The sequence below is a fragment of the Streptomyces fulvoviolaceus genome (assembly GCF_000718165.1).
In the GTDB taxonomy this organism is placed as follows: Bacteria; Actinomycetota; Actinomycetes; order Streptomycetales; family Streptomycetaceae; genus Streptomyces; species Streptomyces fulvoviolaceus.
On sequence record NZ_JOEY01000006.1, the window covers coordinates 112,580 to 224,994 of the forward strand.

Annotated in this window: 100 protein-coding genes (2 of these 100 running past the window's edge); 50 read left to right on the top strand and 50 right to left on the bottom strand. The window is 71.4% G+C overall.

The window, feature by feature from the left end:
• The 6 genes from IG08_RS0108120 to IG08_RS0108145 all read left to right on the top strand — a co-directional run.
• Positions 1-387, top strand: the final stretch of a protein-coding gene (locus IG08_RS0108120; protein WP_030598143.1) for a GTP-binding protein. The gene continues 792 nt to the left of window position 1, outside the view; only the last 387 of its 1,179 coding nucleotides appear in the window; the start codon falls outside the window, past its left edge; its stop codon occupies positions 385-387.
• An 82-nt stretch (positions 388-469) separates the two neighbouring features.
• Entirely contained in the window at positions 470-2,110 is a 1,641-nt protein-coding gene (locus IG08_RS0108125; protein ID WP_043453571.1) for a LuxR C-terminal-related transcriptional regulator, read from the top strand.
• Between the two features lie 132 nt (positions 2,111-2,242).
• Positions 2,243-3,628, top strand: a complete 1,386-nt coding sequence (locus IG08_RS0108130; protein ID WP_030598148.1) for an FAD-binding oxidoreductase — start codon at positions 2,243-2,245, stop codon at positions 3,626-3,628.
• Between the two features lie 34 nt (positions 3,629-3,662).
• A complete protein-coding gene (locus IG08_RS0108135) occupies positions 3,663-4,661 on the top strand; it encodes an LLM class flavin-dependent oxidoreductase (RefSeq protein WP_030598149.1) in 999 nt (332 codons plus the stop codon).
• 11 nt (positions 4,662-4,672) lie between these two features.
• Complete coding sequence (locus IG08_RS0108140) at positions 4,673-7,012, top strand: ATP-binding cassette domain-containing protein (protein WP_030598151.1); 2,340 nt, start codon at positions 4,673-4,675, stop codon at positions 7,010-7,012.
• A 63-nt stretch (positions 7,013-7,075) separates the two neighbouring features.
• Complete coding sequence (locus IG08_RS0108145; RefSeq protein ID WP_030598153.1) at positions 7,076-7,420, top strand: DoxX family protein; 345 nt, start codon at positions 7,076-7,078, stop codon at positions 7,418-7,420.
• Here the strand turns inward: IG08_RS0108145 and IG08_RS0108150 are convergent.
• From IG08_RS0108150 to IG08_RS0108170, 5 genes are all read right to left on the bottom strand, one after another.
• Positions 7,417-8,205 carry a lysophospholipid acyltransferase family protein gene (locus tag IG08_RS0108150; RefSeq protein WP_030598156.1) on the bottom strand — a complete coding sequence of 263 codons (789 nt, stop codon included), beginning with the start codon at positions 8,203-8,205 and terminating at the stop codon, positions 7,417-7,419. The genes IG08_RS0108145 and IG08_RS0108150 overlap by 4 nt on opposite strands.
• Complete coding sequence (locus IG08_RS0108155) at positions 8,205-8,975, bottom strand: GNAT family N-acetyltransferase (RefSeq protein ID WP_030598160.1); 771 nt, start codon at positions 8,973-8,975, stop codon at positions 8,205-8,207. The genes IG08_RS0108150 and IG08_RS0108155 overlap by 1 nt, the downstream gene beginning before the upstream one ends.
• A 296-nt stretch (positions 8,976-9,271) precedes the next feature.
• Entirely contained in the window at positions 9,272-10,021 is a 750-nt protein-coding gene (locus IG08_RS0108160; RefSeq protein ID WP_030598163.1) for a succinate dehydrogenase/fumarate reductase iron-sulfur subunit, read from the bottom strand.
• Positions 10,018-11,970: a fumarate reductase/succinate dehydrogenase flavoprotein subunit gene (locus IG08_RS0108165; RefSeq protein WP_030598168.1), complete on the bottom strand. Its 1,953-nt coding sequence runs from the start codon at positions 11,968-11,970 to the stop codon at positions 10,018-10,020. Before IG08_RS0108165 ends, IG08_RS0108160 begins: the two co-directional genes overlap by 4 nt.
• Before the next feature lie 2 nt (positions 11,971-11,972).
• Positions 11,973-12,644 carry a succinate dehydrogenase gene (locus tag IG08_RS0108170; RefSeq protein ID WP_030598170.1) on the bottom strand — a complete coding sequence of 224 codons (672 nt, stop codon included), beginning with the start codon at positions 12,642-12,644 and terminating at the stop codon, positions 11,973-11,975.
• Between the two features lie 120 nt (positions 12,645-12,764).
• Between IG08_RS0108170 and IG08_RS0108175 the strand changes: the two genes are divergently transcribed.
• Positions 12,765-13,649: a LysR family transcriptional regulator gene (locus IG08_RS0108175; protein ID WP_030598173.1), complete on the top strand. Its 885-nt coding sequence runs from the start codon at positions 12,765-12,767 to the stop codon at positions 13,647-13,649.
• A 41-nt stretch (positions 13,650-13,690) separates the two neighbouring features.
• The gene (locus IG08_RS0108180) at positions 13,691-14,950 is read left to right on the top strand and encodes an outer membrane protein assembly factor BamB family protein (protein ID WP_030598176.1); all 1,260 of its coding nucleotides are present in this window, start codon (positions 13,691-13,693) and stop codon (positions 14,948-14,950) included.
• Positions 14,951-14,969: 19 nt separating this feature from the next.
• Here the strand turns inward: IG08_RS0108180 and IG08_RS0108185 are convergent, their stop codons facing one another.
• From IG08_RS0108185 to IG08_RS0108195, 3 genes are all read right to left on the bottom strand, one after another.
• On the bottom strand, positions 14,970-17,108 hold the full coding sequence (locus tag IG08_RS0108185; protein WP_030598178.1) for a putative bifunctional diguanylate cyclase/phosphodiesterase: 2,139 nt from the start codon (positions 17,106-17,108) through the stop codon (positions 14,970-14,972).
• Complete coding sequence (locus IG08_RS0108190; protein ID WP_030598181.1) at positions 17,105-17,935, bottom strand: SAM-dependent methyltransferase; 831 nt, start codon at positions 17,933-17,935, stop codon at positions 17,105-17,107. Before IG08_RS0108190 ends, IG08_RS0108185 begins: the two co-directional genes overlap by 4 nt.
• Positions 17,936-18,250: 315 nt before the next feature.
• Positions 18,251-19,216 (bottom strand): SCO0930 family lipoprotein, encoded by a 966-nt coding sequence (locus IG08_RS0108195; RefSeq protein WP_030598184.1) that lies wholly within the window; start codon positions 19,214-19,216, stop codon positions 18,251-18,253.
• A gap of 929 nt (positions 19,217-20,145) precedes the next feature.
• On the opposite strand from IG08_RS0108195, the gene IG08_RS0108210 reads away from it, so the two are divergent.
• Together IG08_RS0108210 and IG08_RS0108215 are read left to right on the top strand one after the other, a co-directional pair.
• Positions 20,146-20,880 carry a bestrophin-like domain gene (locus IG08_RS0108210; protein ID WP_078655494.1) on the top strand — a complete coding sequence of 245 codons (735 nt, stop codon included), beginning with the start codon at positions 20,146-20,148 and terminating at the stop codon, positions 20,878-20,880.
• A 221-nt stretch (positions 20,881-21,101) separates the two neighbouring features.
• On the top strand, positions 21,102-21,629 hold the full coding sequence (locus IG08_RS0108215; protein WP_030598193.1) for a hypothetical protein: 528 nt from the start codon (positions 21,102-21,104) through the stop codon (positions 21,627-21,629).
• A gap of 101 nt (positions 21,630-21,730) precedes the next feature.
• Here IG08_RS0108215 and IG08_RS0108220 read toward each other — a convergent pair whose 3' ends face one another.
• Positions 21,731-22,216, bottom strand: a complete 486-nt coding sequence (locus tag IG08_RS0108220; RefSeq protein ID WP_030598196.1) for a hypothetical protein — start codon at positions 22,214-22,216, stop codon at positions 21,731-21,733.
• A gap of 332 nt (positions 22,217-22,548) precedes the next feature.
• Here IG08_RS0108220 and IG08_RS0108225 point away from each other — a divergent pair, with 332 nt between their 5' ends.
• Positions 22,549-23,220 carry a class F sortase gene (locus tag IG08_RS0108225; RefSeq protein ID WP_030598198.1) on the top strand — a complete coding sequence of 224 codons (672 nt, stop codon included), beginning with the start codon at positions 22,549-22,551 and terminating at the stop codon, positions 23,218-23,220.
• Between the two features lie 30 nt (positions 23,221-23,250).
• Here the strand turns inward: IG08_RS0108225 and IG08_RS0108230 are convergent, their stop codons facing one another.
• The gene (locus IG08_RS0108230; protein WP_030598200.1) at positions 23,251-24,111 is read right to left on the bottom strand and encodes a polysaccharide deacetylase family protein; all 861 of its coding nucleotides are present in this window, start codon (positions 24,109-24,111) and stop codon (positions 23,251-23,253) included.
• An 89-nt stretch (positions 24,112-24,200) separates the two neighbouring features.
• On the bottom strand, positions 24,201-27,479 hold the full coding sequence (gene lysX / locus IG08_RS0108235; RefSeq protein ID WP_030598202.1) for a bifunctional lysylphosphatidylglycerol synthetase/lysine--tRNA ligase LysX: 3,279 nt from the start codon (positions 27,477-27,479) through the stop codon (positions 24,201-24,203).
• Between the two features lie 89 nt (positions 27,480-27,568).
• Between lysX and IG08_RS0108240 the strand changes: the two genes are divergently transcribed.
• Positions 27,569-28,030 carry a universal stress protein gene (locus IG08_RS0108240; RefSeq protein WP_030598203.1) on the top strand — a complete coding sequence of 154 codons (462 nt, stop codon included), beginning with the start codon at positions 27,569-27,571 and terminating at the stop codon, positions 28,028-28,030.
• A 17-nt stretch (positions 28,031-28,047) separates the two neighbouring features.
• On the opposite strand, the gene IG08_RS0108245 is transcribed toward IG08_RS0108240, so the two are convergent.
• Positions 28,048-28,875, bottom strand: coding sequence for an alpha/beta fold hydrolase (locus IG08_RS0108245; RefSeq protein WP_078655486.1), 828 nt, complete (start codon positions 28,873-28,875; stop codon positions 28,048-28,050).
• Positions 28,876-28,932: 57 nt separating this feature from the next.
• Here IG08_RS0108245 and IG08_RS0108250 point away from each other — a divergent pair, with 57 nt between their 5' ends.
• Positions 28,933-29,406, top strand: coding sequence for a MarR family winged helix-turn-helix transcriptional regulator (locus tag IG08_RS0108250; RefSeq protein ID WP_030598208.1), 474 nt, complete (start codon positions 28,933-28,935; stop codon positions 29,404-29,406).
• A 110-nt stretch (positions 29,407-29,516) separates the two neighbouring features.
• On the opposite strand, the gene IG08_RS0108255 is transcribed toward IG08_RS0108250, so the two are convergent.
• A complete protein-coding gene (locus tag IG08_RS0108255; protein WP_030598211.1) occupies positions 29,517-30,665 on the bottom strand; it encodes a CapA family protein in 1,149 nt (382 codons plus the stop codon).
• A 210-nt stretch (positions 30,666-30,875) separates the two neighbouring features.
• Between IG08_RS0108255 and IG08_RS0108260 the strand changes: the two genes are divergently transcribed.
• The 3 genes from IG08_RS0108260 (at position 30,876) to IG08_RS0108270 (ending at position 32,877) form a co-directional block, all read left to right on the top strand.
• On the top strand, positions 30,876-31,421 hold the full coding sequence (locus tag IG08_RS0108260) for a sigma-70 family RNA polymerase sigma factor (protein ID WP_030598213.1): 546 nt from the start codon (positions 30,876-30,878) through the stop codon (positions 31,419-31,421).
• Positions 31,422-31,558: 137 nt separating this feature from the next.
• Positions 31,559-32,074, top strand: coding sequence for a hypothetical protein (locus IG08_RS0108265; RefSeq protein WP_030598215.1), 516 nt, complete (start codon positions 31,559-31,561; stop codon positions 32,072-32,074).
• A gap of 152 nt (positions 32,075-32,226) precedes the next feature.
• Positions 32,227-32,877 (top strand): zf-HC2 domain-containing protein, encoded by a 651-nt coding sequence (locus IG08_RS0108270; RefSeq protein ID WP_030598218.1) that lies wholly within the window; start codon positions 32,227-32,229, stop codon positions 32,875-32,877.
• Positions 32,878-32,893: 16 nt separating this feature from the next.
• On the opposite strand, the gene IG08_RS0108275 is transcribed toward IG08_RS0108270, so the two are convergent.
• The 3 genes from IG08_RS0108275 to IG08_RS0108285 form a co-directional block, all read right to left on the bottom strand.
• The gene (locus tag IG08_RS0108275; RefSeq protein WP_030598220.1) at positions 32,894-33,757 is read right to left on the bottom strand and encodes an Fpg/Nei family DNA glycosylase; all 864 of its coding nucleotides are present in this window, start codon (positions 33,755-33,757) and stop codon (positions 32,894-32,896) included.
• 31 nt (positions 33,758-33,788) lie between these two features.
• Positions 33,789-35,864, bottom strand: coding sequence for a SpoIIE family protein phosphatase (locus tag IG08_RS0108280; protein ID WP_030598222.1), 2,076 nt, complete (start codon positions 35,862-35,864; stop codon positions 33,789-33,791).
• Between the two features lie 68 nt (positions 35,865-35,932).
• Positions 35,933-37,189: a DUF6777 domain-containing protein gene (locus IG08_RS0108285; RefSeq protein ID WP_234342826.1), complete on the bottom strand. Its 1,257-nt coding sequence runs from the start codon at positions 37,187-37,189 to the stop codon at positions 35,933-35,935.
• A gap of 85 nt (positions 37,190-37,274) precedes the next feature.
• Here IG08_RS0108285 and IG08_RS0108290 point away from each other — a divergent pair, with 85 nt between their 5' ends.
• Complete coding sequence (locus IG08_RS0108290; RefSeq protein ID WP_030598226.1) at positions 37,275-38,696, top strand: lipase maturation factor family protein; 1,422 nt, start codon at positions 37,275-37,277, stop codon at positions 38,694-38,696.
• 15 nt (positions 38,697-38,711) lie between these two features.
• Here the strand turns inward: IG08_RS0108290 and IG08_RS0108295 are convergent, their stop codons facing one another.
• The 9 genes from IG08_RS0108295 to IG08_RS0108335 form a co-directional block, all read right to left on the bottom strand.
• Complete coding sequence (locus tag IG08_RS0108295) at positions 38,712-39,491, bottom strand: hypothetical protein (protein ID WP_030598228.1); 780 nt, start codon at positions 39,489-39,491, stop codon at positions 38,712-38,714.
• Positions 39,492-39,564: 73 nt separating this feature from the next.
• Entirely contained in the window at positions 39,565-40,389 is an 825-nt protein-coding gene (locus IG08_RS0108300; RefSeq protein ID WP_030598230.1) for an amidohydrolase family protein, read from the bottom strand.
• Positions 40,386-40,700, bottom strand: coding sequence for an L-rhamnose mutarotase (locus IG08_RS0108305; RefSeq protein WP_030598232.1), 315 nt, complete (start codon positions 40,698-40,700; stop codon positions 40,386-40,388). The genes IG08_RS0108300 and IG08_RS0108305 overlap by 4 nt, the downstream gene beginning before the upstream one ends.
• Positions 40,697-41,683, bottom strand: coding sequence for an aldo/keto reductase (locus tag IG08_RS0108310; protein WP_030598235.1), 987 nt, complete (start codon positions 41,681-41,683; stop codon positions 40,697-40,699). The genes IG08_RS0108305 and IG08_RS0108310 overlap by 4 nt, the downstream gene beginning before the upstream one ends.
• A complete protein-coding gene (locus IG08_RS0108315) occupies positions 41,680-42,435 on the bottom strand; it encodes an SDR family NAD(P)-dependent oxidoreductase (RefSeq protein ID WP_030598237.1) in 756 nt (251 codons plus the stop codon). The genes IG08_RS0108310 and IG08_RS0108315 overlap by 4 nt, the downstream gene beginning before the upstream one ends.
• Positions 42,432-43,787, bottom strand: coding sequence for an L-fuconate dehydratase (locus tag IG08_RS0108320; RefSeq protein WP_030598240.1), 1,356 nt, complete (start codon positions 43,785-43,787; stop codon positions 42,432-42,434). The genes IG08_RS0108315 and IG08_RS0108320 overlap by 4 nt, the downstream gene beginning before the upstream one ends.
• A gap of 37 nt (positions 43,788-43,824) precedes the next feature.
• Positions 43,825-44,850: an ABC transporter permease gene (locus IG08_RS0108325; RefSeq protein WP_030598244.1), complete on the bottom strand. Its 1,026-nt coding sequence runs from the start codon at positions 44,848-44,850 to the stop codon at positions 43,825-43,827.
• Entirely contained in the window at positions 44,843-46,333 is a 1,491-nt protein-coding gene (locus tag IG08_RS0108330; RefSeq protein ID WP_030598247.1) for a sugar ABC transporter ATP-binding protein, read from the bottom strand. Before IG08_RS0108330 ends, IG08_RS0108325 begins: the two co-directional genes overlap by 8 nt.
• The gene (locus IG08_RS0108335; RefSeq protein WP_030598250.1) at positions 46,330-47,406 is read right to left on the bottom strand and encodes a sugar ABC transporter substrate-binding protein; all 1,077 of its coding nucleotides are present in this window, start codon (positions 47,404-47,406) and stop codon (positions 46,330-46,332) included. The genes IG08_RS0108330 and IG08_RS0108335 overlap by 4 nt, the downstream gene beginning before the upstream one ends.
• 165 nt (positions 47,407-47,571) lie before the next feature.
• Between IG08_RS0108335 and IG08_RS0108340 the strand changes: the two genes are divergently transcribed.
• Positions 47,572-48,273 (top strand): FadR/GntR family transcriptional regulator, encoded by a 702-nt coding sequence (locus IG08_RS0108340; protein WP_030598252.1) that lies wholly within the window; start codon positions 47,572-47,574, stop codon positions 48,271-48,273.
• A gap of 66 nt (positions 48,274-48,339) precedes the next feature.
• Here IG08_RS0108340 and IG08_RS0108345 read toward each other — a convergent pair whose 3' ends face one another.
• Positions 48,340-49,476: a winged helix DNA-binding domain-containing protein gene (locus tag IG08_RS0108345; protein ID WP_030598255.1), complete on the bottom strand. Its 1,137-nt coding sequence runs from the start codon at positions 49,474-49,476 to the stop codon at positions 48,340-48,342.
• A 62-nt stretch (positions 49,477-49,538) separates the two neighbouring features.
• On the opposite strand from IG08_RS0108345, the gene IG08_RS0108350 reads away from it, so the two are divergent.
• Together IG08_RS0108350 and IG08_RS55705 are read left to right on the top strand one after the other, a co-directional pair.
• A complete protein-coding gene (locus tag IG08_RS0108350) occupies positions 49,539-50,564 on the top strand; it encodes an alpha/beta hydrolase family protein (RefSeq protein ID WP_030598258.1) in 1,026 nt (341 codons plus the stop codon).
• Positions 50,565-50,585: 21 nt separating this feature from the next.
• On the top strand, positions 50,586-51,383 hold the full coding sequence (locus IG08_RS55705) for a hypothetical protein (protein WP_052424533.1): 798 nt from the start codon (positions 50,586-50,588) through the stop codon (positions 51,381-51,383).
• 56 nt (positions 51,384-51,439) lie between these two features.
• On the opposite strand, the gene IG08_RS0108360 is transcribed toward IG08_RS55705, so the two are convergent.
• Together IG08_RS0108360 and IG08_RS0108365 are read right to left on the bottom strand one after the other, a co-directional pair.
• Positions 51,440-52,981: an alpha-L-fucosidase gene (locus tag IG08_RS0108360; protein WP_030598266.1), complete on the bottom strand. Its 1,542-nt coding sequence runs from the start codon at positions 52,979-52,981 to the stop codon at positions 51,440-51,442.
• A gap of 13 nt (positions 52,982-52,994) precedes the next feature.
• Entirely contained in the window at positions 52,995-54,827 is a 1,833-nt protein-coding gene (locus IG08_RS0108365) for a family 20 glycosylhydrolase (RefSeq protein WP_420823282.1), read from the bottom strand.
• A gap of 239 nt (positions 54,828-55,066) precedes the next feature.
• Between IG08_RS0108365 and IG08_RS0108370 the strand changes: the two genes are divergently transcribed.
• On the top strand, positions 55,067-56,407 hold the full coding sequence (locus tag IG08_RS0108370; protein WP_030598272.1) for an amidase: 1,341 nt from the start codon (positions 55,067-55,069) through the stop codon (positions 56,405-56,407).
• A 13-nt stretch (positions 56,408-56,420) separates the two neighbouring features.
• Here IG08_RS0108370 and IG08_RS0108375 read toward each other — a convergent pair whose 3' ends face one another.
• Positions 56,421-56,903: a GNAT family N-acetyltransferase gene (locus tag IG08_RS0108375; protein WP_030598275.1), complete on the bottom strand. Its 483-nt coding sequence runs from the start codon at positions 56,901-56,903 to the stop codon at positions 56,421-56,423.
• Positions 56,904-56,956: 53 nt separating this feature from the next.
• The gene (locus IG08_RS58865; protein ID WP_106980896.1) at positions 56,957-57,130 is read right to left on the bottom strand and encodes a hypothetical protein; all 174 of its coding nucleotides are present in this window, start codon (positions 57,128-57,130) and stop codon (positions 56,957-56,959) included.
• A gap of 466 nt (positions 57,131-57,596) precedes the next feature.
• On the opposite strand from IG08_RS58865, the gene IG08_RS0108385 reads away from it, so the two are divergent.
• Positions 57,597-57,992: an HD domain-containing protein gene (locus IG08_RS0108385; RefSeq protein WP_030598277.1), complete on the top strand. Its 396-nt coding sequence runs from the start codon at positions 57,597-57,599 to the stop codon at positions 57,990-57,992.
• 25 nt (positions 57,993-58,017) lie between these two features.
• Complete coding sequence (locus IG08_RS0108390; RefSeq protein WP_030598280.1) at positions 58,018-58,821, top strand: SDR family oxidoreductase; 804 nt, start codon at positions 58,018-58,020, stop codon at positions 58,819-58,821.
• Between the two features lie 17 nt (positions 58,822-58,838).
• Here the strand turns inward: IG08_RS0108390 and IG08_RS0108395 are convergent, their stop codons facing one another.
• From IG08_RS0108395 to IG08_RS0108420, 6 genes are all read right to left on the bottom strand, one after another.
• The gene (locus tag IG08_RS0108395) at positions 58,839-59,069 is read right to left on the bottom strand and encodes a hypothetical protein (protein ID WP_030598282.1); all 231 of its coding nucleotides are present in this window, start codon (positions 59,067-59,069) and stop codon (positions 58,839-58,841) included.
• A gap of 74 nt (positions 59,070-59,143) precedes the next feature.
• The gene (locus IG08_RS0108400; RefSeq protein WP_030598284.1) at positions 59,144-60,637 is read right to left on the bottom strand and encodes an SDR family NAD(P)-dependent oxidoreductase; all 1,494 of its coding nucleotides are present in this window, start codon (positions 60,635-60,637) and stop codon (positions 59,144-59,146) included.
• A gap of 102 nt (positions 60,638-60,739) precedes the next feature.
• Positions 60,740-62,059, bottom strand: a complete 1,320-nt coding sequence (locus IG08_RS0108405) for a WS/DGAT/MGAT family O-acyltransferase (RefSeq protein WP_030598286.1) — start codon at positions 62,057-62,059, stop codon at positions 60,740-60,742.
• Between the two features lie 402 nt (positions 62,060-62,461).
• A complete protein-coding gene (gene glgC / locus IG08_RS0108410; protein ID WP_030598288.1) occupies positions 62,462-63,682 on the bottom strand; it encodes a glucose-1-phosphate adenylyltransferase in 1,221 nt (406 codons plus the stop codon).
• A 48-nt stretch (positions 63,683-63,730) separates the two neighbouring features.
• Positions 63,731-64,897, bottom strand: coding sequence for a glycogen synthase (gene glgA, locus IG08_RS0108415; RefSeq protein ID WP_030598290.1), 1,167 nt, complete (start codon positions 64,895-64,897; stop codon positions 63,731-63,733).
• 38 nt (positions 64,898-64,935) lie between these two features.
• On the bottom strand, positions 64,936-65,691 hold the full coding sequence (locus IG08_RS0108420; RefSeq protein ID WP_030598294.1) for a (2Fe-2S)-binding protein: 756 nt from the start codon (positions 65,689-65,691) through the stop codon (positions 64,936-64,938).
• Between the two features lie 199 nt (positions 65,692-65,890).
• Here IG08_RS0108420 and IG08_RS0108425 point away from each other — a divergent pair, with 199 nt between their 5' ends.
• Positions 65,891-66,970 (top strand): DMT family transporter, encoded by a 1,080-nt coding sequence (locus tag IG08_RS0108425; protein WP_030598295.1) that lies wholly within the window; start codon positions 65,891-65,893, stop codon positions 66,968-66,970.
• Here the strand turns inward: IG08_RS0108425 and IG08_RS0108430 are convergent.
• Positions 66,960-68,123 (bottom strand): transglycosylase family protein, encoded by a 1,164-nt coding sequence (locus IG08_RS0108430; RefSeq protein WP_030598298.1) that lies wholly within the window; start codon positions 68,121-68,123, stop codon positions 66,960-66,962. The genes IG08_RS0108425 and IG08_RS0108430 overlap by 11 nt on opposite strands.
• A 292-nt stretch (positions 68,124-68,415) precedes the next feature.
• Here IG08_RS0108430 and gndA point away from each other — a divergent pair, with 292 nt between their 5' ends.
• Positions 68,416-69,855, top strand: a complete 1,440-nt coding sequence (gene gndA / locus IG08_RS0108440; protein WP_030598300.1) for an NADP-dependent phosphogluconate dehydrogenase — start codon at positions 68,416-68,418, stop codon at positions 69,853-69,855.
• Between the two features lie 389 nt (positions 69,856-70,244).
• On the opposite strand, the gene IG08_RS0108445 is transcribed toward gndA, so the two are convergent.
• From IG08_RS0108445 to panD, 3 genes are read right to left on the bottom strand one after another with little or no spacing between them, the layout of a single operon-like run.
• Positions 70,245-70,883, bottom strand: coding sequence for an aspartate/glutamate racemase family protein (locus IG08_RS0108445; protein WP_030598303.1), 639 nt, complete (start codon positions 70,881-70,883; stop codon positions 70,245-70,247).
• A gap of 46 nt (positions 70,884-70,929) precedes the next feature.
• Complete coding sequence (locus IG08_RS0108450) at positions 70,930-71,274, bottom strand: GNAT family N-acetyltransferase (protein ID WP_030598306.1); 345 nt, start codon at positions 71,272-71,274, stop codon at positions 70,930-70,932.
• Positions 71,275-71,313: 39 nt separating this feature from the next.
• Positions 71,314-71,733: an aspartate 1-decarboxylase gene (gene panD / locus IG08_RS0108455; protein WP_030598307.1), complete on the bottom strand. Its 420-nt coding sequence runs from the start codon at positions 71,731-71,733 to the stop codon at positions 71,314-71,316.
• 504 nt (positions 71,734-72,237) lie between these two features.
• Between panD and IG08_RS0108460 the strand changes: the two genes are divergently transcribed.
• On the top strand, positions 72,238-72,711 hold the full coding sequence (locus IG08_RS0108460) for a hypothetical protein (protein WP_052424534.1): 474 nt from the start codon (positions 72,238-72,240) through the stop codon (positions 72,709-72,711).
• Positions 72,712-72,859: 148 nt separating this feature from the next.
• Here IG08_RS0108460 and IG08_RS0108465 read toward each other — a convergent pair whose 3' ends face one another.
• On the bottom strand, positions 72,860-74,479 hold the full coding sequence (locus IG08_RS0108465) for a serine/threonine-protein kinase (protein WP_030598310.1): 1,620 nt from the start codon (positions 74,477-74,479) through the stop codon (positions 72,860-72,862).
• A gap of 492 nt (positions 74,480-74,971) precedes the next feature.
• The gene (locus IG08_RS0108470; RefSeq protein ID WP_030598313.1) at positions 74,972-76,873 is read right to left on the bottom strand and encodes an ABC transporter ATP-binding protein; all 1,902 of its coding nucleotides are present in this window, start codon (positions 76,871-76,873) and stop codon (positions 74,972-74,974) included.
• A 150-nt stretch (positions 76,874-77,023) separates the two neighbouring features.
• Between IG08_RS0108470 and IG08_RS0108475 the strand changes: the two genes are divergently transcribed.
• Complete coding sequence (locus tag IG08_RS0108475; protein WP_234342827.1) at positions 77,024-78,007, top strand: lysylphosphatidylglycerol synthase transmembrane domain-containing protein; 984 nt, start codon at positions 77,024-77,026, stop codon at positions 78,005-78,007.
• Between the two features lie 3 nt (positions 78,008-78,010).
• On the opposite strand, the gene IG08_RS0108480 is transcribed toward IG08_RS0108475, so the two are convergent.
• A complete protein-coding gene (locus tag IG08_RS0108480) occupies positions 78,011-78,712 on the bottom strand; it encodes an SDR family oxidoreductase (protein WP_030598317.1) in 702 nt (233 codons plus the stop codon).
• Between the two features lie 63 nt (positions 78,713-78,775).
• Between IG08_RS0108480 and IG08_RS0108485 the strand changes: the two genes are divergently transcribed.
• Complete coding sequence (locus tag IG08_RS0108485; protein WP_030598321.1) at positions 78,776-79,540, top strand: crotonase/enoyl-CoA hydratase family protein; 765 nt, start codon at positions 78,776-78,778, stop codon at positions 79,538-79,540.
• Here the strand turns inward: IG08_RS0108485 and IG08_RS0108490 are convergent.
• The 3 genes from IG08_RS0108490 to IG08_RS0108500 form a co-directional block, all read right to left on the bottom strand.
• A complete protein-coding gene (locus IG08_RS0108490) occupies positions 79,527-80,741 on the bottom strand; it encodes an NAD(P)/FAD-dependent oxidoreductase (protein ID WP_030598324.1) in 1,215 nt (404 codons plus the stop codon). The genes IG08_RS0108485 and IG08_RS0108490 overlap by 14 nt on opposite strands.
• Positions 80,738-82,159: an FAD-dependent oxidoreductase gene (locus IG08_RS0108495; RefSeq protein WP_030598326.1), complete on the bottom strand. Its 1,422-nt coding sequence runs from the start codon at positions 82,157-82,159 to the stop codon at positions 80,738-80,740. The genes IG08_RS0108490 and IG08_RS0108495 overlap by 4 nt, the downstream gene beginning before the upstream one ends.
• Positions 82,160-82,282: 123 nt before the next feature.
• Positions 82,283-83,722 (bottom strand): FGGY family carbohydrate kinase, encoded by a 1,440-nt coding sequence (locus IG08_RS0108500; RefSeq protein ID WP_030598328.1) that lies wholly within the window; start codon positions 83,720-83,722, stop codon positions 82,283-82,285.
• Positions 83,723-84,011: 289 nt separating this feature from the next.
• Here IG08_RS0108500 and IG08_RS0108505 point away from each other — a divergent pair, with 289 nt between their 5' ends.
• From IG08_RS0108505 to IG08_RS0108515, 3 genes are all read left to right on the top strand, one after another.
• The gene (locus IG08_RS0108505; protein WP_030598330.1) at positions 84,012-85,007 is read left to right on the top strand and encodes a hypothetical protein; all 996 of its coding nucleotides are present in this window, start codon (positions 84,012-84,014) and stop codon (positions 85,005-85,007) included.
• 34 nt (positions 85,008-85,041) lie between these two features.
• Positions 85,042-86,571: an amino acid permease gene (locus IG08_RS0108510; protein ID WP_030598332.1), complete on the top strand. Its 1,530-nt coding sequence runs from the start codon at positions 85,042-85,044 to the stop codon at positions 86,569-86,571.
• 157 nt (positions 86,572-86,728) lie between these two features.
• On the top strand, positions 86,729-87,814 hold the full coding sequence (locus tag IG08_RS0108515; protein WP_030598335.1) for a mechanosensitive ion channel family protein: 1,086 nt from the start codon (positions 86,729-86,731) through the stop codon (positions 87,812-87,814).
• A 130-nt stretch (positions 87,815-87,944) separates the two neighbouring features.
• Here IG08_RS0108515 and IG08_RS56860 read toward each other — a convergent pair whose 3' ends face one another.
• The gene (locus tag IG08_RS56860) at positions 87,945-88,121 is read right to left on the bottom strand and encodes an Arc family DNA-binding protein (protein ID WP_078655489.1); all 177 of its coding nucleotides are present in this window, start codon (positions 88,119-88,121) and stop codon (positions 87,945-87,947) included.
• Positions 88,122-88,138: 17 nt separating this feature from the next.
• Between IG08_RS56860 and IG08_RS0108520 the strand changes: the two genes are divergently transcribed.
• The 8 genes from IG08_RS0108520 to IG08_RS0108555 all read left to right on the top strand — a co-directional run bounded on the left by IG08_RS0108520 (position 88,139) and on the right by IG08_RS0108555 (position 98,581).
• On the top strand, positions 88,139-89,341 hold the full coding sequence (locus tag IG08_RS0108520) for an RNA-guided endonuclease InsQ/TnpB family protein (RefSeq protein WP_030598337.1): 1,203 nt from the start codon (positions 88,139-88,141) through the stop codon (positions 89,339-89,341).
• Positions 89,342-89,608: 267 nt separating this feature from the next.
• Positions 89,609-91,825: an NADP-dependent isocitrate dehydrogenase gene (locus IG08_RS0108525; protein WP_030598340.1), complete on the top strand. Its 2,217-nt coding sequence runs from the start codon at positions 89,609-89,611 to the stop codon at positions 91,823-91,825.
• A gap of 395 nt (positions 91,826-92,220) precedes the next feature.
• Positions 92,221-93,279, top strand: a complete 1,059-nt coding sequence (locus IG08_RS0108530) for a GDSL-type esterase/lipase family protein (RefSeq protein ID WP_030598342.1) — start codon at positions 92,221-92,223, stop codon at positions 93,277-93,279.
• An 81-nt stretch (positions 93,280-93,360) separates the two neighbouring features.
• Positions 93,361-94,623: an MFS transporter gene (locus IG08_RS0108535; RefSeq protein WP_052424535.1), complete on the top strand. Its 1,263-nt coding sequence runs from the start codon at positions 93,361-93,363 to the stop codon at positions 94,621-94,623.
• On the top strand, positions 94,610-95,818 hold the full coding sequence (locus tag IG08_RS0108540; protein ID WP_052424536.1) for an acyltransferase family protein: 1,209 nt from the start codon (positions 94,610-94,612) through the stop codon (positions 95,816-95,818). Before IG08_RS0108535 ends, IG08_RS0108540 begins: the two co-directional genes overlap by 14 nt.
• A 20-nt stretch (positions 95,819-95,838) precedes the next feature.
• Complete coding sequence (locus tag IG08_RS0108545) at positions 95,839-96,831, top strand: LLM class F420-dependent oxidoreductase (RefSeq protein WP_052424537.1); 993 nt, start codon at positions 95,839-95,841, stop codon at positions 96,829-96,831.
• On the top strand, positions 96,828-97,541 hold the full coding sequence (locus IG08_RS0108550) for an alpha/beta hydrolase (RefSeq protein WP_052424538.1): 714 nt from the start codon (positions 96,828-96,830) through the stop codon (positions 97,539-97,541). Before IG08_RS0108545 ends, IG08_RS0108550 begins: the two co-directional genes overlap by 4 nt.
• A gap of 95 nt (positions 97,542-97,636) precedes the next feature.
• The gene (locus tag IG08_RS0108555) at positions 97,637-98,581 is read left to right on the top strand and encodes a helix-turn-helix domain-containing protein (protein ID WP_234342828.1); all 945 of its coding nucleotides are present in this window, start codon (positions 97,637-97,639) and stop codon (positions 98,579-98,581) included.
• Here the strand turns inward: IG08_RS0108555 and IG08_RS0108560 are convergent.
• Positions 98,530-99,414 carry an alpha/beta fold hydrolase gene (locus IG08_RS0108560; RefSeq protein WP_030598360.1) on the bottom strand — a complete coding sequence of 295 codons (885 nt, stop codon included), beginning with the start codon at positions 99,412-99,414 and terminating at the stop codon, positions 98,530-98,532. The two genes, IG08_RS0108555 and IG08_RS0108560, sit on opposite strands and share 52 nt — an antisense overlap.
• 190 nt (positions 99,415-99,604) lie before the next feature.
• On the opposite strand from IG08_RS0108560, the gene IG08_RS0108565 reads away from it, so the two are divergent.
• From IG08_RS0108565 to IG08_RS0108605, 9 genes are read left to right on the top strand one after another with little or no spacing between them, the layout of a single operon-like run.
• On the top strand, positions 99,605-100,237 hold the full coding sequence (locus IG08_RS0108565) for a hypothetical protein (RefSeq protein WP_063757750.1): 633 nt from the start codon (positions 99,605-99,607) through the stop codon (positions 100,235-100,237).
• On the top strand, positions 100,225-102,039 hold the full coding sequence (gene asnB / locus IG08_RS0108570) for an asparagine synthase (glutamine-hydrolyzing) (protein ID WP_030598365.1): 1,815 nt from the start codon (positions 100,225-100,227) through the stop codon (positions 102,037-102,039). Before IG08_RS0108565 ends, asnB begins: the two co-directional genes overlap by 13 nt.
• Positions 102,036-102,533: a flavin reductase family protein gene (locus tag IG08_RS0108575; RefSeq protein ID WP_052424539.1), complete on the top strand. Its 498-nt coding sequence runs from the start codon at positions 102,036-102,038 to the stop codon at positions 102,531-102,533. Before asnB ends, IG08_RS0108575 begins: the two co-directional genes overlap by 4 nt.
• Positions 102,530-103,996, top strand: coding sequence for a 4-hydroxyphenylacetate 3-hydroxylase family protein (locus tag IG08_RS0108580; protein ID WP_030598370.1), 1,467 nt, complete (start codon positions 102,530-102,532; stop codon positions 103,994-103,996). Before IG08_RS0108575 ends, IG08_RS0108580 begins: the two co-directional genes overlap by 4 nt.
• 20 nt (positions 103,997-104,016) lie before the next feature.
• The gene (locus tag IG08_RS0108585; protein ID WP_030598373.1) at positions 104,017-104,829 is read left to right on the top strand and encodes a class I SAM-dependent methyltransferase; all 813 of its coding nucleotides are present in this window, start codon (positions 104,017-104,019) and stop codon (positions 104,827-104,829) included.
• A gap of 42 nt (positions 104,830-104,871) precedes the next feature.
• Entirely contained in the window at positions 104,872-106,515 is a 1,644-nt protein-coding gene (locus tag IG08_RS0108590) for an ABC transporter substrate-binding protein (RefSeq protein ID WP_052424540.1), read from the top strand.
• Entirely contained in the window at positions 106,515-107,465 is a 951-nt protein-coding gene (locus IG08_RS0108595) for an ABC transporter permease (RefSeq protein WP_030598379.1), read from the top strand. The genes IG08_RS0108590 and IG08_RS0108595 overlap by 1 nt, the downstream gene beginning before the upstream one ends.
• On the top strand, positions 107,462-108,313 hold the full coding sequence (locus IG08_RS0108600) for an ABC transporter permease (RefSeq protein WP_052424541.1): 852 nt from the start codon (positions 107,462-107,464) through the stop codon (positions 108,311-108,313). The genes IG08_RS0108595 and IG08_RS0108600 overlap by 4 nt, the downstream gene beginning before the upstream one ends.
• Positions 108,310-109,872, top strand: coding sequence for a dipeptide ABC transporter ATP-binding protein (locus tag IG08_RS0108605; protein WP_043453589.1), 1,563 nt, complete (start codon positions 108,310-108,312; stop codon positions 109,870-109,872). Before IG08_RS0108600 ends, IG08_RS0108605 begins: the two co-directional genes overlap by 4 nt.
• Before the next feature lie 13 nt (positions 109,873-109,885).
• On the opposite strand, the gene IG08_RS0108610 is transcribed toward IG08_RS0108605, so the two are convergent.
• Positions 109,886-110,215 (bottom strand): DUF5713 family protein, encoded by a 330-nt coding sequence (locus tag IG08_RS0108610; protein WP_030598383.1) that lies wholly within the window; start codon positions 110,213-110,215, stop codon positions 109,886-109,888.
• Positions 110,216-110,265: 50 nt separating this feature from the next.
• On the opposite strand from IG08_RS0108610, the gene IG08_RS0108615 reads away from it, so the two are divergent.
• Together IG08_RS0108615 and IG08_RS0108620 are read left to right on the top strand one after the other, a co-directional pair.
• Positions 110,266-111,063 (top strand): N-formylglutamate amidohydrolase, encoded by a 798-nt coding sequence (locus IG08_RS0108615; RefSeq protein ID WP_030598386.1) that lies wholly within the window; start codon positions 110,266-110,268, stop codon positions 111,061-111,063.
• Positions 111,064-111,120: 57 nt separating this feature from the next.
• Positions 111,121-112,344, top strand: a complete 1,224-nt coding sequence (locus tag IG08_RS0108620) for a cytochrome P450 (protein WP_030598388.1) — start codon at positions 111,121-111,123, stop codon at positions 112,342-112,344.
• Positions 112,345-112,359: 15 nt separating this feature from the next.
• Here IG08_RS0108620 and IG08_RS0108625 read toward each other — a convergent pair whose 3' ends face one another.
• A protein-coding gene (locus IG08_RS0108625) for a hypothetical protein (RefSeq protein WP_030598390.1) crosses the window boundary here: on the bottom strand, positions 112,360-112,415 show its end. The gene runs 487 nt beyond the window's last position; 56 of the gene's 543 nt are visible here — the last part of the coding sequence; the start codon falls outside the window, past its right edge; its stop codon occupies positions 112,360-112,362.

Genomic DNA, 112,415 nt, shown 5'->3' on the forward strand with positions numbered 1-112,415 from the left:
TCCCAACTGCCCTTCCACCCCGGCCGGTTGTGGACGTTCGTCACGGAGGAACTCGACGGCGGCGCCCACGGGCGGATCCTCCGCTCGAAGGGCTTCTTCACCCTGGCCAGTCGGCCCCGGGTGACGGGTCTGTGGTCCCAGGCCGGTTCGGTGGCCCGCTTCGAGCCGTCCGCAGCCCGCGACACCGACGCCCCGTACGCGCAGGAGCTGGTCTTCATCGGCACCGGCCTGGACGCGGAGGCACTGCGCACCGCCCTTTCCGGCTGCCTCATGGCGTACGGCGAGAAGCTTCCGGCCGACGACCCGTTCCCGGCCTGGGACACCTACGGCATCGACGAGGCCTGCGACCACGAGCACGCGGGCCGGCTCCAGGCCACCGCGTCCTGACTATCCTGAAGGCGGACGGTCCTGCTCGCGGCGAGCGAGAAGGGAGCCGCGTGTGGCTGAGGGGACGGTCGGTCGTACGGCCATGGACACGCTACGGCAGGCGCGGGACGCCGTGGCCCAGGAGCAGTGGGCCGAGGCGTACTGCCTGCTGTCCGGCCTGGACGCCGCCCGGCTGACCCCCGACGACCGGGCAGGGTTCGCGGACGCCGCCTGGTGGACAAGCCGGGTCGAGGAGTCGATCGACCAGCGGATGCGGGCCTACTCCGGGTACGCCGAGAAGGGCGCCGGCCGGAGGGCCGGGCTCATGGCCTGGCTGCTGTTCTACGAGCATCAGCTCGCGGGCCGCTCGGCCGTGGCCGCCGGCTGGCTGCGCCGGGCCCGGCGGCACCTGGGCGGCGAGCCCGAATGTGTGGAGCAGTGCTACCTCGCCTGGGTCGACACGGAGGCAGCTCAGGAGCGCGGCGCGTTCGACGAGGCGATGGCCTCGGCCCGCCGTATGGCCGCCGTCGCCCGGCGCTGCGGCAGCCCGGACCTGCACGCCATGGCCGTCCAGGCGCAGGCGTCCGTCCTGGTGGCACAGGGGCGGGTCGCCGAGGGGCTCGACCTGCTCGACGACGCGATGTGCTCGGCCACGGCCGGCGAGCTCAGCGCCTTCTTCACCGGCTGGGTCTACTGCCTGGGCCTGCAGCAGTGCATGGCCTGCGTCGACCTCGACCGCGCCGCCCAGTGGACCGAGGCGGCCATGAAGTGGTGCGAGGCGATGCCGGCGGAGAACAACTTCCGGGGACTGTGCCGGGTGCACCGCGCGGAGGTGCTGGAGCTGCGGGGAAGCTGGCCGCGGGCGGTGACCGAGGCCGTACGGACCTGCGAGGAGCTGCTGCCGTACGAGCGGCGGATGGCCGCGGAGGCGTTCTACCTGATCGGCGAGATCCGGCGGCGGCGCGGCGAGCTGACCGAGGCCGAGGAGTCGTACGACAGGGCGCACGAACTCGGCCGTGATCCGCAGCCCGGTCTCGCCCTGCTGCGGCTGGCCCAGGGGAAGACCGAGGCCTCCGCCGCGGCCCTGCGCCCCGCCCTCGCGCATGAGGGGTCGGGCCGTCTCGAGCGCTGTCGGCTGCTCGTCGCCCAGGTGGAGGTCTCCCTCGCGCTCGGGCACCTCGACGAGGCGCGCACGGCCGCCGAGGCACTGGAGTCCCTGGCCGGGGAGTGGCAGCGGCTGCGTGGCACGGCGGCGACACCGCTGCACGCGAGTGCGGCGTCGGCGGGCGGGGCGGTGGCGTTCGCGGCCGGGGACCTCGACCGTGCGCAGGACCTCTTGCGCCGCGCGCTGGACCTCTGGCTGGAGCTGTCGGTGCCGTACGAGGCGGCCCAGGTACGGATGACCCTGGCCGCCGCGGACCGCGCCGCCGGTGACACGGAGGGTGCCCGGATGGAGCTGCGGGCCGCCCAGCAGGTCTTCCAGGAGCTGAGTGCCGCTCCGGACGCCCGCCGGGCCGCTGCCCTGCTCGCCGATGTGCAGCGACGGCGGCCGGGCGGGCTCACCGAGCGCGAGATCCAGGTGTTGCGGCTGGTCGCGGCGGGCCGGACGAACCGGGCCGTCGCCGCGGAGCTGGTGATCAGCGAGCACACCGTCGCCCGGCACCTCAACAACATCTTCGCCAAGCTCGACGTGTCCTCACGGGCGGCGGCGACGGCGTACGCCTGCACCCACGGGCTGGTCTGAAGGGCATGGGCCGTTCTGCCCATGTCCGGCCCGCCGGAAATGGGCGATTTCCGCGATGACCACGCCTCGCCACCGGCGTAGACCGGTGGTGTGAGCCCAACCCACGGAGAGCACGGAAAGCAGGTGGCGGCCATGACCACCTCCACACCCATCCTCGACCACAAGCTGCTGGACCGGCTGCGCGGGGCCGTGCGCGGCGACCTCGTCGAGCCCGGCGACCCGGACTACGACGAGGCGCGCAAGGTCTACAACGCCATGCACGACAAGCGGCCCGCGATCGTCGTGCAGGCCGTCGACGCGGGCGATGTCATCGCCACGGTGGACTTCGCCCGCGACCAGGGCCTGACGCTCGCGGTACGCGGCGGCAGCCACAGCGTTCCCGGCTACGGGACCTGCGACGGCGGGGTCGTCCTCGACCTCGGGCGGATGCGCGGGATCCGGGTCGACCCCGACGCCCGCACGGCCTGGGTGGAGGGCGGCTGCACCTGGGCGGACGTCAACCACGCCACGCACGCCTTCGGCCTGGCCACCACCGGCGGGGTCGTCTCCACCACCGGGGTGGGCGGCCTGACGACGGGCGGCGGCATGGGATACCTGGCCCGGCGCTGCGGTCTGGCCTGCGACAACCTGGCCTCGGTCGACCTGGTGACGGCCGACGGATCCTTCCTGACCTGCACGGACGAGCAGCACAGCGACCTGCTGTGGGCGGTGCGCGGGGGCGGCGGGAACTTCGGGGTCGTCACGTCCTTCGCCTCCCGGCTGCACCCCATCGCCGACATCCTCGGCGGTCCGACGTTCTACCCGCTCGACGCCGACGTGATCCGCCGCTACCGGGAGCTGGTCGCCGAGTCCGACGAGCGGCTCGGCGCGCTGCTCGTCGTAGGCCTCGGACCTCCTGTGCCGTTCCTGCCCGAGCGCTGGCACGGCCGCCCGCTGTGCGGCGTGGTCGCCTGCTGGACCGGCCCCGAGGCCGAGGACGACCGGATCCGCGAGCGTCTCGACGCCCTCGGACCGGTGGTGGGCCGGCACCTGGAGCGCATGCCGTACCCGGTGATCAACACCCTCTTCGACGACCTCGTGCCCGCCGGTCTCCACCACTACTGGAAGGGCGCCTTCACCCAGGGGCTGCCGGACGGTGTCATCGACGCGTTCGTCGAGTACGGCCCCACGACCCCGTCGATCCAGAGCGTGACGGTCGTCTTCCCCATCGACGGGGCCTGCCACCGGGTCCGTCCCGAGGACACGGCGTTCTCCTACCGGGACGCCGACTTCTCGATCGCGCTCAGCCCGACCCTCACCACCCGTGAGGAGTGCGACGCCCACAAGGGCTGGGTCCGCGCATTCCACGGGGCGCTCGCACCGCACTCCATGGAGGGCGGCTACGTGAACTTCATGGACGGCGACGACCAGGACCGGGTGGGAGCGAACTACCGCGGTAACCTCGCCCGTCTGACGGCCATGAAGCGGCACTACGACCCGGGCAATCTCTTCCATCTGAACCACAACATCGCGCCCTGAGGAATCCTGCGGGCTCCCAGGTGTTGAACCCTGCATGAGCTCCGTGACCGCCTCGACCCGCTTCTCCGTCCTCGACCGCTCCCGTACCCGCGAGGGTCACACGGACGCGGAGGCGCTGCGTGACACCGTGCGGCTGGCGCGGGAGCTGGAGGGACTCGGCTACCACCGGTTGTGGGTCTCGGAGCATCACGGGGTGCCCGGGGTCGCCGGTTCCGCGCCGACCGTGCTGGCCGCCGCCGTGGCCGCCGCGACGCGGTCGATCCGGGTCGGTACGGGCGGGGTGATGCTGCCCAACCACCAACCCCTGGTGGTGGCCGAGCAGTTCGGGGTGCTGGAGTCCCTCTTCCCCGGGCGGATCGACATGGGTCTGGGCAGATCCGTGGGCTTCACGGACGGCGTGCGCAAGGCGCTGGGGCGCGACAAGGACGACGCCGACGACTTCGCCGGGCAGCTGGACGAACTGCTCGGCTGGTTCCGCGGGACGTCCCCGACCCGGGTGCACGCCCGCCCCGCCGAGGGCCTGACCGTGCCTCCGTTCGTGCTGGCCATGGGCGAGGGCGCCGGGATCGCGGCCCGCGCGGGCCTGCCGATGGTCATCGGCGACCTCAGGAACCGCGAGAAGATGCAGCGCGGCATCGACCACTACCGCGACCGGTTCCGCCCCTCCCTCTGGGCGCGGGAGCCGTACGTCGTCATCTCCGGCACGGTCGCGGTCGCCGCCACGCCCGAGGAGGCGCGTCGGCTGCTGGTCCCGGAGGCCTGGTCAATGGCGTACTCCCGCACCCACGGCACCTTCCCGCCCCTGCCGCCCGCCGAGCGCGTCGAGGGGCTCACGATGACCGCAAAGGAGCGCGGCTTCTACGAGTCCGGCCTCGCCGGGCACATCGCCGGCACCGAGGAGCAGGTCGCCCACGAGCTGGAGACGGTGCTGAAGGAGACGGGGGCACAGGAGGTGCTGGTCACCACCAGCACGTACGACCGTGACGCACTGCTGGACTCCTACCGGCGGCTGGCCACGATCGTCTCCGACTAGAGTTCCCCCTCATGCACAACGCCCATGACCCGTATGTCCGCGTCCGCGACGCCCGCGAGCACAACCTGAAGGGCGTGGACGTCGACATCCCGCGGGACGTGTTGACCGTGTTCACAGGCGTGTCCGGGTCGGGGAAGTCGTCGCTGGCGTTCGGGACGATCTACGCGGAGGCACAGCGGCGGTACTTCGAGTCGGTAGCGCCGTACGCGCGACGGCTCATCCACCAGGTCGGGGCGCCGAAGGTCGGGGAGATCAGCGGCCTGCCGCCTGCCGTCTCGCTCCAGCAGCGGCGCTCGACGCCGTCGTCCCGCTCGTCCGTCGGCACGGTCACCAACCTCTCGAACTCCCTGCGCATGCTGTTCTCCCGCGCGGGCGACTACCCGCCGGGGGCCGAGCGGCTCGACTCGGACGCCTTCTCCGCGAACACGGCGGCCGGGGCCTGTCCGGAGTGCCATGGGCTCGGCCGGGTCCACCGTACGACCGAGCAGTCGCTGGTCCCCGACCCGTCGCTGTCGATCCGGGAGGGCGCGGTCGCCGCGTGGCCGGGGGCCTGGCAGGGCAAGAACCTGCGGGACATCCTCGACACGCTCGGGTACGACGTGGACCGGCCCTGGCGTGAACTGCCCGCCGATCAGCGGGAGTGGATCCTGTTCACCGACGAGCAGCCGGTGGTCACCGTCCACCCGGTGCGGGACGCGGACCGCATCCAACGGCCGTACCAGGGCACGTACATGAGCGCCCGGCGGTACGTCATGAAGACCTTCTCGGACTCCAAGAGCCCGACGCTGCGGGCGAAGGCGGAGCGGTTCCTCACCAGTGCGCCCTGCCCGGCCTGCGGCGGCAGCAGGCTGCGGCCGGAGGCGCTGGCGGTGACCTTCGGGGGGCGGACGATCGCCGAGCTGGCGGCGCTGCCGCTCACCGAGCTGTCAGAAACGCTGAAGGGCACATCGGAGACCGCGCGCGTCCTCACCGACGACCTCAAGTCCCGTATCGCCCCCGTCGTCGAACTCGGCCTCGGCTACCTCAGCCTCAACCGCGCGACCCCCACCCTCTCGGCGGGCGAACTGCAGCGGCTGCGGCTCGCGACCCAGCTGCGCTCCGGGCTGTTCGGGGTCGTGTACGTCCTCGACGAGCCGTCCGCCGGACTGCACCCGGCGGACACGGAGGCGCTGCTGACGGTGCTGGAGCGGCTGAAGGCGGCCGGGAACTCGGTGTTCGTGGTGGAGCACCACCTCGACGTCGTACGCGGCGCCGACTGGCTCGTGGACGTGGGGCCGTTGGCCGGTGAGCACGGCGGGCGTGTGCTGCACAGCGGGCCGGTGGCAGAGCTCGCCGGCGTCACGGAGTCCGCCACGGCCCGCTTCCTGTTCGACCGCTCCCCCGCGCCCGTACGCCAAGTACGCACACCACGCGGCCAGTTGAAGGTCGGTCCGGTCACCCGGCACAACCTGCGCGCAGTGACGGCCGAGTTCCCGCTCGGCGTGTTCACCGCGGTGACCGGCGTCTCCGGGTCCGGGAAGTCCACGCTGATCGGCGAGATCACGGAGGATCTGGCGGGGGTCGGCCGTCTGGTCTCGGTCGACCAGAAGCCGATCGGACGCACCCCGCGCTCGAATCTGGCGACGTACACCGGCCTCTTCGACGTCGTGCGGAAGGTGTTCGCGGCCACCGACGCGGCACGCGAACGCGGCTTCGGCGTCGGCCGGTTCTCCTTCAACGTGGCGGGCGGGCGCTGCGAAACCTGCCAGGGCGAGGGCTTCGTCAGCGTCGAGCTGCTCTTCCTGCCGAGCACCTACGCGCCGTGCCCGGACTGCGGCGGGGCCCGCTACAACCCCGACACGCTCGAAGTGACGTACCGCGGACGGAACATCGCGCAGGTGCTGGACCTCACCGTGGAGACAGCGGCGGAGTTCTTCGCGGACACCCCGGCCGTGGCCCGCAGCCTCAGCACGCTGCTCGACGTGGGGCTCGGCTATCTGCACCTAGGTCAGCCCGCCACCGAACTGTCCGGCGGCGAGGCGCAGCGCATCAAGCTGGCGAGCGAGCTGCAGCGGGTGCGGCGCGGCCACACGCTCTATCTCCTCGACGAGCCCACGACGGGACTTCATCCGGCCGATGTCGAGGTCCTGATGCGGCAGTTGCACGGTCTCGTCGACGCCGGGCACACCGTGATCGTCGTCGAGCACGACATGTCCGTCGTCGCGGACGCCGACTGGGTGATCGACCTGGGACCGGGCGGCGGTGACGCGGGCGGACGGATCGTCGTGGCGGGGACGCCGGCGGAGACGGCACGGGCGGAGGGGAGCGCGACGGCGCCGTATCTGGCACGGACTCTGGCCGCGGGCGGCTGAGTGCGGGGAAGCTGGTCCCGAGGGACGGGCGACCCTGTCGGTCCCCGACCGGAGGGGGAGGCCATGTCCACGACGTATGTGATCGTCACCGTCCTCACCATCGTGGCCAACGTCTCCATCGCCTCGGCGGACTTCGCGCGGGCCCGGTTCGTCCTCGGCAACATGGCCGAGGTGGGCATCCCGAAGCGGCGGCTGCCGTTGCTCGCCGTGCTCAAGCTCGTAGGAGCGGCCGGGCTTGTGCTGGGGCTCCTCGGTGTTCCGGTCGTCGGGGTCGCGGCGGCGACAGGGCTGGTCCTGCTCTTCGCCTGCGCGGTTGCCGTGCACCTCCGTGCCCGCGTGTTCCACAGCATCGCGTGGCCCGGCAGCTTCCTGGCGCTGGCGCTGGCGTCTCTTGTCCTCGCGCCTTAGGCGACCGAATGGGCCCGCGTCACCGGCTGCGCGGCCCTGGCCAGTGAGCGACGGTCGGGGTGGGCGCCCGGCGCGATGACGTCCCGTGTCTCGACCTCCGCCACCAGCCCCCGCGCCGACACCACCCTCCACAGCGAGGTGAACAGCGTGTCCTCGCCGACGAAGGCCGGTGCGGTGCTGGCCGCCCCGTGGGCGGTGCGGTAGTGGATGTGTACGGGCTGGACGGGAACGTGTGCGTCGAGCGCGGCCTGGAAGACGGCCCGGCGGAAGTGTCCCTGGGCGCGGCCGCACCAGGTGCTGCCCTCGGGGAAGACCGCGACCGCCTGCCCCGCGCGCAGTGCCTCCGCGATACGGGCGACCGTGTCGGGCAGGGCGCGCAGCCGGTCCCGCTCGATGAACAGCACACCGCCGCGCGCGACCATCGGCCCCGCCACGGGCCACTGGCGGATCTCGGACTTGGCGAGCATCCGGGCGGGGCGTACGGCGCCGAGCAGCGGTATGTCCAGCCAGGAGATGTGGTTGGCGACCAGCAGCAGTCCGCCGGCGGGCGCGGCGGGCCCGGTGACGCGGACCTGCACTCCCGCCGCCCGCACGATCCACCGGCACCAGCGCCGCACCAGCCCGGCGGGGATCAGCCCGCCGAGCGGCGTGAGTGCGACCCCCGCGACGACCAGGACCACGACCGCCGTGAGCCGCAGCACGGCACGCGGTACGGCGGTCACGGACCCCGTCGGTTCCACGCACGCCCCGGGGGTGCAGGGCGCGCCGGGCAGCCAGACGCTCATCAGGACGGTACGAGAGAGAGGAAGTGCCGCAGATAGCGCGCGTTGACGCGACGCATCGACAGCAGCACGTACAGGTCGGCGACCCCGAAGTCAGGGTCGTGGGCGGGCTGCCCGCACACCCAGGCGCCGAGGCGGAGGTAGCCGCGCAGCAGCGGGGGCAGTTCGGTGCGGCCGGCGGGCGTCTCGTTGCCCGGCACCCACGGCAGCAGCGGACGTACACGGAACTCCTGGGGAGCCAGGTGCTTGTCCCGCACCCGGTCCCACGTGCCGGTCGCGAGGAGGCCGCCGTCGGCGAGCGGGATGGAGCAGCAGCCCGCCAGCCACTCGTGGCCGCGGTCCACCATGTAGCGGGCGATACCCGCCCAGATGAGTCCGATCACCGCGCCGTCCCGGTGGTCGGGGTGCACGCAGGACCGGCCGACCTCGACGAGCCCGGGCCGGATCGCGTCGAGCGGGGCGAGGTCGAACTCGCCCTCCGAGTACAGCCGTCCGGCGACCGCGGCCCGCTCCGGGGGCAGCAGCCGGTACGTCCCGACGACCTGGCCGGTCACGGTGTCGCGCACGAGCAGGTGGTCGCAGTAGGCGTCGAAGCCGTCGATGTCGAGCCCCGGTTCCGGAGTCGACAGCAGGGCACCCATCTCCAGGGCGAACACGTCGTGCCGCAGCCGCTGCGCGGCCCGCACATCGGCCTCGTCGCGGGCGAGGGTGACGGTGTAGCGGGTGGGCGCGGCGGGCTGCGGGGGACGGTCGAGCGTCGTAACGCCGGTCATGGCACTCTCCTGGTCACGGGCCGGAGGCGGCGAGCGGTGCCGCCGCTCCTGTTCTTCCGATCCCGGCTGACCGGCGCATGACGAGTGCCGGGAGAGTGGATGTGGGGTTGTTGAATGCCAGGGGCGCCCCACGGAGAAGCGAGACGGGGCCGGGTGTGAGCACCACTCCCGGCCCCGCCCGTCCGCACCCTTTCGGCGAACGTTTGGTGCAACCCCCTAGGGGCGCGGGGAACTGCGCGACCAGCCACAAACGACCCGCAGCCGCCCGACAGCCGCTTCCCCAACGGCGAACGGCGCTACCGCTTAGCCGCCCGCCGGGCAGCCCGCAGCCACTCCTTGTTCATGCTCGTGATGGAGACCAGCGGGATGCCCTTCGGGCACGCGGTGGCGCACTCCCCGGCGAGCGTGCACCCCCCGAATCCTTCGTCGTCCATCTGCGCCACCATGTCCAGCACCCGCGTCTCCCGCTCCGGCGCCCCCTGCGGGAGCACGTTGAGGTGGTTGACCTTGGCGGACGTGAACAGCATGGCCGCGCCGTTGGGGCAGGCCGCCACGCACGCCCCGCAGCCGATGCACTCCGCGTGCTCGAACGCGAAGTCGGCGTCCGGCTTCGGTACCGGGGTCGCATGCGCCTCCGGTGCGGCCCCGGTGGGCGCGGAGATGTACCCACCCGCCTGGATGATCCGGTCGAACGCCGACCGGTCCACCACCAGGTCCTTGATCACCGGGAACGCCGACGCCCGCCACGGCTCGATGTCGATCGTGTCGCCGTCCTTGAAGGACCGCATGTGCAGCTGACAGGTCGTGGTGCGCTCGGGCCCGTGCGCGTCCCCGTTGATGACGAGGGAGCACGCGCCGCAGATGCCCTCGCGGCAGTCGTGGTCGAAGGCCACCGGGTCCTCACCGCGGAGGATGAGCTCCTCGTTGAGGGTGTCCAGCATCTCCAGGAAGGACATGTCGGAGGAGATGCCGTCCACCTCGTACGTGGACATGGTGCCGTCGGCGTCGGCGTTCTTCTGCCGCCAGACGCGCAGGGTGAGCTTCATGCGTAGCTCCGCTGAGTGGGGTGGACGTACTCGAAGACCAGGTCTTCCTTGTGCAGGACGGGAGCCGAGCCGGTGTTGGTGAACTCCCACGCGGCCGCGTACGCGAACTCCTCGTCCCTGCGGGCCGCTTCTCCGTCGGGCGTCTGCGACTCCTCGCGGAAGTGGCCGCCGCAGGACTCGACGCGGTGCAGCGCGTCGAGGCACATGAGCTCGGCGAGCTCGAGGTAGTCGACGACCCGGTTGGCCTTCTCCAGGGACTGGTTGAACTCCTCGCCGGTGCCCGGGACCTTGATGCGCCGCCAGAACTCCTCGCGGATCTGCGGGATGCGCTCCAGCGCCTTGCGCAGCCCGCTGTCGGTGCGGGCCATGCCGCAGAACTCCCACATGAGTTCGCCGACTTCGCGGTGGAAGGAGTCGGGGGTGCGGTCGCCGTCGACGGACAACAGCAGATTCAGTCGGTCCTCCGTCTCCGCCAACGCCTCCTGCACGACGGGGTGTTCGGCGGTGACCGCCTCGTGGTGCGGGTTGCGGGCGAGGTAGTCGTTGATGGTCGCCGGCAGCACGAAGTAGCCGTCGGCGAGGCCCTGCATCAGCGCGGAGGCGCCGAGCCGGTTGGCCCCGTGGTCGGAGAAGTTGGCCTCGCCGATCGCGAACAGGCCGGGGACGGTGGTCTGGAGGTCGTAGTCGACCCACAGCCCGCCCATCGTGTAGTGCACGGCCGGGTAGATGCGCATCGGCACCGCGTACGGATCCTCGTCGGTGATCCGCTGGTACATGTCGAAGAGGTTGCCGTACTTCGCCTCCACGGCCTTGCGCCCCATGCGCTTGATGGCGTCGGCGAAGTCCAGGTAGACGCCCTGCCCGCCGGGGCCCACTCCCCGGCCCTCGTCGCAGACGTTCTTCGCGGCGCGGGAGGCGATGTCACGCGGGACCAGGTTGCCGAAGGCCGGGTAGATGCGCTCCAGGTAGTAGTCGCGCTCATCCTCGGGGATCTTGTTCGCCGGCCGGTCGTCGCCCTTGGCCTTGGGCACCCAGATCCGGCCGTCGTTGCGCAGCGACTCGCTCATCAGCGTGAGCTTGGACTGGTGGTCGCCGGTGCGCGGGATGCAGGTCGGATGGATCTGTGTGAAGCAGGGGTTGGCGAAGTAGGCGCCGCGCCGGTGGGCCCGCCAGATCGCGGTGGCGTTGGAGTTCATGGCGTTCGTCGACAGGTAGAAGACGTTGCCGTAACCACCGCTGGCGAGTACGACGGCGTCCGCGAAGTAGGTGTCGATGCGACCGGTGATGAGATCGCGCGCCACGATCCCGCGCGCCTTCCCGTCGATGACGATCAGGTCGAGCATCTCGGTGCGCGGATGCATCTCGATGTTCCCCGCGGCGATCTGCCTGCTGAGGGCCTGATACGCGCCGAGCAGCAGCTGCTGACCCGTCTGGCCACGGGCGTAGAAGGTCCGCGAGACCTGCACGCCACCGAAGGACCGGGTGTCGAGCAGTCCGCCGTACTCCCGCGCGAAGGGCACGCCCTGCGCCACGCACTGGTCGATGATCTCCACCGAGATCTGCGCCAGGCGATGGACGTTGGACTCCCGCGCCCTGAAGTCGCCGCCCTTGACGGTGTCGTAGAACAGCCGGTGGACCGAGTCGCCGTCGTTGCGGTAGTTCTTCGCCGCGTTGATGCCGCCCTGCGCGGCGATCGAGTGGGCGCGACGCGGGGAGTCCTGGTAGCAGAACTGGACGACGTGGTAGCCCTGTTCGGCGAGCGTGGCGCCCGCGGAGCCGCCGGCCAGGCCCGTCCCCACGACGATCACCGTGTGCTTGCGCCGGTTGGCGGGGTTGACCAGCTTGGCCTCGAAACGGCGCTTGTCCCAGCGCTCGTTGACGGGTCCGGAAGGGGCCTTGGGGTCGCCGACCGGTTCGCCGGTCGCGTAGTCCGCGTATTCAGCAGTCATCTTCAGCTCACCACTCCGGTCATGACGCCCACGGGTACGGCGATGAAGCCGGCCGTGAGCAGCAGCGCGAGGACGTTGGCGACGGTCTTCAGGGCGCGGTCGCGGGCCCGGCTGCCGACGCCGAGGGTCTGGGCGGCGCTCCAGAAGCCGTGCCGGATGTGCAGGCCGAGCGCGAGCATCGCGACGATGTAGATGACGTTGCCGTACCAGGTGGAGAAGGTGTCCACGACGTTCTGGTACGGGTGCCCCTCCTGGAAACCGCCCGGGTGCACGGTGCCGGTCGTCAGGTCCAGGATGTGCCACACGATGAACAGGCCGAGGATGATCCCGCCCCAGCGCATGGTGCGCGTCGCGTAGCTTGCCCGCGCCTTCTTGTGGACGTACTTGCTGGGCCGCGCACTGATGTCGCGGCGGCTGAGCTGGTACGCCGAGGTGGCGTGCGCGACGACCGCGACCACCAGCACGACGCGGATGAGCCACAGCGTCCACTCGTAGTGCATGAACGGCTCGCCCACGGTGCGCAGCCAGTGCGCGTAATGGTTGAACTCGCCCGCCCCGAAGAAGATCTTCAGGTTTCCGATCATGTGGACGACCAGGTACAGCAGCATGATCAGGCCGCTGACGGCCATCACGGTCTTCTTGCCGACGGAGGAGTCCCACACGGTACGTGCCATGGACGGTCGTCGGTCCGTCCGCGTTGCCAGAGCCATGACTCAAGACGCTAGGGCCGAACCACCCCATCGGTCCAAGACATGGTCCGGCTCGTTTCAATAGAGAGATCCTATGATGGCCGGGTGCAGTTCCAACAGCTCCAGTACTTCGTGGCGGTCGCCGAGACCCGGCACTTCACCCGGGCCGCCGACCTGGTCCATGTCGCGCAGCCCTCGCTGTCGCAGCAGATCAAGGCCCTTGAGCGGGAGCTCGGCGCCGATCTGTTCCAGCGGGCCCGGGGCAACATCACGCTCACCGACGCGGGCGAGGCACTGCTGCCACTGGCCCGCCGGATCCTCGCCGACGCGGACACGGCCCGGCACGAGGTGCTGGAGCTGGTCCAACTCCGCAGCGGCCGGGTCCGGTTGGGCGCGACCCCGAGTCTGTGCACCGGCCTGCTGCCGGACGTGCTGCGCGCCTTCCACGACCGCTATCCCGGCATCCGGCTGCTGATCGAGGAGGGCGGCTCCCACGACCTCGTACGGGAGCTCGCCCGCGGCGCCCTCGACCTGGCCCTGGTCGTCCTGCCCCTGCCCACGCCCTCCCCCGCGCTCACCACGGTGGAACTGCTCCGCGAGGACCTGGTCGTGGTCTCCTCCCCGGACGCCCCGAAGCCCGGCCGAGGGCAGCGCACCGTCCAGGTCGCCGACCTCGAGGGCGAGCGCCTGGTGATGTTCCGCCACGGCTACGACCTGCGGGAACTGACCGTCGCCGCCTGCCGCGCCGAGGGCTTCGAGCCGGACTTCGCGGTCGAGGGCGGCGAGATGGACGCTGTGCTGGGCTTCGTACGGGCGGGGCTCGGGGTGGCCGTCGTACCGCGGATGGTGGCCGCCCGGTCGGGGCGCGGGCTGCGGGTGACGCCGCTGGCCCGGCCGGGGCTGCACCGGACGATCGCGCTCGCTCACCGCAGCGACGTGGCTCCGCCGCGGGCGGCGCGGGAGTTGCAGCGGATGCTGCTGGAGCGCTGAACCGTCGCCGTAGCATGGTGCGTTCTCGTACGGGGGTGCACATGCGGCAGGTACGTGTGGTGGGCGCGGCACTGATGGGGCTGTTGCTGGCCGGGTGTTCAGGCGCGGGGAACACACCCTCCGACGACTCCGGGCATACGACGGCCTCGTCGCCGGCCGCCCCCACCGCGCCGCGCTCCGCCTCCCCCGTGTCGGGGCCGTGGCGTACGTGGACCGTGCCCCTGTCCGTGCAGGAGAACCGCGTGTTCGTGCGGGAGGACCGCGGCAACTGCGGCGCGACGGCTCACCAGGCCGTGTGCGCCACCAGCACGGGCGGTCTCGTCGGGCGGTCCCGGACGACCGGCGAGGTCACCTGGGTCGTTCCCGGGACCGGCAAGGGAAACAGCGCGGGACTCGTCCTCGACGCGGCCGACGAGCGGGCCGTGACCGGCGTGGGCGAAGAGGTACGTGCCGCCGACCTCCGCACGGGGACGGCGGCTTGGACGCACCGGCTGGCAGACGGCAGCACCGCCGACGTGATCACGTCGGCGGACAGCACCGTCTATGTCCTCGAAACGCCGGCCGCGACCTCCGAGCCCATCGTCCTCCGTGCCCTCCGCGCCTCCGACGGCAAGACTCTGTGGCATCACACGCTCGACGCGGACGCGGACGCGTCCGGGGGACTCGCCGCCTTCGACGGCCGCGTCTACACCACCGACGGCACCCGGGTCACCGCCCGCGACGCCCGCACCGGCAGGGCTCTGGCGACCAGCCCCGAGAGCACCGAGTGCCCGACGCTCATCTCCGGCGGGCACTACCTGGTGTGCGCCGGCAGCCCGATCTCGGCCGGGGACGTCTTCCCGCCGCTGAAGCGCCTGGATCCCGTCACGCTACGGCCCTTGCCGACGCCCGAGGACACCGGAGAAAAGCCCGAACGCGGGCTCATCTCGCCCGACGGAGTGCTGGTGCTGTTCGAGGACAGCGCGGAGGACCCCGGGCCCGGCCACTGGAACGCGTACGACCTCGTCCACGGGCGCAGGCTGTGGAGCTACTACACCACGACGGAGGAAGCCGCCCTGGCCGACGGCCGGTTCATGACCTTCACCCCGGGCAACGACAAGACCACCAGGGGACGCGTCATCACGATCGACCTGCACGAGGGCCCGAAGGCCACGGGAACCGCCGCTGCGCGCATGTCCCCGCCGTATCCGCAGACCAGGCGCGCCGAACACCCCTTGCTCATGGTGCCCGGCGGCGACACGGGCCTGGTGATCGTCCAGGCCCGGGCCCACCGCTCCCTGCGCTCGATCCCGCTCCCCTGAAGCTCCCTCAGCCCCTGCCTCAGCCCGTCGCGTCCACCAGCGCCAGCTCGTGCAGCCGCTCCGGCGGGCCCGGGCGGGCGTAGTACCAGCCCTGCGCGGTGTCGCAGCCCAGTATCCGCAACTGCTCGGCCTGGGCCCCGGTTTCGACGCCCTCGACCGTCACCGCGAGGTTCAGGCTGTGGGCAAGCGAAACGATCCCTTCGACGATCTTGAGGTCGACGGGGTCCGCCGGGAACTGCTGCATGCTCTGGGTGAAGGAGCGGTCCAGCTTGAGGATGCTCACCGGCAGCCGTCGGAGGTTGGCGAGGTTGGAGTAGCCGGTGCCGAAGTCGTCCAGGGCGATGTCGACGCCCATCTCGGCGAGGCGCCGCAGGGGCTTGAGCAGGTCGTCGTCGGCGCCGATCAGCGCCGACTCCGTGACCTCCAGGCAGAGCGCGTCGGGTTCGACGCCGGTGCGCTCCAGGATGTCGACCGTGTCCTGGACCAGGCCGGGGTGGGTGAGCTGGCAGGGCGAGAGGTTGACGTTGATGCGCAGGGGGCTGCCGTCGCCGTAGAGCTCGCGCCAGTCGCGGGCCTGGCGCACCGACTGCTCCAGGACCCAGCGGCCGAGCGGCACGATCAGCCCGGTGTGCTCGGCCAGCGGGATGAACTGGTCGGGGCCGAGGACGCCGTGCTGCGGGTGCAGCCAGCGCACCAGGGCCTCGGCGCCGCGGACGGTGCCGTCGCCGAGGTGGACCAGCGGCTGATACTCGATGAAGAACTCGCCGCGCTCCAGGGCGGCCGGCAGGGCCGTGGTCAGTCCGTGCCGGGTGATCGCGCGGGCGTCGGCCTCCGGGTCGGCCAGCTCGAAGCGGTTGCCGCCCGCCGACTTGGCCCGGTACATGGTGATGTCGGCGCTGCGCAGCACCTCCGCGGGGCCGCGCTCCCCCGCCGGTCCCTCGACGATGCCGATGCTGCCGCGCACGGTCAGCTCCCGGCCGTCGATCCTGACCGGGGCGAGCAGCACGTTCATGATGCGCGCCGCGAGTTCGTCGACCTCGGCCTCGGTGTCGGGGCCGGTGGTGAGCGCCACGAACTCGTCGCCGCCGAGCCGGGCGACCATCTCTCCGGGTGCGGTCGCGCAGGACTGGAGCCGGTCGGCGACCTCGACGAGCAGCCGGTCGCCGGCCGCGTGGCCGAGGCTGTCGTTGATGGTCTTGAAGCCGTCCAGGTCGAGATAGCACAGGCCGAACCGCTGGCCCTCGCCGGCGCTCAGCGCCTTCTCCAGGCGTTCGAAGAACAGCGTGCGGTTGGGCAGTCCGGTGAGCGCGTCGTGCGTGGCCTCGTAGCGCAGCCGGAGGTTGAGCAGCCGCCGCTCGGTGGTGTCCTCCATGAGGGCGAGCTGGTACTCGGGGTTGCCGTCGGCGTCACGCAGGAGGGAGACGGTCAGATTGGTCCACAGGACCGTTCCGTCGGGGCGGTAGAACGCCTTCTCCACGTGGTAGTGCTCGCGCTCGCCGCGTACGAGCTCCTCGTAGAGCCGCCAGGTCTGGGGAGCGTCGTCGGGGTGGGTCCACTCCTGGAACCTGCGGCCGCGCACGCCCTGTTCGGAGCCGCCGAACATGCGCAGCAGGGCGCCGTTGCTCTGCAGGACGTTGCCCTCCAGGTCGGCGATGCCGATCCCTATGGCGGCGCCCTCGAAGACGGCGCGGAAGCGGGCCTCGCTCGCGTGCAGGGCCTGGGCCACCACGCCCTGCGCCCGCAACGCGGCCTGTGCGATGGCCTCCTGCTCGGCCAGCGTCCGCTCGCGCAGCGCCTGCGCGTAGCCGGCCGCCATGGCGTGCTGCAGGCGTGACGCCCGCGTCCGCAGGTCGTCCTGGGGGGCGCTCTCCTCGCCGCAGTAGAGCACCAGGTAGGCGTCGACGCAGTCCAGCGACCGGGTCAGCGCGTCCGGGTCCGTGCAGTGCGCGGCGACCAGGGCGGCGCCGACGGCCTTCGCCTCGTCCGCGTCGAAGGTCCTGGCCCGCAGTGCCTCGCTCAACCGCCGGGCCAGCGGGAGCAGTTGCTCCTCGAACTCCGGCCGGGTCGAGGACGTCGAGGTCACCGGGAACACTGCCCGGCTCCAGATCGTCGCGAACCGGCGCAGTCTGTCCTCCGGCCCGTCCGGCTCCGCGCTCATGCCGTACGCCCCACGCCGGCGAACCCGGAGAAGGTCCACGGGTCCTCGTCGTCGGGGCCGTCGTTTGCCTCGGGCCCCGTCTCCGGCCGCCAGCGCGGCATCGGCACCAGTCCGGGTTCCACCATGTCGTACCCCTCGAAGAACCGCGCGATCTCCTCGCGCGGGCGCATGATCAGCGGGTTGCGAATGTCCTTGTATACGTCCACCGCTCCCCCGGCCCGCTCCGGCGACAGCGGGATTCCCTCGTACGAGGCATGCGTGAGCACCAGCAGGCTGCCGGGCGCGAGCGCGTCGCGCAGTTCGGCCACCGCACCGTAGGGGTCGTCCGCGTCTTCCACGAAGTGCAGTATGGCAACGAGGAGCAGGGCCACCGGACGGTTCAGGTCGATCAGTTGGCCGACTTCAGGGCTCGACAGGATCTCCCGGGGCTTGCGGAGGTCGGCCGCGACGACACCGACATCGTCGTTGCCCGCGAGGACCGCCTGGCTGTGCGCGACGGCGACCGGGTCGTGGTCGACGTACACCACGCGTGCGCCGGGGCTGGCCTGTTGGGCGACCTCGTGGACGTTGCCGAAGGTCGGAATGCCGGAGCCGACGTCCAGGAACTGGGTGATGCCCTCGTCGGCGGCGAAACGCACCGCACGCCGCATGAACGCCCGGTTCGCCTGCATGATCTTCGGAAGTCCCGGCATGAACTCCATGGCCCTGCGGGCCGCTTCCCGGTCGACCTCGAAGTTGTGCGAACCACCCAGGTAGTAGTCGTAGATGCGCGAAACGCTCGGCACCGAGATGTCGATGCTTCGGGGGGCCCAGGCGGGACGCTCCATCTATCTCTCCACGGCGTAGGCGATCCGGTGTTCGAGCTGAGGCTACTGATCGCCCGCCAAAGGAGCGAGCGGAAACGGAAATTGACCGTCCGTTCCCGGTCACTGCCCGCGGCACGTGCCGAATTGATGCCCAGTAAATCGCCTACGAAAAGTACCCGAGGTGTTCCGGAGTGTTTCGGTGCGCGATGTCGACTTGGGGAGAGTTGCGCGGAATCACGGCAAAGGTGAACTCTCGCAAAGGTGATTCACCACAAACCGGTCCGCCCCCTCCGTGCGGCGCGGAGGGGGCGGAGCGGTGGATCGGGCACGCCATGGTCACTCAGCGGGCGCGCCGACCGGCTTTCCGTCGGGAGCGACGGCGTACCAGGTGCCGCCGACGCCCTGACCGTTGGTGTCACCGGGAGCCTTGTCACCGGCGAAGGTGTAGATCGGCGAGCAGTTGACCGTCTGCTGCTTGACGCCGTCGGACCGGGTGAAGCTCATCAGGCCCTTCTTCTGGACGTCCTCGGTGTCGTTCGTCGCGACGGGCGCGACGGCCGGCCACTTCTCCAGGCAGGCGCCGGTGCAGTTGGACACCGGCTCGGGCCAGGCCTCGTCCTTCATGAAGCGGTAGACCGTCATGCCGTTCTTGTCGACGACGATCTCGCCCAGGGTGGCGTCCTTGCGCGTGGACAGCCCGGGCAGATTGGTCAGCTTGGCCTTCTTGCCGTCGGCGGCGAGCGCGTACCACTTGCCGCCCACGCCCTGACCGGCGATGTCGCCCGCCTTGGTGTCCTTCGCATAGCGGTAGGCCGGCCAGCCGCCGATGGTCAGCTGCTTGGTGCCGTCGGCGCGGGTCACCTCGCCGAGCAGCGACTTGTCGATGCCGGCGCCGGCCGTGGCATCGTCCGCGGGGACCGCCGGCCAGGCGGTGGCACAGTCGCCGTCGCAGTTCGACTTCGGCGGTTCGGCGGTGTCGTTGTCGAAGCGGTACAAGGTGAGACCGGCGCTGTCGGTCACCACCTCTCCGAGCTCGGCGTTCGCGGAGACGGCCAGCTTGCCCGCGGAGGCGGACTGGGCCCCGAGGTTCTCCTGGCCCCCCGCCTGGGCGCTGCTGCTCGGGCTGGCGCCGTTACCGATGATGCCGGTGCCGGCGGTTCCATAGCCGCCCGCCGCTGCCGTGGCACCGACGTTCTGGCTGCCTGCCGACGAGGTGCCGCCTTCCTGGCCGCACGCGGTCGTCAGCGCCAGCACCGCCGCAGCGCTCGCCACGAGTGAGGCGCTCCGCCAGGAGGTCTTCATCGTCAACTCCCCATAATTCAAAGGGTGTTGCAGCGCCCTGCTGCGCCGCCGCACGACACTGGGTACGCACCGGAGCAGGGGTCGTGTTCAACCATCCCGAAAATTTCTTTCCGAAGCCTGTGACATCACCGGCCCCATATCGCACACGCGTACACATCACCGGACATACGACCGCACGCCGAATCAAACCTGCGAGCGCTCCTTGTCCCTCCTTCGGAGCAATCCCTTCGCGCCCGCGCGTGCGACGGAGCGCCAGGCCTCATGATCTCCGACGTGCATCGACCCGACTCGACCCAATCCGCCTCCGCCATACGGGTGTTGGCCCTGTTGACATTGACGTGGTTCCTCGTCGGCCCACCGGCCGGAGTCGCCGCGGCGGACGCCTGCGCCTCCGCCTCGATCGGCCCGGACGGCACCGAGGTGGTGGCGGTCGCCGGGAGCCTGACCTGGCCGACTCCCCCGTCGTGCCCGAAGCCGACGCCGTCGCCCGCACCCACGCCGCCCAAGCCCACCTGCACGCCGACACCCACGCCGACCCCGTCACCGCCCCCGACGAAGGCGAAGCCGAAGCCCACGCCGAAGCCCGAGCCACCGCTTCCGCCGACGCCACCCACTCCGACCCCGCAGCCGGCGGCACCGCCTTCACGACCGACACCAACCCCGACCCCCACTCCCGTACCCACTCCGACCTCGGCCCCGAAGCCGACGCCGTCGCCCAAGCCCACCCCGTCACCGTCCGCGAGCCCGGTGAGCTACCCGGCCTACTACCACGCGACGGTGCGCAAGAGGCCCTCGCACGGCACCACGTCGCCGGTCGTCTACGTCCTGCTCATCACCGCGCCCGCCGTGGTCGCCGTCGCCGCACTGCGACCGCGCTAGCGCTGCCCTGGAGGCACCCCTTGCCGGAATGGCTTGTTCTCACCCTCGCGATGCTGGCCGCCTGTCTCGTGGTGGTCGTCATCACCCTCGTACGCCACCGCACGGCGGCCGTGGACGAGGACCCCAGCGACACCCCGGACGTCATCGAGTACATGACGATGTGGATCGGCGTGGTGTACGCCATCGTCCTGGGTCTCGCCATCGCGGGCGTCTGGGAGGCGCGCAGCGCCGCCCAGGACCACGTACAGGCGGAGGCCCAGGCGCTGCACGAGATCTCGGAGCGGGTCCAGGTCTACCCGGCCGACGTCCGTGACCGTATTCGGGACGATGTCAACGCCTATGTCGGACACGTCGTGGACACCGAGTGGAAGGCGATGGCCGACCACGGCCGGGTGACCGAGCGCGGCACCGAACTTCTCGACCGGGTCCGCAAGGACGTCACCGACTACGAGCCGACGACGGACTTCCAGGCGCAGGCCTACCAGCCGCTCGTCGACCAGGTGGCCGCCGCGGACCAGGCACGCAACGCCCGGGCGGACTCGGTCGCGCCCACCATGCCCGGCGTGGTGTGGTTCGGGCTGCTGGGCGGAGGCGTCGTCACCATCGGCATGATCTTCGCGCTGCAGATCCGGCGTACGGCACGGGAGCTGATCCTCGCCGGACTGTTCTCCGCGCTCATCGCCTTCCTGCTGTTCCTGATCTGGGACTTCGACGCCCCCTACAGCCGCGGCATCACGGCATCGGCGGAGCCGTTCCTCGCCCTGTTCCCGGACATCGAGGGCTGACGGCGCCTCACCTCGTCGACCTCCGGGGGATGTCTGCCACGCCGTGGCCGTCCCCCGGGTGGAGGAACGGGATCCCCTGAGCGGCCCACACGCTTGCCCCATTCGCGCGACTGCGATCGCGCGGACGCACACGTGTTCCTAGCGTTTCGATCATCGAGGTGCATTTCTGGCACAAGCGGAAAAGGTCCGCGGGCTGCTCCTCGGGGACCGGAGGATCCACCATGCGCGCGATACGCGTCGCTTCGGCCGCGCTGCTGGGCGTGAGTGCCCTGACCTTCTCCGCGCCGGCCGCCGTCGCGAAGGGCGACAACAACATCACGCCCTTCGGCTTCAGCGTCCAGCCCTCGACCATCGCCGCGGGCGGACAGGTCTCCCTGTTCCTGGAGCGGGACAACGGTGGCTGCAAGGGCTCGGCGACGGTCACGGCGGCGGTCTTCGACACGATCACCATCCCGCCCGGCAAGAGTCAGGCGACGGCCGTCGTCGACTGGGACGCGAAACCCGGCGCGGTCTACCAGGTGACGTTCGCCTGTGACGGCGTGAGCGGGTCCACGGGCCTGACCATCGCCACCGGCCGCACCACCAACCCCGCCCCGGTGAACCCGAACCGGGGCGTCCACGCGGGTGAGGGCGGCAGCTTCGCGGGGTTCGACCTCAAGGAGATCGGCCTGGGCGCCGCGTTGATCGTGGGCTCGATCGGTGCGGCGTATCACCTCTCCCGCCGCCGCACCGGCGAGGACGGCGCCTGACGCCGCCGGTGCCCCGGACAGGCCTTCGCCCCGGATCCCTGAAGGGACCGGGGCGAAGGCCTGTCTCACGTGCGGTCAGCCGTCTCCGAAGGGGGTGGAGATCAGATGCGCCGCTCGGACCGCCGGCGCATCCAGAACACGCCACCGCCGATGACGGCCAGGCCCACGAGCCCGCCGCCGATGGCCATGTCGGTCGGGGTCGCCCCGGTGGAGCTGCTGCCGCCGATACCACCGCGGACACCGCCGATGACGGTGAAGGCGGCCGGGTTCGTCAGGGTCTTGCCGGAGCAGTTGACCGTGATGCTGTGCGAGCCGGTGCTCGCGTTGCTGTTGACCGTCGCGGTGCCCTTCGAGGTCTCGTTGGCGCCGTTGATCGGCGTCAGCGAGGTCGACGGGAACGCGTCCGACGTCATGGTGCCGCCGCTGGGGCAGCCGTCGACCGTGACGGTCAGCTGACCGCCCCGGGCGATGACGCTGGGCAGGGCGACGATGTTGCTGGGGCTGTCCCACGCGACGGCCGCAGGGGCGGCGAGCCCGACTGCGGCGACCGCGGCACCGGCGACTGCCAGGGCACGAGAGTTACGCATGTGATCCTCCGCGGGAGACGCCCCGGGAACGGTCCCCGGTGGATCGGCGAGAAAACGCCTCCCAGAAAGACCCTCAGATGCCGTGCGCCGACCCGCATTTCGACAATGGTCCGTCCTGGTGAGAGGACACGCCGAGCGAAAAGCGCACAATCGGATATCACCGCAGGTCACGGACCGTCAGAAAATTCCTGTTGACGGCAACTCGGATGGCGCACCAAAGGGATTCGGGGCCACCCGTTCGCGTCTGCCCCGTCGCCGGTTTCACGCGCGGGACTTAGCGTTCTCGTATGCGCGAATGACGTGGCGACGGCCGCGTCGAGAGGGGAAAACGAATGTCTGCGTCCGAGCTGGCCGGGCTGGCCGAAGAGGAGGAGCGGCGGAGGAAGCGCGCTCCTTGGGGCGTGATAGCGCTTGTTCTGCTGACCGGCCTCGCGCTCATTCGGAATGGCTCGGGGGAGTTCGACGTCGGTCCCCCGCAGCCCGCGTCGGCCGCCGCGGCCGACAGCCGGGTGGCCGGCGGCACCTTCGGCAACTCCGCCAGGCCACTGCCGTACTCGGTGCCCGACCGGGTCGCCATTCCCGCGATCCAGGTCGACGCGCCGCTCATGCCGGTCGGCCTGGACGCGGACGGCTGGGTCGGCGCACCACCGCCGGAGGACCCGAACCTGGCCGGCTGGTTCACGGGTGCCGTCTCCCCCGGTGAGAAGGGCACCGCCGTCGTCGTCGGCCATGTCGACAACCAGCGGGGCCCCGCCGTGTTCTACGGACTCGGGGCCCTGAAGAAGGGAAATCGCGTCGAGGTCGGGCGCAAGGACGGAAAGACCGCTGTCTTCGAGATCTACGGCATCGAGGTCTTCGAGAAGAACAACTTCCCCGGCGACCGCGTCTACGGTTCCAAGGGCACCCCCGAATTGCGGGTCATCACCTGCGGGGGCGGTTTTTCCAAGCAGAACGGCTACGCCGGGAACGTCGTCGCCTTCGCCCGCCTGGTCGAGGTCCGCTGAGCGTTCCCCGACCCGGCGGGCGGCATCCGGTCAGGCGTATTGCCGTCGCGGGACGGTGATGTGGTAGCCGGAATCGAGGAGCTGCGGCAGATAGCCGCGCAGCGCCCGGACACTCTGGGAGCGGTCGCCCCCGGCGTCGTGCGAGAGCACCACGACGCCGGGGGCGGCGCCGTTCTCCACCCGGCCGACGATGGTGCGGGCGGCGGGGGCGGTCCAGTCGAGGGTGTCGACCGTCCAGGCGAGCGGCTCCATGCCGAGTTCGGCGCCGAGCTGGAAGGCCGCGCGGTTCCAGGCCCCGTAGGGCGCGCGGAACCAGCGGGGGCGTTCGCCGTAGGACTCCTCGATGACGTCGCAGGTGCGTTCCATCTCGGAGCGGATCCGGGCGCGGGTCAGCCGGGTGAGCAGGGGATGGGACCATGTGTGGTTGCCGACGACGTGCCCCTCGTCGGCCATCCGGGCCAGCAGGTCCCGGTTGTCGACGGCCATCTCGCCGCACACGAAGAACATCGCGCGTACGTCGTACTCGGCAAGGGTGTCCAGGATGTGCGGGGTGTAGCGGGGGTCCGGGCCGTCGTCGAAGGTCAGCACCATGGTCCGGCCGCGGCCGGACATGCGCAGGAACGGCTCGTGCCGCACGAGGGTCCGGGCGGGCGCGGCCCGTGGCGGGCCGTATCCGGTCAGGGGCTGGAGGCGGTAGGCGGAGGGCTTGAGCGCGCGGTGCGCCTGGGGGCCGGCGGCGGGGGCTGCGGCCTTGACCGGCTCGCCGCCCGAGCCCACCGCGAGCACACCGGCCGTGCCGGCCGCTCCGGCGACGGCGGCACCCGCGAGGAGGACCCGGCGCCGCGTGAGCATCGCCGACGACAGCCGTGTGAACAACTGATCCTTCGTCATGACTCATCAGTCGCCCGGGCGACGACCGACGCACCACAACAACACCGGAGCGGCGGCAGGAATCCACCCGCCCGGCCTATGACGGACCGTCAGCGGCGGCGCACCAGGGGGAACGGCAAGGTCTCACGGATCGTCAGGCCGGTGAGGAACATGACCAGCCGGTCGACGCCGATACCGAGACCTCCGGTGGGCGGCATGGCGTACTCGAGGGCATCGAGGAAGTCCTCGTCGAGTTCCATCGCCTCCGGGTCTCCCCCGGCGGCCAGCAGGGACTGGGCGGTGAGGCGGCGGCGCTGTTCGACGGGGTCGGTGAGCTCGGAGTAGGCGGTGCCGAGTTCGGTGCCGAAGGCGACGAGGTCCCAGCGTTCGGCCAGCCTTGGGTCGGCGCGGTGCTGCCGGGTCAGCGGGGAGACGTCGGTCGGGAAGTCCTTGTAGAAGGTGGGCAGCTCGGTCCTCTCCTCGACGAGGCGCTCGTACATTTCGAGTACGACGTCGCCGCGGCCGTCGTCGGCGGTGTACGGCACGCCCGCGCGGTCGCACAGCCGGTGCAGCTCCGACGGGGCCGTGTCGGCGTCGACCTCCTCCCCCAGCGCCTCGGAGATCGCGCCGTAGACCGTCTTGACCGGCCACGGCCCCGAGATGTCGTACTCCTTGCCCTCCTTGCGGGCGACGGGCGAGCCGAAGGCGGCACTCGCGGCGCCCTGGATGAGTTCGCGGGTGAGGTCGAGCATGACGTCGTAGTCGGCGAAGGCCTGGTAGGCCTCGAGCATCGTGAACTCGGGGTTGTGCTTGTAGGAGACGCCCTCGTTGCGGAAGGTGCGGCCCATCTCGAAGACCTTCTCCAGGCCGCCGACGCACAGCCGCTTCAGGTACAGCTCGGGGGCGATGCGCAGGTAGAGGTCGAGGTCGTAGGCGTTGATGTGGGTGGTGAAGGGCCGGGCGTTGGCGCCGCCGTGGATCTGCTGGAGCATCGGGGTCTCGACCTCCAGGTAGCCGCGCTCCAGGAGGCCCTGGCGCAGGGCCTGTACGGCGGTGGAGCGGGCGCGGACCACCTCGCGCGCGTCGGGGCTCGCGACCAGGTCGAGATAGCGCATGCGGACCTTGGCCTCGGGGTCGGTCAGGCCCCGGCGCTTGTCGGGGAGCGGGCGCAGGCACTTGCCGAGGAGCTGCCAGGAGGTGACGAAGACGGTGGGTTCACCCTTGTCGCTCACGCCCGCCAGGCCGGTGGCCGTGATGTGGTCGCCGATGTCGGTGTCGGTGGTGAAGCGGTCCAGTGCGGGACCGGTTCGCTCGCGGGTGAGGGCGAGTTGACGGTCTCCGGACCAGTCGCGCAGTTTCACGAAGACGATGCCGCCGAAGTCGCGCACGAGCATGACCCGGCCCGCGACGGTGACCTGTTCGCCCTCGCTGACCTCGGCGAGGGTGTGGGTGCGCGGCGGGATGCCGACCGGGTAGGGGTCGGTGCCCTCCGCGCGCAGCCGTTCCAGCTTGCGATGCCGGATGCGGACCTGTTCGGGCAGGTCCGCATCCGGCGCGCCGGTCCCGGCCTCGTCCCCTCCGTCGAGGCCGAGCGCCGACAGCGACGGCAGGCCCTCGGTGGTGGCCGGCCGCGGTCCGCCCCTCGGGTGCCCCTTTCCCCAGAGTTTGCGCAACGACGGTACGGAGACGAAGCCTTCGGCGATTCCGGAGGCGAGGCCGATGCGGGCGAGGGCGCCGGTCTCGCCGTAGCAGAGGAAGCGCGGGTACCACTCGGGGCGGTACTTGGCGTTGGAGCGGTACAGGGCCTCCAGCTGCCACCACCGGGAGAAGAAGAGAAGCAGCCGCCGCCAGAGTCGGAGCACCGGTCCGGCGCCGATGCGGGCGCCCTCCTCGAAGGCCGAGCGGAAGACGGCGAAGTTCAGCGAGATCCTGCGGATGCCCGACTTCGGTGCGGCCACGCACAGTTCGGCGACCATGAACTCCATGACGCCGTTGGGGGCACTGCGGTCACGGCGCATCAGGTCGAGGGAGACTCCGTCCCTGCCCCAGGGCACGAAGGAGAGCAGGGCGAGGAGCCGGCCGTCCTCGCCCAGTGCCTCTACGAGGAGGCAGTCGCCGTCGGCCGGGTCGCCGAGGCGGTCGAGGGCCATGGAGAAGCCGCGTTCGGTCTCGGTGTCGCGCCAGGCATCGGCCTTGTCGACGACCTCCTCCATCTCCTCGTCGGTGAGGGTGGCGTGGCGGCGGATGCGGCAGTGGGCGCCGGTGCGGCGGACGCGGTGCACGGCCTGCCGGGCCACGCGCATGTCGCGGCCGTCGAGGTCGAAGTCGGGCACCTGCAGGATGGCCTCGTCGCCGAGTTGGAGGGCGCCGAGTCCGGCGCGGGCGAAGGCCTTGGCGCCGTCCTCGGAGGCGCCCATAGCGGCGGGCGCCCAACCGTGCCGGCGGGCCGCCTCCAGCCAGGCGGCGATGGCGTGCGGCCAGGCCTCCCGGTCGCCCACCGGGTCGCCGCTGGCGAGGCAGACGCCGGCCTCGACGCGGTAGGTGACGGCGCCCTTGCCGCTGGGCGAGAAGACGACGGCCTTGTCGCGGCGGGTCGCGAAGTAGCCGAGGGAGTCCTGGTCGCCGTACGCCTTGAGGAGGGCGCGGATGCGGGCCTCCTCGTCGTCGTGCAGGGCCGCTTCCATGCGCTGCGAACGAAACAGGGTGGTGGCCGCGTTCAGCAGGGCGAGGGCGCCGAAGAGGCCGAGCAGAAAGAACAGGGCGCGGGGCGGGCGGCCGTCGAAGGAGCCGCCGGAGACCAGGCCGCCGCACACCCGGTCGGCGGCCCATGCCAGGCGCTGGCCGCGCGGCAGTGTGCCGGGGAACAGTTCGACGAGCCCCCAGCCGGCCAGGATCCCCGCGACGAGGCCGGCGAACAGGACGAGTACGGCCCGCCGTACGGCCGCGCGGCGCGAGGCGGCGTAGAACTCCCGTCGGGCCACGATCAGCAGGACGAGGGCGAGGGCGCACACGATGAGGGACGGAAGGGAGTCGGCGTACAGGCCGAGGGCCACGCCGAGGGCGTCCGTCAGGACCAGCAGGCCCAGATAGACGACCACCAGCCACCAGGCGACCTTCTTGCGGGCGGCCGTCGCGGCGGCGAGCAGGAACAGGAAGACGGCGTAGGCGAGGTTGGCGCTGACGGGTACGAGGACCTGGTCGAGGAGGTCGACGACCGGGCGCAGCAGGCGGCGCAGCGGCGGGATGAGCGCCAGCAGCACGCAGAGCAGTCCGAGGGCGCCGAAGAAGGTCGCGAAGCCCTCCGGCACCCTGCTCAGTGGCCCGTTCCCGGGCGGCCGTATCGGGCCCGCGGTGTCCTTGTCCCGGGCTGCCTCCACGGTGGCACTCATGTTCCGACTGTAGGAACACCCCGGCCGCCCCGCCCGTCGAGAAGTCCCGCATGGCTTCGGGACCTGCGGTTTCCGATAGCCTCGCAGCCGTGACGGAACAGCACTCGCACCAGTTCGAGCGGGGCACGGACGGGCCCAAGGTCATCGTGGTCGGCGTGGACGGCTCCGACTCCTCCCTTCGCGCAGCGGCATATGCCGGTGGCCTGGCCCGCCGCCAGCGCGCGCTGCTCGCGGTCGTGTACGTGCAGCCGGTGCTCGCGGCGGGCGCGGCGCTAGGGGCCCCGGTCGCGGAGACGACCGACGAGATCGCCGAGGACCTCGTCGCCCAGATCCGGGACGCGACCGAGCGGACCAGGGGGATATTCGATGTGCGCTGGGAGTTCCACACCTTCCGCGGCGATCCCTACAACGGGCTGGTGAAGGCGGCGGACCAGCTGAAGGCCGACGCGGTGGTCGTGGGCGCCTCGGAGCAGGCCGGCCACCGGATCGTCGGTTCCGTCGCGATCCGCTTGGTGAAGGCGGGGCGGTGGCCGGTGACGGTGGTGCCGTAGGCGGCTTCGACGAGGCGTCAGAGGCCGCGGAGGAAGTCCAGCAGGATCTCGTTGAAGGCTCCGGGCTTCTCCAGGTTCGGGAAGTGGCCGGTGTCCTCGATCGTCACGGAGCGACCGTTCGGGACGGTCCGGACGAGGCGTTCGGCCATTCCGATGCCGTCGGCCGCGTCGAGCGAGCCGTGGATGGCGAGGACGGGCACGTCGAGCTTCGGCACCCTGCTCCAGGGATCGGCAAGGGGCACGTACCAGTCGGTCTCGCCGACCGTGTGCTTGGAGACGGTGTGTGTCGCCATGTCCCGCATCCGCCGCACCGCCTCGGGGTCGACCTCGGCCACGGTGCGGTGCGGTCCGGCCACGTTCTTGGCGAAGGCCTCGATCCAGCCGGCGACGTCACCGGCGGCCAGCATGCGGGCCGACTCGCCCGCCCGCTCCAGCGTCCACGGGTCGGTGTGCTCGAAGGCGCTGGTTCCGCCCCCGCAGACGGCCACCGCCCGGACCAGCCCGGGGTGTTCCAGTGCGGTGTCGGTCGCGACCGCCGCGCCCATGCACAGACCGACGAGGACCGCGGGCCCGGCGTCGAGGTGGCGCAGCAGGCCGCCGAGGTCGTCGGCCCAGCGGAACGGCCTGCTCGCATTGGCGGAGAAGCCGTGGCCGCGCACGTCGGGCGCGATGACGCGGTAGCCGGCGGCGGCCAGGGCCGGTATCTGGTCGTCGAAGATCCGGTGGTCGACGTATCCGGGGTGCACCAGGACCACGAGGTCCCCGGCGCCGGTGTCGCGGTAGGCGAGGTCGCCGTCAGTGGAGGCGAAGAAACGCAGATCCGAAGCTGTCGTCGCTGTCATCATGACAACCAAGGTGTCATCTTCGAACGAATTTGACAACCACGGTGTCATGATGGCCGGGTGAACGACATCGACGAACCGCTGCCGCCCGACGATCTCGGCCACCGGGTCAGCGAGGTGTTCGACCTGATCGGCGCGCTCTACCGGCGCGGCCTGCGCAAGCTGGAGCAGGGCGAAGAGGTCGAGGGGGTGTCCGTCGGCGTGCGTTCCGTCCTGGTACTGCTGCACAGGTACGGGCCCATGACGGTGCCTCAGATGGGCCGGGTCATGACGCTGACCCGGCAGTTCGTGCAGCGCATGGTCAACGACGCGGTGGACCGGGGCTGGGCGGAGACCACGCCCAACCCCGCACACCAGCGGTCCTCGCTGATCCGGATCACGGACGAGGGCGAGGCCGTCATCACCGCGATCCTCGCGCGCGAGCACGCCCTGAACCGGCAGGTCGGCGGCGGTCTGACCGACGCCGAACTCCGGGCGTGCACGCACGTGCTGAAGGAGATGCTGCGGACGTTCGACCACGGGGACGGGGACTGAACCGGGTCGCTTCCCCATGACTTCGGGTACTTCCCCATGGCTTCGGGTTACTTCCCCATGGCTTCGGGTTACTTCCCCATGGCTTCGGGCTACTTATCCATGGCTTCGGGCTACTTGCCCATGGTGAGCCCGTCCTTCGCCGCGCCCCGGCTCAGCACCACCTGCCGGATCCGGTCGCGCACCCCGCGCATGTCCGCGCCCTCGGCGATCGCCCGGTTGAGGTTCACCACCCGGCCGGCGTCGACGTCGAACATCTGCGGCACGAACTCGGCCTTCGTCACCCGCCAGCGCTCCCCCGACCGGGCGGGCGGGGCGAAGGTGAAGCGGCCGAGGGTGGACTCGTTGCCGCGCGGGTCCTGGACGCCCTGGTAGTTGTACATCTCGCCGGCGATCTGGTCACCCATCCCGTAGATCACCCAGGTGCCGTTGACCTTCTCGTACGCCTGCGGGACATGGGCGTGGGTGCCGAGGATCAGGTCGATGTCGGGGCGGGTGCCGGTGCGGGCGGCCGTGAGAGCGCGCGCCAGGGTCAACTGGCGGTCGTCGGGCGCGTCCTGCCATTCCGTGCCCCAGTGCAGCGATACGACGACCACGTCGGCGCCCGCCTTCCGGGCCGCCCGGGCGTCCGCCACGATCTTGTTCTCGTCGATCAGGTTGACCGCCCAGGGCTGCCCCTGCGGCAGCGGAAAGCCGTTGGTGTCGTACGTGTACGCGAGGTGGGCGACCTTCGCAGGGCCCGCGCGCATCACGGTGACGGTGCGCGCCTCGGCCTCGGTGCGGGCGGATCCGGCATGTCGCACGCCCGCGCGGTCAAGGGCGTCGAGGGTGCGGAGAATGCCCTCGGCGCCGTCGTCCAGGCTGTGGTTGGAGGCGGTGGAGCAGCCGTCGTAGCCGGTGGCGGCGAGGCCCCGGGCGACCTCGGGCGGGGACTTGAAGGTCGGGTAGCCGGTGTAGTCGCCGTTCGCGCCGTAGACGGTCTCCATGTGACACAGCGCCAGATCGGCGCGGGCTACGACGGGTTCGATGCCCGCGAGCATCGGGCGGAAGTCGTAGCCCTTGCCGCCCCCGTCGAAGCGGGCCCGGTCGATGATCGAACTGTGCGGCAGGACGTCGCCGGAGGCGACGAGCGTGAAGCCGCGGGGAGCGGCGGCGGACGGGGCCGGATGCCCCGGCGCCTCGTGTTCGTGCGCCTGACAGGCGGCGCCTCCGGCGAGAACGGCCGTGAGGGCCAGGGCGATCTGTCGCCTGCGTGCAATCATCAGCTCACCCCACTCTGGTCATATTTACAGAGAAATAGGTATGAGCTTGGCTCTGTCCGCAAACGGTCTCGGCACCGCGTTAGCCCGTCCGGAGCGCGAACCAGGCGGAAGGAACCGTTCATCGGACCGTTCGTCGACGCGATCGACCGTCCGCCGCAGATCCTTGTGCGTGCCCTGTCCCCGGACGCCGCCCTGGGATGCCATACGGCCATGACGGCCGGAACCATCCTCACGAACGGGACGACCGCCGAGCACGAGCTCGCCGCACTGCAGCGCGAGCACGGCCGGCCTCTCTTCGCATTGTTGCTCCGGCTCTGTGACGGCGACCGGCAGCGAGCCGAGGATCTCGTGCAGGAGACCCTCGTCCGCGCCTGGCAGCATCCCGAGGCCCTGCGCGCCGAGGACTTCGAGTCCGTACGGCCGTGGCTGCTGACCGTGGGACGGCGGCTCGCCATAGACGCGCGCCGGGCCCGGCAGGCTCGGCCCGCGGAGGTCGGCGACGCGATCCTGGAGAACGCGCGCGTGTGCGGCGATCACGCCGAGCGGGCGGCGGCGGCCCTCGACGTACGCGAGGCTGTGAAGACACTCACTCCGGAGCACCGCGAAGTCCTGGTGCTGGTGTATTTCCAGGGGGCGAGTGTGGCGGAAGCCGCGGAAATCCTCGGAATACCTCCCGGTACCGTGAAGTCCCGCGCGTACTACGCGCTGCGCGCCCTACGCCGGGTGCTTCCGGGATACGCGGCCGACCTGCGCTGAAACCAATGAGAAAGTCAAACCTCCGTAAAGCGCCTTGCCGAGTACCCCGGTTGAGTAATCACCTGTCTCCATCCGTGTTCCGGACTGGGGGTCCCGGCAACGGGCGACGCGCACGCACCGGAGGAAGGCAGGAAGGGATGCTCCACAGAGGTCAAGAGAACACGGACGGCACCGGCGGCGGTGAACTCACCGTCCCCATGGCTTGGTTGTACGCCGAGTACATCGCCGACGAACTGATCAGGTCCGGCGATCTGATGCCGCCGACGTCCTTCGAGTTCCGCGCCGGGCGGGACGCGCTGGCGCTGACCGTCTTCCTTTCCGACACCGACGGCGAACTCTCCGGCATCCAGGTGGTCTCCCAGCTGGAGAGCTGGCTGTCCCTGACGGCGTACGACCAGCCGTGGCAGGACTGGGTGTGCGAACGCATGGCCGCGCTCACCGCCGAAGCGGTCGCCTCCGGCGGGCCCGCGCCCGACCTGGAACTGGCGGCGGCAGCCTGGCGCTGGCTGGAGGAGACCGAGTTGCTCGCCCCCGATCTCAACGCCGTGCCGGGCGGCGGACCGGTGATCGGCGAGGAGGAGGGGCCGAAGGTCTGGACGCCCGCCTGGCAGCTCGGGCTGCCCCTCGGTCACCTGGCCATCCACCTATTTTAAGTTCGTTTCGACTCGGACCAATCCTTCGGCCCGACCGCTCCGAATCCCTGGGCCCGCGATTCTGTGGGTGCCTTGAGTGAATCGGCGGTCTGGTGCGTACCGGTGGGAGCAAGGAGTAACCCCACCCGCACCCAACGGCACGAGGTTTCGGCATGAGGTCCCTGGAAAGGCATCGCGACGTCGGCGCGTACGCGCTCGGCGTGCTGGACGAAGCGGAGGCCTTCCGCTTCGAGGACCACCTCATGGAGTGCCCCCGCTGCGCGGCACACGTGACGGAGTTCGGGCCGATCACCCGCCAGATGATGCTGTACCGGCGAGCCACCCCGCGCGTCGTGCACCCCATGGCCCAGCCCGGTCCCCAGCTGCTCAACCGGCTGCTCGGCGAGGTGGCGACACGTCACCGGGCGCGCCGCAGGCGGCTGTTGTACGCCGTGGCCGCCGCGGTCGTCATCGCGGTGGCCGGACCCGCGCTCGCCCTGTTGGGCGGCGGCGAGGACGGGCCCGTCAGCGTCGAGGCGACCGACTCGCGGTCGGGCGTGTGGGCCCAGGTCACCACCGAGGACGAGGCCTGGGGCAGCCAGGTCGAGCTGAAGGTCAAGGACGGCGCCGGCCCGCGTTCCTGTCGCCTGGTCGTGATCGGCCGTGACGGCTCCGAGGAGACGGTGACCGGCTGGAGCGTGCCCCTGCACGACACCGGCGAGAACACCATGATGGGCGGCTCCACCTTCCACTCCGACCAGATCGACCACTACGAGGTCCGGACGGCGGGCGGCGAACACCTGGTGACGCTCAAGTCCCAGTAGACGCACTCCCCCAGGGCTACTTCAGCAGGCGCGACATCCTGCGGTCCGCGAGCGGTTTGCCGCCTGTCTGGCAGGTGGGGCAGTACTGCAGCGAGGAGTCGCTGAAGGAGACCTCGCGAACGGTGTCGCCGCAGACCGGGCAGGGCTCGCCGGTGCGGCCGTGGACCCGCAGACCGCTCTTCTTCTCGGCCTTCAGACGGCCGGCCGCCACACCCCGCGAGCGCTCGACCGCTTCGGTGAGCGTGGTGCGCAGCGCCTCGTACAGCCTCGCCGTCTCCTCCGGTGTGAGGGTCGAGGTGGGCTTGAACGGGGACATCCTCGCCACGTGGAGGATCTCGTCGCTGTAGGCGTTGCCGATGCCGGCGATCAGGCTCTGGTCGCGCAGGGCGCCCTTGATCTGTCGGCGTTCGCCCTTCAGCAGCGCCGCGAGGCGGGCCTCGTCGAAGTCCTCGGCCAGCGGGTCCGGGCCCAGGCGGGCCACGCCCGGGACCTCCTGCGGGTCGTGGACGACGTACACCGCGAGGCGTTTCTGGGTGCCCGCCTCGGTGAGGTCGAAGCCGGCACCGGTCTCCAGGGCCACGCGCAGCGCGAGGGGGCCCTTGCCGGGGCGGGGCGGGCCGTCGGGGAGGCGGTCCTTCCAGTGCAGCCAGCCCGCGCGGGCCAGGTGGGTCAGGACGTGCGGGCCGCCGTCCGTCTCCAGGTCGAGGAACTTGCCGTGACGGTGCACGGCGGTGACCTCGCGGCCCTCGACGGCGGTGACCGGAGGGTCGTACGTCTTCAGGACGCTGATCGCGACGGGCAGCACCCGCACGATCTCGTGGCCGACCAGGTTGTCGGTCAGGAAGTCCTTGAGCGCTTCGACCTCGGGGAGTTCCGGCATACGTCCAGAGTGCCATCGGAGGCGCGAGGGGTCAGGTCCGTTCCTGCACCACGAACTCGCACCACACACACTTGCCACCACCCCGCGCCTCCACGCCCCACACCTCGGTGAGCAGGTCGACGAGGAGCAGGCCCCGGCCGGAGACGCCCGACTCGCCGGCCTCGCGGCGGCGCGGGAGGGCGCTGGAGGAGTCCTCGACCTCGACGCGCAGGCGCCGGTCGGTGCCGGTGAGGACCCGCAGGGTGACGATGGCGGAGCCCTCGGTGTGCATGAGGGCGTTGGTGATCATCTCGTCGGCGACCAGTTCGATCTCGTCGGCGCGGTCGCGGGCGCCCCAGGCCCGGACGGCGGCCCGGATCATGTGCCGGGCCTCGGTCAGCGCCTCGGGGTCGCCGGGGGCCACGTGCTGCTGGAGCCGGCCGCCGGACTGCGGGGCGTCCAGACCGCGGCGGCGGAGCAGGAGCAGGGCGACGTCGTCGTCGCCGCCGCGTTCCTCGGCCACGTCGATGAGGCGGTCGGCGAGGTCCCGTACGTCCTCCGGGCCGGTCGCGATGAGCGCGGCGAGGGTCTGAATGCCGTCGTCGAGGTCGGCGCCGGGCTGTTCGACCAGACCGTCGGTGCACAGCAGCAGGGTGTGGCACGGGTCGAGTTCGACGGTGCCGACGGGGTATTCGAGGCGCCCGAACTCGGCGGACAGGCCGAGCGGCAGCCCGCCTTCCACCGACACCCGGCGGCAGGTGCCGTCGGGCAGCCGGACCAGCGGGTCGATGTGGCCGGCCCGGACCACCTGGACCACTCCGGTGGACAGGTCGGCCTCCGCGTACAGGCAGGTCGCGAAGCGGTCGGTGTCGAGTTCGTGGAGGAAGACGGAGGCCCGGGCCATCACGGTGGCCGGGGTGTGTCCCTCGGCGGCGTAGGCCTTGAGGACGATGCGGAGCTGGCCCATGACGGCGGCGGCGTGCGTGTCGTGGCCCTGGACGTCGCCGATGACGGCGCCGACTCGGCCGCCGGGCAGCGGGATCAGGTCGTACCAGTCGCCGCCGATGTCCCGGCCCAGCGAGGCGGAGCGGTAGCGGACGGCCACGTCGGCGCCGGGGACGCTGGGGATGGTGCGCGGCAGCATGGCCTGCTGGAGGCCGGTGGCGAGGTCTTTCTCCTGTTCGTAGAGCATGGCGCGCATGAGGCTCTGCGCGATGCTGCTGCCGAGCGCGATGAGGACGTTGCGGTCCTCGGGCGTGAAGCCGCGCCGGTCGCTGTAGAGCAGGCCCATGGCACCGATCGGCCGGGCCTCGGCGATGAGCGGCAGATAGGCGGCCGAGGTGATGTTGAGGCCGGTGATGTGCGGCCACAGGACCGGGTACCGGTCCGCGAACTCCTCCGGGGACTCGATGAAGCGCGGGCTGAGGGTGCGCACGGCCTCGCTCATCGGGTACGGCTCGTCGATCCGGGTGATGTCGGTGCCCGGGACGAAGCTGCCCGCCGGGCCCTCCGCGATCAACCGGATACGGCCGGCCTCCACCAGGCCCATGACCAGGCTGGTGGCGCCCAGATGGGTGAGGCCGTGGGTGTCCTTGAGGACGTCGATGACGTCCTGGACGGTGCGGGCGTGGGCCAGGGCGGCCGTGGTGAGCTGCACGACGTTGGTCTGCCGGCGCCGGGCCTCGTCCTGGGCGGCCTGCTCCCGGCCGGCCTCGATCTCGCCGATCTCCTGGGTGGCGTCCCGCACGATGCCGACGATCCGGCGCGGACGGCCCGTCTCGTCGCGCCGGATGTAGCCCTGGGTGTGGGTCCAGCGCAGGGTGCCGTCACGGCAGCGGAGCCGGAAGTAGGTGCCGTAGTTCTCGCTGCCGTCCTTGATGGCCTGGGCGACCAGGGCGTCGAGCCGGCGGCCCTCGGTGCTCGGGACGCGGACCGCCAGGCTCATGGGGTGCCCGTCGTACTCGTCGGGGCGCAGGTCGAAGACCTCGTGGGCCTGGGCGTCCATGTGGAACAGGCCGCTGTCCAGGTCCCAGTCGAAACTGCCCATGCGGTTGAGCGCCAGGATCGGATCCGGGTGGGCGGGCCAGTCGTCCGGGAGTGACAGGGCGCTTGCTCCCCGATCAACCATGGGGCCACCTTGCCAGGATTTGTCCGATTCTTCGACCGGGGACGCAGTGCGTGGGCTCGCGTGTGCCGTCAGCTGCCGAAGACGTCGGTCGGGCTGTCGAAGATGCTGTCCGTGCCGGCCGGCTCGTCAGGGATGAGCCCGCCGCCGTCGGAGAGGTCGGGAGTGTCCGGCACGGTCTCGGGGCCGATCCCGCTCTCCGGCACGCCCTCCGGTTCCTGCTCGGTCGGCTCCTCGGGCACGGTCGTCGGCGGTGTGGCGGTGACGGTGACCGTGGGGCAGTCGGTGACATCGGTGGACGGCGTCCCGGTGGTGGTGTCGTCGGTGACGCCGGGCGTGATGGTCACGGTCGGGGTCGCGCAGTCGGTCTCCGGCGTCTGCGGGGAGTCGCTCTCCTCGCTCGCGGAGGCGCTCGCGGGCGGGCGCTCGGAGGTGCTCGCGGAGGTGCTCGCGGACGCGCTGGACTCACTCCCGTCCGGGCTCGGGGTCGGCGTGGGCGTGGGCGTCACCGGGCTCGGCTTCGGCACGATGTGGTCGTGACGGACGTCGTGGCCGATGCGCCGCTCGATCCAGGTGTTGTTCACGATGTTGATGATCGTGATGTTGGTGATCACCTGGACGGTCGGAGCCACCACGATCACCTGTGTGGGCCGGTAGCCGGACCAGGGCCGCCCGCTGGTGCCCGCGCCGCCCCGCATCGCCACGGGCGGACCCAGCGGGTTGCCGCAGGCGCAGCGGACGCGCGGCACGCCCCGGTTGTCGACGAGGACGGCGGTGCCCGCCTGGAGCACGGACTGGTAGCTGGTCGCCCGGCCGCCGCTGTAGCCATGGTTGGTGACCCGCGTGTCGGCGCGCAGCACGACGGAGGCGAGTGAGCGCAGATAGCTCGGGACCGAAGCCTGGGAGATGCCCTCGGCCTGGGCGAAGGCACGGGCCTTGGCCTGGTCAGCGGTGAGGTGGCCGATCTGCCGTTCGACGTCACAGCTGCCGGCCCGCTCGGTGCCGCTGTAGAGGCCGGGCGTTCCGCCGGAGACGGAGCGCACGGCGGTCGACCCCGACTGTGCGGGTTGCGGCGAGCGGGTGACCGGGGACGGAGTCGCCGTCGTGGTCACCGTGGAGGCCGTGAAGGGGTCGGGCCCCTGGGCCGCGACCGGCTGGAGGAAGAGTTCGCCGCCCGCCTTCGTGGCGTTGTCGTCGTTCCCGCCACAGCCGGCCACGGCGGTGAGGAGCGCCGCCGAGAGTGCGCAGGCCGTGACGAGGGTTCCGGTGGGTATCCGCACCGTGTTCTCCCGTCGTCCCGGGCAGTTCGTCACTATTGTCTGCTTCACTCACTTGGGTTACGCAAGCGGAGGGTGGACACACGGAGAGTCACGTAGGGTTCCGGCGCGACAATGGAGGCAGGAGCGCACCGCCGTGGACTGGTTCACCGCACCCGACTACTGGCTGAGCCGGCTGGTCTTCCAGCGGGCTCTGGCCGGCGTGTACCTCGTCGCGTTCCTGACGGCGGCCCTGCAGTTCCGCGCGCTCATGGGCGAGCGCGGGATGCTGCCCGTTCCCCGTTTCGTGGAGCGGGTGCCCTTCCGGCGGGCGCCGAGTCTGTTCCAACTCCACTACTCGGACCGCTTCTTCGCGGGCTGCGCCTGGACGGGCTGCGCGGTGGCGGTGGCACTGGCGGCGGGGCTGGACTCCCAACTGCCGCTGTGGGGCGGGATGTTGCTGTGGCTGGTGCCGTGGGTGCTGTATCTGTCGATCGTCAACGTCGGCCAGACCTGGTACGGCTTCGGCTGGGAGTCCCTGCTCCTCGAGGTCGGCTTCCTCGCCGTGTTCCTCGGCAACGACGAGGTGGCGCCGCCGGTCGTGGTGCTGTTCCTGCTGCGATGGATCCTGTTCCGCGTCGAGTTCGGCGCCGGTCTGATCAAGATGCGCGGCGACGCGTGCTGGCGGAAGCTGACGTGCCTGGACTTCCACCACGAGACGCAGCCGATGCCGGGCCCGCTGAGCTGGTTCTTCCACCATCTGCCCCGGCCCCTGCACCGGGCCGAGGTGGCGGCGAACCACGTCACCCAACTCGTCGTCCCCGTCCTCCTGTTCACCCCCCAGCCGATCGCCACGGCCGCCGCGTCCCTGATGATCGTCACCCAGCTGTGGCTGGTCCTGTCGGGCAACTTCTCCTGGCTGAACTGGATCACCATCGTGCTGGCCCTGTCCGTGGTGCGATTCCCGAGCGACCCACCGACGCTGCCCGGCACCCCCCTCTGGTACGAGGCCGTGGTCCTCGCGGCCGCCGCACTCATCGTCTTCCTGAGCTACCACCCGGTGCGCAACATGCTCTCCCGCCGCCAGATCATGAACCGCTCCTTCGACCCGCTCCATCTCGTCAACACCTACGGCGCGTTCGGCAGCGTCAGCCGGATCCGGTACGAGGTGGTGGTCGAGGGCACCGCCGACGAGGTGCCGCGCGAGGACTCCGACTGGCGGGAGTACGAGTTCAAGGGCAAGCCGGGCGATCCCCAGCACTGGCCGCGCCAGTTCGCGCCGTACCATCTGCGGCTCGACTGGATGATGTGGTTCGCCGCGCTCTCTCCGGCGTACGCCGGGTCGTGGTTCGGCGCGCTGGTCGAGCGGCTCCTGGAGAACGACCGCGACACCCTGAAGCTACTGCACCGCTCCCCGTTCCCACCGGACGAGCCGCCTCGCCATGTCCGCGCCCGTCTGTTCCGCTACCGGTACACGAGCTGGCGTGAACTGCGGGAGACGGGCGCGTGCTGGGAGCGGACGTATGTGCGGGAGTACTTGCCGCCGACGCGGTTGGCAGGGGTGGCGCAGAGGTCTTGAGCAACCTGCCGGTGTCTATTGCCCCCGCCCCGCGGGGACAGCCGGCACACCGGCGGCTCCGCTCAGGGCGACCGGCGTCATGAGGCCCGTCACCACGGCCTGGATGATGACGTCGTTGGCCGCTCGTTCGCTTCCCACGCCGGCGGCGTAGAGCCGGACGGAAATCACCAGGAGGAACGCCCACCAGGGCGACTGCAGCCAGCTGAGGGCGGCCGTCAGGCCCACGAGGGCGTAGGCGACGTTCTTGCGGAACTCCGCTTCGCCCACGGCTCGGTCGTACTCGTTGAACAGGTCGTAGTTGGCGATCAGCAGTTTGGTGCGCAGCTGCCTGGTCTCACCGAGGATGTCTCGCGCGGCCAGATTGGCCATGAGGCGTTCGCCGCGCTCGCGCTCGACTTCCGCACGCGGGTTGGTCTCCGGTGCCGGGGTCGGCAGCCGCCCTTCCTCCTGCAGGAAGCCGACCAGGTCGTTGAACGCGAGTCGTGACACGCGCGGCGTGAGCGTCGTTCTCGGATCCCAGAACCTTGCGGACTTCGGGGCTTCCTGCGCGTTCACGGTGACGACCCGGACGGCCAGCATGGCGCCGATGAGGTAGGCGAGAAAGGCCGCGGACGCGAGTACCCCGCCAGGACCTATCAACCCGCCGAGGCGGTACAGCGAGGCCCACGCACCGCGGGCCTCCGTCTGCGTGGGCACGCGGTCCCCCAGCAACAGCCAGAGCGTCAGGAGCCAGATGCATCCCGCCGAGAGGGGCGCTCGGACATCGCGCAGGCCGGGCAGCAGATTCGCCAGCATGTCTTCCCCCAGGCGGCTCCATTTGTCTCTTCCGTACTATCCCATCGCAAGGGACGAGGAGATCGCGGCGCATTCACAGGGCGTACACGCGGGTGGCCGTCCCCTCGAAGATCTGCGTGCGGTCGTGCGCGTCGGTCAACTGGTGGGCGGAGTCCAGGACTTCGCCGTACGTTGCCGCCAGGGTGCACACCGGCCAGTCCGAGCCGAACATCAGGCGGTTCGGGCCGAAGGCGTCCAACACCGTGTCGGCGTACGGGCGCAGGTCGTCGACAGTCCAGGAGGCGGGGTCGGCCTCGGTGACCATGCCGGACAGTTTGCAGACCGTGTTGGGCAGGGCGGCGAGGGTGCGGACGTCGGACGCCCAGGGTTCGAGTGCGCCGGATGCGATGGGCGGCTTGCCCAAGTGGTCCAGGACGAAGGTGAGTTCGGGGAGGGAGGCCGCCGCCTTGGCACAGGCTGGCAGCTGGTGCGGGAGGACCACGAGGTCGTAGACCAGGCCCGCGTCAGCTACGGCGGTGAGGCCGCGGCGTACGTCCGGACGCAGCAGCCACTCCGGGTCCGGCTCGCCCTGGACCTGGTGGCGGATGCCCTTGAGGTACTGGCCGCCGGGGAGTTCGCGGAGGCGAGCCAGTTCGTCGGGGACGCCGGGGCTGGTGAGGTCGGTCCAGCCGACGACCCCCGCGATCAGCGCGTGGTCGGCCGCGAGGGCCAGGAACTCCGGGGTCTCCTCGGGCACGGTGATCGTCTGGACGAGGACCGTGCGGTCGACACCGGCGGCGCGGGCCTCGGGTTCGAGGTCTGTGATGGTGAAGTCGCGCCGGATCGGGCTGAGCTCGTCGATCCAGTCCTGGTCCCGGACGGACAGGTCCCACACGTGGTGGTGGGCGTCCACCGTCATGGCAGCTCCCATACGACGGGCAGGCCGGCGTCCGCGCCCTCGTCGGAGTAGTCGTGCACCACGTCCAGCAACTCGGCCATGCGGGCCTGCCAGGCGATGTTGACCGGCAGCTTCTCCAGCTCGGCGAGGAGACGGGCGTAGTCCTCGCACTCCAGGACGTGGAAGAGGTCGGTGCCGCTGCGCCAGATCGTCCAGGAGGTGGCGCCGGCGGCGCGGATCGCGTCGGTGAGCTCGACCGGGACCTCGCGGTGGGCCGCGTCGTACTCGGCGATGCGGTCCGCGCGGACCTTGGTGTGCAGGGCGACTCTCATGACGGCTCCTCGGCGGGTACGGGGGCGTCGGCGGGCAGCAGACCGGTGTCGCGCAGCTCCTGCCAGAAGGCGGCGGGCACGGTGGTCTCGAACTGGTCGGCGCAGTCGTGGACTTCGGCGGCCGAGCGGGTGCCGACGAGGACGCTCGCGACCGCCGGATGGGCGGCGCAGAAGGCCAGGGCGGCGGCCCGCAGGGTGGTGCCGTGGCGGTCGGCGAGGGATTTCAGGTGGAGGGCGCGGTCCAGCAACTCGGGTGGTGCCGCAGCGTAGTTGTACGTCGCTCCCGGCTTCGGGTCCGCCAGGAGGCCGGAGTTGAAGGCGCCGCCGACGACGACCGAGGTGCCGCGCTCGACGGCCGCCGGGAGCAGCTCGGTCAGCGCCCGCTGGTCGAGGAGGGTGTAGCGGCCGGCGCACAGCACCACGTCGACGTCCGTGTCGCGGACGAAGCGGGTGAGCATCTCCGCCTGGTTCATGCCGGCGCCGATCGCGCCGACGACACCTTCCGAGCGGAGCTTCTCCAGGGCCGGGTAGCCCTCGCGGAAGGCCTGTTCGGCGTGGTCGTCGGGGTCGTGGAGGTAGACGACGTCCACGCGGTCGAGGCCGAGCCGTTCGAGGCTGGCGTCCAGGGTGCGTCGTACTCCGTCGGCGCTGAAGTCCCACACGCGGCGTCGGGTGGCGGGGACGGCGAAGCCGTTCGCGAGGTCGTCGCCTCCACCCTCAGCGGGCTCCAGACGGCGTCCGACCTTCGTGGAGATCGTGAAGGCTGAGCGGGGGTACTGGCTCAGGGCCGCCCCCAGACGGCGTTCGGACAGGCCGAGCCCGTAGTGCGGGGCGGTGTCGAAGTAGCGGATGCCACGTTGCCAGGCGGCGGTCACGGCCTCGTGGGCCTGTTCTTCGGTGATCTCGGTGTAGAGGTTCCCGATGACGGCGGCGCCGAAGGCCAGTGCGCTGACCTCGACGCCGCTGCGGCCGAGCGTGTTCACTGGCCCACCGGCCTGAGGCGCAGGCCCTGCATGCCGCCGTCGACGGCGAGGGCGGTACCGGTGGTGGCGCCGGACAGCGGGCTCGCCAAGTAGGCGATGGCGCCCGCCACTTCGTCCGCCGAGACCAGGCGGCCGGTGGGCTGGCGGGCCTCCAGGGCGGCGCGTTCGGCGGCCGGGTCGGCGGCCGCGTCGAGGAGGCGGCCGACCCACGGGGTGTCCGCCGTACCGGGGTTGACGCAGTTCACACGGATGCCCTCGCGGACGTGGTCGGCGGCCATCGCGAGGGTGAGGGAGTACACCGCGCCCTTGGTCGCGCTGTAGAGCGCTCGCTGCGGCAGGCCCGCGGTGGCCGCGATCGAGGACGTGTTGACGATCGCGGCGTGGGCGGACGCGCGCAGGTGGGGCAGCGCGGCGCGAGCGACCCGGACCATGCCGACGACGTTGACGTCCAGGACGCGGTGCCACTCCTCGTCGTCGTTGCTCTCGACAGTGCCCTGGGCGCCGATGCCCGCGTTGTTGACCAGTACGTCGAGGCCGCCGAGGTCCGCGGCGGCCGCGGCCACGGCCGCGCGCACCGAGGCGTCGTCGCTGACGTCGGCGCGGTAGGCGAGCAGCGGCTTCTCGACGGAGGACGGGTCCAGGTCGAGGACGGCGACCTGGGCGCCGCGCGCGGCCAGGAGTTCCGCGGTGGCCCGGCCGATGCCGGAGGCGCCGCCCGTCACCAGGGCCTTGAGGCCCTCGAAGTCGCTCATGCGGCCTGTCCCTTCTTGCCTGAGGTCTGGAGGTCGGCCGCCCAGAAGGCGCCGTCCGGGAAGGTGTACCGCGCGATGGACTCCGGTCGCATGGCGGCCGAGAAGCCCGGCGCGGTGGGTGCCGTGTAGTGACCCTCGCGGATCACCACGGGGTCGAGGAAGTGGTCGTGCAGATGGTCGACGTACTCGATGACCCGGTCCTCGGTGGTGCCGGTGACCGCGACGTAGTCGAACATCGAGAGGTGCTGGACGAGTTCGCACAGGCCCACGCCGCCCGCGTGCGGGCAGACGGGCACGCCGAACTTGGCCGCGAGAAGCAGGATCGCGAGGTTCTCGTTGACGCCGGCCACGCGGGCGGCATCGATCTGGAGGACGTCGATCGCGCCTGCCTGGAGCAGCTGCTTGAAGACGACCCGGTTCTGGACGTGCTCGCCGGTGGCCACCTTCACCGGGGCGACGGCCCTGCGGATCGCCGCGTGGCCGAGGATGTCGTCGGGGCTGGTGGGCTCCTCGATCCAGTACGGGTCGAACTCGGCGAGGGCCTTGGTCCAGCGGATCGCCTCGTCCACGTCCCAGCGCTGGTTGGCGTCGATCGCCATGCGGATGTCCGGGCCGACGACACTGCGGGCGACGCGGCAGCGCCGTATGTCGTCCTCGAGGTCCGCGCCGACCTTGAGCTTGATCTGCTGGAAGCCGTCGGCGACGGCCTCGGCGGCGAGCCGGGTGAGCTTCTCGTCGTCGTACCCGAGCCAGCCGGCGGAGGTGGTGTAGGCGGGGTAGCCCTTGGCGAGGAGTGCCTCGCTTCGTTCGGCGGCCCCTTCGCGGCCCCGGTGCAGGATCTGCAGCGCCTCCTCGGGGGTGAGCGCGTCCGTGAGGTACCGGAAGTCGATCTGGCGCACGATCCACTCGGGGTCGGCGTCGGCGAGCAGCTGCCACAGCGGCTTGTCGGCGCGCTTGGCGGCCAGATCCCATACGGCGTTGACGACCGCGCCGATCGCCATGTGCATCACGCCCTTCTCGGGGCCGAGCCAGCGCAGCTGGCTGTCGCCGATCAGGTCGCGGTTCAGGGTCCCCGGGTCGGCGCACAGCTCGTCGACGGGCCGTCCGACCACATGCCCGCGCAGCGCGTCGATCGCTGCGACCTGGACCTCGTTGCCCCGCCCGATGGTGAAGGTGAATCCGTGCCCCTCGTGTCCGTCGGCCGCGTCGGTGCGCAGCACGACGTACGCCGCCGAGTAGTCGGGGTCCGGGTTCATCGCGTCGGAGCCGTCGAGCTCGCGCGAGGTGGGGAAACGGATGTCGTAGCTTTCGAGCGCGGTCACGCGAGCGGGGGGGCCGGACGTTGAGGACACGGAGGGCCTTTCAGTAGGTGGCGGGGGGCGATGCGGGTCAGTCCTGGGCACGCCCCGTCGTCACGCGGGCGATCATGAGGGCGACCAGGATGATTCCGCCGTAGATGGCCTGGATCCAGAAGGACGGCACCTGGGCGAGGGTGAGCAGGTTCTGGACGACGCCGAGGAGGAGTACGCCGGTGAGGGCGCCGAACATCGTGCCCTTGCCGCCGTCCAGGCTGATGCCGCCGATCACCGCGGCCGCGAACACCGTGAAGATCATGTTCTGGCCCTGGTTGGCGCTGATCGCGCCGACGTAGCCGGTCTGCATGATCCCGCCGACGGAGGCCAGGCAGCCCGCCACGACGAACACGCCGAGCATCACGCGCTCGACGCGGATGCCGGCGGCGCGGGCCGCGTCCGCGTTGCCGCCGATGGCGTACAGGGACCGCCCGATGCGGTGGTACTTGAGCACGAACCCGGCGACCGCGAAGGCGATCCCGGCGACCCACACCGACAGGGGGATGCTCACGAAGGTCGTGGTGGCGAGGGAGTAGAAGCTGTCGGGCATACCGAAGAGCGTCTTGCCCTTCGTGGCGCCGACGAGCAGGCCACGCAGGACGATCAGCATCGCGAGCGTCACGATGAACGCGTTGAGCTTGAACTTGACGACCAGGATGCCGTTGAAGCCGCCGATCACCGCGCCGACGACGAGGACCGCGAGCAGGGCGAGCGCGGCGGGGAACTCGGTGCCCCAGCCGGACTGGGCGACGGGCAGGACGAGAAGCGCTCCTACGGCGGGCGCGATGCCCACGACCGATTCGAGGGACAGGTCGAACTTGCCGGTGATGAGGACCAGCGACTCGGCCAGCACGACCATCGCGAGGGCGGCCGAGGCGCCGAGGATGGAGATCAGGTTGCGTTCGGTGAGGAACGAGTCGTTGACGACCGCGCCGAGCACCATGAGCAGCAACAGGGCCGGTACGAGAGCGAGTTCGCGAGCCCGGCGCAGCAGGACGGTCCTGGCCGACCCCGCGTTGGGCACGCTCACCGGCTTCACCGGCGGAGCCTTGGTGTCAGCCATGGTCCACTCCTTCGATGGAGGCGATCAGCTCGTGGTCGCGCCAGCCCGCCGGGTGCTCGGCGACCACGCGGCCGTGGAAGAGGACGAGGACGCGGTCGCAGCGGCGCAGGTCGTCGAGTTCGTCGGAGACGACGAGTACCGCGGTGCCGTCCTCGCGGGCGCTGTCCATGCGGGCGAGCAGGGACTCCTTGGACTTCACGTCGACGCCCGCGGTGGGGTTGATGAGGACGAGCAGGCGGGGGTCGGAGGCGAGGGCGCGGGCCATGACGACCTTCTGGGCGTTGCCGCCGGAGAGGTCGGAGACGGGCTGGTCGGGGCCCTCGGTATGGATGTCGAGTCGTTCGATCAGCTCGGTGGCGAAGGCGCGCTTGCGGTCGGTGCCGACGAACCCGAAGCGGCCGAGCCGGTCGAGAACGCTCATGGTGGCGTTGTCGCCGATGGTCATGCCGAAGACCAGGCCCTGATCGTGACGGTCGCGGGGCACCCAGCCGACCCCGGCCTTCAGGGTCGCCTGCACATCGCCGAACGGAAGCTGTTTCCCGCCCAGTTGGGCCGTCCCGCTCGTCGGGGTGTGCAGTCCCGTGAACGACTCGGCGAGCTCGATCTTGCCGCTGCCGCTGATGCCGGCGAGCCCGACGACCTCGCCGCGGCGGACGGTCAGGTCGACGTCCTCGTAGGCGTCCGAGGTGAGTCCGCGGGCGTCGAGGAGGACGGGGGCGCTGTCGTCGACCTCCCTGATGTCCACGGCCTGTTCGGCGAGCGTCTCGCCGGCCATGGCCTCGATCAGGGCCGCGCGTGGCATGTCGGCGACGGGAGCCGTGGTGATCCAGCGGGCGTCGCGCAGCACGGTGACGGTCTGGCACACCTCGTACACCTCCTGGAGGTGGTGCGAGATGAACAGGAAGGTGACACCGGACTGCTGGAGCGTCCGCATGCGGGCGAAGAGCCGCTCGATCTCGCGCTTGTCGAGCTGCGCGGTCGGCTCGTCGAGGACGATGAAGCGGGCGCCGAAGCTCAACGCCCGGGCGATCTCCACCATTTGGCGGTCCTCGACCTTGAGGTCGGCGGTCCGCGCCTCCGGGTCGACGTGCACGTCCCAGGTGCCGAGGAGTTCGGCGGCCTGGGCCCTGAGCGCGCGCCAGCTGATGAACCCACGCTGGAGCGGCTGCCGGTTGATGAACAGGTTCTCGGCGACCGTCAACTCGGGGACGACGGTGGGCTTTTGATAGACGCAGGCGACCTTGCGGCGCCACGCGTCCCGGTCGGCGAGCGGGGGCGCGGGTTCGCCGTCGAAGCGGACGGTGCCCTCGTCGGGGGCCTGGAGGCCGGTGAGAAGGGTGACGAGGGTGGACTTGCCTGCGCCGTTGCGGCCGACCAGGGCGTGGGACTCGCCGGGGAGAACGGTGAGGCGACCGTCGGCGAGGGCGGTGGTGGGGCCGTAACGCTTGACGATGTCCTGTGCCTCAACGAGTGCCGTGGTCATTTGACGGTGTTTCCCCAGAGCTCGGGGTCGTCGACGTTCTCCTTGGTGACCAGGGGCGCGGGCAGCTGGTCCTCCAGGATGCCGCTGGAGAGCTTGACGATCGTCGAGTCGTGGTCGGTCGGCCCCGGCTCGAACGTCTTCCCCTGCATCGCGGCCTTGATGTAGTACATGCCGTACTTGGCGTACAGGTCGGCGGGCTGGGAGACGGTGGCGTCGATCTCGCCCTTGCGGATGGCGTCGTACTCCTGCGGGATGCCGTCGTTGGAGACGATCGTGATGTGGCCCGCCGCGCCGGCCTTCTTCAGCATCCCCTTCGACTTGAGGGTCTGCAGGGTCGGCGCGAGGTAGACGCCGCCGGCCTGCATGTAGATGCCCTTGATGTCGGGGTTGGCGTTGAGCAGGGTGTCCAGCTTGGAGGCGGCGGTGTCGGACTCCCACTTGGCGGGGATCTCCAGCACCTTCAGCTTCGGGAAGTTCTTCTTCACGCAGGCGCGGAACGCCTCGGAGCGGTCGCGGCCGTTGACCGAGGCGAGGTCGCCCATGATCTGCACGACCTTGCCGGACGGTATCTGCTTGCCGAGGTACTGACAGGCCTTCTCTCCGTACGACACGTTGTTCGCCCGGACCACCATGGCGACCTTGCCCTTGTCGGGCGCCACGTCGACCGCGACGACCGGCACGCCCTTGCGTTCGGCCTGGTCGAGGCCGGCCTCGATGGCGGCGCTGTCGAGAGGGGCGACGACCAGGCCCTTCACCCCCAGGTTGAGCTCGTTGTTGATGTCGGTGATCTGCTGCGAGGGGTCGCTGTTGGAGTTGACCGTCTTCAGCGCGTCGACGCCCTCGGACTTCGCCATCTTCGGCACGTAGTCGTTGTACGACTGCCAGAACGGCGAGGTCAGCAGCGGCAGGATCACGCCGACCTTGCCGGTCCCGTCGCCTCCTTCGCCGCCGCTGGACCCTGCCGTGTCCTTGGTGCTTCCGCACGCTGCGAGCACGAGTGCGGCACCTACGGCCGTGACCACCGTGCCGACGCTCTGAATCCTGTTCCGCTTCCCCACTGTCCTGCCGGGCATCTGGCGGCTCCTCGTTGAGCGGTGTTCGAGCAGATGACGGCATACTTATCAGACCACTCGGCCGGAAGAACACCCTCCGACGGCAGTTTTTCACGAGTTCTGGCCATAGTGGTCCGACCACCTCGGTGGTTAGACTGCGGCGCACCTGGTGAGTGGAGGAGTGGCGTGGACGAGACAGCCCCGCAGAAGGGCACCGTGACGCAGCGCGCCATCGAGCAGATCAAGGCCATGATCGGCGAGGGGCGGCTGGAGCCGGGGCAGCGGCTGCCCACCGAGCGCGATCTGGCGGTTCAGCTGGGCATCTCCCGCAGTTCCATGCGCGAGGCGATCCGCGCGCTCACGGTGCTGGGTGTGCTGGAGGCCCGGCACGGTTCCGGGATCTATGTGACCCAGCTGGAGGCCGGGGACCTCCTGGAGACCTTCGGTGTGGTGGCGGACCTGTCCCGCGGTCCCCGCCTGGTCGAGCTGCTGGAGGTGCGCCGCATCCTGGAGTCGACGGCGACCGCGCTGGCCGCGGCCCGGATCAGCCCGGAGCAGCTCGCCGAGGTGGAGAAGCATCTGCAGGCGATGAACGCCACCGACGACCCCGAGGAGATCATCGCCCACGACCTGGCGTTCCACCGCGAGATCGCCACGGCCGCCGGCAACGAGACCATGGCCGCGATCCTCGACGGCCTGTCCTCCCGCACCTTCCGCGCCCGCGTCTGGCGCGGCTACGAGGAGGAGGGCGCCTTCGACCGCACCCGCCGGGAGCACGCGGCCATTCACCGCGCCCTGGTCGCCCGCGACCCGGAGGCGGCGAGGGCGGCGGCCGCTGCCCACGTGGGCGAGGTGGAGGAGTGGCTGCGGGCGCAACTCAGCGGGTAGCTCCGCTGGTTGTGCCGTCGTTTCGCTGCGGCGCCGTCGTGGCTGGTCGCGCAGTTCCCCGCGCCCCTAGGTTGGTCCGGGGAGCGTCCGTACCTCCGAGCCCGGCATCTTGGCCCACCAGTGGCCGTAGCGGCTGTAGACCTGCGGATCGCGGTCCGCCAGCAGGGACACCAGGGAGCGGGCTTCCTCCGCGAGGCCCTCCCACGTCTCGGCCGAAAGCTCGTGGAAGGCCGTCGCCTCGACGCCCGCTTCGACCGGGCGCCAGACCCCGGCCACCCGTCCGTCGACCAGGAGCGTCGGCAGTACGTCGCCGTTGACGCGGGTCACCAGCTTCCGGTAATCCGGCGGAATCACGCGACTGCGGTCGGCGTACGCCAGGAGGACGCTGTCCCACATCGCCATCAGCCGGGGCGGAGCCGGAGTGTCCGCGGGCGGGCGTGGGGCGCCGTGGATGTCGAACAGCACGGTGCCGTCGGGCCCGCCCAGCTGCTCCACGGCGTCGCCGAGCGCGTGCAACGCCGCACGGACCCGCGCCCGCTGCACCGTGGCGAACTGCGCCGCGTCCGCCACCGACGCCGGCCCGAAAGCCTCCAGGTACCGCAGGACGAGAGCTTGCAACGCCTCGTCGGGCTCACCGGGGAACCGTCCCTCCGGCGCCGCGACGTACGACGGCGAGGTACCGAACGACCACGGCCCACCGGTCGGCACGTGCACCAACGGTGTGTAGGAACGCAGCCCCCACCACGCCCCGTCCTTCTTCTCCTCGCCCACCCGCTCCGCGAGCCACGCCGTCATGTCGGCGTTGGACCGCGGCCGACCGGCGAACTCCAGCAGCCCGGGCTCCAGTTCGGCGGCGTCCGCCGGAGTGAGGCCTGCGGCGGCGAAGCGGGAACCGAGCCTGGAGGCGTACAGCGTCGGCCGCATCGCCTCCCGGACCATCCGGTAGTCCTCGGCGTGGACGGCGTGCAAGGTGATCCGCAGCAGGGTCGCCTTGACGAGCGTGCCGTCGGTGAAGGCGGCGTCCAGCTCGGCCGGGGTGAAGCCGGTGAGCCGATTCCAGAGCGCGAGGTACGGCGAAGCGGGCTGCTGCGCCTGCAGCGCGACGACGCGCCGCACGGCATCGGCGGCCGTCAGCGGCTCCCTCCGCAGCAGCAGCTGACGGGCGAGGGTGGCGCGGTTGAGTTCGCGGGCGGTGATCTCCACCGGCGGGATTGTGCCGTGGGCGCCCCCTGTCCGTCCACATCCGCCCGGGACACAATGGAGGTATGCGGTTGCGGGGCGCGGCCTGTGCCGCCGCCGGGATGTCGCTGGTCGTCGCGATCGGCTGCACCGGTGGCGAGGACGAACCTGCGCGCGGTGACTCGCCGGCCTCCACGCGGGCCACGAGCAGGAGTCCCAGCCCGACACCGACCCGGACCCCGGCCAACCCGGTCTCGATCCCGGGCCTCATCGAGAAGAAGCACACGGGCTCCGGGCTACGGCTCGGCACCGTGCTCGCCCGGACCGCCGCCTACACCAGCTACCAGGTGACGTACGAGGCGAACGGGCTGACGATCTCGGGCCTCATGAACATCCCCCGGGGCAAGGGCCCGTTCCCGGCGCTGGTGCTGGCGCACGGCTACATCGACCCGGCCGTCTACACCACCGGCCGCGGCCTCAACCGCGAGCAGGACCTCCTCGCCCGCAACGGCTACGTCGTCCTGCACACCGACTACCGCAACCACGCCCGCTCGGACAAGGACCCCGACAACAACGTCAACCTCCGCCTCGGCTACACCGAGGACGTCATCGGAGCGGCGATGGCTCTACAGTCGTCCGGGCGCCCGGAGATCGACGGCGACCGCCTCGGACTGCTGGGCCGGTCGATGGGCGGGGGTGTCGTCTACAACACGCTGGTGGTGGCCCCGGGCCTGTTCGACGCCGCCGTCGCCTTCGCACCGGTCAGCTCGCGCCCGGAGGAGAACATCGACCACTTCCAGCGACCCGACGGCGACCCGATCGTCGACCGGATCGAGGCCGAGCACGGGACGCCCGAGGAGAACCCCGAGTTCTGGCGCGAGGCCTCCCCCATCACCTACGTGAACCGGGTGACGGAGCCCCTGCTGATCCACCACGGCACCGCCGACGACACCTGCCCCATCGCCTGGACACGGCAGACCGTGGCCGCCTTCGAGAAGGCGGGCAAGGACGTCGAGCTGCGCACGTACCGGGGCGAGGGCCACACCTTCTATCCGCAGTGGCCGCGCTCGATGGACGTCACCATGGACTTCTTCGAGGAGCACCTGCGCTGAAGTCCCGCCTAGTCTGCGTGCATGAATGCGGAGGTGGGGGCACGCGAGCTGTACGAGAGCCTGGCCGAGGGGGACAGGGCCTACGCGTCCTGGCTCGACCGGGCCCGTGGAGGTTATCCGGATCGGCTGGCCGCCGCTGCCGAGTACCGGCCCTGGTGGACGGCTCCCGACGGCCAGGCCCTCCTGTGGGAGCTGTACGCCCTCAGCCGGGTCGGTGACCTGCTGCTGCTCTCGGAGCGCGACTGCCTGGACCTGTTCGTCCCGCTCGGCATGACACCGTTCAGGGGCGGCGACTTCGACCCGTTCCTCCATGAGATCGTCGAGGTCGAGCAGGCCGCCGATCCCCACGCCCCGATCGAGATCACCGAGGTCGTCCGGCCCGGTCTGATGCTGGGCCAACTGCTGTTCAACCGTGCCGGTGTCAGGGTCCGCGCCGGTGTCGAGCACGCCCAGCGCGGTGTCGCCGATCGCTCGCCGCTGTACTGGACGTTCCGGCGCCCGCACCGGCCGACGGTCGATCTGTCGCACGGCTGGGGGCACAACTCGCAGTGGCGCACCGACTTCCGCCTCGACTACCGGACACCGGCCGGCGATCGGCTCAACGCGGCGGAGAACGGCGCGATCGACGGCGACCCCGGCCTCGACCCGGACCACCCCTCCCATCTCAGCCCGCAGGAGCGGCTCCTGACACCCGGCGAGCGGCGCGAACTGCTGCGCCACCGCTGTCTCCTGCGGGTTCCGCGGGCCGCGGACGCGTTGGCGGGCTCACCGGGCTGGGAGCGGGACCTCATGCCCTTCGGCTGGCGCCTGCCGCAGTAGCCGAAGGGTGGTCACCAGGTCGCCGACGTCCTGGTGACCACCCGGTCGATCCCCGCTCAGACCCGGGACCGGTACAGCTCGAACTTCTTGATCCGTACGGCACTTCGGGCGCCCGTCACCCGCAGCCGCCACCGGCGGGCACTCACCGGAGCCGACAGCAGCAGGATCCGGCTCGCGCCGATGGTCCCGGCCCCGGCCACCTCCGTCCAGGCCCCGTCGAGCTGCGCCTCCACGACGAAGCTCTCCACCTGCTGGCCGTACCCGATGTCCTCGGCGAGACGGATGCGGTCCACTTCCCGCTCGCTGCCGAGGTCCACGGTGACGCGGCCCGGCGCCGTGGTGGTGCGGGCGCCACGCGCCAGGTCCTCCGGCAGCTCACGCTCGATCCGCTCACGGAACTCGCGCAGCCGGACGACATCGGTGCTGTGCAGCAGACCGTCCGTGTCCGGCGGCACATTGAGCAGCAGCACGGCGTTGCGCCCCACGGATCCGAAGAAGATCTCCGTCAAGTAGTCGACGGACTTGGGCTGTTGGTCGGCGTGGTAGAACCAGCCGTCGCGGATGGAGACGTCGCACTCGGCGGGCCACCACTGCAGGTAGTCCGTCGCCGGCTGCGCCTTCACCAGCGCGTCGCGGCTGCCCTCGTCGGGGGTGTCGTAGGACAGCGCCCAGTCGGTGCGGCCGTACTGGTTCTCCTTGACCGGGATGACGCTCCACTCGTCCTCACGCGCGATGCCGCTCTCGTTGCCGACCCAGCGCAGGTCGGGGCCGGTGACCGCGATGGCCGCGTCCGGGGCGAGGGCGCGCACCAGGGTGTACCAGCTGTCCCAGTCGTAGCTCTCCACCTTGTCGGGCGGGATGTGCCCCTGGGCGCCGTCGAACCACACCTCGTCGACGGGCCCGTACTCGGTGAGCACCTCGTAGAGCTGGTTGAGCATGTGGGCGCCGTAGTCGGTGGCTTCGAGGCTGTACGACTGCTGCGGTGTACGGTCGTCGCCCTCGACGAGGGTGGGGATGGTGCGCGCGGCGCGGGCGCTGCCGTTGGCGTACACCCCGTGGAGGTACTGGTTCTCGTCGGCGGGCGAGATGTAGACGCCGACCTTGAGGCCGTGGCGGCGCATCGAGTCGGCGAAGGAGCGCAGGACGTCGCCCTGGCCGTCGCGCCAACTGCTCGACGCGACTGAGTGGTTGGTGTAGCGGGAGGGGTAGAGCACGAAGCCGTCGTGATGCTTGACCGTGAGGATGGCGAGCCTGAAGCCGCCGTCGCGCAGGGCGCGGGCCCACTGGTCGGTGTCGAGGCCGGCCGGCTGGAACACGTCCGGGTCCTCGTCGCCGGTGCCCCACTCCAGGCCGGTGAAGGTGTTCACGCCGAAGTGCAGGAACGCGGTCCTCTCAAGGCTCTGCCAGGCGATCTGCCGTGCGGTGGGCCGGACTTGGGAGGCCTTGCGGACGAGGTCGTCCGCGGTGTCGTCGGGGCTGACGGGGATGCGGTAACGGGGTTCGGCGGGGAGGGGTGCCCCGAGTGCGGAGGCCGAGGGGAGGCCGGTCGCGACGAACGCGGAGACCGAGGTGACGAAGAGGCGTCTGGAGAGGGACATGGGAGGGGACTCCTCAGGTCAGGTGCCATACGGCGGGCGGGTGTTGGTCGGGCGGGTACTGCACGATCCGGCCGTCCGTCACACTCATGGCCATCTGTGTGATGACGTTGACGAGGCGGTATCCGCCGGCGACGCGCTGCAGCTCCCAGCGCTGCAGGGTGTTCGCGGCGGCGCAGGTGTCCCAGGTGGCCTCGACGCCCGGCTGCAGCGGCACGTTGAGCGTGAGTTTGCCGCCGCTCACCGCGAGGCAGCCGGCCGGGCCGCGCAGGGTCACGTAGCCGTCCGGCGTGCGCGCCACCTCGGCGTCGAAGGACACACCGTCCGCCTGGAAGGTGTACGTCCCGTCCGCCACCGGCGTCCGGGTCAGGTCCCGCCACCCGGGCGCGTGCCCGACGGCCGTACCGCGCGCGGTGAACTCGGCGTACGTGGCGTCGGGATGCGGTTCGCCCCAGGTGGCCTGGGCGACGTGCCGCAGCGCGGGCCAGAGCCCGACGGCGACCTCGTTCTCGGTCTCGCCGCGGCCGTTGTCCGGCCAGAGGCTGATCTTCGCGCCGGTGATGCCCGCGCTGGAGGTGAGCTTCTCGCCCTCGAAGCTGCGCGGGTCCCAGCTCTGGTCGTACAGCGACCCGGTGTCGCTGTGGAAGCCGCCGCGGATGAGGTAGAGGGAGTAGGAAGCGTTCATCAACGAGTAGCCCTGGTCGATGAGTTGGCTCGGTTTGACCGCCACGTTCAGCCAGTGCTCGACCGTGGTGTCGGTCTCCACCGGCACGGTGTTGGCGCCGGTGAGCCCGTCGTTCCAGATGCGCAGCTTCTTGCCCTTGGCCGCCGCGTAGGCGTGCACGCGGTTGATGAAGTCGACGAAGGCGTCCTGGGGTGTCGCGTCCGGACCGTACTTCTCCTGGGCGTACTTCAGGATCTGCGGGTACTTGGCGAAGTCCGAGCCGAGCATGTACTCGTCGGCCCCCATGTGCCAGGACGTGGCGGTGAAGACCTGCGCGTACTCGTCGATCAGGCTGGTGTAGTAGGAGAAGGCCTCCGGCTGTGTGATGTCGAGTCGGGCGGTCTGCTTGTTCCCGTCCGTGTCGGTGAGCTGGAGATCCGGGCGGTTCTCGATCCACGGGTCCATGTGCCCCGGGGAGTTGATCTCGGGGATGATCTCGACGTGGTACTTGTCGCCGATGGCGACGAGCCGGCGTATCTCGTCCTTGGTGAAGTAGCCCCAGGTGTTGGCCTCGGGGTGGGCGTCGCTCTTGACCTTCAGCTCCAGGAGCAGCTGGTTGAGCTTGTTGTACGCCATCTCGCGGACGAGGTTCTCCAGCCAGGGCACGGTGATGTGGATGTAGCAGGCGCACACGCCCACACCGCGCTCCTTGTAGCGCGGCACGTCGACCGTGCGTCCGGCGGGTATCCGGTCGTCCTGGGCGAGCAGCTGGAGGAGGGTCCGGGTGCCGTAGAAGGCGCCGGCCTCGGTCGCGCCGGTCACCGACAGGCGCTTGCCGGCTCGTAGTTCGTAGCCCTCGGCGCCGAGCGGCTTCCTGGATGGCTGGATGTCGACAACGATGTCCCCGGTGCGCGCCCCGCCGCCGACCACCGGCACGGTGCCGTGCCCGGCCGCCCGGAGGTCGTCGGCGAGGGTGTCGGCGACCCGGAGTTCGGCCGGGCTCTCCGCCACGAGCCGGGTGCCGGGCCCGAAGTCGTAACTGCCGGATTCCGGTGTCCAGTCGGTGAGGGCGGGCACCGTGACCGGCGGCTCGGGCTCCTCCTGGGCGACCGCCGGGACCGGCGCCAGGAGCAAGGCCAGGGCCGCGACGGCGCCCACGATCTGACGTCTGGGAAACGTACTCACGGGCCACTCCAAATTCATCGGATGGCTGATGATTGGGCGGCCCTCAGGGGCTGTCAATGGGACGAGAAGGCAATCAAGTTGAGCCATTGATCGGATGACCTGCGCTTCTACGGGCGACCGGCCGCGAAAAGTCCAAGAAGAGCAGCCCGAATGTCCAAGGGCGGGTCCCTCTCGACGCGACGCCCGAGCAGGGGCACAGTTCTCCCTACGTACTCGCCAGTACTCCCGAGGAGCACCCCGTGACCAGCTGGATCGGCCGCACCGCCGCCGAGATCGCCGCCGCCGTGCAGGAGAAGCGGGCCACGCCCCGCGAGGTGGTGGCCGAGCACCTCGCCCGGATCGAGCGGCTGGACGGCCGTATCGGGGCCTTCCGTGTGGTGCGCGCGGAGGCGGCGCTCGCCGAGGCCGACGAGGTGGCCGCGCGCGGCGACCTGGCCGAACTGCCCCTGGCCGGGGTGCCCGTGGCCGTCAAGGACAACCTCGCCGTGCGCGGTGAGAGCATGCGCATCGGTTCCGCCGCGACCCCTGACACGCCCTCCGACCACGACCACGTCACCGTGGCCCGGCTGCGGGCGGCTGGTGCGGTGGTCGTGGGCCTGACGAACGTGCCGGAACTCTGCGTCTTCGGCACCACGGAGGGCGTCCACGGCACGGCCCGCAACCCCTGGGACACCTCGCGCACGGCGGGCGGCTCGTCCGGCGGCAGTGCGGCCGCGGTCGCCGCGGGCCTGGTGCCGATCGCCCTCGGCAACGACGGCATGGGCTCCCTGCGCATCCCGGCGGCCAACTGCGGCCTGGTCACCCTGAAGCCGGGCCCCGGAGTGGCTCCCCCCATCGACGACAGCAACTGGTTCGGCATGTCCGAGAACGGCCCCCTCGCGACCACGGTCGAGGACGCCCGACTGCTGCTTTCGGTCATTGCCGACACCGAGTTCGTACGGCCGGACGAGCCCGCCATGCTCAAGGTGGCCGTCTCGCTGCGCAGCCCGATCGCCGGGGTCACCATCGGCAAGCCGTATACGGCCGCCGTCCGGGAGGCGGCCGGGCTGCTCATCAAGGCGGGCCATCAGGTGCGGCGCGCCGACCCGCCGTACCCGCTGTCGCTGGGTTTCACCTCGCTCCAGCACTGGACGGCGGGCACGTCCGTGGACGCCGAGGGCCTCGACCCGAAGCAGCTGACGCGACGCACCCGGGTGCACGCGGCGGTGGGGCGGCGCTTCGTGTCCGGTGTGCGCGCCGGCAAGGGGCGGGAGGAACTGCGCCGGCGCCTGGAGCCGTTCTTCGCCGAGCACGACGTACTGCTGCTGCCGGCGCTCGCCCGCCGCTCCCCGAAGGCCGACCCCTGGCACGAGCGCGGCTGGCTGCGCAACATCCTGGTCAACACCAACTACTCGCCGCTGACCCCGCCCTGGAACCTCACCGGCTGGCCCGCGATGGCGGTCCCGTTCGGCACGCTGCCCTCCGGCGCCCCCTGCGCCGTGCAGCTGGTGGCGCGGCCGGGGTCGGAGACGGTACTGCTGGAGGTTGCGGCGGAGCTGGAGCGACGGCACCCGTGGGAGCGGACGGCGCCGCTCGACTGAGCCGGGTCGGGCTTCAGAGGGCCTTGTACATGATGTGCAGCCCGACCCGCCCGTGCCGGGGGTGTTCGTACGCGTCCGGCACGGTGCCGAGGATCGTGAAGCCGAAGGAGGTCCAGAGCTGCACGGCCGGGTTGGTCTCGACGACGGCGTTGAACACCATGCCCCGGTAGCCGTCGGCCTTGGCGGCGGCCAGCACGTGTTCGGCGAGGGCGCGGCCGTAGCCCCGGCCGCCCTGGTCGGGGTCGACCATGAAGCCGGCGTTGGCGATGCGGGCGGCGGGGCCGGCGTAGTTGGGGGTGACGTAGGCGGAGGCGACCACGGCTCCGCCGTCGCCCTCGACGACGAAGACGCGCTTGGCCGGGTTCATCCACAGGGCGCGGGCGGCTTCTTCGGAGGTGTCCGGGTCCCAGGTGTAGGTCTCGCCGGCAGCCACGATCCGGTGCCAGAAAGGCCAGATCCGCGGCCAGTCCTCGGCCGCGGCTTCTCTGATCTGCATGGGCGTGAGTCTGGCACGCCCATGCAGTCGGCGATCGCGAAGGGTCCTGCCGGTCAGTCCACGCTGGGCAGGATGTGGGGCTCGGCGAGGTCGTCCTCGTAGCCCGCGAGGCGGATGGGGGCGGACCGGGCCCACACGTCCAGGCTGCCGAGCTCTCCTGGCCGGCGGCCCGCACGCTCCGTGCGTTCCTTGGGGCGTTGTTCGCGATTCGTCTTCTCCGGTGTCACCGCGCACTCCTTATGTGTCGGTCACCCTCGGGACGCACGGGCCCGCTTCCGCGGTCTGGTGCCGGACGTCCGCTCGGGTCTGAGTCGAAAGCAGTTCGGACGCGGTGGCGCCGGTAACTCGTGTGAGATCAGGCCGTGGTGACCGGCTTGTCCCGGGACGGACTATGGGTGTGGGTAGGACCCCGTACTGCCGTCCGTCTGCTACAGATTAACCAAATGAGCGGGGGTCCGCTCGATGGGGCTGAAAACAAAGGGTAACTATCGCGAGTCACCCTCGGTCTTTCGGCCATGGTCTGCCCATTTTTGTTACATGATGCGCGGTTTGGGAGTCACCCGCCCGGCCTACAGGGCCGATCAGGCCTTCGAGGAACCGGGGCCGCGCAGTTCAAGTCCCGTTGGCCGAATCGCAAGCCGCCCATGATCTGCTGACGTACGGCAACGGCTGGTCCGGCGGAAGGACTGACGTATGGAGCTGCGCAGTGTCGACGAGCTGATGGATCTGCTGTACGCGTGCCGGCACCAACACGCGCTGCGGACCGCCGCGCTGCTGCGCCGCAGCCGCCCCGCGGACAAGGAGCTCCAGGTGGCGGGGCTGGTGCACGACATCGGGCAGCTGCTGTCCCCCGGCGACGAGGCCGGCCGGGGACAGAGCGCGGCCGAAGCCGTACGACCGCTGCTCGGCGAGCGGGTCTACCGTCTGGTACGCCATCACGGCCCCGCCACCGACGACGACCTGCTGCGCCTGCGCATGGCGGACGAGGAGAGCTGGGGCGCGGGGTTCGACGCCGGGGTCCTGGAGGACTGGCGCACGGTGCTGGAACTGGTGGCGGCGCGGAACTCCCGCCTCGGGGCTGTCGACTGACGGTCCGTCATGAGACGGTACGCCGATGACGTCGCCGTACGGACTTCGAGGAAGGGCCGCCGTCGTCACCGGGGGCACACGCGGGATCGGGCGTGAGATCGCCCGGCAGCTGTCCGCAGCCGGGGCGCTGGTGTGCGTGACGGCGCGGGACACCGACGACGTCCGTACGGCCGCTGCCGAGCTGGGCGGTATCGGCCTCGCGGGCAGCGTCGCCGACCCGGCCCATCTGCGGGCGGTCGTGGAGCTGACCCTGCGCGAGTTCGGCCGGATCGACGTCGTGGTCAACAACGCGGCGACGAACCTGCCGTACGGACCGCTCATGGGCATCGATCCGGAGGGGTGGCGCGAGGCGTTCACCGTCAACGTCGAGGCACCACTGCGGCTCGTGCAGGGGGCGTGGCGGGCGTGGATGCGGGAGCACGGCGGTGCGGTGGTCAACATCTGCACGGAGGGCGCGACGCATGTGGGACCGCACATCGGCGCGTACGGCACCAGCAAGGCGGCCCTGCTGCATCTGACCCGGCAGCTGGCGGGCGAACTGGCCCCCAAGGTGCGGGTCAACTCCGTCTCCCCCGGTCTCGTCCGCACCGAGATGGCCCGCTTCGTGTGGGAGCCCGGCGAGGAGCAGGTCGCCGCCGGGCTGCCGCTCGGGCGGATCGGGGAGCCGGCGGACGTGGCACGGGCCGTGGTGTGGCTGGCCTCGGACGCGGCGGAGTGGGTGACCGGGGCGGATCTGCTGGTGGACGGGGGGACGCGGGTCAGGGCGGCGCACCAGGGCGGGTACGCCGTCCACGACCGTCTGCGGTCATACGCCCCACCTCATTCCTGACGGCGGCTTCGGACCCCTCACGGGAACAGCGCGATGCCCATGAGGAGGATCAGGACCCAGAAGGCGACGAACGCGACCGAGCCCCAGGTCCAGGGGTGCTTGAGCGGATCACTGGGACCACCGCGCGGCCGGTCCTCCGGCAGGGCCGGGTGGGCCGGGCGGTCGCTCGCGTAGAACTCCTCGTCGGTCGGGTAGTGGTTGCGCGGATCACTGAAGGCCCGCGGATCGATGCTGTGCGGACTGGTCATGACAACTCCCGGCGCGGTACTCACCAGGGTCCGGGTTCCCTACGGACGCCGCGGCACACGTCACGGCCGGCGCGTCACCACTTCCCGGGCGCGTAGTCCTTCAGGAAGACGCCGTACAGGTCCTCGCCCTGCTCGCCGCGCACAATCGGATCGTAGGCCCGGGCCGCGCCGTCGACCAGGTCGAGCGGGGCGTGGAAGCCCTCCTCGGCGAGGCGCAGCTTGTCGTAGTGGGGGCGCTCGTCGGTGATCCAGCCGGTGTCGACGGAGGTCATGAGGATGCCGTCGGTCTGGAACATCTCCTGGCCGCTGGTCCGCGTCACCATGTTCATCGCGGCCTTGGCGGCGTTGGTGTTCGGGTGGCCGGCGCCCTTGTAGCCGCGGCCGAAGACGCCCTCCATCGCGGAGACGTTCACGACGTACGCACGTCCGCTCGCCGCCTTCTTCGCGGCTCCGGCCATGGCCGGACGCAGCGCGCTGATCAGGATGAACGGCGCCGTGTAGTTGCACAGCTGGGTCTCGAGGAGCTCCACCGGGGAGATCTGCTCGATGGTCTGCACCCAGGTGTTGGTGTCGACGACGTCGGGGACGAGGCCGCCCGCGTCGATGGCGGTGCCGTCGAGGTGCCGGGCGATGCTGGCGTTGCCCGCGACCAGGGCGAGATCGGCGACCTGCTGCGCGTCGATGCCGGAGATCCCGGCGGGCAGCGTGGCCAGTCCGTCGACCGCGCCGGAGCCGAAGGCACCGATGACATGGTGGGCGGGCAGTTCACCCGCGGGCAGCGGGGCGCTCTCGCCGTCGACCAGGGCGGCGTAGGCGGAGGCCAGGCGGCGTACGGTCTGCGTCGCGTTGTTGACGAGGATGTCGAGGGGGCCCGCCTCGGCGACCTGGCCGGCGAGGGCCACGGCCTGCGCCGGGTCGCGCAGGTCGATGCCGACGACCTCGAGGCGGTGCATCCAGTCCCCCGAGTCGTCCATGGCCTTGAAGCGGCGGATGGCGTCCTTGGGGAAGCGGGTCGTGATCGTCGTGTGGGCGCCGTCGCGCAGGAGCCGCAGCGCGATGTACATGCCGATCTTGGCGCGCCCGCCGGTGAGCAGGGCGCGCTTACCGGTGAGGTCGGCGCGGACGTCGCGCTTGTCGCGGTTCAGGCGGGCGCACTCGGGACAGAGCTGGTGGTAGAAGTAGTCGACTTCCACGTACCGGGTCTTGCAGGTGTAGCAGGAGCGCGGGCGCTGGAGTATCCCCGCGATCCTGCCCTCCTCCGTGACCGACGACGGCAGGATGCCCTCGGTCTCGTCGTCGATGCGCTGGGCTGAGCCGGTCGCCGTGGCCTCCGTGACCGCCTTGTCGTGCGCGGTCTTGGCGGCCCGGCGATCCTGGCGGCGGCGCTGCTTGACGGTCCGGTAGACGCCCGCGGTGGCCCGGCGCACCGCGATCGCGTCGGGGTGGTCGACCTCCAGCTTGTCGAGCTCCTCGAGCACGCTGAGGCAGACGGCCAGCCGCTCCGGGTCGATGCCGGGCCCGTACACGACCTCGTCCATGGTCGCCGAGCCGTCCTCTGTCACCGTCATCGCGCTGCCGTTTCCCGATCACCCGTGCGGCGCTCCGACCGCGTCCGCTTTCGAACAGGCGATTTTACTTCAGCGCGGGCCCTTTCCATAAACCCGTGACGATCAAGGACCGCAGGCGGCGATGAGCGCCTCCACCTCCTCGGACACGGCGCGGGCGAGCAGGTCGAGATCTGGTACGGCCTTCGCGTCGGCGACGAGCCCGTAGTGGACCTGTCCCCGGTACGTCGAGATCGCGACCGCGAGGGACTGGCCGCGGGCCAGCGGCGCGAAGGGAAAGACCTCCGTCACCGGGTTGCCGCCCAGCTTCAGGCCGATGCCGGGCAGCGGCACGCTGGTGACCAGGATGTCGAACCAGAGCCGGGCCGCCTGACCGACCAGGGGCCCGCCGAGACGGTGGCCGAGCGCCGGGACGTGGTCGGCGAGCAGGGCGACGGCGCCCGCGCCCCGGTTGGAGCCGGCGTCCTTGTTGCGGTCCATGGCCGTGCGGACCGTTTCGAGGCGGGCCAGCGGGTCAGGGTTGTCGACCGGGAGCCGTATCAGGTAACCGGAGAGCCGGTTGCCCTGTGGGTGCGCGGTGCGGGGGCGGCGCCTGGAGACGGGGATCAGGGCGCGGGGCGCGACGCCGTCGCTGCCGTCGCCGCGTTCGTCGAGCCAGCGGCGCAGGGCGCCCGCGACGATCGCGATCAGCACGTCGTTGACGGTGCCGCCGACGGTCTTGCGGACGCGGTGCACGTCGTCGATGTCGACGACCACTCCGGCGGTACAGCGGGTGCCGCTGGGCTCGGCGGTGAACGCGGGCGAGGAGCGCACACCGAGGCTGGACAGGGCGACGGAGGCGCCGATGTCGAGGGCCCGTCCGACGTCGGACACGGTGCCGCGCACGAGCCCCGGCAGTTTGCGCACGTCGGGGAGGAAGCCGCGCGACGGCTCCGCCGGACGCGGCCTGCGCGCAGGCAGGTCCATCGGGTCCAGGACGGCGGCGGCGAGCGTCAGCGCCCGCAGGCCGTCGGCCAGGGCGTGGTGGAACTTGAACAGCACGGCGAACGAGACGCCGTCCTCCCCCGGCAGCACGTGCGCCTCCCACGGCGGCCGGCCGCGCTCCAGCGGGCGCTCCATGAGCCGGCCCGCGATCGCGTGGAAGTCCGGGGTCGGGGCGTGCAGCCGGACGTGGTTGAGGGGGTCGAACTCGGGGTCGGTCTCGCGGGCGGCGCTTCCGAAGGCGAGCGGCTGCCACACGTCCCGGATCCGCATCCGCAGCCCGGGCACGGCGGCCGCACGGGAGGCGAGCAGGTCGGCCGCATGGGCGCCGGCGGTGGGTGTGTGGGCCGAGAAGACGCCGAGGGCACCCAGGTGCATGGGGTGTTCCGCGGACTCGATGTTCCAGAACGCAAGGTCGAGAGGGGCGAGCAGGTCAGAAGTCAATGGCTTGCCTCGCGTCGACGACGGGTGAAGCCAGCAGTCAACAGCCCGCAGCCGATTACGGTCAAGTACGATCAAGCTACGCACAGTTAACAGCAGATTAAGTCCGACCCCTCCCGAAAGGGGCGGGACTCGTGTGGCTGATGTAATCAATCTGTGGTTTCTGGGCAGCCCACGCTCGTTCATGATGGCGCCGGCGTTGCCGTCGGCCCCGAGGTTGGGGCCCGACTGGCCGTCGACCAGACGGGTCGGGTCTCATGCCTTCGCCTGCTCGGCGATACGTCCGACGTCGTACCGGCCCAGCCCTCGTTGAAGGTGACCCGTATGACGACGGACTCCGTATCTGGTCCGGGGACATGACAACGGCCTCGGTGCGCGGGACGCGCACCGAGGCCGGCCAGAGACTCAGGGGACCTGCTGCCCCTTCCCCAGGGCGATCACTCCGCCCTTGGACACGGTGTACAGATCGGTGTCCCGCTCCGGATTCACGCCGATCGTCGCGCCGGGCGGTACCTCGACGTTCTTGTCGAGGACGGCGCCGCGCACCACCGCACCCCGCCCTATCTTGACGTTGTCGTGCAGCACCGACCCCTGGACCACCGCTCCGGGGTCGACCACGACACCGGGTGACAGCACCGACCGCGTGACCTGCCCCCTGATGAGGCAGCCCGCGCTGATGATGGACTCGCTGGCGATCCCGCCGGCGTTGAAGCGGGCCGGGGAGAGCTGGCCGGAACTGGTGTAGATGGGCCAGCTGCGGTTGAAGAGGTTGAAGGCGGGGCGCTCGGCGATGAGGTCCATGTGGGCGTCGTAGTAGGCGTCGAGGGTGCCGACGTCCCGCCAGTAGCCCTGGTCACGGAGGGTCTCGCCGGGGACGTGGTTGGCGCTGAAGTCGTAGAGCTGGGCCTCGCCGCGGTCGGTGAGCTGGGGCAGGATCGAGCCACCCATGTCGTGCACGGAGTGCTTGTCCTCGGCGTCCCGCTGCAGCGCCTCGATCAGGGCCTTGGTGGTGAAGATGTAGTTGCCCATCGAGGCGAAGACGCACTCGGGGTCGTCCGCGAGGCCGGGCGGGTCGGCGGGCTTCTCCAGGAAGCGTTCGACGGTCAGGCCGTCCGAGCCCGGGCTGATGACACCGAAGGAGGAGGACTCGGTGCGCGGCACGCGTATGCCGGCCACTGTCACGCCCGCGCCGCTCTCCAGGTGCTGGGCGAGCATCTGCCGCGGGTCCATGCGGTACACGTGGTCGGCGCCGAACACGGCGACGTACTCGGGGCGTTCGTCGTAGATCAGGTTCAGGGACTGCAGGATCGCGTCCGCGCTGCCCAGGTACCAGCGCGGGCCGAGGCGCTGCTGCGCCGGGACCGGTGTGACGTAGTTGCCGAGCAGACTGGACATCCGCCAGGTGGTGGTGATGTGCCGGTCCAGCGAGTGCGACTTGTACTGCGTGAGGACGCAGATGCGCAGGATGTCGGCGTTGACCAGGTTGGAGAGCACGAAGTCGACCAGGCGATACGTGCCGCCGAAGGTGACCGCTGGTTTGGCGCGGTCCGCGGTCAAGGGCATCAGGCGTTTGCCCTCTCCGCCCGCGAGTACGATTCCGAGCACCGAAGGTCCGCCACGACGCATGGCCGCTCCCCTCACCCTGGTTGACCCATGCCTGCCCTTGCCTGGGGCCTAGTACGCCTGTTTGAGGATCTCCTCGTAGAGCCTGACCGTGCGCCGGGCGACGGCGTCCCAGCCGAACTCGCCCACCGCACGCTCCCGTCCGGCCTCGCCCATCCGCCGCGCGGCCTCCGGGTCGCCGACGACCGAGTCCAGCGCCCGCGCGAGGTTCGTCTCGAAGTCATCGTCCACGGAGACCAGTACCCCGGTCTTGCCGTCGTCCACGACCTCGGGGATGCCGCCGACCCGGGATGCCACGACGGGGGTCCCGCAGGCCATCGCCTCGAGGTTGACGATGCCGAGAGGCTCGTACACCGAAGGGCAGACGAACACCGTGGCGTGCGTGAGGAGTTGGATCACCTCGGGGCGCGGCAGCATCTGCGGGATCCAGTGGACGCCCGCGCGGACCCGGCTCAGCTCCTCGAAGAGGTCGCGGAACTCCCGGTCGATCTCCGGGGTGTCGGGCGCTCCGGCGCACAGCACGACCTGCACGGCCGGGTCGATGTCCCGTACCGCGCGCAGCAGATGGGGCACACCCTTCTGGCGGGTGATACGGCCGACGAACAGGACGTACGGACGATCCGTGTCGAGCCCGATGCGGCCCAACACCTCGGTGCCGTGGTCGGGTTGGTAGAGCGCGGTGTCGATGCCGTTGTGCACGACGTGGACCTTGGCCGGATCCAGCGCCGGGTAGCAGGTGAGGATGTCCTCGCGCATGGCGCCGGAGACGGCGACCACGGCGTCGGCGGCCTCGATCGCCGTGCGTTCGGCCCAGCTCGACAGGGCGTATCCGCCGCCGAGTTGCTCGGCCTTCCAGGGGCGCAGGGGCTCCAGGGAGTGGGCGGTCATCACGTGGGGGATGCCGTGCAGAAGCTTGCCGAAGTGGCCGGCGAGATTGGCGTACCAGGTGTGGGAGTGGACCAGTTCGCGGCCTTCCAGACCGGCGGCCATGGAGAGGTCCACGGAGAAGGTGCGCAGCGCGTCGTTGGCGGTGTCCAGCGCGGACCAGGGCCGGTGGCGGATCACGCCCGCTGCCCTCTCCTTCAGGGAGACCTCGCCCCAGCAGTGCACGTCCAGGTCGACGAGGGAGCTCAACTCCCGGGCGAGGAACTCGACATGGACACCCGCTCCGCCGTACACGTCCGGCGGGTACTCCCGGGTCAGCAGGCCCACACGCACCCGGAACCCCCTGTCTCAACGGCTGGTTGTCCTCATGGTCACCCAGATGCGGCGCGCGGGGAAGACCGCGGGGCTCGTGTGAAGCAACAGTCGCCGCATACTCCCCCGCCCGGCAGACGGTAGTAGAGGCAGCAGCTGCGGCGCCGGAAGGCGGTGCCGGTGCGGGTGCCCGTGCCGGCGAGGAGGGGGTGACCGAAGAGTTCCGTGGTGAGCGAGCGGGCCCGGGCGCCGACGTCGCTTCGGCCGTTCGCCCGCGCCCAGCCGTCCAGCTGCCGGGCGGCTCCCGCCAGCGCGGATCCGGCGTTGCCCCACAGCAGCCCGGTCGCGATCCGGTAGCGGGTGTGCAGCGCGGCCGTCAGTGGTTCGAGGTGGCTGTGCAGCACGACCTCGGTGAGGGTCGCCGCGTCACCGGGCAGCGGCTCCACGGCGGACAGCCACAGGTCGTCCGGGGCGCTGCCGTCGGGGTCCCAGTGCAGCAGGCCGGGGGCGAGGTCGGGGATCCGGCCGTACAGCACGCTGCAGCCTAGCGCCACCGACCAGAGCCGGGCCGCGAGGCCCTGGTGGGCGATGGATGCCGCGATCCGCAACTCGGGGGCGTGGAGGGCCTCGGCGACCTTCCGGACGCGGAAAGTCATGGGATTTCCGTAAACATCCGATGACCCGTTTTCATATGTCTGCACGAGGGTCGGCAGTGCCGGGCGAGGGGCTCCGGTGGTGCGTAGTACGAAGAAAGCACCGAGCGGCCGGAGCGCTGCGAGATCGGGGTCGAGGTCCACGAAGAGCAGTAGTACCAGGGGGAATGAGGGTTGTCCCCAGGGGATGTCACCCATCTTGGGGAGGACAATGGGCCCGTCGTACTCCATCGGCAGTAGGACCCAATGCCTGCTCAGGTACGACGACGGGAAGAACTTTTCCGGGCATCGTGTTGGTTATGGATGACGGACGTTCGTCGCGCCGGGTTCACCGCCCCCGCCTCACGCAGAGGAGCAGCTCATGAGTGCCCTCGCGTTTTCCGTGCTGCTGTCACTGATCTCCGCGGTCGCGTACGCCGGCGGAGCGATCGTGCAGGAGCAGGTCGCGGTGTCCCACCCCGACGAACAGTACGCTCCGCTGCGCCGCCCGAGCTGGTGGGCTGCGGTCGCGCTGAACGGCCTCGGCGGCCTGCTGCACGTGGTGGCGCTCGCCTTCGGCCCGCTGAGCCTGGTCCAGCCGCTGGGCGCCCTGACCATCGTGTTCGCCCTGCCCATGGCCGCGCTGTTCGTCCGCCGCAAGGCCGGGGCCACCGCCTGGCGGGGCGCGATCATGGCGACGGTGGGTCTCGCCGGTCTGCTGTCCCTGGTCGGCACCTCCGACGCGCAGTCGCTGAGCACGCCCCAGCGGGTGTTCGCCGGTCTGGTCACCGCGGCCGCGGTGGTCGCGCTGATGATCGCGGGCCGGGCCGCACACCGGCACCCGGTGGTGCGCAGCGTGCTGCTGGCGACCGCGTCCGGCATAGCCTTCGGTATGTCCTCGGTGTTCACGAAGACGGTCGCCGTCGACTGGACCGGCGGAATCTCGGGCGCCGACGTGCCGTCCCTGGCCGTGATCGGCGTCCTGGCCACGACCGGGCTGCTGCTGTCGCAGGCCGCCTACCGGGGCGCCGGCCTCGCGGCCCCGCTGGCCACGCTCACGGTCGTGAACCCGGTGGTGGCGGCCGCGGTCGGCATCACGATGTTCGGCGAAACCTTCCGCTACGGCACCACGGGTACCGCGCTCGCCCTGAGCTGCGGTGTGGTGGCCGCGGGTGGTCTGATCCTGCTGACGACCGAGCGGATCCAGCGCACCTCCGCCGAGGAGACCGCGCCGCTGCCGGAGCAGGTGGCCGTCGTGCCCCAGCCGGTCGCGGTGGTGCCCGAGGAGGTGTTCGTCCCGGCGCCCGCGTCCGCGGTCGTCCCGGAGCAGGCGAACGCGGCCCCGGCGCCGTCCGAGGCCGAGGCCGTCGAGGAACCCGCGTTCTTCTACGGCCCGTTCTACGGCGGCCCGTACGTACCGATGCCAGTCCTGGACCGGCACCGGACGCGTGTCAAATCCTGACCCCGCCTGCCCTCAGGTAGGCCACCGGGTCGACGTCCGTACCGAAGCCGGGCCCCGTCCGCACCTCGAAGTGCAGATGCGGGCCCGAGCTGTTGCCGGTGGACCCCGAGCGGCCGATGCGCTGCCCGCCGCCCACCGTCTGCCCGGACTTCACGGAGATCGCCGACAGATGGGCGTACTGGGTGTAGCGGCCGTCGGCATGCCGGATCACCACCTGGTAGCCGAAGGAGCCGCCCCAGCCCGAGCTGACGACCTTCCCCGCCGCGACCGCCTTCACGGAGGTGCCGGTGGGCACGGGGAAGTCGACGCCGGTGTGGTAGCCCTTCGACCAGGAGGAGCCCGCCTGGTGGTACGGCGTGCCGGTGGAGGAGTTCACCGGGGCGACGAGTGAGCGGCTGGTCGTGGAGGCCTTCTCGACCGTGTCCTCGGTGTCCGAAGAGGCCTGCTCCGACTTCTCCGCCTTCTCCGTCGGGGACTTGTCGGTGGTGGGGGTCGTCGTGGTGGTGGCGCGCAGTTTCAGCCGCTGGCCCGGCAGGATCAGGTCGGGGTCGGCTCCGACGGTGTTCCGGTTGGCGGAATACAGCCCCTGCCAACCGCCCCGGACGCGCTGGGCGTCGGCGATCCCGGAGAGCGAGTCACCGCGGACGACCGTGTACATCTCGGCGGTCCCGGCCCGGGACTGGGGCGTGGTCTGGGGCTGCACGTCCTCCACGGACGTCTTCTTGGACGTCTTCTCGGTGGTGGTGCCGGCGGGATGGATGTCCGGGGTGTCGCCGCCCCGGGCGAGCCCGGCCCGCACCGAGCACACCGGCCAGGCGCCCGGTCCCTGTCCGTCCAGTACCTTCTCGGCCACGGCGATCTGCTGGTCCTTGGTGGCCAGATCGGCCCGTGGCGCGTACCGCGTGCCGCCGTACGCCTCCCAGGTGGACTGGGTGAACTGCAGTCCGCCGTAGTAGCCGTTGCCGGTGTTGATCTTCCAGTTGTCGCTCGACTCGCACGCGGCGACCTTGTTCCAGGTGTCCACGTCGGCCGCTTGGGCCGTGCCGGTGCCGATGAGCGGGACCGCGATGCCGACGCCGCCCGCGGTGACGGTGAGTGAGGCGCGGTTGATTCTGTTCGGCTGATACCGGCGATGCCGGCCGCGTACGGCCATGGAGAGCCCCCTTGACGTGCGTCCGGAGGGGCAAAAGTAAGTGCTGCTAACAGGCCATGACAAGACGGCAACCGGCCGCCTGACCCACCAAGTGGCGCGGAACGGGCACCCGTTGGCCGGATCGACGGCGCACCCACTGAGGCACTCGGCCGTTCCGTGCGTACTCAAGCCTGTCGGGTCCGGATGTGCGATCGGTGTACCGGCACGTCAGGATGGTCCGGGGGACGATACTGACGGGCACGATCGACAGCAGGACCTACGCGATCTACCGGATCTTTTAGGAGCAGGCGGTATGAGCACTTCAGCCCAGATCGGCGTCACCGGGCTCGCGGTCATGGGCCGCAACCTCGCCCGCAACTTCGCGCGCAACGGCTATACGGTCGCGCTGCACAACCGGACGGCGGCGCGCACGCACGCCCTGGTCGAGGAGTTCGGGAGCGAGGGCGACTTCATCGCGGCGGAGACCGCCAAGGAGTTCGTGGTGGCACTGGAGCGGCCGCGCCGCCTGGTGATCATGGTGAAGGCCGGTGAGCCGACGGACGCGGTGATCCAGGAGTTCGCGCCGCTGCTCGAACCGGGCGACATGATCATCGACGGCGGCAACGCGCACTTCGCGGACACCCGGCGCCGGGAGCGCGAACTGCGCGAACAGGGAATCCACTTCGTCGGCATGGGCGTCTCCGGCGGCGAGGAGGGCGCGCTGCACGGACCGAGCATCATGCCGGGCGGACCGAGCGAGTCGTACGACTCACTCGGTCCGATGCTGGAGAAGATCTCCGCGAAGGCGGCGGACGGGGCGCCCTGCGTCTCGCACGTCGGTCCGGACGGCGCCGGGCACTTCGTGAAGATGGTCCACAACGGCATCGAGTACGCCGACATGCAGCTCATCGGCGAGGCGTACCAGCTGCTGCGGGACGTGGCCGGATACTCCCCCGCGCAGATCGCGGACATCTTCCGCACCTGGAACACCGGCCGGCTGGACTCGTACCTGATCGAGATCACGGCCGAGGTGCTGTCGCACGTGGACGCGGCGACGGGCAAGCCCTTCGTGGACGTGGTGGTGGACCAGGCGGAGCAGAAGGGCACGGGCCGCTGGACCGTGCAGATCGCGCTCGACCTGGGCGTACCGGTGTCCGGGATCGCGGAGGCGGTCTTCGCCCGGTCCCTGTCCGGACACGCGGCGCTGCGCGAGGCCTCGCGCGGGCTGGCCGGTCCGAAGGCCTCGCCGCTGAGCGAGTCGGAGGCGGGCGCCTTCGCGGACCGGGTGGAGCAGGCGCTGTACGCCTCGAAGATCGTGTCGTACACCCAGGGCTTCCACGAGATCTCCGCGGGCAGCGACGAGTACGGCTGGGACATCGACCTCGGGGCCGTCTCCGCGCTGTGGCGCGGGGGCTGCATCATCCGTGCGGCCTTCCTGGACCGGATCCGCGCGGCGTACGGGGCGCGGCCCGACCTGCCGAGCCTGCTGTCCGACGAGACGTTCGCGCAGGAGATCGCTGCGGCGCAGGACGACTGGCGTGAGGTGCTGGTCGCGGCGACGCGGCAGGGGGTGCCGACGCCCGGGTTCTCCGCGGCGCTCGCCTACTACGACGCGCTGCGTGCCGAGCGGCTGCCTGCGGCGCTTACGCAGGGGCAGCGGGACTTCTTCGGTGCGCATACGTATCGGCGGACCGATCGGGGCGGGTCGTTCCACACGTTGTGGGGTGGGGATCGGTCGGAGGTCGGCGCCTGATGGGTGGGATGGTTCTGTAGGGGCGCGAGTGCGGGTGTGTGGGGGCTGGTCGCGCAGTTCCCCGCGCCCCTGGAAGGAACTGCGGTGGGCGGCGATTTTCGGCGCCCACCGCTCTTCGTTCAGGTGAGTGGGGGTCCCGGTTCCGGGTTCGGCACCGGCTCCGGGCCCGGGGGGATCGGAGACGGGGACGGCTCCGGGGTCGGCCTGGGACCCGGGGGCGGCTCCGGGGGTGGAGAGGGTTCCGGAGTCGGGCCCGGGGTGGGGCCGGGCCCCACTGGGTCGGGGTACGGGTTGGTCATGGTGTCCTCCAGGCAGCCAGTCGGTTGACGTCGGCTCTGGACTACTCCCCCACGTACCCGGCGGCCGCCCGGGCACTCACCCGGGTGGACCTAGCGGGCGCGCACCGCTTCCGCGCCCGCGGCCAGGCCCGGGCGGGGGCTGGACAGGACCGGGATCGTGGTCGTCGTCAGGTGCTGGGCCGGGGTCATGGAGGCCTGGGCGAGGACGATGGCGTCGGCGTCGGTGATCTCGTCGGCGGCGGCCGCGACCCGGCGTGCGTACCCCTCGATGTCGCCCGCCTCGAAGAACGGCCAGGCCTCCTCGGCCAGGTGGGTCCGCACCTCGGCGCGGACACCGGCGCGGCGGGCCTCCTCCTCGACCAGGGAGACCGTCGGTCCGAGCGTGCTGTGCACGGTGGCGAGCACGACGACGCGTGGACCGGCGGCCACCGCGGCGGCCGCCATCGGACGGTCGACGCGCAGCACCGGCACGCCGGCCTCGGAGGCGGCCGCCTCCGCGACGGCGCCGATGGTCGAGCAGGTGCAGAGCACGGCGTCGGCGCCCTCGGCGACGGCCTGCTTCAGGGCGGCGCGCACGTCGTCCGCCACCGCTTCGGGGCTTTCACGACGGGCCCGGTTCAGCAGTTCCTCGTCGACGAAGTGCCGCAGTTCCAGGTCCTGGTGGTCCTCGTCGCGCAGAGCGTCGAAGACCGGGACGTGCGCGGGCGAGGTGTGCAGGAGGGCGAGCATGCGCGGCGTCGGCCTTTCGTCGGAGAACTCGGGAGAGTCAGCCGCGTCAGAACCGGTCCGGATGCGCCACCAGCCACTCTTTCGCCGCCCGCAGCAGCTCCGGGTCGGTGGCGGGAGCCTCGTCGGGATGGCGTTCGGCCCACTTGACCACGTACGGGCACAGCGGTGCAACGGGAATCCCCTCGCGCCCGGCGATGGCGTACAGCTCGCGCGCCAGCGAGCCCGCGATGCCCTTCCCCTCATGGGCCGGTTCCACGATCGTGTGCACCGGGACCAGGGCGCGCTCGGGGGACTCGAGGACGAAGTACTCGATGTGGCCTACGACTTCGCCGCCGCCGATCGCCTCCAGGCAGCCGCCCGCCCGGTCGTCGCGGATCTCGATGTCGCCCATGGGCACGCTCCTGGTCCGGAAGTCGTCGACGAACAGGGTTCAGGCCGGCACGGCCTGCGGGCTGCGCTCCTGGTCCGAGCCCGGCACCGGTTCGGAGGGGTCGGCCCCCAGGGCCACGATGCGGTTGTCGCGGTCCACGTGCACGACCCGGGGTTCGAATGCCCGGGCCTCGGCGTCGGTCACCTGAGCGTAGCTGATGATGATCACCAGGTCGCCGGGGTGGACGAGGTGGGCGGCGGCGCCGTTGATCCCGATGACGCCCGAGCCGCGCTCGCCCTCGATGACGTAGGTCTCCAGGCGGGCGCCGTTGGCGATGTCGACGATGTGGACGAGCTCGCCCGGCAGCAGGTCGGCGGCGTCGAGGAGGTCGGCGTCGATGGTCACCGATCCCACGTAGTGCAGGTCGGCCTGGGTGACGGTGGCGCGGTGGATCTTGGACTTGAACAGAGTACGCAGCATTCAGCACTCCCTGAATTCGCTCCCTGCCTGCTTTTTGCAGGTCAAGGGCTGTTCTCTCACCCTACAACGGCTCGCCCTGCTGACAGTTCGCCAGTCAGACACTGCAGGCTCTTCATGGTCTTTCGATCTCACCTGCGACGACGAGCACGACCAGAGTAAGGACCGGCGCCCCGAGCTGCATGGAGATCCCGGTCACTTCACACCGGCAGTCGGCCGTCTCCGACCGGGTGCCCGTCCCCGGGTGAGGCGATCGTACGCGGGCCGTAAAGGTCCTGCGCTCCGCGCGCCACACTCGGGCCTCGATCCGTCCTCACCTGCCACCATGGGAGGGCGAACGGAGATCCACCCGTTCTGTGTCGCAGTGGGGGGCGAGGGGCAGTGCCACATCGGAATTCAGGCGACGATCATCTGCACGCCCTTCACCAGCAGGGCTGGGAGGCCGCGTGTTCTCTCCACCGGCACCTGAGCAGCGGAGGAGAGTTGGCCCCGGTCGCCACTCCAGGCGTGCTGCTCGAAGTGGGTGAGATCGCATACGGCGACGTATCGGCGCACTACGCGCGCTTCTATGGCACGAATGTGACCTATAACCAGCGCTCGGGCTTCTACTTCGGGTCACCGCTGTTCGTCGCCGCCGGGCTGGTCGGGGACACGGTCGCCAACAACAGCGCCCGCAACCGGGCGCAGGCCATGGCTCAAGCTCAATGGCGCGACTTCTCCCCCTGCCGCGCGATACTCACCGACCGTCGCATGTTGCTGCACGTCGCGGCCGAGAACCGTTGGGTGTCGCTGCGGCACCACGAGATCATCAGCTTTCTTCCCGTGATCGAACAGTGGGCGCTGTTCACCGACTACCAGCAGTGGGAGCCGATGCGGTTGGCCGGGCCGACCGTGCCATGGTTGACGGCCGCGACGATCTCCGTGCTCAACCGGGGCCGGTCCGAGTACCAGCAGCTTCCTCCATTGCCGCTGCCGGAGTGATGTCTCACCCGTCAAGCCGGGTGAGACGAACCGGGTGTTCGGGATGCGAGGTGCGCTCTCGCATCAAGGAGTGGCAGCACACGGTGAGGACCAGCAACCGCAAGGATCGCTACCCAGGCCGACGCGAGGCTCGCCGTTCTGCCGCCGGTCACTTGCTGCGCTGCAGCGTTCCGGTGTCCTCCACACTCGTCACCTCGTAGCGCAGGCTGCCGTCGCCCGAGGGGGTCAGGACGATGTCGACCTGGTCGACGCAGTTCGACGGGCTGCTCTCCTCGGTGATCTCCTCTCGGACCTGGACCGAATGCCCGGTGTCCATGGTGAGGATCCATCTGCCGCTGCACGCCAGCGAGGGGTATTCGACGGTGGCCACCTGGTCGCCGAGCTTCCCGCCCGTGTAGTTCACCTTGACCGAGTAGAGGCCGCTGTCCGCCTCGCGCACGTTGCCGGTCCAGTTGCCCTCGTAGTCGGCAGGGGACGCCTTCGGGGACTTCGAGGAGGAAGTTGCCCCGGACGCCCCCGGGTTGGCCCGGTTCTCGTTCCCTTTGAGGCCGGGAAGCGTCACGGCCAGGACGATGGCGAGTACGGCGACGGCGGCCACAGTGAGCAGCACGGGGCCGACCCGGCTCCTGCGACGGCCGCCCGGCTGGAAGCCGCCCGGTACCGGTGGCATCGGCGGCGTGGTCACCGTCATCCGTGGTGTCGGCATCGGCGGCATGGGGGTCGGCGTCGGCGTGGGTACCGGGGGCATCGGTACCGGTGTCGGAGTGCCCGGCGGCGGAAGCGGGACGCGCCCGTCCTGCATGGTCGGCAGGGCGTGCACGTTCTCCCCGCCCCGGCCCGCGGCCGGGTTGTCGACCTGGGTCGGCGGCGGCGCCTCGAGGTCGAGGAGGCTGGAGGCGTGCCGGCCGAGCTCCGCTGTCAGGGCGCCCGGAAGCCACGTGTCCGAGTGGGCATCCGCCGTGGCTGCCTCTGCCGTCGCCACGATCTCGGGCAGCGGAATCCGGTCCTCGGGCCGCTTGGCGAGGCACCGCCCCACGAACTCGGCCAGCGGCTCGGGCATCCCCTCCAGGTCCGGGTCGCCCTCGGTCACCCGCAGCATGATCGCGTGGACTCCGCTGTCCGGGCCACCGAATGCCTGTCGGCCCGTAGCGGCGAACGCCAGCACCAGGCCGAGGCTGAACACGTCGCTCAGCCCGGTGATCTCGCTGCCCAGGATCTGCTCGGGCGACATGTACCCCGGAGAGCCGACCATCGCACCGGTACGGGTCAGCACGCTGGCGTCCGCCGCGCGGGCGACACCGAAGTCGATCACCCGGGGACCGTTGACCGTCAGCATGACGTTCGACGGCTTGAGGTCCCGGTGCACCAGCCCGCAGCCATGGATGCTCTGCAGCGCACGCGCCAGACCGGAGGCCAGGTGCCACACCGACTGCTCCGGCAGCGGCCCGCAGATCTCGGTCACCGCCTGGTGCAGTGTGGGGCCGGCGACATACCCGGTGGCGACCCAGGGCGTGTCCGCCTCGGTGTCGGCGTCCAGGACCGGAGCCGTCCACTCCCCGCCCACCCGCCGCGCTGCGGCCACCTCCGCGCGGAACCGGCGGCGGAATTCCGCGTCGTACGCCAACTGCGCATGGACCAGCTTCACGGCGACCGTACGCCCCCGCTGCGACCGCCCAAGGAATACCTGCCCCATGCCCCCGGCCCCGAGCCGTTGGAGCAACCGGTAGTCCCCGACCTGCGTGGGATCGCCGGGCCGCAAGTTCTCCATGATCGTTTCGTCCCCCTGTTCCCCCGTCCGAGTGCTCGGACTGCCCCGCGCTGAGTGCTGCGGACAGTCATGCACTCGGTATCGGCTCGGCGTGGCACTACGGCCCGACGCTCATTACAACATCACCGGTTGCGTCTGCGGGCGTCACAGGTGGATCACGCCGCGATCGAGCGACGTCGATCGAGGAGTGGTGATGGCGGGGATGGCACAACAGCGATGATCGCGCACGGACGAACCGCGCCCCGGCCGGCCTTGGCACGCGACCTCTGCAGCTCACGGCGGGCTTCCGCAACGGACGGCGCCGTCCGTTTCTTCCCCGCATGGATCTGCGTGAGGCGCTCGATCGCGTCGTCCTGGCACCTGTGCCCAGGTCCCCGCCGTGGCGGTCACCAGGTCAACAAGCCGGGACGCCTCCGCACCGAAGAGGGTCGCGTCCCGAAGCGACGGGTACGCGCCGACGCCCGTCAGGGTACGGCGACGGCCTCCCCGTGCCTATGCCACCGCCTCGCTCGCCGCCGCTATCTCCGTCGCGCCGCCCTCCCCCGGCTCGAACTGCGTCCGGTACAGCTCGGCGTACCGTCCGCCGAGCGCGAGAAGTTCCTCGTGGGTGCCCCGCTCCACGATCCGTCCGGCCTCGACGACCAGGATCTGGTCGGCCGCCCGTACCGTGGACAGCCGGTGGGCGATCACGACGGCCGTCCTGCCCTCCAGTGCCTCCGCGAGGGCCTCCTGGACGGCGGCCTCCGAGGTGTTGTCGAGGTGGGCGGTGGCCTCGTCGAGGATGACGACACGCTGGCGGGCCAGGAGGAGCCGGGCGATGGTCATGCGCTGGCGTTCGCCGCCGGAGAGCCGGTAGCCGCGCTCCCCGACCACGGTGTCGAGGCCGTCGGGCAGGGACCGTACGAGGGCGTCGAGGCGGGAGCGTCGCAAGGCGTCCCAGAGTTCGGTCTCGGTCGCCTCCGGGCGGGCCAGCAGCAGGTTCGCGCGGACCGTGTCGTGGAAGAGGTGACCGTCCTGGGTGACCATGCCGAGAGTCGAGCGCAGGGAGGCCGCGCTCAGGTCCCGCACGTCGACCTCGCCGATCCGGACCGCACCCGCGTCGACGTCGTACAGCCGCGGCAGCAGCTGCGCGATGGTCGACTTGCCGGCGCCGGACGAGCCGACGAGCGCGACCGTCTGGCCGGGTTCGGCGCGGAAGGAGATGCCGTGCAGGACCTCGGCGCCGCCCCGGGTGTCGAGGGAGGCCACCTCTTCCAGGGAGGCCAGGGAGACCTTGTCGGCGGACGGGTAGCCGAAGCGGACGTCGGAGAACTCGACGGAGACCGGGCCCGCCGGGACCTCGACCGCGTCCGGCTTCTCCTCGATCAGCGGCTTGAGGTCGAGCACCTCGAAGACGCGCTCGAAGCTGACGAGGGCGCTCATCACCTCGACGCGGGCGCCGGCGAGTGCGGTGAGCGGCGCGTACAGACGGGTCAGCAGCAGGGCGAGGGCCACGACGGCGCCCGGCTCCAGGGTGCCGCGCAGGGCGAACCAGCCGCCGAGGCCGTAGACCAGGGCCAGTGCCAGGGCCGACACCAGGGTCAGCGCGGTGATGAACAGGGACTGGGCGGTCGCGGTCCGGACGCCGATGTCCCGCACGTGGCCGGCGCGGGCCGCGAACTCCTCGGACTCCTGCTCGGGGCGGCCGAAGAGCTTGATCAGGGTGGCGCCGGGTGCCGAGAAGCGCTCGGTCATCCTGGTGCCCATGGCCGCGTTCAGTTCGGCGGCCTCCCGCTGCATGCGGGCCATGCGGCTGCCCATGCGCCGGGCCGGGATCACGAACACCGGGAGCAGTGCGAGGGCGAGCAGGGTGATCTGCCAGGAGAGGGTGAGCATGACGACGAGCGTGAGCAGCAGGGTGACCAGGTTGCTGACCACTCCGGACAGGGTGTTGCTGAAGGCGCGCTGCGCGCCGATGACGTCGTTGTTGAGACGGGAGACGAGCGCTCCCGTACGAGTGCGTGTGAAGAACGCGACCGGCATGCGCTGCACATGATCGAACACAGCCGTCCGCAGATCGAGGATGAGTCCTTCTCCGAGCGTCGCCGAAAGCCGTCGGCCGAGGACACCGAGCGCCGCCTCCGCGACCGCGATGAGGGCGATGAGCAGGGCCAGACGTACGACCATGCCCTCGTCGTGGCCCGACACGATCGCGTCCACGACCTGTCCGGCCAGGACGGGGGTCGCGACGGCGAGCAGCGCGGTCGCCACCCCGAGCACCACGAAGCGCGCGATGCGGGTGCGGTGCGGGCGGGCGAAGGCGCCTATCCGGCGGAGGGTCGCGCGGGCGAAGGGGCGGCGTTCCTGTTCGGCGTTCATGACACTGTGCAGCTGTGTCCAGGCTGTGGTCTCCATGCTCATGGGAGAGAACGTAGGACCTCGAGCGTTGTTGAGGTCAACACTCCCTTGATGTCCCCCCGCACGAAGGATCCGATGACCGTACGTAAGCCCCTGTCCCCGCTCCCGCAACCCGCCGTTGACACAGGGTGGAGAACCTCTCCAGATGTGACTGCGGTACAACTCCCCGATGTTCCCGAGGGACGACTCCCCCGACGCGTCCCCACCCGCCAGATCCGTCAGATCCTCGTTCTCCTTCCGCTCCTCCTCGTCTCCTTCGTCGCCGTGCAGCACCGGTCCGTGCTCGTCGAGGGCTTCGGCCATCTGCGGCACGCCCAGTGGCCGTGGCTGCTGGCCGCGGTCGGTGCCACCTGTCTGACGTGGGTGGCCGCGTCCTTCACCCGGCAGGGTGCCGTCGTCGAGCGGCTGCCCCGGCGGCGACTGCTGGCCACGCAGTTCGCGGCGGGCGCGGCCAACCACCTGCTGCCGACGGGCCTCGGCGCGGGCGCCGTCAATCTGCGCTTCATGACCGTGTGCGGGCTGCCGCTCGCCCGCTCCTCCGCCGCGCTCGCCCTGTATCTGCTGGCGGAGACGATCGGCCGGCTGACCCTGCTGGCCGCGCTGCTCGTCGCCTTCCCCGGCGCGCTGCGGCTCGGCACGCTGCTGCCCGACGGCGCCGTCGGCCCGCTGCTGCTGGGACTGGGTGCGGCCGTCGTCGTGGCCGCGGGTGTGCTCGCGTTCGTACGCCGGATACGGACGGCCGTGTGCTCCTTCCTGCGGACCGCGCTGGGCGAGGCCCGCTCGGTGCACACCCGCCCGGCCCGGGCGCTGGCACTGTGGGGCGGTTCGCTCGCCTTCCCCGCGCTGCAGGCGACCGGACTGGCCACGGTGGGGCTGGCGTTGGGACTGCCGGTGCCGCCCGTCCACATGGCGCTCGCGTATCTTGCGGCGACGTGCGCGGTCGCGCTGGTGCCCACGCCGGGCGGTCTCGGTTCGGTCGAGGCGGCGCTGGTGGTGGCCCTGGTGGCGACGGGCGGCCCGGTGGCCGTGGCCACGGCGGTGGTGCTCGCCTACCGGATCATCACCGTCTGGCTGCCGCTCGTGCCGGGGGCGTTGACGCTGGGCGCGCTGGTGCGGCTGAAGGTGATCTGATAGCTACCAGGGCACCGGTTGGCCGTCCCGGAAGAAGCCGCCGCTCGGGCCGTCGTCGGGCAGCGTCGCCGCCCATACGACGCCGGCGGCGCCCTCCGCGACCGGCCGCCCTCCGCCGCCGCCCATGTCCGTGGCGACCCAGCCCGGGCAGACCGCGTTGACCAGCACATGATGGCGGCGCAGTTCGCCGGCCAGGAGCCGGGTGAGGGCGTTGAGCGAGGCCTTGGAGACGCTGTAGGCCGGAGTCCCACCGGTCATCGACTGCAGGGAGCCGCCCTCGCTGCTCACGTTGACCACCCGCGGACGGGGGCTGCGCATCAGCAGCGGCAGCAGCGCCTGGGTGACCCGCCAGGCGCCGAACAGGTTGGTGTCCAGGGCCCGTTGGACCTCGTCCAGGTCGGCGGTCCGGGCCTGGGCCCAGGTGTCGTAGAGGATCGCGGCGTTGTTGACGATCACGTCGGCGCGGCCGAGCTCGCGGGTGACGCGGTCGGCCATGGCGGCGACGCTCGCGCCGTCGGAGACGTCGAGCTGTACGGCCGTCACCCGTCCGGCGCCCGGGTCGATGCGCGCGGCTGCGGCGCGCCCCTTGGCGAGGTCACGGGAGCCGAGGACCACGTGATGGCCGCGGTGCGCGAGCTGTCGTACGACGTCGAGGCCGATGCCACGGTTGGCCCCGGTCACCACCGCGACGGGCAACACCTCCATGCCGACCAGCCTGGCACACCCGCGAGTAACGTGCGGGGTCCGACCACGGAGAGGGGTTGCGCCATGCCGGTCCGGATCGAGCGCCAGGGGCACGTCACCACGGTCGTCCTCGCCCGCCCCGAGGTCCGCAACGCGGTCGACGGCCCGGCGGCCGCCGAACTCACCGCGGCCTTCCGGGAGTTCGAGGCCGACGAAGAGGCCCGGGTGGCGGTGCTGTGGGGCGAGGGCGGCACGTTCTGCGCGGGCGCCGATCTCAAGGCACTCGGCACCGAGCACGGCAACCGGGTCGCGGAGGAGGGTGACGGGCCCATGGGGCCGACCCGGCTGCGGTTGTCGAAGCCGGTGATCGCCGCGGTCGCGGGACACGCCGTGGCCGGTGGCCTGGAGCTGGCGCTCTGGTGCGATCTGCGGGTGGCGGAGGAGGACGCCGTCTTCGGGGTGTTCTGCCGGCGCTGGGGTGTGCCGCTGATCGACGGCGGTACGGTACGGCTGCCCCGGCTGATCGGCGCGAGCCGCGCGCTGGACATGATCCTGACGGGACGGCCGGTCCCGGCGCGGGAGGCGTACGAGTTCGGCCTCGCGAACCGTGTCGTCCCCACCGGCACCGCCCGCGCGGAGGCGGAGCAGCTCGCCGCCGCCATCGCCCACTTCCCGCAGGCGTGTCTGCGCGGCGACCGGGCCTCCGTCCTCGACCAGGACGGGCTGGACGAGGCGACCGCGATGCGGGGTGAACTCGCTTACGGCATGGGCGTGTTGGCGGAGGCCTTGGAGGGGGCCGGACGGTTCGCCTCCGGTGCGGGGCGGCACGGGACGTTCACCGGTCTGTGAGCGTCACCCGCACCGGCCCGCCCTTGGGATCGACGCGATGCGTCCAGCGGGCCGTCAGCTTCACCGTGCGGTTCGGAACGGCGGCCCGGAGGCGTTCGCGGTGCAGGTAGCGGCCGTCCTGGGTGACGTGCAGGACGGGTCGGGACAGCGAGGCCGTCGTGCGCAGGACGTACGGCAGACGGTCCGCCGGGGTGACCCGGTTCGGGGCGATCCAGCGCAGGGGCGGGTCGGCCATCAGGGGGACGGCCTGGGACCGTTCGGCACCCGCGAGCCGCTCCAGGACCGCGTCGGCCACGTGCGCGCCTTCGCGGGCCGCCGTCGCCGCGCTCTCCACGGCGTGCAGCACGCTGCCGACGGCGAACACGCCGGGACGCGAGGTGTGCAGCGAGCCGTCGACGGCCGGGCCACGGGTGCCCGCGTCGAGGATCAGACCGCCACGCCGGGCCAGTTCGTGGTCCGGCACGAAGTCGCCGGTGAACACGACGGTGTCGCAGGGCAGGACGGCGGTCCTGCCGTCGTGGTGCCGGACGCGTACGCCCGACAGCCGTCCGTGGCCGAGGAGTTCGGTGACCGTGGTGCCGGTGAGGAGCGGAACGCCTTGGCGGAGGCGGGCGTTGAGGGCGCGGGCGGGCGCGGTCTGCGGTCGGGGCAGGTCGGTGACCATCGCGACGACCATGGCTCCGGCGGCCCGTACGGTGTCGGCGGCCGCGTACGAGACGTCCTCGGCGCCGATCACCACCGCGCGCTTGCCGATGTGCTGTCCGTAGAGGTGCACGGCCTGCTGCAGTTCGCCCGTGGTGTACACCCCGGCCGGGCGGGTGCCGGGCACCAGCCGTGCGGCGCGCGGTCGTTCGCGCGCGCCGGTGGCCAGGACGACCGCGCGGGCGCCGATCACCTCCGGGCCGAGTGCGCCGACCGTGTGCAGCGCCAGGGGACCCGCCCAATCGAGGGCGGTCACCCCGGCGCGTACGGCCGCCCCGGCGCCCTGGGCCGCGGTGACGAGGAAGCGGGCGTACTCGGGGCCCGTCAGGGGGTGCAGCCAGGTGCCGTAGCCGCCGTGGGCGCAGTGCCGTGGCACTCCCCCGGCCTGTTGCTCCCGGTCCAGGACCTCGACCCGGCGCACACCGGCGGCGGCGAGGCGGGCGGCGGCGGCAAGTCCGGCAGGTCCGGCGCCCACCACGAGAACGGCGACCTCTCTCACCCCCGGGCCTCCTCGAACAGCGCGCGCACGGCCGCACCGCAGTAGAAGCCCTGGCAGCGGCCCGCGCGCGCCCGGGTCCGGCGGCGCAGTCCGTCGAGGCCGGCCGGCGGGACCGTACTGGCGAGGGCGTCGCGGATCTCACCGCGGGAGACGCGCTCGCAGTGGCAGACGAGGGTGCCGTACTCCGGGTCGGCCACGATGAGTTCGGGCCGTTGGTAGGGGCGCGGGAAGGCCTCGCCGAGGTTGGGCATGCGGACCGGGGCCAGGTCCTCGGCCGGTCCGAGATCCAGTCCGGCGTCCGTCAGCAGCTCCGTGACGTACGCGGCGATGGCGAGCGAGGCGGTCAGGCCGGTGGAGCGGATGCCGCCGACGGTGACGTACGCCTGGTCGGGGTGGGCCGAGATGCGGTAGTCGTCCTCCTCGGTGGCGGCGCGCAGCCCGGCGTAGACGGCGGTGACCTCCTCGTCGAGCAGTTCGGGCATGATGCGGCGGCCCTTCTCCCGCAGGAGCGCGAGCCCGTCGGCGGTCGAGTCGGTGGCGCATTTGTCGTGCAGGTCCTCGGCGGTGGGGCCGAGCAGGACGTTGCCGTACACGGTGGGGGCGACCAGGACGCCCTTGCCGAGGGCCGTGGGAACGGGCAGGAGGATGTGGCGGACGAGATCGCGGGCGAGCTTGTCGAAGACGAGGAGCTGGCCGCGGCGCGGGGTGACCGTGAAGTCGTCGTGGCCGAGGGCACGGTCGAGCGTGTCGGCGTGCAGACCGGCGGCGTTGATCAGCCAGCGGGCGCGCAGAGCGCCTCGGGCGGTGTGCAGCACATGCGTCTCGTCGCATCGACTCGCCTTCTCCACCCGGCAGTTGAGGTGGAGGTCGACTCCGTGCCGGACGGCCTGAGTCGCGTACGCCAGGGTCGTCGTCCAGGGGCAGATGATGCTCTCGCCGGGGACGTGGAGGGCGGCGCGCGCGCCGGGGCCCAAGTGCGGTTCACACTCGTACAGTTCGGCGGATCCGATCAGACGCGTGTCCCGGCAGGCGTTGCGCTCGGCCTTCCCCGCGAGGCGGGGCAGCGCGGCGAGTTGCTCCTCGTCCCAGGCTACGAGGAGGGCACCGACGGGTTCGACGGGGATGCCGGACTCCGCGGCGTACTCGGCCAGCAGGTGCGCGCCCTCGCGGACCAGCCGCGCCTCCAGCGAGCCGGGGACCGCGTCGAAACCGGTGTGCAAGATCGCGGTGTTGGCCTTCGAGGAGCCCTGGCCGACGTCGTCCTGTGCCTCGACGAGGGCGACGCGCAAACGGGGGTGGTGGGCGAGCGCGCGGGCGATGGCGCTGCCGACAACTCCGGCTCCGACGACGGCGATGTCGTACGTCGACGATGGCAGCGGGCCGCGCCGGGTGACCGGTCCGTGAGTGCCGCCCGTCATGAAAGTGGGCGGCACGACAGCACCCTGAAGGGGCGCGGGGCTGCATCGATCATGAGGCTCCGCCTCGCGGGCGCGACCAGCCACAACGGCGCCGCAGACTACCAACGGCCCAACGTGGCCCCCTCACCCGCGCACCCCCTGAAGCAACGTGGCCACCGCTCTCCGGAAGCCCGCCAGGCGTTCACCCGCTTCGTCGGCAGACACCCGCGGCTCATACACGGCGGCGGGCTTCCAGTCCGGCAGCGCGTCGACCACCTCCAGCCCGGGCTGGGCGCCGACACGGGCCAAGGCACCCGCACCCAGCGCCGTCGCGTCGGGCAACGCGGACACCTCAACAGGCCGTTGCAACAGATCTGCCTGGGTCTGCATGAGCAGCGCGGAACGCGTCAGGCCACCATCGACGCGCAGAACGTCAAGCGGCGAGCCGAGATCCACCGCCGCGGCCTCCGCAAGCTCCACGACCTGGGCCGCCAGTCCCTCGCACAGGGCACGCACCAGGTGTCCGGGCCCGGTGTCGAGGCCGAGTCCGGTGAGCGAGCCGCGCAGGTCGCCGCGCCACCAGGGGGCGGCGAGCCCGGCGAGCGCCGGGACGAAGGTCACGCCGCCACTGTCGGGCACGGCGCCGCCCACGGCGTCGAGGTCGGCGGCGCCCTTGATGACACCGAGGTCGGTGAGCCAGCGCACGGCGGAGGCGGCCGTGTACACCTGGCCGTCGAGGCAGTAGCTGGTGTCTCCGCCCAGCTGCCAGGCGACGCAGCTGACCAGTCCCGAGTCTCCGCGCCGAGGCGTGTCACCGGTGTGGGCCAGGAGGAACGCACCAGTGCCGTAAGTGCACTTGGCCTCGCCGGGTTCGGTGATGCGCTGGGCGAGGAGGGCGGCCTGCTGGTCGACGACAAGGCCGGTGAGCGGTATCTCAGGGCCGAACGCGGTGGTGGTGCCCACGAATCCGGCGTTGCCCACCACCTCCGGCAGGCGCTCGCCGGACAGCGCGTACAACTCCAGCGCACGCACGGACCACTCCGCGCGGTCGAGATCCAGGAGCTGGGTGCGGCCGGCGGTGGCGGCGTCGGTGACGAAGGCGCCGGTGAGGCGATGGACCAGCCAGGCGTCGCTGGTGGTGACGACCCCCTCGGCGGTGAGGTGCCGTCGTATCCAGGCCATTTTGGGCGCGGCGAAGTACGGGTCGAGGGGCAGGCCGGTCAGATGGCGCAACTCATCCGCGTCATCTGCGAGTTCAGCGCACACGGACGAGGCCCGCCGGTCGTGCCAGACGAGGGCGTCGGTGAGCGGGCGGCCCGTCGCCGGGTCCCAGGCGAGCACGGTCTCGCCCTGGTTGGCGAGGCCCAGGGCCATGACGGGTTCCCGCGCCTCGGCCAGCGCGCGCGTCCCCGCCTCGACCACGGAGTCGTACAGCTGCGCCGGGTCGACCTCCGCCCGTCCGCCGGGCAGGGAGCGGGGCCGCACCTCGGCGAAACCGGTGCCGATCACCCCGCGTTCGGGACAGACCACCAGGGCCTTGGTGCCGGACGTGCCCTGGTCGACGGCAAGCACCGGACCCGTCATCGTGCCCCTTCCTCGGCGATCACAGCCCGACAGCCTGCCGCCGCTGCCGTGGTGCGTCAAGTGGAGCCTGCCTGGGGCTACTTACCCGCTGTTCACTGGCTGATGGCCAGTCAAATCATGGCTACAGAAAAGAAGTTCGAAAACATCCGGAACCACAGGTGGCACGGAATTCACGCCCCTATAGTGACCGCCGACCAACGCGATCTCCTCAACCGCCGCCCAGAGGAGGGCTGTTGTTACTCCACCCTGCCGTCTTGCCCGACCGCCCGAGGTCCGGGGCGGGCGGCTGATGGCCAGAGAAGGAGCACGCCCCGCATACGATCCCGCCGGACACGACACCGAGCTGCGCGCCGCCCTCCAGGAGGTGCGCACCGGGCGCTGGATGTCGATGCGCAACCTGCTGGAGCGGACCACCGCCTGGTGGCAGTGGACCCAGCGCACCCAGGTCCTGGCCGCGGCGGCCGCGGGCACCGACGTGGTGCGGACCTGGCTCGCCGAGGAACCGGGCAGCGTTCCGGCCACAGTGATGCGCGCCCGGGTCGCCGTGGAGCGCGCGCTGCGGGCCCGGCGCGAGAACCATCGCCGTACCCATGAACTGTGGATCGAGGCCTGGGACGTGAGCCGGACCGCCGCCCGGGTCGCGCACCAGGACCCGGTGCCCTGGGTGTGCCTGCTGGCCCTCGCCCAGCTGGACCGCAAGCTGCTGTGGGAGGAGCACCGGGTGCCGCCGCCCGGGCCGATGCTGCCGCCCGGGCCGTGGGGCCTGCTGGCCGAGGCGGACAAGCGCGACCCGTACAACCGCGAGGCCCACCACCGCATGCTGCAGTTCCTGTACGGGCAGGCGGCCACGGGCCGGCTGGCGGAGGCGATCGGGTACGCGCACTGGGTCGCCGACTCCGCCCCGCGGGGTTCCGCACTGCACGTCCTGCCGCTCTACGTACGGGTCGAGCGCTACCGGCGCGGCGGCGGCCACAGCGCCGCGCTCGACCTGCACTGGGTCGCCGAGGACGCCACCCGCGAGGCGAGCCGGGCGTACGAGGCGTGGTTCGAGCACTCCCGCGCCGACGAACGCACCCCGCTCGACCTCAACCATCTCGCCCACGCCCTGTGGGGAGCCCTGACGTTCGAGGACGCGACGCGCGTCTTCGACGCACTCGGCCCCTACTACACCCCGCTGCCCTGGGCCTACCGCGCCGACGATCCCGGCGACCAGGCCCAGGCCGTACAGATCTTCCTCCAGGCCCGCGCCCGCAGCCGGTCCGCGGCGCACGGCCCCGACGCCTGACCCCACCACCCCCCGTCCCTACGGAGGTCTCCGCATGTCACCCACCCCCGAACCATCCATATCCGCAGGCGTGCCCCAGCACGACGAGGAGCAGCGCCTGCGAGAACTCGGCTACCGGCCGGTGCTCGCCCGTCGTATGGGCGGCTTCGGCAACTTCGCCATCAGCTTCTCGGTGATCTCGATCCTGTCCGGCTGCATGACCCTGTACGGCTTCGGCATGGGCGCGGGCGGCCCCGCCGTGATGCTGTGGGGCTGGGCGGGCGTCGGCCTGTTCGTGCTGTGCGTGGGACTCGCGCTGGCGGAGGTCACCAGCGCGTATCCGACGTCCGGCGCCCTGTACTACATGGCCGACCGGCTCGGCGGGCGCCGCTGGGGCTGGTACACGGGCTGGCTGAACCTGCTCGGGCTGCTGGGCGCGATCGCCGGAATCGACTACGGCGCCGCCCTGTTCGCGGGCGCGTTCGCCAACCTCCAGTGGGGCTTCGAGCCGACGCCGGAGAAGACGATGCTGATCTTCTTGGCGATCCTGCTGCTGCACGCCGTACTGAACCTGTTCGGCGTCCGCCTGGTCAGCGTCCTCAACTCCATATCCGTGTGGTGGCACTTGGCGGGCGTGGCCCTCATCGTCGGCGCCCTGTGGATCGTCCCCGACCACCACCAGTCCCCGTCCTTCGTGTTCACCGAGTTCGTCAACGACACCGGCTGGCACAACCCCGTCTATGTGGCCGCGATCGGCCTGCTGCTCGCGCAGTACACGTTCTCCGGCTACGACGCCTCGGCCCACCTGTCGGAGGAGACCTCCAACGCCTCGGTGTCGGCCGCGAAGGGGATCGTGCGCTCGATCTGGGTCTCGTGGATCGCCGGCTTCGTGCTGCTCACGGGGCTCACCTTCGCGATCCAGGACTACGACGCCACGCGGGCCAGCGAGACCGGGGTGCCGCCGGCGCAGATCCTGCTCGACGGGCTGGGCACGGACGGCGCGAGCGCGCTGCTGGTCGTGGTGATCGTGGCGCAGCTGTTCTGCGGCAACGCCGAGGTCGCGGCGGCGAGCCGGATGGTGTTCGCGTTCAGCCGGGACAAGGCCCTGCCGGGCTCCGCGCTGTGGCGCAAGGTCAGCAGCCGCACGCAGACCCCGGTCGCCGCCGTCTGGCTGTCGGTGGTCGTCGCCGGCCTCCTCGCGCTGCCCTCCCTGTACTCGCCGACCGCCTACGGCGCGGTCACCGCCATCAACGTCATCGGCATCACGCCCGCGTACGCCATCCCCGTGCTGCTGCGGCTGCGCGCGGGCGACCGTTTTCAGCCGGGTCCGTGGAGCCTGGGCCGGTGGAGCAAGCCGATCGGATGGGTCGCTGTGGTCTGGGTGGCGTGTGTGACGGTGCTGTTCTGCCTGCCCCAGTCCTCGCCGGTGACGGTGGACACGATGAACTACGCGTCCGTCGCCCTCGTCGTCGTACTGGTCCTGGCCACGGTGTGGTGGTTCGTCGCCCGCCGTTCGTACGGAACGCCCACGACGGCCGCGTACTCCGACCGGGAGCAGGCCGAACTGGCCGAGGGAATCGTCTGAAACAGCGCGATCCGGCGCCTGGCCCGGTACGAACTCCTGTGCCGGGTACGGCAAGATGAGCGGTTGCGTCGGCCACGAAACCTTCACGGCCTGCGCGATCGCACATCCCGCAATTCGAACAGGTGGCAACGTGACGGCATTTCAACGGGATCTCACCATGGACGACCTGGTCGTCCCCGGCATCGCGGTGGTCGCGGGCCTGGTGGCGGCGTTCCTGCTGCGCATGCTGCTCAAGTGGCTGGGCAAGCACGCCGACCGGACCCGCTGGAGCGGCGACGACGTCATCGTGGGCGCCCTCAGCATCGTGGTGCCATGGGGCGCGATCACGGGCGGTGCGGCCATCGCCGCGGCGGCGCTGCCGCTGACCTCGGCGATCCAGCACACGGTCAACCAGGTCCTGACCGTACTGCTGATCTTCGTCGTCACCGTGGCGGCGGCCCGGCTGGTCGCCGGCCTGATGCGAACGGTCACCCAGTCCCGCTCCGGAGTCGCGGGCTCGGCCACCATCTTCGTCAACATCACCCGGGTGCTGGTCCTGGCGATCGGCTTCCTGGTGGTGCTGCAGACGCTGGGCATCTCCATAGCGCCCATGCTCACCGCCCTGGGTGTCGGCGGTCTGGCGGTCGCCCTCGCCCTGCAGGACACCCTGGCGAACCTCTTCGCGGGCATCCACATCCTCGCCTCCAAGACCGTCCAGCGCGGTGACTACATCAAGCTGAGCAGCGGCGAGGAGGGCTATGTCGAGGACATCAACTGGCGCCAGACGACGGTCCGCGCGCTTTCCAACAACCTGATCGTCATCCCCAACGGCGAGCTCGCGAAGTCCAACATGACCAACTTCATGCGTCCCGAGCAGCAGTTGACGATCCTGGTCCAGGTCGGAGTGGCCTACGACAGCGATCTGGAGCACGTCGAGAAGGTCACCTGCGAGGTCGTCACCGAGGTGATGACCGACATCGAGGGCGCGCTCCCGGAGCACGAGGCGATGGTCCGCTTCCACACCTTCGGCGACTCCCGCATCGGCTTCACGGTGATCCTGGGCGTCGGCGAGTTCAGCGACCAGTTCAGGATCAAGCACGAGTTCATCAAGCAACTGCACAAGCGCTACCGCGCGGAGGGCATCCGGATCCCGGCGCCGGCGCGGACGGTGGCGCTGCAGCATGGATCGGTGGCGATTCCGCAGCAGCGCGGGGCGGAAGTGGAGATCAAGCCGGGCGAAGTCCACTCCACCCGGCTCGACTGAAGCCCTACAGCGTGGCCGAGTTGTCGTGGTATCCGCCCGGCCGGCTCTCGGGCCGGCGCAGTGACGAGCTCACCGGCGTCACCGTCCAGTCCGGGTGGCCGGGCATCCGCGGGAGAGGATGCCTCGACCTTCAGACCTGGGAGGTGTCCGGCTTTCCGCCAGGCGATTCGGCACTTCCTGCGGGAGCACCAAGAGCCACCTCCAACAAATGCAGGATCTCGGAGTTGACGGACCGCCGATCAATTGCCGCCTGAGCGGTCAGCCGGGCGTGCAGATCTTCAGGAATGCGCAACGCGAAGCGAATCATGACGCTAGCCTGACATCATGGCGACATCAATGGAAGACGAGGATGCTGGGCACGCCCGGTATACCTTCCGACTTCGCGTGTCGTCCACGGCCCGTGCTGCGCTGACGGCGGAGTGGGACAGGTGCCGCTGGATCTGGAACGAGTGCGTGGCTCGTTCGAAGAAGGCACATGCCGAAGGTGAGAAGGTCGGACCCGCCGTGCTGGACAAGATGTTGACCGCGGCCCGCGCGGTCACGCCGTGGTTGGCCGAGGGCTCCAGCGTTCCGCAACAGCAACTCATCCGCGACTTCGGCAAGTCACGCGCCAAGGCGGTCAAGGACTTCAAGGAACGGCTACCGATGCACCGACGCGCCGGGATGCCGAAATACAAGAAGAAGCACGAGGCTCCGCCAACCCTGAACTACACCCGCCGCGGCTTCCGCATCAAGGACGGCAAGCTGCACCTGGCAGGCGGCATCGCTCTGACCGTCGCGTGGTCGCGGCAACTGCCCGCCGCCCCCTCGTCCGTCCGGGTCCATCAGGACACCTTGGGGCATTGGTACTGCTCGTTCGTGGTCCCCACCCAGACCGAACTGCTGCCAGAGACCGGTCGCGTCATCGGTGTCGACTGGGGCGTGAAGGAGACGGCGACCACCACGAGCGCTGCACACGACCTGTCGCACCCCGAACACGGCAGGAAGACCCAGGAGAAGCTGGCCCGCTACGACCGGATGATGGCCCGACGCAAGCCGAAGAAGGGGCAAGCTGCTTCGAAGGGGTACCGGGAGGCCGGACACCTGCGGGCCAAGCTGCACAAGAAGGTTGCCCGGCAGCGGCAGGACACGGGCCGCAAGTGGGCGAAGAAGATGGTGACCGACCATGACGCCCTCGCGGTCGAGGACTTCAAGCCGAAATTCCTCGCCAAGACCACCATGGCCCGCAAAGCCGCCGACGCCGCCATCGGCGCCACCAAACAGGCCCTGATCGAGATGGGCCACAAGCACAGCCGTGCTGTGCACCTGGTACACCCCGCGCACACCACGATGGACTGCGGACACTGCGGAGCGAGAGCCAAGCACGCACTTCCGCTGGGCGAGCGCACTTACACTTGCACCGCGTGCGGAGCCGTGTCCCCCAGGGACAAGAACTCCGCACGCGTGATGCTCGTCCGGGCGGGTCTGACCCCGGCTGGCGCTGATCGCGTAAGACTCGATCACTCGTTGAGTGACCGAGCGGCGTGAGCCAGGAGTCCTCCGGTTTCAGTCGGAGGAGCAGTCAATCTGGTGCGATATCTCACTGACGGTCCACTTTCGCTCAAGGGGCGGGTGATCTGGCCCGGCCGTCGGATGAAATGGCGATCAACATGCATGACCGCAGGATCAGACGCCGCGGTTGCCTCAGAAGATGCACAGCATGTCCGGAAGTACGCGAGGACCGCTGTCGAGGACGGGTCGATCACGAGATATCTTGATGTCGAGCAATGTTGCAGACGTGGAGCGGAGCACCCGGTGACTGACTCGACCATCATCTATACGCACACTGACGAGGCCCCGGCCCTGGCGACGTATTCCTTCCTGCCGGTGGTCCAGGCGTACGCCTCGCAGGCGGGTGTCGCCGTCCAGACGCGGGACATCTCGCTGGCCGGCCGCATCATCGCGGTGTTCCCGGAGTACCTGGCCGAGGACCAGCGGATCCCGGACGCCCTGCACGAGCTGGGCGAACTGGCCAAGACGCCCGAGGCCAACATCATCAAGCTGCCGAACGTCTCGGCGTCGATCCCGCAGCTCAAGGCCGCGGTGGCCGAGCTGCAGGCGCAGGGCTACGCGCTGCCGAACTACCCGGACGACCCGAAGTCCGACGAGGAGCGGGACATCCAGGCCCGCTACGACAAGATCAAGGGCTCCGCGGTCAACCCGGTCCTGCGCGAGGGCAACTCCGACCGCCGCGCCCCCGCCTCGGTCAAGAACTACGCGAAGACCCACCCGCACCGCATGGGCGCCTGGACCTCCGAGTCCAAGACGAACGTGGCGACCATGGGCGAGAACGACTTCCGCTCCACCGAGAAGTCCGTCGTGATCTCCGAGGCCGGCGCGCTGAGGATCGAGCTGGTCGCCGAGGACGGCACCACCACGGTCCTTCGTGAGTCCGTACCGGTCCTCAAGGACGAGGTCGTCGACGCCTCGGTGCTGCACGTGGCCGAGCTGCGTGAGTTCCTCACCGCGCAGATCGCCCGCGCCAAGGCCGAGGACGTGCTGTTCTCGGTCCACCTCAAGGCCACGATGATGAAGGTCTCCGACCCGATCATCTTCGGTCACGTGGTCCGCGCGTTCTTCCCGAAGACCTTCGAGCAGTACGGCGAGACGCTGGCCGCCGCCGGTCTCTCCCCGAACGACGGTCTGGGCGGCATCCTCAAGGGCCTGGAGTCCCTCCCCGAGGGCGACGCGATCAAGGCCTCCTTCGACGCGGAGATCGCCGAGGGCCCGGCCCTCGCGATGGTCGACTCCGACAAGGGCATCACCAACCTGCACGTGCCGTCCGACGTCATCGTCGACGCCTCGATGCCGGCCATGATCCGCACCTCCGGCCACATGTGGGGCCCGGACGGCCAGGAGGCCGACACCCTCGCGGTGCTGCCGGACTCCTCCTACTCCGGCGTCTACCAGGCCGTGCTCGACGACTGCCGCGCGAACGGCGCCTACGACCCGTCGACCATGGGCTCCGTCCCGAACGTCGGCCTGATGGCGCAGAAGGCCGAGGAGTACGGCTCCCACGACAAGACCTTCGAGATCAAGGCCGCCGGCACGGTCCGCCTGGTCGACCAGGCCGGGAACGTCGTCATCGAGCAGGCCGTGGCCGTCGGTGACATCTTCCGCGCCTGCCAGACCAAGGACGCGCCGATCCGCGACTGGGTCAAGCTCGCCGTCACCCGCGCCCGCGCCACCGGCAACCCGGCCGTGTTCTGGCTGGACGAGACCCGCGCCCACGACGCGCAGTTGATCGCGAAGGTCAACGCGTACCTGGCGGACCACGACACCGAGGGCCTGGACATCCGTGTCCTCGCCCCGGTCGAGGCGACCAAGCTGTCGGTGGAGCGCATCCGCCGCGGCGAGGACACCATCTCCGTCACCGGCAACGTGCTGCGTGACTACCTGACCGACCTGTTCCCGATCCTGGAGCTGGGCACCAGCGCCAAGATGCTGTCGGTCGTCCCGCTGATGGCGGGCGGCGGCCTGTTCGAGACGGGCGCCGGCGGCTCCGCCCCGAAGCACGTCCAGCAGCTGGTCAAAGAGAACTACCTGCGCTGGGACTCCCTCGGTGAGTTCTTCGCGCTGGTCCCGTCCCTGGAGCAGTACGCGACGGCCACGAACAACCCGAAGGCCAAGGTCCTGGCCGACACCCTCGACCGCGCCACGGCGACCTTCCTCAACGAGGACAAGTCCCCGACCCGTCGCGTCGGCGGCATCGACAACCGCGGCAGCCACTTCTTCCTGTCCTTCTACTGGGCGCAGGAGCTGGCCCAGCAGACCGACGACGCGGACCTGGCGAAGGCCTTCGCCCCGCTCGCCGAGACGCTCGCCGCGAACGAGCAGAAGATCGTCGACGAGCTGAACGCCGTCCAGGGCAACCCGGCCGACATCGGCGGCTACTACCAGCCCGACCCGGCCAAGGCGGCCGCGGTCATGCGCCCGTCGGCCACGTGGAACGAGGCGCTCGCCTCGCTCTGAACCGACGTCACGGGGCCATGGGGCCCCGCACGGCCCTGACTCCGCCCCGGTCGGCAACTGCCCGGCCGGGGCGGAGCCGTGTGCGGGGCTGTGCGTGCAGGGCGTTGCGGTGGGCACGTGGTCGTGGATGTGCGTACGAGGCCTGGCAGTGCGCACGGGGCGCGACAGCGGGCACGGGCCGTAGCAGTGCGCACGGTCTGTGACAGCGGGCACGGCCGCGACAGCAGGCACGGGTCGTAGCAGTGGGCACGGTCCGTGACAGCAGGCACGGGCCGTGACAGCAGGCACAGGTCGTGGCTGTGAGTGCGGGTCACAGCATCCGGGACGACTGGTTACGGCCGGCCCGGTCCCCCACGATGACCTTGCGCGCCGCGGGCGCGGGAGGGGGGATCGGGATGGGCCGTGTCGTGGCGGGTTCGGACCCGGTGCTGCGCTTTCGGGGCGCCGTCTCCCTCCAGCACGGCCCTGGCTGGGTCACCCCCTGGCGGCTGCCCCACGAGGAGGCCCGGCTGCATCTCCCGGAGGGCGGGATCGGCCGGGCCGCCATGCCCGCCGGGGTCCGCGTCACCCTGCGCACCGACAGCACCGCCCTGACCTGCCACTACCAGGCGGACCCGGCGCCCCGTCTGAACGGACCGCAGGAGCGGCCCGTCCTGGACGTCCGCTGCGACGGCCGGCACACCGAGTCCGTGCTCCTGCGGGCCGACGGACACGACGCCCGCTTCCGGGTGGCCCTGCCCGGCCGGCCCGTGCTCGTCGAGCTGTGGCTGCCGACGTACCACCAGTTCCGGCTGCGCTCCCTGGTCCTCGACGAGGAGGCCGCGGTCGTGCGCGAGGACCGGGACCGGCCCCGCTGGGTGCACTACGGCAGCTCCATCTCCCAGGGCCGCGGGGCCGGTTCACCGAGCCGCGCCTGGGCCGCGCTGGTCGCCGAGCGCGCCGGGCTCGACGTGACGTCGGTCGCCCTCGGCGCCGCCTGCTGCCTCCAGCCCATGACGGCACGCCTGATGCGCGACCTGCCCGCCGACCTGCTCACCGCCTGTGTCGGCATCAACATCCAGGCCCTCGGCAGCCACGGCCCGGACGCGTTCACCTCCGCGCTCGTCGGCTTCGTGCGGACCGTGCGCGACGGGCACCCGGAGACTCCGTTCGCCGTGATGTCCACCATCGTCGCCCCGGACCGGGAGGACGTCCCGGGACCGTCCGGACTGACGATCAAGGAGTGCCGCGAACGGACGTACAGCGCGGTGGAGTTGCTGCGCTCCCACGGCGACATGAACCTCCACTACGTCGACGGCCTGGACGTCTTCGGACCGGACCAGGCCCCGCTCCTGCTGGAACCGGAGGGCATCGACCGGCTGCACCCGGGGCCCGAAGGCCACCCGGTGTTCGCCGACCGCTTCCTCGCGGCGCTGCGCCGCAGCGGGTGTCTCCCAGCCTGTGTGTCGCAGTAACAGCATGAATCCGGAACTGGTTACCTCTGCCGACTTTGGCGACGATCGCCAGGTCGTCCCCCATTTCCGGAGAGGAAACCCGTGTCCGCAACCGCTCAGCCCGACACCGCAGGGAGCGCCGCGAAGGTGCCCTGGGCCTCGTACACGGGCGTGTACCTGCTGCTGTTCCTGATCGGCACGGAGACCTTCCTGGTCTCGCCCCTGCTGCCCACCATCGCCGGTGACGTCGGCGTCTCCGAGGCCGCGGCGGCGGTCACCGTCACGGCGTACACGCTGGTGTACGCGCTCACCGCGCCCTTCCTGGGCGCGGTCTCCGACCGCTTCGGACGCCGGCCGACGATCCTCGCGGGCACCGTGTTGTTCCTGCTCGGCAACGCGGTGGCCGCGGTCGCCGGGAACCTCACGGTGCTGGTGGTGGCCCGGGTGCTGGGGGCGCTCGGCGCGGCCCTCGCGGGCCCGTCGATCTGGGCGCACATCGCGGAGACCGCGCCGGAGGCGGTGCGCGGACGGGCGGTCGGGCTCGGCATGGCGCTGTTCTCGGCGGGTCAGGTGCTCGGGGTGCCGGCGGGCAGTTTCCTGGCCGGGTGGGGCGGCTGGCGGGCCTCGTTCTGGGCGCTGACGGCACTGTCCCTGGCGTCGGTCCCGCTGCTCCTGGCGCAGACGAGGAGCGCGCAGGGCCGCACCGACGCGCCGCCGGTGGGCATCGGTTCGGTGTTCGCGGTGTGGCGGGACGGGGTCCTGCGGCACACGCTGATCGTCGTCTTCCTGCTGCAGGCCGCCAACCTCGGCGCGTACACCTTCCTCGGCACCGCGCTCCACGACCGCTTCGGCCTCTCGGTCGACGCGCTCGGTCTGCTCGGCATCCTGGTCGGTGCGGGCAGCGCGCTCGGTTCGCTGGCCGCGGGCCGCATCGGCGACCGGGCCCGCGAGCGGGGTACCGGGGACGCCGCGTGGATCCCGGTGTGGGCCCTGGTGCTGGGCGCCGCGGCAGTACTCGCCGCGCTGGGCTCGCCCGAACTGCTCGCCTACGCGGCGGTGTTGGTGTGGTTCTTCGCCAGCGGAGCCTTCGGCACCCTGATCCAGACGCTCCTGGTGAGCGCCCGGCCGGAGCTGGGCGCGACCTCCAGTTCGTGGAACAGCGCCACGCTGTACGCGGGGACGGCGGTGGGTGTGACCGTCGCCGGCGGCTTCGCGCACGCGGACACCGGTACGGCGGCGGTGGGCGGCGGACTCGCGGTACTGGCGGGGTTGGTGGCGCTGCCGTTGGTGGGTCGGCTGCGGACGCCGGCCGCCCCGGAGACCGGTGCCGCACACGAGGAGGTGTCCGCCCATGACCGCGCCTGACGCGACCCTCCAGAAGGAGACGGCAACGGTCGCCGTCCCCGACACCGGCCGCGACCGTGCCCCCGCCCTGGACGGCCTGCGCGCCCTGGCCGCGCTCCTCGTCATCGCGATCCACGTCGGCATCTACACCGGTCAGGTCGCCTCCAGTTGGCTCGGCATCGGCGAGGGCGGCCCGCTCGGCCCGGTGATCTCCCGCTTCACGGTCGGCGTGCCGATCTTCTTCGTGCTCTCCGGGCTGCTGCTGTACCGCCCGTACGCGAACGCGGCCCGCGACGGCCGCGCCCGCCCCTCGGCCTCCCGCTATCTGTGGCACCGAGTGCTGCGCATCTTCCCCGTGTACTGGGCCGTCACCATGGTCGCCCTGTTGTGGTTCGGCCGGGACACGCTGGAGAGTGTGTGGCCGACTCTGCGCGCCCTCCTGCTGCTGCACATCTACGAGCACGACCCGATCCCGTTGGGCATCACGCAGACCTGGAGTCTGGCCACGGAGGTCGCCTTCTACGCCGTACTCCCCTTGCTGGCCTGGGGACTTCACCCGCTGCTGCGGCGTGGGCGGACCGGTGCGGTGTTCGCGGTGCTGGCGGCCGTGGAGGCGGTGACGCTGGTGACGGTGGTCGCCACGCACGTCCCGTCGGCGGGCCCCTACCCGCTCGCCCAGCTGTGGCTGCCCGAGTACGCCGGGTACTTCGCCGCCGGGATCGGGCTGGCGGTGCTCGCCTCGCGTGTCCAGGACCCGCCCGCGTTCGTCCGGCGTCCGTGGCTGTGCTGGGGCGTGGCGCTGGCCGCGTACGTCCTGGTGTCGACGCCGCTGACCGGGACGACGGCCCGCTATCCGACCGTCGCCGAGGCGCTCTGGGAGCACGGCCTGTACCTGGTCGTAGCAGTCGCGCTGGTGGCGCCGCTCGCTCTGGCGGACGGCTCTCGCGGTCCGGCGGCGCTGCTGCGGCGGCCGGTGCCGGCGTGGCTCGGGCGGATCTCGTACGGACTGTTCCTGTGGCACATGGTCGTGGTCGAGGGCTGGCTCAGGATCACCGGGCAGAAGGTGGGGACGGCGGAGTTCGCGGTGTTGTTCCCGGTCACCGTCGCGCTCACCGTCGTCCTGGCCGCGCTCAGCCACTACCTGATCGAGCTGCCCGCGCGGCGGCTGCGCTCGCGCGCACCCCTGCGCCCGGTTCCGCAGCCGGCTGCTCCCTGACAGAGAACGGAAGCACCACCATGACCGACTCCGGTCCCGTCCGCTGGGGCGTCAACCTGCCCCTGCCCGCCCGTGAACTCACCGCCCACCGGGGCACGATCGAGGCGCTGCCCGACCTCGGCTACACCGACGTGTGGACCGGGGAGGGCGGTGGCATCGACGCCTTCACCCCGCTGGCCGCGGCCGCCGCCTGGCAGCCGCGGCTGCGGGTCGGCACCGGTGTCGTGCCGGTGTTCACCCGCGGGCCCGGCATCCTGGCGCAGACAGCGGCGGGCCTCGCCGAGCTGACCGAGGGCGAGGTCCTGCTCGGTGTCGGCGCGTCGGTCCCCGCCCACACCACCGCCCTCAACGGCGGCACCCACGAACGGCCGTTGGCCCGGGTCCGGGACACCGTGCGGTTCCTGAAGCGGGCCCTGCACGGGCAGCCGGTGGGCGACGGGTACGAGACGCTGTCCGCGCCCGGCTTCCACCTGGGCTTCACTCCGGAACGCCCGCCGAAGGTGCTGGTCGGCGCGCTGCGGCCGAAAATGCTGGGGGTGGCGTACGACGACGGTGACGGCGCCGTGGTCAACCTGCTGACCGCCGAGGACGTGCCGCGGGTGATCGCGGCGGGCGGCGGGCCCCGCCCGGACAAGGAGACGGTGGTGAAACTGTTCGTGTGCCCGACGACCGACAGGGCGTACGCGCGGCGCGCCGGACGCGGCTTCCTCGGCTGGATCCTCAACCAGAAGCCGTACCACGCCTTCCATGAATGGCTCGGCCGCGGCGAGGAGTTGAAGGAGTCCCACGACCACTACGTCCTCGGCGACCGGGCACGCGCCGCAGCGGCGCTCCCCGACGAACTGGTGGACGCGCTGTGGCTGCACGGCGAGCCGGCGGCCGTGCGGGACCGGATCCGCGCGTATCTCCAGCCGGGGGTCACGACCGTGCTGCTGTACGTGGCGACCACACCGGAGCTGCACCGCGCTCCCGGATCACTGCCGGCGCTGCTCGCGGAACTGCGGCCCGCGTGACGAACCAGGACCGTGCCCTGCTGCACTTCCACGGCGGCGGCTACCGGGCGGGCGCGCCGGAGCTGAGCCGGCCGCTCGCCGGACATCTCGCCCGGCGGGTCGGCGCCGAAGTCACCGTGCCCCCCTACCGGTTGGCGCCCGTGCATCCGTTTCCTGCGGCCGTCGAGGACGGGCTGGCGGCCTACGCGGCGCTGCTCGGACGCGGCTTCGCTCCCGAACGGACGGCCGTGGTGGGCGAGTCGGCCGGGGGCGGGCTCGCACTGGCGGTGCTGGTGGCCGCGCGGGAGGCCGGACTGCCGATGCCCGGGGCGGCAGTCGGCCTGTCGCCGTGGCTCGACCTGACCGTGGAGGCCCCGTCGTACGAGCGGTGTGCCGCGACCGATCCGGTGCTGGGGCGGACGGATCTGCTCGACTCGGCGGTGCTGTACCTGGCCGGTGCCGATCCCCGTGCACCCACCGCCTCTCCGCTCTTCGCCTCCGCCGAGACGCTGGCCGCATTGCCGCCGGTGCTGCTGCAGTCGAGCCGGGACGAGGTGCTCGCCGACGACGCGGTGCGGTTCGGGAAGCGGATGGCGGCGGTCGGCGGGGACTGCCGCGTCGAGCTGTGGGAGGACACCACGCACTGCTGGCAGCTGTTCGTGGACCGGCTTCCGGTCGCGGTGCGGGCCGCGGACTGTGTTGCAGCTTTCTTAAGGGAACGCCTTATCTGACGGACAACTGACAGGAAAACGGACAGGGTTGCTTGAAACGCGGATATGCTGAAAGCCGGATCACGAAGATTGCCGGACCGGCGAAGGGGGCGACGGTGCGTTCGGACGTCGAATTAGAGGAGAGCATCCGCGAAACCGCCAATGCCAAGGAATTGGGGGCGTTTCTGCGGGCCCACCGCGAGCGCCGCAGTCCGCGCGAGGTGGGCCTGCCGGACACCGGCCGGCGCCGCACCCCGGGGCTGCGCCGGGAGGAGGTCGCCGCGCTCTCCGGGGTGGGGCTCGCCTGGTACACCTGGCTGGAGCAGGGCCGGGTCATCCCGTCCCGGAAGGTGCTGGAGGCGGTGGCCCGGACCTTGGGCCTGAACGCGGTGTCGTACCGTCATGTCCTCGCGCTCTCGGGCCTGTTGCCGCCCACGCCGGACGGGGCGGGGCACGACGAGGTGGCGGCGCGCACCCAGGCACTGCTCGACACCTGGGAGACCTCGCCGGCCGTGCTGCTGGACGCGCGCTTCGACATCACCGCATGGAACACCGCGTACGCGGCCGTGTGGTCGGACCCGGCGGAACTCCCGGCCGACCGCCGGAACCTGATGTGGTGTCTGGCCGGGGATCCCGCGATCCGCACCACGCTCGCCGACTGGGAGCCGGTCGGGCGGGCGGTCCTCGCCCAGTTCCGGGGGCAGACCGCGCGGCTCGCCGCGACGGACGCACGTACCCAGGAGATCTACCGGGTCCTGCGGGAGGACTTCCCGGAACTCGTCGGCTGGTGGGAGTGCCAGGGCGTCGGTGATCTGACGGCTCGGCAGGTCGACGTACGGCTGCCGTGCCACGGTGAACTGCGGCTGCTGTTCTCGGCGTTCCGGCCCGTCGACGACCCGGAGGCGCTGGTCCTGGTGCAGGCACCGGCGGGTCCCGCCGACCACGAGCTGGTGGCGCGGCTGGTGCGCGAGCACCACGGGCGCAGCGCCGAGGTGGTGCGCATCCGCGCTCACGACGCCCTCGGCGGCGCGTCCCTGAAGAACGCGCGCAGCTCCGCGTAGGTCGCCTCGGGCGCCTCCTCCGGCAGGAAGTGCCCGCAGTCCAGGGCCCGTCCACGCACGTCGTCGGCCCAGCGCCGCCACACCCCGAGCACGTCGTGGCGGCGCTCGGTGTGCGACCGCTTGCCCCACAGGGCCAGCACCGGGGCGGTGATACGGCGCCCCGCCGCCAGGTCGGCCTCGTCGTGGGCCAGGTCGAGGCCGAACATGGCCCGGTAGTCCTCGCACATGGCATGCACCACCGCGGGCCGGGACACGGCTGTTCGGTAGGCGGCGAGCGCCTCGGGCGCGAACAGGCCCGCGTGCGCACCGAAGTAGAAGGCCTCCGGGTCGGCGGCGATCAGCCGCTCGGGCAGCGGATGCGGCTGCGCGAGCAGGAACCAGCGCCACAACTGCCGTGCGGAGGCGGCGTCCACCGCGGCCAGGGCATCGGCGGTGGGAACCACGTCCAGGACGGCCAGGCGGTCCACCTTCTCCGGATGGTCGAGGGCGAGCCGGTAGGCGCACCGCGCGCCCCGGTCGTGGCCGGCGACATGGAAACGGTCGTGTCCCAACTCGGCCATCACCCGGACCTGTTCGGCGGCCATGGCGCGCTTGGTGTACGGGGTGTGGTCGGCGGTGGTGGGCGGACGGCCGCTCGCTCCGTAGCCGCGCAGGTCGGTGGCGACGACGGTGAACTCCTCGGCGAGCCGGGGCGCGACGGCATGCCACATGGCGTGCGTCTGCGGGAAGCCGTGCAGCAGCAACAGCGGCGGGCCGTGGCCGGCGGTGCGCACGTGCACGGGCACGCCGTCCGCCTCGACGGTCAGCGTACGGAATTCCTCGAACAGCCCCATACGGCCAGGGTAATTCGCCGGGCCGCGTCCGGGAATTCAACCGGGGATGCTGTTATTCACGGTCACAGGATGCGCCGTACACCGTCTATTCGAGTCCCATTGACGCGACCGAAAACATATTCCTAGTCTGCGCAAGGAATTTCGAATCCATCGGTTTACTGGTTTGCTTTCCCGGCCGAAAGAGCTGCTCATGAAGCAGAAGTACTCGACGGACATGAGCCCCGCGGAGCGCGCCGCTCTGTGGCGGCAGCGCCTCTTCGAGGCGGAGGCGGGGCTCACCCGATACCTCACGGAGTCGCGCGGCGGGCAGGACATCGACGACTGGATCGCGGTGCGCGGCGAGATCTACGCCGGGCTGCCCGGCCCGTCCGGCGCGGAGGCGCCCGAGGCCTGGCAGCAGGTGTTCTTCCGGGCCCAGGCCCTGATGGAACGGTTCCTGGTGTCCCGCTACGGGCACGAGGAGCTGGCCGCCTGGGCCCGCGCCGGCGCCGAGGTGCACCGCCATGTGGAGCCCGACCACGGGCGCGGCGCCCTCGACCCGGTGCTCAGGATCGCCCGCCAGGCCGAGCTGTACGGCTCGCGCTACGAGGTCACCGAGGACGGCCCCGACCGGGCCGCCCTGAGCATCACGCACTGTGCGATCTGGGACTACCGGGAGAAGGCCCGGGCCCGTGGGGTCGGCATCACCCTCGACTCCCCCTGCGAATACTGCGTGCACGCCATCGGCGCCAACGTCGCCGCCAAGGGTTTCCGGCCGCGCCACGAACTGACCGACGGTCCCGAAGGACACGGCTGCCACTGGGAGGCGGAATGTGCGGTATAGCGGGCTGGATCGACTTCGGCCGCGATCTGCGGGCCGAGGCGGCGACCGTGCGCGCGATGACCGACAGCATGGTCCGGCGCGGCCCCGACGCGGGTGATGCGTGGCTCGCCGAACACGCGGCGCTCGGGCATCGCCGGCTCGCCGTGATCGACGTGGCGGGCGGGGCGCAGCCCATGGAGATCCGGGAGGGTGCCCGGCACGCCGTCATCAGCTACAGCGGCGAGGTCTACAACTTCCGCGAGCTGCGTGCCGAACTCGCCGCGCTCGGGCACGGGTTCCGCACCCGCTCCGACACGGAGGTGGTGCTCCGGGCGCATCTGGAGTGGGGCGAGAAGGCGGTCGAGAAGCTCAACGGCATGTTTGCGTACGCCCTTTGGGACGTGCGGGAGCAGGAACTGCTCCTCGTGCGCGACCGGCTCGGTGTGAAGCCCCTGTACTGGACGGCCGACGGCGAGCGGCTGCTGTTCGGCTCCGAGCCGAAGGCGGTGCTGGCGAATCCGCTGTTCCGGGCGGAGGTGGACGCGCAGGGGCTGGCAGAGCTGTTCGCGGTGCCGGCGGCGCCGACGCCCGGGCTCACGGTCTACCGCGGGTTGCGGACCGTGCGTCCGGGGCACACCGTGCGGTTCGGCAGGTCCGGGGCTCGCGCGCGGCGTTACTGGGCACTGGAGTCACGGCCGCACACCGACTCCCTCGACGAAACGGCCGTACACGTACGGGAGTTGCTGACGGACATCGTGCGCCGTCAGCTGGTCAGTGACGTGCCGCTCGGGCTGCTGCTGTCGGGCGGTCTGGACTCCAGCACGCTGACCGCGCTCGCGGCGGCCGAGGCGCCGGACAAGGTCGCCACGTTCTCCGTGGACTTCCCGCCCGACGAGCAGCCCGAGCGACTCGGCGACTGGAACCGCGACGCGGACGCCCCGTACATCCGGGAGCTGGTCGACGAGCTCGGCACCGCGCACACCGCGGTCACCGTCCCCGGCAGCGAGCTCCTCGCCCACCGCCCGATCGGTCTCCGGGCGCGGGACCGGCCGGGCTGGGGTGAGCCCGACGTGTCGCTGTACCTGCTGTTCCAGGGGGTGCGCCGGCACGTCACCGTGGCGCTGTCCGGGGAGGTGGCCGACGAGGTCTTCGGCGGCTACCCGTTCTTCCACGGCGACGGCCCGCTGGACTCCTTCCCGTGGCTGCGGGGGAAGCCGTCCCCCGCGGGACTGCTGCGGGACGACGTCGCCGAAGCCGTACGGCCGACCGAGTACGCGACGCAGCGGCTGGCCGACGCCCTCACCGAAGTCCCGTACCTGGAGGGCGAGTCGGCCGAGGACCGGCGGGCCCGGCAGATCTCGTATCTCGCCCTGACCCGCTGGCTGCCCGCGCTCCTGGACCGCAAGGACCGGATGAGCATGGCGGCGAGCCTGGAGGTGCGGGTGCCGTTCGCGGACCACCGACTGGTCGAGTACCTGTGGAACGTGCCGTGGTCGTTCAAGACCACCGGCGGCGAGCCGAAAGGGCTGCTCCGGCGCGCGGTGGGCGACCTGTTGCCGCCACGCGTGCTGCACCGCCCCAAGAGCGGCTATCCGGCGAGCTCGGCACCCGCCTACGGGGCCGCACTCCGGCAACGGGTCGAGGATCTCCTACGGCGGGACCGGCCCGTCTTCGATCTGGTGGACCGGGAGAAGGTCCGCCGGCACCTCGTCGAGGGCACCGTGCTGCCCGGACCGCGGGCCGCGCCGCACCCGACCGGCGGGCTCGATCACCTGCTGGCGCTGGACAGTTGGCTCGACACCTACGGGGTGAGTGTCCGGTGAGCGTACCGACCGAGGAGTATCTGGCCGCCGCGCGGACCTTTCCCACCGGGGTCACCGTGGTGGCCACCCGCTACCGGGACGGCTTCCAGGCCAAGACGGTGTCCGCGTTCACCTCGCTCTCCCTGGACCCGCTGCTCGTCGGCGTGGCGATCGGCCGGCACAGTCCGATGGTGTGGGCGGCCCGCGCCTCGGGCGTGCTCTCGGTGAACGTGCTGCGGCACGACCAGCGCGGTGTCGCCGACTACTTCGCTGCGCCGGCGCAGCGCCGTGAACTCCCCGCTCCCGTGGGCCTGTTACGGCAGGGAACCGGCGCCCCGGTGCTCGGCGACTGCCTGAGCTGGTTCGACTGCCGGGTCACCAGTGTCGTACCGGGCGGCGACCACGCGCTGATCCTGGGCCGGGTCGTCGCCGTGCGCTCCGGCGAAGGCCGGCCCCTCGTGCACCAGGGCGGCACCTACCGCGCCCTCTCCGACGAACAGAGGAACCTCTCATGACGTCCCTGTCCCTCGCCTCGTCCGTCGAACCGCTCGGCGCCCTCGACGGCGAGCGCTATCTCAGGAGTCTCGACGACGGGCGCAGCGTGTGGCTCGACGGCGAGGAGATCAAGAACGTCGCCGAACATCCGGCCTTCGCCGCGCCGGTCGCCGAGCTGGCCCGCCAACTCGATCTGCAGCACGACCCGGCGCACCGCGACCTGCTGACCGTCGACCATCCGGACACCGGGCTGCGGATCGGCCGTGGCTACCATCCGCCGCGCACACTCGAGGAGTTGAGGTCGGCGCGGGCGTCGGCCGAGGTGTGGCTGCGGGAGTCGTTCGGGCAGCACGGGCGGTCGCCCGCGTTCATGGCGTCGATAGCGGTCGGCCTGTTCGACTTCCGGCACCGCCTGGAGACCAACCGGCCCGGCTTCGGCACGAACGCGGCCGCCTACCACCGGTACGCCGCCACCCGCGACCTGCTGCTCACGCACGCGCTCGGCGACCCGCAGATCGACCGCTCCGCGAGCCCCGTCGACCACCCCGACCACGCCCTGAGGATCCTGCGCGAGGACGACGACGGCATCGTCGTACGCGGCGCCAAGCAGCTGACCACGCTCGCGCCGTTCGCGCACGAGGTGCTGGTGTACCTGTCGGCGTCGTTCGCGCAGCGCGGCGGCGAGGAGTTCGTGGTGTGGTTCGCGCTGCCGCTGAACGCGCCGGGCCTGCGCATCCTGTGCCGGGAGCCGTTCGGCGGCGCCCCGCACGGGCACGCCCACCCTCTGGCGTCCCGCTTCGACGAACAGGACGCGATGCTGTTCTTCGACGACGTACGGGTGCCCTGGGACCGGGTGTTCCTGCTGCACGACGGCGCCCTCGCCCGCGAGGGGCTCACCCGGATCAACGCCTGGAGCCAGTACATCGGGCAGATCCGCTACCGGGAGCGGCTGCGCGCCCTGCTCGCCGTCGGCACGCTGACCGCCGAGGCGATCGGTGTGGACGGCTTCCGCAACATCCAGGAGGACCTGGGGGAACTCGCCGGTTTCGCCGAGACCTTGGACTACTTCCTGGCAGCCGGTGAGGCCACCGCCCGTGTCACCGACGGCGGGCTGCTCGCCCCCGGACCGACACCCGCGGCCGCGGTGTGGGCGGCCGACGTCGCCGGGCGCGCGGTGGAGATCGTGCGCGGCATCGGCCAGTCCGGGATCCTCATGCAGCCCACCGAGAACGACCTGCGCTCCCCCGAGCTGCGCCCGCACCTGGAGCGCTACATGCGCGGCAAGGACATCGACGCGGAGCGCAAGTCCCGCCTGTTCAGGCTGGCCTGGGAGCTGACGGCGGACAGCTTCGGGCAGCGCCAGGACCTGTACGAGTACGTGCACCGCGGCGACCTCGCCCGCAACCGCATCAACCTGCTGCGCCGCTACGACCAGTCGGAGGTCCGCGCGCGCATCGCGGACCTGATCTCCCAGCCCCTGTGACCGGAGGAACCCGATAACCGATGACGGATGACATCCTCACGCGCGCCCGTACGCTCTCCGGCTACGACGACGTCAGCCGGATCCGCCAGTCCCAGGACCACGACTGGGTGCTCGACCTGGTGCCCGAACCACCCTCCACCGTCGCCGACCTGGGCTGCGGCACCGGCGCCCTGCTGGACGCGGCCCTCGCCCGCTGGCCCGGTGTCGTGCGTGCGGTCGGCATCGACGGCAACGAACGCCGGGTGCGGGAGGCGGGCGTCCGCCTTGCCGGACGGGCCGAGCTGCTCACCGGCGACCTGCTCCGACTCCCGCCGCTGGACGACCGGTTCGACGTGGCGTTCATGACCTCGGTGCTGCACTGGCTGCACCCGGACGAGGACCGGGCCTTCGCCTGGACGGCCGCGCACCTGGCACCGGGCGGCACCTTCGTCCTGACGACCCATCACCCGCTCACGGACGCCCGGGGGTTCGGTGGTGAGGACGTCGTCGCCCGCGACGCCCTCGCGGCACTCGGATACGACGACAGCCTGGCCGGCATCGTCCCGATGGGCGTGCGCGCCCGGCCCGCCCAGCCCGTTCGCGCCCTGCTGGCCCGCCACTTCACGGTCACCGCGGTCGAGGAACGCCAGGTGCCGGTGCGCGCCGAGAGCGCCGAGCGGTACCGGGACTTCCACGCCTCCACCTTCGGCACGTACTTCAGCCGGCTCGTCCCGCCGGACCGCCAGGAGGACTTCTTCGAGGCGGTCGGCCGGGCCGCCGCCCGCCGCGGCGCCGAGCACGGCGAGGTCTACGGCATCACCGTCCGCGCCTGGCGCGCCACCCCGCTGACATGAGACTCCCGGCCCCCTGACATGACCCCAGAACGGAGACGCCCCGTGCCCACCCGCCGGTCCTTCCTGCTCCTGTCCGCCGGTTCGCTCGCCGCCGTGGGGCTCACCGCCTGTTCCTCCACCTCCGGCGGCACGTCCGGCTCGGGCGGCGCCCCGCGCGACGGCGGCACCCTCACCTTCTCCACCGACGTCGAGCCCGATGTCTACGACCCGCACGTCAGCCCCGCCGACATCGTCGGCGTCCTGCTGCGCAACGTCTTCGACTCACTGGTCGCGCAGCGGAGCGACGGCACTTTCGAGCCGTGGCTGGCGAAGGAATGGGAGGTGTCGAAGGACGGGAAGGCCTACAGTTTCCGGCTGCGCGAGGACGTCACCTTCACCGACGGCACGCCGTTCGACGCCGAGGCGGTGAAGGCCAACTTCGAGCACGTGGTGGCACCGGCGACGAAGTCGCAGTACGCGGCGACGCTGATCGGGCCGTACGACCGCACGGAGGTGACCGGCGCCCACAGCCTCACCGTGCATCTCAGGAAGCCGTACGCCTCCTTCCTGCACGCCCTGTCCACCACCTATCTCGGCTTCCACTCCCCCAAGGCGCTGCGCGAACACCCCGGTGAGCTCGCGGCGGGTGGGCGCTACAGCGTGGGCACAGGGCCGTTCACCTTCACCTCACGGGTGAAAGGCCAGAAGCTGGTGTTCACCCGGAACGGGGCCTACGCCTGGACGCCCGAGTCCGCGGAGAACCAAGGCCCCGCCCACATAAGGCAGTTGGTCGTCACCTTCCTGCCGGAGAACGCCACCCGGGTCGGCGCGGTCACCTCCGGCCAGACCGACGTGGCCGACTTCCTGCCCGCCAACCGGATCGCGACGCTGAAGAAGCAGCCGGGGCTGAGCGTCCTGAGCCACGACTCGCCGGGCGTCGTCTACCAGTACTTCCTCAACACCGGGCGGGCCCCCTTCGACGAGCGGGACGCACGGCTGGCCGTACGGGCGGCCGTGGACACCGAGGCGATCACCAAGGCCGTGTTCGCGGGGCAGTACCGGCGGGCCTGGGGTCCGCTGTCCCCGTCGACCCCGGCCTACGCGAAGTCTCCGGAGGACAGCTGGAGTTACGACCCCGACCGGGCGGGCGAGCTGCTCGACGGCCTCGGCTGGACCGGGCGGGACGCGGACGGCTACCGCACCAAAGGCGGCAAGCGGTTCTCGCTGACGCTGCTGTACGTGCCCGCGTACACCAAGGCCGAGCGGCGCACCTTCGACACGGCCGTGCAGGACGCGCTGAAGAAGGTCGGTGTGGAGCTGAAGCTGAACCCGCTGGACGCGGGCAGCTACACACCCGTCCGTAACCGGGGCGAGTACGACATCATCGCCTTCGCCTGGGGCGGCTCCGACCCCGACCTGCTGCGCACCGTCTTCCACTCGAAGAGCCAGCTGGCCGACGGCGGCGCCAACGGCTCCAGGCTGCACGACGCGACGATCGACGGCTGGCTCGACGAGGCGGGCGCGACCTCGGACCCGGCACGCCGGACGGAGCTGTACGGCAAGGTGCAGCAGCGGATCGTGGCGCAGGCGTACACCGTGCCCGCCTTCGTGGGCACCCGCCAGCTGGGGGTGCGGCAGCGGGCACACGGCGTGACCTTCGACGCGTCGGCCTGGCCGCTGTTCCAGGGCGCCTGGGTGGACGCCTGATGCCCGAGACCCTCCGCCTGGTGCCGCGCAGGCTGGCCGCAGGGGTGCTCGTGCTGTGGGGCGCGGCCACCCTGGCGTTCCTCGCCCTGCACCTGGTGCCCGGGGACGTCGTGGACACCGTGCTCGGGCCGGGCACGGCCGCGACGCCCGCGCTGCGGGAGCAGATCCGGCTCGACTACGGCCTCGGCGACCCGCTCGCCGTCCAGTACCTGCGCCAGTTGGCGGACTTGGCGCACGGCGATCTGGGGCGCTCGTACCAGCTGGGGCTGCCGGTGAGCCAGGTGCTGGAGGGCCAGGTGGCACCGACGGTGGAGCTGGCGCTGACGGCGACCGCGCTCGCGCTGCTGATCGCGTTCGCGGCCGCCGTCCTGACCGCGGGGCGCGGCCGGGTCGTACGGTCCCTCGCCTCCGGGCTCGAACTGCTCGCCGTGTCCGTGCCGTCGTACTGGCTCGGCATCCTGGGTCTGACCTTCCTGTCCTACCGGTTCGGACTGCTGCCCGCCGCGGGCGACTCGGGTCCCGCCGCGCTGCTGCTGCCCGCGCTCACCCTGGCCCTGCCGATCGGGGGCGTGCTCGCCCGGGTCGTACGGCAGGAACTCGACGAGGCGTCCGGCCGGCCGTTCGCGCTGACCGTGCGGGCGCGCGGGGGCACGGAGCGGACGCTGCTGCTGCGCCACACGCTGCGGCACGCGGCGCTGCCCGTCGCCACGCTGTCCGGCTGGATCGTCGGGAGTCTGCTGGGCGGGGCGGTGCTGACGGAGACGGTGTTCGCCCGGCCGGGGCTGGGGCGGGTGCTGGTCACCGCCGTGACGTCGAAGGACGTGCCGGTGGTGACGGCGCTGGTGCTGTTGTCGGCGGCCGCGTTCGTGGTGGTGAACCTGCTGGTGGACCTGGCGTATCCGGTGATCGATCCGCGCCTGCGCGGGGCGGGGACGGGGGTCGCGGTATGAGTGCGCTCGCTCAGGTGGCGGGGCGCGGGGCGCGCCTCGGGATGCCGGTGGCTCCGGCCCTCGCGGCCCTGGTGCTGGCTCTCTGGGCGGTGGCCGTGGCCGCTCCCGGGCTGCTGGTGGCCGCCGACCCGGACGCCACGGATGTCGTCGCCGCCCTCCGACCGCCGGGCGGGGCCCATCCGTTCGGCACGGACGAGCTCGGCCGGGACGTGCTGTCCCGGGTGGTGCACGGGGCACGGCTGTCACTGACCATCGGCTTCGGCGCGACCGCGCTCGGGGTGGCGGGCGGGCTGCTGCTCGGGCTGCTCGCGGCCTCCGGCGGGCGCCGCCTCGACCAGCTGGTGATGCGCGTCCAGGACGTGCTGCTCGCCTTTCCCGAGTTGCTCCTCGCGCTGCTGGTGGTGACCGTCGTGGGCTCCGGCACCGGCAATGTGCTGGTCGCCATCGGGGTCGCCGCGGTGCCGACGTACGCCCGGCTGGTGCGCGGTCAGGCGCTCACCGTGATCCGCTCGGGGTATGTGGAGGCGGCCGCGGCACTCGGAGTGCGGCGGCCGCTGGTCGTCGTACGGCATGTGCTGCCCAATGTCGCCGGGCCGCTGCTCGTGCTGGCCACCATCGGCACGGGCACGACGGTGATCTCCGGGTCGGCGCTCAGCTTCCTCGGCCTCGGGGCCGCGCCGCCCGCCGCGGAGTGGGGGGCGATGCTCTCCGACGGGCGGGAGTTCCTGGCGACCGCGTGGTGGACGGCCACGTTTCCCGGGCTCGCGATCGTGTCCGTGGTGCTGTCGGTGACGGTGCTGGGGCGGCATCTGCAGGGCCGTTCGACGAGAGGAGAGGGACGGCCGTGAGTCTGTTGGCTGTTGAGGGGCTGGACGTCCGGTTCGGTGCCGTGCACGCCGTCCGGGACGTGTCGTTCTCCGTCGCGTCCGGCGAGTGCCTCGCCCTGGTCGGCGAGTCCGGCTCGGGCAAGTCCACTGCGGCGCGCGCCCTGTTGGGCCTGACCGGGCCCGGCGCCCGCACGACCGCACGCACCCTGCGCGTCGACGGCCGGGACGCCACCGCCTTCGGCGCCCGGGAGTGGCGTACGGTGCGGGGCGGCACCGTGGGCCTGGTCTCCCAGGACGCCCTGGTCTCCCTGGACCCGCTGCGCCGTGTGGGCGCGGAGGTGGCCGAGCCGCTGCGTCTGCACCGCACGGTCGAACCCGGGCGGATCCGCGAGCGGGTGGTGGAACTCCTGCGCGAGGTCGGCGTGCCGGAGCCGGAGGCGCGGGCGGCGCAGTATCCGCACGAGCTGTCCGGCGGGCTGCGCCAACGGGCCCTGATCGCCTCGGCGTTGGCGGCCGAGCCGAAGCTGCTCGTCGCCGACGAGCCCACCACGGCACTGGACGTCACCGTGCAGGCGCAGGTCCTGGACCTGCTCGCGCGGGCCGGTGCGTCCGGCATGGGGCTGCTTCTCATCAGCCACGACCTCGGTGTGGTGGCCCGGATCGCGGACCGTACGGCGGTGCTGCGGGAGGGGGCGGTGGTGGAGTCGGGGGCGACCGCCGAGTTGCTGCGCTCCCCTCGGCATCCGTTCACCCGGGTGCTGGTGGAGGCCTCGGCGGCGCGGCCGCCCCGGGAGCCGTCGGCCGTGTCGTCCGCCCGGCGCCTCCTGGAGGTGTCGGCCGTGTCCAAGGCGTACGGCTCCCGCACGGCTGCCCACGGTGTCTCCTTCGCCCTCCACGCGGGCGAGACCGTCGGGCTGGTGGGCGAGTCCGGCTCCGGCAAGTCCACCGTCGCGCGGATCGCCATGGGTCTGCTGGCGCCGGACTCCGGGACGGTGACACTGGCGGGCGATCCGTGGTCGGCGCTCCCGGAACGCCGGCGCCGACCGCTGCGGCACCGCCTCCAGCTCGTCCACCAGGACCCGTACAGCTCCCTCGACCCACGTTTCACGGTGGCCCGTGTCCTCGCCGAGGCCCTGCCCGGGCACCCCGACCGACGGGCGCGCACCCTGGAGCTGCTCGACCTGGTCGGCCTGGGTCCCGAGCACCTCGGCCGTCGCCCGCACCAGCTGTCCGGCGGTCAGCGTCAGCGGGTGGCGATCGCCCGGGCCCTCGCCCCGGCACCGGAGATCCTCGTCTGCGACGAGCCTGTGTCGGCGCTGGACGCGTCCGTGCAGGACCAGATCCTGCGCCTCCTGGAGGACCTGCGGCAACGGCTCGGGCTCGCCCTGCTCTTCATCTCCCACGACCTGGGCGTGATCCGGCGGATCAGCGACCGGGTCCTGGTGATGAAGGACGCGCGCGTGGTGGAGGAGGGAACGGCGGCCGAGGTGCTGACGGACCCGCGGCATCCGTACACCAGGGCACTGCTGGCAGCCGTGCCCAGCCTGCCCGGGCCGGTTGGCGCACCGGACCGGGCGTGACGGGAGGGGCGGCTCACCAGTCCCGGGTGGCGATCAGCTCTTCGACGTCGGCGTCCGTGAAGCCGTAGGCCTGTGCCACGAACCAGAAGTTCTCGGCTATCTCCTCGCGGGCGACAGTTTCGATGTCGAAGTCGTCGTCCTGCAGGTCGTTGAACTCCTCGGTGGCCGCCTGGGTCAGCACGTACAGTGCGGCGAGATCGGCGGGCCGGTCCGCCTCGATGCGCTCGCACAGCCGCAGCAGGATCTCCTTCCCCCGGTCCACCGCGTGGTCGGGGTAGTACTTGTCCCGGTAGAGCGCCTTGAGGAACGAGTGGGCGGTCACTTGGTGGTTGCTGATCTGCATGCTGTGATCGTGCACCACGCCACTGACAATGCCTTCCCGGGAGCAGCCTGATGACCGCCGAGACACAGTCCTTCGAGGTGCTGCCTGGTGCCGAGGGATCACCGGTGATCCTGCATGTGCCGCACTCGGCACGGGCAGTGCCGGCCGAGGTGCGCGCGGGGATCATGCTGGACGACGCGGCGTTGGATCAGGAGCTGGACTACATCGTCGACGCGCACACCGCCGAGATCGCCGACGCGGCCGGAGAGCTGGCGGCCGTCGAGCCCTGGCGCTTCGTGAACCGGCTGTCGCGGCTGGTCGTCGACCCCGAGCGCTTCCCCGACGAGCGGGAGGAGATGCTCGCCGTCGGGATGGGCGCCGTGTACACGCGGACGACGCACCGCGCGGAGTTGCGGCCCGCCGACACCGATCCCGAGCCGCTGATCGAGCGGTACTTCCGCCCGTACGCGCGGGCCATGACGGAGGCCGTGGCCGACCGGCTGGCGGCCGTCGGACGGGTCGTGATCATCGACGTGCACTCGTATCCCACCGAGGCGCTCCCCTACGAGCTGCACGGCGCGGGCCCGCGGCCTCCGGTCTGTCTGGGCACCGACTCCTTCCACACCCCGCCCGCGCTGCTCGACGCGGCACGGGCGGCGTTCGCCGGGTGCGGGGAGATCGGGCTCGACAGCCCGTTCAGTGGGGCGTACGTGCCGCTGGAGTTCTATGGACGCGATCCCCGGGTGACCGCCCTGATGGTCGAGATCCGCCGGGACACCTACATGGCCGAACCGGGCGGGCCCGCCGGGCCGGGACTCGGGCGGCTAGCGTCCGCGCTGGGCGTCCTCGTCGACGCCGTCACCGGCTGACCTCCGGCTGGAGCACTCCCGCGCGACACGCGGCCGGGCGGCGGTGAGGGTGGGGGCATGACCGAGGAGACCACCACGCTGGCAGAGCAGGCCCCGCCCCCGGTGCGGTCGTGGCCCGCGCTCGACCTGGCCGGGGCGGAGTTCGACCCCGTTCTCGCGGATCTCATGCGCGAGGGGCCACTGACCCGCATCCGGCTGCCGCACGGGGAGGGCTGGGCGTGGCTGGCCACCCGCTACGAGGACGTGAAGGCGCTCACCAACGATCCGCGGTTCAGCCGCGCCGAGGTGACGAACCGTCAAGTCACCAGGCTTGCCCCGCACTTCAAGCCCCGTCCGGGCTCGCTGGCCTTCGCCGACCAGCCCGACCACAACCGGCTGCGCAAGGCGGTCGCGGGGGCGTTCACGGCGGGGGCGATGAAGCGGCTGCGGCCCCGGGCGCAGGAGATGCTCGACGTCCTCGTGGAACGAGTCGTGCGGGAGGGGCCTCCGGCCGATCTGGTCGAGCGCGTCCTCGAACCCTTCCCCATCTCCCTCGTCAGCGAGGTCATGGGGGTGCCCGCCGCCGACCGGCAGCGGGTGCACGCCTGGACACGGCAGATCATCTCCACCTCCGGCGGGGCCGAGGCCGCCGAGGAGGCCAAGAACGGGATGTACGGATGGATCACCGAGACCATCCGGGCCCGGGCCCACAGCAGCGGCGACGACGTGTACTCCCTGCTCGGCGCGGCCGTGCACCGCGGCGACATCAGCGAGACGGAGGCGGTCGGCCTCGCCGGTCCGCTGCAGATCGGCGGCGAGGCCGTCACCCACAACTGCGGCCAGATGCTGTACCTGTTGCTCACCCGGCCCGAGCTGCTGGAGCGGGTGCGCCACCAGCCCGAGGCGCGCGCCGCCGCCCTCGACGAACTGCTGCGCTACATCCCGCACCGCACCTCGGTCGGCCTCGCCCGCATCGCCCTCGAGGACGTCGACCTGCGGGGGCACCGCATCCGCGCGGGCGACGCGGTGTACGTCTCCTACCTGGCCGCCAACCGGGACCCGGACGCCTTCCCCGACCCGGAACGGATCGACCCGGACCGCGACCCCAACCCGCATCTGGCCTTCGGCAACGGCCCGCACTACTGCACCGGCGCCCTGCTCGCCCGGCTGCAGACCGAGCTCCTGGTCGGCACGCTCCTCGACCGGCTGCCCCGGCTGCGGCTCGCGGTCCCCGCCGACCAGGTGGTCTGGCGCCGGAAGACGATGATCCGCGGGCCGCAGACGCTGCCCGTCACCTGGTGAGGGGCGGCTTCCGGGTCAGGCCCGCAGCCACTCCGTGACCACCACGTCCCCGCCGGTCCGCAGGCGCAGTG

What these genes read in the sequence shown, in the direction of transcription:
- IG08_RS0108505 (WP_030598330.1), top strand. Translation starts at nt 84,012, where the DNA reads ATGGCCAGAGAAGGAGCACGCCCCGCATACGATCCCGCCGGACACGAC.
- IG08_RS0108515 (WP_030598335.1), top strand. Translation starts at nt 86,729, where the DNA reads ATGGACGACCTGGTCGTCCCCGGCATCGCGGTGGTCGCGGGCCTGGTG.
- IG08_RS0108510 (WP_030598332.1), top strand. Translation starts at nt 85,042, where the DNA reads ATGTCACCCACCCCCGAACCATCCATATCCGCAGGCGTGCCCCAGCAC.
- IG08_RS0108210 (WP_078655494.1), top strand. Translation starts at nt 20,146, where the DNA reads ATGCTGGCCGCCTGTCTCGTGGTGGTCGTCATCACCCTCGTACGCCAC.
- IG08_RS0108425 (WP_030598295.1), top strand. Translation starts at nt 65,891, where the DNA reads ATGAGTGCCCTCGCGTTTTCCGTGCTGCTGTCACTGATCTCCGCGGTC.
- IG08_RS0108275 (WP_030598220.1), bottom strand. Translation starts at nt 33,757, where the DNA reads ATGCCGGAACTCCCCGAGGTCGAAGCGCTCAAGGACTTCCTGACCGAC.
- IG08_RS0108610 (WP_030598383.1), bottom strand. Translation starts at nt 110,215, where the DNA reads ATGCAGATCAGCAACCACCAAGTGACCGCCCACTCGTTCCTCAAGGCG.
- IG08_RS0108195 (WP_030598184.1), bottom strand. Translation starts at nt 19,216, where the DNA reads ATGAAGACCTCCTGGCGGAGCGCCTCACTCGTGGCGAGCGCTGCGGCG.
- IG08_RS0108225 (WP_030598198.1), top strand. Translation starts at nt 22,549, where the DNA reads ATGTCTGCGTCCGAGCTGGCCGGGCTGGCCGAAGAGGAGGAGCGGCGG.
- IG08_RS0108265 (WP_030598215.1), top strand. Translation starts at nt 31,559, where the DNA reads ATGCTCCACAGAGGTCAAGAGAACACGGACGGCACCGGCGGCGGTGAA.
- IG08_RS0108465 (WP_030598310.1), bottom strand. Translation starts at nt 74,479, where the DNA reads ATGGAGAACTTGCGGCCCGGCGATCCCACGCAGGTCGGGGACTACCGG.
- IG08_RS0108480 (WP_030598317.1), bottom strand. Translation starts at nt 78,712, where the DNA reads ATGGAGGTGTTGCCCGTCGCGGTGGTGACCGGGGCCAACCGTGGCATC.
- IG08_RS0108190 (WP_030598181.1), bottom strand. Translation starts at nt 17,935, where the DNA reads ATGGAGCGTCCCGCCTGGGCCCCCCGAAGCATCGACATCTCGGTGCCG.
- IG08_RS0108530 (WP_030598342.1), top strand. Translation starts at nt 92,221, where the DNA reads ATGGGCCGTGTCGTGGCGGGTTCGGACCCGGTGCTGCGCTTTCGGGGC.
- IG08_RS0108185 (WP_030598178.1), bottom strand. Translation starts at nt 17,108, where the DNA reads ATGAGCGCGGAGCCGGACGGGCCGGAGGACAGACTGCGCCGGTTCGCG.
- IG08_RS0108620 (WP_030598388.1), top strand. Translation starts at nt 111,121, where the DNA reads ATGACCGAGGAGACCACCACGCTGGCAGAGCAGGCCCCGCCCCCGGTG.
- IG08_RS0108230 (WP_030598200.1), bottom strand. Translation starts at nt 24,111, where the DNA reads ATGACGAAGGATCAGTTGTTCACACGGCTGTCGTCGGCGATGCTCACG.
- IG08_RS0108470 (WP_030598313.1), bottom strand. Translation starts at nt 76,873, where the DNA reads ATGGAGACCACAGCCTGGACACAGCTGCACAGTGTCATGAACGCCGAA.
- IG08_RS0108255 (WP_030598211.1), bottom strand. Translation starts at nt 30,665, where the DNA reads ATGATTGCACGCAGGCGACAGATCGCCCTGGCCCTCACGGCCGTTCTC.
- IG08_RS0108390 (WP_030598280.1), top strand. Translation starts at nt 58,018, where the DNA reads ATGACGTCGCCGTACGGACTTCGAGGAAGGGCCGCCGTCGTCACCGGG.
- IG08_RS0108315 (WP_030598237.1), bottom strand. Translation starts at nt 42,435, where the DNA reads ATGAGCGACTTCGAGGGCCTCAAGGCCCTGGTGACGGGCGGCGCCTCC.
- panD (WP_030598307.1), bottom strand. Translation starts at nt 71,733, where the DNA reads ATGCTGCGTACTCTGTTCAAGTCCAAGATCCACCGCGCCACCGTCACC.
- IG08_RS0108135 (WP_030598149.1), top strand. Translation starts at nt 3,663, where the DNA reads ATGAGCTCCGTGACCGCCTCGACCCGCTTCTCCGTCCTCGACCGCTCC.
- IG08_RS0108385 (WP_030598277.1), top strand. Translation starts at nt 57,597, where the DNA reads ATGGAGCTGCGCAGTGTCGACGAGCTGATGGATCTGCTGTACGCGTGC.
- IG08_RS0108125 (WP_043453571.1), top strand. Translation starts at nt 470, where the DNA reads ATGGACACGCTACGGCAGGCGCGGGACGCCGTGGCCCAGGAGCAGTGG.
- IG08_RS0108445 (WP_030598303.1), bottom strand. Translation starts at nt 70,883, where the DNA reads ATGCTCGCCCTCCTGCACACCTCGCCCGCGCACGTCCCGGTCTTCGAC.
- IG08_RS0108245 (WP_078655486.1), bottom strand. Translation starts at nt 28,875, where the DNA reads ATGATGACAGCGACGACAGCTTCGGATCTGCGTTTCTTCGCCTCCACT.
- IG08_RS0108280 (WP_030598222.1), bottom strand. Translation starts at nt 35,864, where the DNA reads ATGGTTGATCGGGGAGCAAGCGCCCTGTCACTCCCGGACGACTGGCCC.
- IG08_RS0108300 (WP_030598230.1), bottom strand. Translation starts at nt 40,389, where the DNA reads ATGACGGTGGACGCCCACCACCACGTGTGGGACCTGTCCGTCCGGGAC.
- IG08_RS0108375 (WP_030598275.1), bottom strand. Translation starts at nt 56,903, where the DNA reads ATGCAGATCAGAGAAGCCGCGGCCGAGGACTGGCCGCGGATCTGGCCT.
- IG08_RS0108180 (WP_030598176.1), top strand. Translation starts at nt 13,691, where the DNA reads ATGCGGCAGGTACGTGTGGTGGGCGCGGCACTGATGGGGCTGTTGCTG.
- IG08_RS0108520 (WP_030598337.1), top strand. Translation starts at nt 88,139, where the DNA reads ATGGCGACATCAATGGAAGACGAGGATGCTGGGCACGCCCGGTATACC.
- IG08_RS0108220 (WP_030598196.1), bottom strand. Translation starts at nt 22,216, where the DNA reads ATGCGTAACTCTCGTGCCCTGGCAGTCGCCGGTGCCGCGGTCGCCGCA.
- IG08_RS0108585 (WP_030598373.1), top strand. Translation starts at nt 104,017, where the DNA reads ATGACGGATGACATCCTCACGCGCGCCCGTACGCTCTCCGGCTACGAC.
- IG08_RS0108295 (WP_030598228.1), bottom strand. Translation starts at nt 39,491, where the DNA reads ATGCTGGCGAATCTGCTGCCCGGCCTGCGCGATGTCCGAGCGCCCCTC.
- asnB (WP_030598365.1), top strand. Translation starts at nt 100,225, where the DNA reads ATGTGCGGTATAGCGGGCTGGATCGACTTCGGCCGCGATCTGCGGGCC.
- IG08_RS0108580 (WP_030598370.1), top strand. Translation starts at nt 102,530, where the DNA reads ATGACGTCCCTGTCCCTCGCCTCGTCCGTCGAACCGCTCGGCGCCCTC.
- IG08_RS0108540 (WP_052424536.1), top strand. Translation starts at nt 94,610, where the DNA reads ATGACCGCGCCTGACGCGACCCTCCAGAAGGAGACGGCAACGGTCGCC.
- IG08_RS0108160 (WP_030598163.1), bottom strand. Translation starts at nt 10,021, where the DNA reads ATGAAGCTCACCCTGCGCGTCTGGCGGCAGAAGAACGCCGACGCCGAC.
- IG08_RS0108325 (WP_030598244.1), bottom strand. Translation starts at nt 44,850, where the DNA reads ATGGCTGACACCAAGGCTCCGCCGGTGAAGCCGGTGAGCGTGCCCAAC.
- IG08_RS0108495 (WP_030598326.1), bottom strand. Translation starts at nt 82,159, where the DNA reads ATGACGGGCGGCACTCACGGACCGGTCACCCGGCGCGGCCCGCTGCCA.
- IG08_RS0108170 (WP_030598170.1), bottom strand. Translation starts at nt 12,644, where the DNA reads ATGGCACGTACCGTGTGGGACTCCTCCGTCGGCAAGAAGACCGTGATG.
- IG08_RS0108450 (WP_030598306.1), bottom strand. Translation starts at nt 71,274, where the DNA reads ATGGGCGACATCGAGATCCGCGACGACCGGGCGGGCGGCTGCCTGGAG.
- IG08_RS0108395 (WP_030598282.1), bottom strand. Translation starts at nt 59,069, where the DNA reads ATGACCAGTCCGCACAGCATCGATCCGCGGGCCTTCAGTGATCCGCGC.
- IG08_RS0108430 (WP_030598298.1), bottom strand. Translation starts at nt 68,123, where the DNA reads ATGGCCGTACGCGGCCGGCATCGCCGGTATCAGCCGAACAGAATCAAC.
- IG08_RS55705 (WP_052424533.1), top strand. Translation starts at nt 50,586, where the DNA reads ATGAATGCGGAGGTGGGGGCACGCGAGCTGTACGAGAGCCTGGCCGAG.
- IG08_RS0108140 (WP_030598151.1), top strand. Translation starts at nt 4,673, where the DNA reads ATGCACAACGCCCATGACCCGTATGTCCGCGTCCGCGACGCCCGCGAG.
- IG08_RS0108335 (WP_030598250.1), bottom strand. Translation starts at nt 47,406, where the DNA reads ATGCCCGGCAGGACAGTGGGGAAGCGGAACAGGATTCAGAGCGTCGGC.
- IG08_RS0108270 (WP_030598218.1), top strand. Translation starts at nt 32,227, where the DNA reads ATGAGGTCCCTGGAAAGGCATCGCGACGTCGGCGCGTACGCGCTCGGC.
- IG08_RS0108485 (WP_030598321.1), top strand. Translation starts at nt 78,776, where the DNA reads ATGCCGGTCCGGATCGAGCGCCAGGGGCACGTCACCACGGTCGTCCTC.
- IG08_RS0108145 (WP_030598153.1), top strand. Translation starts at nt 7,076, where the DNA reads ATGTCCACGACGTATGTGATCGTCACCGTCCTCACCATCGTGGCCAAC.
- lysX (WP_030598202.1), bottom strand. Translation starts at nt 27,479, where the DNA reads ATGAGTGCCACCGTGGAGGCAGCCCGGGACAAGGACACCGCGGGCCCG.
- glgC (WP_030598288.1), bottom strand. Translation starts at nt 63,682, where the DNA reads ATGCGTCGTGGCGGACCTTCGGTGCTCGGAATCGTACTCGCGGGCGGA.
- IG08_RS0108595 (WP_030598379.1), top strand. Translation starts at nt 106,515, where the DNA reads ATGCCCGAGACCCTCCGCCTGGTGCCGCGCAGGCTGGCCGCAGGGGTG.
- IG08_RS0108615 (WP_030598386.1), top strand. Translation starts at nt 110,266, where the DNA reads ATGACCGCCGAGACACAGTCCTTCGAGGTGCTGCCTGGTGCCGAGGGA.
- IG08_RS0108565 (WP_063757750.1), top strand. Translation starts at nt 99,605, where the DNA reads ATGAAGCAGAAGTACTCGACGGACATGAGCCCCGCGGAGCGCGCCGCT.
- IG08_RS0108155 (WP_030598160.1), bottom strand. Translation starts at nt 8,975, where the DNA reads ATGACCGGCGTTACGACGCTCGACCGTCCCCCGCAGCCCGCCGCGCCC.
- IG08_RS0108150 (WP_030598156.1), bottom strand. Translation starts at nt 8,205, where the DNA reads ATGAGCGTCTGGCTGCCCGGCGCGCCCTGCACCCCCGGGGCGTGCGTG.
- IG08_RS0108130 (WP_030598148.1), top strand. Translation starts at nt 2,243, where the DNA reads ATGACCACCTCCACACCCATCCTCGACCACAAGCTGCTGGACCGGCTG.
- IG08_RS0108560 (WP_030598360.1), bottom strand. Translation starts at nt 99,414, where the DNA reads ATGGGGCTGTTCGAGGAATTCCGTACGCTGACCGTCGAGGCGGACGGC.
- IG08_RS0108165 (WP_030598168.1), bottom strand. Translation starts at nt 11,970, where the DNA reads ATGACTGCTGAATACGCGGACTACGCGACCGGCGAACCGGTCGGCGAC.
- IG08_RS0108400 (WP_030598284.1), bottom strand. Translation starts at nt 60,637, where the DNA reads ATGACGGTGACAGAGGACGGCTCGGCGACCATGGACGAGGTCGTGTAC.
- gndA (WP_030598300.1), top strand. Translation starts at nt 68,416, where the DNA reads ATGAGCACTTCAGCCCAGATCGGCGTCACCGGGCTCGCGGTCATGGGC.
- IG08_RS0108215 (WP_030598193.1), top strand. Translation starts at nt 21,102, where the DNA reads ATGCGCGCGATACGCGTCGCTTCGGCCGCGCTGCTGGGCGTGAGTGCC.
- IG08_RS0108545 (WP_052424537.1), top strand. Translation starts at nt 95,839, where the DNA reads ATGACCGACTCCGGTCCCGTCCGCTGGGGCGTCAACCTGCCCCTGCCC.
- IG08_RS0108600 (WP_052424541.1), top strand. Translation starts at nt 107,462, where the DNA reads ATGAGTGCGCTCGCTCAGGTGGCGGGGCGCGGGGCGCGCCTCGGGATG.
- IG08_RS0108305 (WP_030598232.1), bottom strand. Translation starts at nt 40,700, where the DNA reads ATGAGAGTCGCCCTGCACACCAAGGTCCGCGCGGACCGCATCGCCGAG.
- IG08_RS0108350 (WP_030598258.1), top strand. Translation starts at nt 49,539, where the DNA reads ATGCGGTTGCGGGGCGCGGCCTGTGCCGCCGCCGGGATGTCGCTGGTC.
- IG08_RS0108500 (WP_030598328.1), bottom strand. Translation starts at nt 83,722, where the DNA reads ATGACGGGTCCGGTGCTTGCCGTCGACCAGGGCACGTCCGGCACCAAG.
- IG08_RS56860 (WP_078655489.1), bottom strand. Translation starts at nt 88,121, where the DNA reads ATGATTCGCTTCGCGTTGCGCATTCCTGAAGATCTGCACGCCCGGCTG.
- IG08_RS0108260 (WP_030598213.1), top strand. Translation starts at nt 30,876, where the DNA reads ATGACGGCCGGAACCATCCTCACGAACGGGACGACCGCCGAGCACGAG.
- IG08_RS0108360 (WP_030598266.1), bottom strand. Translation starts at nt 52,981, where the DNA reads ATGTCCCTCTCCAGACGCCTCTTCGTCACCTCGGTCTCCGCGTTCGTC.
- IG08_RS0108330 (WP_030598247.1), bottom strand. Translation starts at nt 46,333, where the DNA reads ATGACCACGGCACTCGTTGAGGCACAGGACATCGTCAAGCGTTACGGC.